This is a genomic window from Mesorhizobium sp. C416B, assembly GCF_030323165.1.
GTDB lineage: Bacteria > Pseudomonadota > Alphaproteobacteria > Rhizobiales > Rhizobiaceae > Mesorhizobium.
In genome coordinates this window covers 1-111,036 of the sequence record NZ_CP100471.1, presented here as the reverse complement: position 1 = coordinate 111,036, position 111,036 = coordinate 1, and the positions used below count along the sequence as shown (strand labels likewise).

The window sequence follows — 111,036 nt, the reverse complement described above, 5'->3', positions numbered from 1 at the left end:
CTGCACGACGATTTCGTTGCCCGCTATATCGTGCCCGACGGCGTTGTCTGCAAGCAGCCTCGCGACAGCGCCGACACTGCGGACTGAAAAGACAATCGCGGCGAAGCGAACTCTTGTCGGCGCACCGGCCGGAATGTCGAAGCGCGCGGTGAAAGCCGCAGGATCCAGAACGGTCAGACGCGCATTCGGCAGGTCGAAGACCGCGCTGCTCTGCTGCTCCGGGCCAACCACTGTCGAGATCAGGCTGATCTGCGTGGAAGGCGCGTCGCTGACCGCGACGATTTCGGCAATGCCGGTCACGCCGTTGGCATGGGCCTGCAGTGCCGTACGGTCGATTTGAGGGGCGTTGATCCGCTCGCAAGCGAACAGAAAGGCGTCCATCGTCTCGGCGCCGGCGGCGAAAGCCAGTTTGAACGAGGCCATGTCGCTCTTTCCGGCCGTGTCGGTGAAGGCGCGGGAAAAGCTCAGTACGTCTCCCGCCGACAGGCCGGCTTTGATAAAGCGCGCATGGTCCGCATCGGCATCGTCGGTGGCCAGCACCACGGCGGAAAAGCCCTCATCGCCCAGCCTGGCGCGATAGAGCCGGTCGCGCGCGACAAAGACATTGCCACCGGCAAATGCCTCGTCTGCAGCCTGTTCATTCCCGACCGCCAGCGGTTCGAGATAGGTGCCGTCGGCAAGGAAGACGCAGCAATTTTCGGTGCCGAAAGGGTGGATGCCGGTTGGTGCGACGATGAAGCCAAGCGATGTCAGCCGCGCCCGCGCCACGGCGAGGCTCGCCGTCGGCAACACAAGATGGTCAAGCGGATGGATCGTGCTGGTCATGCCGGCGCGGTGTGCATCATTCCGGAAATCGGTTCAAGGCCTCTTGCCAGCCCGATCAGGCCATCGCCACGACATCGGCCGAATAGCGCAATTCGCGCAATGGTTTGACCCGGCTGGTCGTCTCGGCATAGAGCGGGTGCGCCTTGTAGGCGGCAAGCGCGGCATCATCCTCGAACTCGGCATAGACGACCACGTCGATCGCATCCGACAGCGGATCGACCTTGGTGTTGAGCGTCACCTCGAAGAGGCTTGAATGCGGGATCTTGCCCAGCGCGAGCAAGCCCGTGCGCACGGCCTCGACATCGTCCTTGCGCCGCGCGCTGAAGAAAACGATATGCCGGATCACGCCTGCCTCCACGTTCGATTTGCGGCATGTTTTGTGTGAGCGGGACCGTCGCGTCAACCGCCACGATGTCGCGCCCGGCAATGCCGGCAGCGACTTTGCAGAGGCGCAAAAAGCTAGGCTTTGCCGGTGACGTAGCGCACGACGCGCGACATCTCCCTGACCGTCGTGTCGAGATAGCGGCCCTGATTATAGAGGCCGTCCCAGATCAGGAAAAAGGCGATGGCGACGATGACGATGACATAACGCATGGCTGAAACTAACGTATGTGGCTGTTCGTAACCATAGCGATTTCACCGAGGGCCGCGCTCTCCCGCGGATTCTGGCCTCAGGCCGGCAAGCTGGGCCAGCGCCGCGCGAAGCTTGCCTCTTGAAGTTTCGGCCAATGCCATGGAAGATTGTGGCGAAAATTCACGCAGGCAGCGGCATTCGCGCCTGGCGAATGAAAAGTGGAGGATGTGGGGGCCGGCAGATCTTGCGCCGCCCCGCGGAAGTCCAGGGGGGTGTGAGATGGCTGTCAGGGAATACAAAGGCATCGGCGACGCCATCAGGCTGGACGAACTCAATTTCGCCGAGATCGTCAAGGGCCTGCCGGCCAAGGCGCGCATGGTGCTGTCGGCGGCGATGAAATTGCCGCGCGGTTCGCTGAAGGTGAGGATGCCGGATGGCCGGGCGGTGCTTGTCGGCGGCAATGGACCCGGGCCGGATGCCGAACTGGTGTTGAAGAACTGGCGCCTGCCCGGCCGTGCCTTTTCCGGCGGCACCATCGGCGTTGCCGAATCCTACATGGACGGCGACTGGGAAAGCCCTGATGTAACCAGCTTCCTCGAATTGTTCGTTGTCAACTCGGCCGTTGGCGAACGCATTGCCGGCGGCGCCAGCTGGCTCATCAACACGGTCCAGCGCATCCGCCACTGGTTCAACGAAAACACCCGCACAGGCTCGAAGCGCAACATCTCGGCGCATTACGATCTCGGCAACGCCTTCTACAAGCAATGGCTCGATCCCAGCATGACCTATTCGTCGGCGCTCTATGCGACCGGCGCCAACGACCTGGAAAGCGCTCAGGCCGCCAAATACCGCGCGCTGGCCAAGGATACGGGTATCGGCAAGAAGGACCATGTGCTCGAGATCGGCTGCGGCTGGGGCGGTTTTGCCGAATTTGTCGCGCGCGAGATCGGCTGCCGCGTCACCGGCCTGACCATCAGCCGCGAACAGCACGATTTCGCCAAGGCGCGCATCCAGAAGGCGGGACTGTCTGACAAGGTCGACATCAAGCTGCAGGATTACCGAGACGAAACGGGCACTTACGACCGCATCGCCTCGATCGAGATGTTCGAGGCGGTCGGCGAAAAATATTGGCCGGTATTTTTCGGCAAGATGAAGGCATGCCTGAGGCCCGGCGGCACCGCCGGCCTGCAGATCATCACCATCAACGAGGCCGCTTACGACACCTATCGGGCGCGGCCGGATTTCATCCAGCGCTATGTCTTTCCAGGCGGCATGCTGCCGACGCCGTCGATCCTGAAGACGCTGGGCAGCGACCATGGCCTTGCCCATCTGCGCGAGCGCGTCTTTCCGGACGACTATGCCCGCACGCTTGCCGAATGGCGCAACCGCTTCTGGGCGTCGTGGGAAAAGATCGTCCCGCTCGGCTTCGACGACCGCTTCAAGAAGCTTTGGGAATTTTATCTCCACTATTGCGAAGCCGGCTTTAGAGCCAGCTACATCGACGTGCGCCAAGTGGTCTACAAAGCCTGATCCGAAGCGTGATTGAGCGGGCGTATGCCCGCTCGTTTTCCCTGTTAGCTGCACGTTGCCTCAAAGCAGGATGCGATACTTCGCAAACCCGGATTCGCCCTCGCCGGCCGGCTCGATCTTGAGCGATTTCACTCCCGATATGAAATCCTTCGCTTTGGGGCCGGTCTCGAACACGACGCTGGTGCCGGGCAGCGGCGTGAACGACCAATTGTCGTCGGCCGAGGGGTTGATCGTGCCTTCGCTGACGACGTAGCGCACGATCACGTCGCGGTTGGTGTCCGGCGCCTCGTAGATGATCTTCGAGGCATTGATGTCGGGGAAATTGCCGCCACCGCCGGCGCGGTAATTGTTGGTGGCGACGACGAATTTCGCTGCCGGATCAATCGGCTTGCCGTCGAAGCTGAGGCCGACGATGCGGTTCGAGCCGGCATTGGCGACGCCACCCTTGGCATCGTATTTCGGCAGCTGCGACAGGTCTATTCCGTAGCTGACGCCATCGATCACATCGAAATTGTAGGACGGGAATTCGGTGTCGATGAGCGCCTGGTCGGCCTTGCCCGGCTCGATCTTCCTGAAAATGCCGGCCGACATTTCCAGCCATTCCTTCACTTGCGCGCCGGTGATTTCGACGGCGCGCACCGTGTTCGGATAGAGATAGAGGTCGGCGACGTTCTTGATGGCGATGTCGCCCACCGGCACGTCGGTATAGTAGTCGGCGCCGTTGCGCCCGCCGGCCTTGAAGGGTGCTGCCGCCGACAGCAGCGGCACATCCTTCCACTGCGTGCTCTTCAATATGTCCATGAGGTACCAGCTCTGCGCCTGGTTGACGATCTGCACCGACGGATCGTCGGCGACCAGCGCGAAATAGGAATAGAGCGGCGCCGAGGTCTTGCCGACCGGTCGGCGGACATAGGCAAGTGTCGCCTCATGGTCCGCCTTCAGCGCATCGACGACGCGCTGGTCGTCCGCCACCGTCGGCTTGTTTGCCTTGTCGACGCGCTCGTAGATCGGCCTTGCCTCGGATGTGGCCGAGGCTACGCGCCATTTCGATCCGTCCCGTTCCAGAAGCAGATCGATCAGTCCCATATGCGAGCCCCAGAAACCGCCCATCACGGCGGGCTTGCCCTGCAGCGTGCCTTTCTCGGTGTCGACGCCTTCGAGCGCCTGAAAATCCTTCTTGCCGGGGAAGACCAGATGCTGATGGCCGGTGAACACCGCATCGATGCCTTCGACGCCGGCGACGAAGAAGGAGGCGTTCTCCATGCCGTCGCCCTGCTTGATATCGATGCCGGAATGCGAGAGCGCGATGACGATGTCGGCGCCCTCCTCCTTGATCTGCGGCACCCATGCCCTGGCCGCCTCGACGATGTCGCGCGTCCTGACATTGCCTTCCAGGTTCTTCAGGTCCCAGACCATGATCTGCGGCGGCACGAAGCCGATGATGCCGATCTTGATCGGCTGCTCGGCGCCCGACCCGTCCTTGATCTTCTTGTCGAGGATGACATAGGGCTTGAGGTAGAGCTTGTCGTCGCGCGGGTTGGCGGCAAGCTCGGTGCCGCGGATCAGATTGGCGCAGACGAACGGGAAATTGGCCCCGGCCAGCACCTTGTCGAGGAACGACAGGCCGTAATTGAACTCGTGATTGCCGAGCGTCGAGCATTCATAGCCCAGCAGGTTCATGCCCTTCATGATCGGATGCAGATCGCCTTCCTTGAGGGCCTTCTCATAGGCGATGTAATCGCCCATCGGATTGCCCTGCAAAAGATCGCCATTGTCGATCAGCATCGCATTGGTGGCTTCCTTGCGCACCGCCGCGATCAGTGAGGCCGTCCGCGACAGGCCCATCGTGTCGTTGGCTTTGTCTGCGTAGTAGTCGTAAGGCAGCACATTCACATGGATGTCGGTGGTCTCCATGATCCTCAGATGCGCTTGATTGGCCTGCGCGCGGGCGGAAAACGGATGCAGCATGATCAGCGCCCCGCTGGCGGCCGCACCGGCAAGCAAACTACGGCGGGAGACGGGGTAGTTGAGATGCGGCATTGGTTTTCCTTCCCAGCGACGTGACAAGATCCCAGCCCCGGGCGGAAGCTTCGCGCCGAAAACCGGCCATGTCCATCGGGAAGTCAGTCGATCAGCAAAAGGTGACGGCTGGATGAATATCCTTGGCCGCGGTTGAGAACCTCAGCCCTTGTTATCATCGCCCTGGGTGATCAGCCGCGCGCTGCGCTGGCCGGTGAAATAGATCCATAGCCAGCTAAGCGACACCGAGAGCCGGTTGCGAAAACCGATCAGGAAGTAGATATGCGCCACGCCCCACAGCCACCAGGCAAGCCATCCCGTGAGCTTGATCGAGCCGAAATCGATCGCGGCTGCCCACTTGCCGATCGTCGCCAGGTCGCCGGCATGTTTGTAGCGGAAAGGGCGCGGCGCGCTATCGCCGGCCAGCCGCGCCCTGATCGTCGCGGCAACATGCTTGCCCTCCTGCTTGGCGGAGGGCGCCACGCCTGGCACCGGCTTGCCGTCCAGCCGCAAGACATGCGCTGTGTCGCCGACGACGAAGATCTCCGGACTGTTCGGCACGGTCAGATCGGGCTCGACCATTACCCTGCCCGCCCGGTCCACCGGCGCGCCCAGCCACTCTCCCGCGGGCGAAGCCGCTACGCCGGCGGCCCACAGGATGGTTCGCGCCGGCAGATGCGTCTCGCCAAAGACGACGCCTTCGGCATCGAGGCGCGTGACGGCGCGGCCAAGCTCGACCGTGACGCCCCGCCGCTCCAGCGCCTTGCGCGCATAGTCGGACAGCTTTGGCGCGAAATTGGCTAGGATCCTGTCTCCGGCCTCCACCAGCACCACACGCGCCTCACGCGTGTCGATGTTGCGGAATTCGCCGCGCAGCGTTTCATGCGCGAGTTCGACAATGGTGCCGGCAAGCTCCACGCCGGTCGGGCCGCCGCCGACGATGACCAGTGTCAGCAGTGCCTGGCGCTTGGCCGGATCGGTCTCGCGCTCGGCCTGCTCGAAGGCGAGCAGGATGCGCCGGCGAATGGTGGTTGCGTCTTCAAGCGTCTTCAGCCCGGGCGCGAAAGGCTCCCATTCGTCGTGGCCGAAATAAGCATGACGCGCGCCGGTGGCGAGCACCAGCGTGTCGTAGGGAACAGAACTGCCGTCCTCAAGCAGCACGCGTTTGCCTGGACGGTCGACGCCGGTGACGTTGCCGAGCAGGGTCGTCACGTCCTCGCGCTTGCGCAGCAGATGACGGATCGGCCAGGCGACTTCCGAGGTCGCCAGCGAGGTGGTCGCCACCTGGTAGAGCAGCGGCTGGAAAAGGTGATGGTTGCGCTTGTCGATCATGGTGATGCGCACGGGTGCGCCGGCCAGCGCCCGGGTGAGTTCGAGACCGCCGAACCCTGCGCCGACGACAACGACATGATGGCTGGTTTCACTCATCGCATTCACCCCTATTTGTCTCCCTTTATCTAGTGATTTTTGTGCACCGCAACAATGTCGCGGCGAGCTAGATTGCCGCTTAAGGCTGCCCAGGACTCGTTGCCGGATGTCGCGAATGCCTATGTCGGCAAGCATGGACGGGTATAGCCTTGCAGGGCTGGAACCACGGGAGTGAAGCATGGCCAACGACGATGACAAAGATGGCAAAGGGCGGGCGCAATATTCTTCGCCGCCTTGCTTCATGCACGAACTCGATCCGGAATTTCGCGCGCCATTGACCGACTGGACCGATGTGCGCCGTTGGCGCAAGGCCGAGCGCGAGCGTCTGATCGCGGCACGGTTGGCGGTTTCCGCCGATGCGCGGGTGGCGATGTCGCGGGCTATCGCCGAAGGGCTCGACGCGGCAATCGGCGACATTGCCGGCCGCATGGTCAGCCTCTATTGGCCGTTTCGCGGCGAGCCGGACCTGCGGCCGTGGATGGCGTCGATCAACGAACGCGGCGGCCGCACGGCGCTGCCCATCGTGATCGAGAAAGGCCAGCCGCTGATCTTCCGCGCTTATGTACCCGGCGACCGGCTGGAAAAAGGCATCTGGAACATCCCGATCCCGGCCGAAGGCGAGCCGGTGCTGCCCGACATCGTCATCTCGCCGATCGTCGGCATCGACCCGCGAAACTACCGCCTGGGCTATGGCGGTGGCTTCTTCGACCGCACGCTGGCTGCCATGCCGTTCAAGCCATTAGTCATCGGCGTCGGCTACGAACTGCAGCGCATAGCCACCATCTACCCGCAGCCACACGACATCCCGATGGACCGGCTCGTCACCGAGGCCTCCGCCGTATTGCAGCGCAGTGTCACCTGACAAAAATCCGACTTGGTCGATAAATAATCTTCAAAAAGGAACACGCTGCGGAGAACCGTTTCGACAACGGATGACAAGATGATCGGACGAACCATAGCGGCTGCCCTTGCAATTGCGTTCTCCCTTTCGCCCTCGCATGCGCAACCACAGCATCGTTTGCCGAGCGGTTATAAATGGGGCCGCTGCCTGCTTGTTGTTGACGGTCAGACCCGCATATCCGGAAGATGCTCCTATCAAATCGAGACGGGCGGCGATTTTAACATCCAGGGACGCAAGCAAGTTTTTGCAGGGATCGACTATCCTGATCCGCATAGTGGCGCTGGCGAAATGTCCAAAGATTACTGGGCGGTTGTCTACAAGGACGGTGATATCTGGGCAGGCTATGCGAACTCGGACATTCCCGAAACTCACGGGGATGAACGTTGGGAAGAACTTCGCCGCGAAGGCGCGTGCTATATCGGAAAGAACATCCGTATATGCCTTTGGCGTTAAGCCAGTTCCGGCTTCATGCCCATGGCCGTGCGATCGACGATCTCGCGCAGGGCAAACGACGAATTGATCTTGGTCACGTGCGGCATCGCCGACAGCCATTCCTTGTGGATGCGCTCATAGTCGACTAGGTCCTTGGCGGCGATGCGCAGGATATAGTCATATTCGCCCGACATCAGGTGGCAGGACAGCACATTGGGGCAGCGCTTGATCGCCGCCTCGAAATCCGACAGCGTCTTTTCGAATTGTCCCGACAGCGATATGTGCACGATCGCCGTCATCTGGTGGCCGAGCGCTGCGTTCGAAAGCCGGGCGTGATAGCCGCGGATGGTGCCGGATTTCTCCAGATTGTCGAGCCGGCGCGAACAGGCCGACTGCGATAGGCCGACCCTTTCGGCGAGCGCCGCATTGGGTATGCGGCCATCCTTCTGCAGTGCCTCGAGAATGGCGATATCGATCCTGTCGAGCGGCATTTCTCGTGATTCCTGCGAAATTTCCTTGATTTCGCGCAACGATTATCGAAACGCGTGACCCCGCGCAAGCGCATTCGCAAACACCTGCGCAACGATTCGTGGTTCACTCGGGTGATACAGGGAACGAGCCCGAAGGGCCGGATCAGGAGAAGACTATGCGCGTCGGCTGCCCCAAGGAAATCAAGAACCACGAATACCGCGTCGGCTTGACGCCGGGCTCCGTCCGCGAATATGTCGCGCATGGCCATGAAGTGCTGGTCGAAAGCGGCGCCGGCGCCGGTATCGGCGCCGATGACAATGCGTATCGCGCCGCCGGCGCCACTATTGCCAAGAGCGCCGCCGACGTGTTCGCCAAGTCCGACATGATCGTCAAGGTCAAGGAGCCGCAGCCCAACGAATGGGCGCAGCTGCGCGACGGCCAGATCCTCTACACCTATCTTCACCTGGCCCCGGATCCGGAGCAGACCAAGGGCCTGCTCGCGTCCGGCGTCACCGCAATCGCCTATGAGACCGTAACCGACGACCGCGGCGGCCTGCCGCTCTTGGCGCCGATGTCGGAAGTTGCCGGCCGCCTGTCGATCCAGGCCGGCGCGACCGCGCTGCAGAAGGCCAATGGTGGCCGCGGCGTGCTGCTCGGCGGCGTGCCCGGCGTACTGCCCGGCAAGGTCACGGTGCTCGGCGGCGGCGTCGTCGGCCTGCATGCCGCCCGCATGGCGGTCGGCCTCGGCGCCGACGTCACCATCATCGACCGCTCGATCCCGCGCCTGCGCCAGCTGGACGACCTCTTTACCGGCCGCGTCCACACCCGCTACTCCACAGTCGAGGCGCTTGAGGAAGAATGCTTCTCGGCCGACATCGTCGTCGGCGCCGTGCTCATCCCGGGTGCTGCTGCACCCAAGCTGGTGACCCGCGAAATGCTGTCGGGCATGAAGAAAGGCTCGGTGCTGGTCGACGTCGCTATCGACCAGGGCGGCTGCTTCGAGACTTCGCACGCCACCACCCATGCCGAGCCGACCTATGAGGTCGACGGCGTGATCCATTACTGCGTCGCCAACATGCCGGGCGCCGTGCCGGTGACCTCGGCGCACGCGCTCAACAACGCGACGCTGCATTATGGCCTGCAGCTGGCCGACAAGGGCCTGAAGGCGCTGGTCGACGACCACCATTTGCGCAACGGCCTCAATGTCCACAGGGGCAAGATCACCAATCGCGCCGTCGCCGAAGCACTCGGCTATGAGCTGGTCGAACCGAAAGTGGTTCTGGCGGCCTGACCAGACCTGGCATTTTTGCCTCCCTCACCCGCCGGTTGTGCCGGCGGGTTTTTCTTGGCTACCAAGACCGCAAAACGCCCGCTCCAGGGCAAGGCGCAGCCCTCACGACAGCACTTTTGCCTATCGATGTGGCATTTTTGTCATTCCAATATTAGCGAGCAGCCTGTTAGAACACGGACGGGTTTGTTCTATGCTAAGGGGCTAAAATGTTCATTTCTGCTAAATCCGTTCTTCTCGGCGCCGTTTCGGCAATGGCTTTGATATCGGTAGCGCATGCCGCCGATGTTGTGCAGCCGGTGGAAGAACCTGCCGGCTTCAACTGGAGCGGCGCCTATGTCGGCATCGGCGGCGGCTTCGGCGCCACCGTGCACCGCATCAGCGTCGACCCGGTGATCGACTTCAACGGCATCGGCGGCAACGGCGTGTTTGGCGAAATCACCGCCGGCTACGACTACATGGTCTCTGAACGCTTCCTGCTCGGCGGCTTCATCGACGCCAACATCGGGAATATCGGTCCGTCGATCAGCCTTCCGGGCGCTGATATCGACCTGACGAACGCTTATGGCTTCGACGTCGGCTTGCGCGCCGGCTATCTCTTGAACCCCGATACGCTCGGCTATGTGCTCGGCGGCTACACCTGGAATCATTTCAAGCTGGAAGGGTCCGGAGGTTTGGACGGGCTTGAGTTTACCGAGGATCGTGGCGGCTATGTTCTCGGCGTCGGCATGGAAACCGTGCTGCGCGGCAACTGGACGATTAAGACCGAGTACCGCTACGCCAACTATGGCGACGACTCGGTGGCTGACCTCGGCATTATCGGCGGCCCGGGAACCTCTCTGGATGTCGAGCCGTCCAGCCACACCTTCCACATCGCGGCCAACTACCGCTTCGGCGCCCAGAATGGCGGCGGTGCCTCGTTTGCTGCCCCGACCTACAACTGGACCGGCTTCTATGTCGGCGGCGCGCTTGGTGCCGGCACCGTGGTGCATGACCTGACGCTCGCCAGCGCCCTCGAATTGGATGGCATCGGCGGCGAAGGCGTGTTCGGCGAGGCGAGCATCGGTTACGACCATGATTTCGGCGGCTGGGTCGCCGGCGTTCTGGTCGACGCCCGCTATTCCGGCATACGCTCGAAGCTGGACATTCCGGGTGGGTCGATCAAAGGCGATGCCGACTATGGCTTCGATGCCCTGGCCCGCATCGGCGCCAAGGTCAACGAATCGACGCTGGCCTATGTCCTCGGCGGTTACAGCTGGCAGCATTTCGACCTGCATGCCTCCTCGCCCGTTGGCGACATCATCGACTGGGGCTCGAGCGGCTTCTCGGTCGGCGGCGGCCTGGAAACGGCCGTTTCCAGCAACATGACGCTTGGTCTCGAATACCGCTATTCGCAGTATGAGAAAGAGGATTTCGGGTCGGGCGGCTTCCTCACCGACGAGCCTTCCTTCCAGACCGTTCGCCTCGGCGCGAAGTATAAATTCAACTAAAAAGCCGCTCCGGCAACGGTCGAAGCCCGTCGGTCAATTCCGGCGGGCTTTTTCTTTGCGCAAAATTCCTGACGTCGGAAGTGAACAGGCTGGCGGACAACAAAAAAGCGGAGCCAAAGCCCCGCTTCCTCGGTCGTCGAGATCCCCGCCGGTTCATCCGCGGTCGGCAATCCATCGACGCTGGTTTTTAGCGCGAGAATGCGACGGGAGTACGACAAGTCCCAACCGGCATCGGCGTGAGTCGCCATGCCGGCGACAATCGCGATGCTGTGTGAAGTGCTTCACATCCGCCATTCGAAAAGCATGCGCAGACAGAGCTGCCAACTTGACGGATCGAGCCGTCACACGGTTCCCAACTGCCCGCCTGACCACCGGCGGGCATCTTTTTGTCAGAAACGCTCGATGCGGCACTGATAACAATTGTTGCGCGCCGAGCGGACGTGGACATAGGCGATGTCAGCGCGCTCAAACAGCGTCTCTGCCCGCGCCGCAATGCCGCCAGCCGGAATGACGCCGCCGCTGCCATAGACGATGCGGTCATCCGCACCATAGCCGCGCACGATATAGTCGCTGCTCTCAAGCATCTCTGGAAGCGCTTCCGTCTCGGCTGCGCGTTCGCATTCCTGCGCATGCAGGAAGATCGGCCCTGTCTCGGCGTAAGGCTGCAACGCCGGAAACGGCCGGTAGGCCAGGATCAGATAGCCATCGCCTTCGGCGACGTTTCTCAGGCAATGCCGGCACGGCACGCCGTCGCCATCGGAAACCTTCCGCTCAGGCGTTTGGCCATAGGCGTCCGCCCCGCCGCGCTGCAGCGCTCTCACATCTTCAGTCGGCAAGGCTTTGAAGTGAACGGTCATGGCTGAATCTCCGGTGTCGTTGACCGGAAAATATGCCGTCACATAGCTGCTTCCCACCCGATTCCTGCCAAGGCTGCCGGCCATTTCAAGCCGGACTGCTCAGAACCCTGGCATGATCAGTGGATGAAATCGTCGAAGCGGCGCAGCGTCACCCGGCGATTGCGCCACTTCTCGTCCTGGGTCCGCACGAGCAGGAATTGCTCGCCATGAACGGTCGGTTCAGCCTTTAGTCGGAGAAAGTTACGGCCGCATGACGCTGGCCGAACGCTCGGCGAACGGCAGCGGATGCACGGTCTCCTTCTTTTGCGCCACCGGTGCAAAACCGAGCTTCTGGTAGAGCGGCAAGGCAGCCGGATGGTCGAGCGTGCAAGTCTGCACCGTTACCCGTTTCGGTCCATACGACCATGCTGCGGCGATCGCCGCACCGAGGAACCAACGGCCGATGCCTTGCCCGGTCGCATGTTCCATCATGCCGAAATAAGCGAGTTCGACTTCCTCTGGCAAATGCGGCTTGAGGTCGAAGAACCCGGCCGGCGCGCCGTCGAGATAAAGCACCCTGATGTCGCGGTCCTCGCGGTGGATGCCGGCGGCAAGCTCGTCATCGTCCAGCCTCAGCACATTAACCCAATGCCATTTGCGCCCGACCCGATCCATCAGATAACGGTAGAAATGCAGCGGAATGTCCTTGGTCCTGAGCAGCGCAATCTGCCTGTTGTAGGGCAAGGGCGGCGAATAGGCCGGCGGCACATGCATTTCCAGAAACGTGACGGTGACCTCGATGTCGTCCAGCGCGCCGTTTTCCATCGCCATCATCCCTTGCCCGTCACCACGGGCGTGTCTGCCAGCCCGCCCCATTCCGTCCATGAGCCGTCATAGAGTCGGTTGTCGGTGTGACTGAGCGTCTCCAGCGCCAGAGTGACCACAGCCGCCGTGATGCCGGAACCGCAAGAGGTGACGACCGGTTTCGACAGATCGATACCGGCATCCTCAACGGCCTTGCGCAACTGGTCCTTCGACAACAGCGCGCCATCCTGTGACAGCGCCGAATAAGGCAAATTGTGCGCGCCGGGCATGTGGCCGGAGCGAACACCCGCGCGGGGCTCTGGCTCGGCGCCGGTGAAGCGGCCCGCGCCTCGGGCGTCCGCAATCTGGCTCTCGCCAGTCTCGACGATGCGGCGCATGTCGGCAAGGCTGGCGACGCGAGCGGCATCGAAATCGGCATGAAACACATTCGGCGCGATCTTGGTCGGCTCCGCCGTCACCGGCCGGCCCGCCGCCTTCCAGCGGTCGAAGCCGCCGTCGAGCACATAGACCTGGAACACGCCCATGACGCGGAACATCCACCAGGCGCGCGGCGCCGAGAAGAAACCCGGACCGTCATAGACGACAATGGTGTCGTCGGCCGAAATTCCCATGGCGCCTACATATTGCGCGAAATGCTGTGGCGAGGGCAGCGTGTGCGGCAGCTTGGCATCAGGATCGGAGGCCGCATCATGATCGAAGAATCGCGCGCCCGGAATATGCGCAGCCTCATACTCGGCGCGCGCATCGCGCTTCTGCGCCGGCAGATACCAGGATGCATCGACGATCGTCAGGCCGGGCTCGCCAAGACGGCTCTGCAACCAGTCCGCATCGACGGTGAAAGGGCTGTCATCGGCCATTGTTCTTCTCCTGCTCCGCCTTGGCGAGGCATTGCTTCCTGTTGACCATGATCGTCCCCGAAAACCGGCTTGCACTTTTCGGGATCATGGTTCGTTCAAGCTACCGGCGGCGGTCCGAAGCGAATGCGAAAACGCCGGTTTTCGCGGCCCTTCTTCTCGATCTTGCCGATATGGATTTCACCGACTTCGCCGGTGCTTTTGACATGGGTGCCGCCGCAGGGCTGGCTGTCGATCGAAGCGTTGTCGCCGATGCAGACCAGGCGGATCTTGCCGGTGCCGGCGGGCGGCCGGACATTCTTGGATTTCACCATGCCAGGATTGGCTGCCAGTTCCTCGTCGGTGATCAGCCTGATGAAGATCGGATGATCGGCTCGCACCAGTTCCATCAGCCCGGCGGTGACGTCTTCCCTGGTGAAGCCGGCATCGGGAGCGTCGAAGTCGACGCGGCTGTCATCTTCGGAAACCGCAGCACCGGTAATCGGAAACGGACAGACGACGGTGAGCAAATGGCAAGCTGCGTGCATGCGCATCAGGAGATGCCGCCGCTCCCAGTCGATGGCGAGTTTCACCCGCTCACCGACCTCGGGTGCCGGCTGCTCCGGCGCCGGCACATGGATGATCTCGTCCTTGGTCTCGCCGGTGATGGTGGCGGCAATGGCGATGCGGCTGCCGTCGGCGCGCTCTAATGTTCCGGTATCGCCAGGCTGGCCGCCCGATGTGGCATAGAAGATGGTCCGGTCGAGAATGATGCCGCCGCGCTCGTTGATGGCGACAACAGTGGCGTCAGCCGCTCTGAGATAGGCGTCGTCGCGAAACAGCGCTTCTGTTCTGTGCGCCATCAGGCGACCTTCTCATACGGCACCGGAATTGTGCTGCGCTCATCCATCCAGCCCGGCACCGGCAGGTTCTTCTCGCGCAGGAATTCCGGGTTGAACAGCTTCGACTGGTAGCGCGTGCCATAGTCGGCAAGGATGGTCACGATGGTGTGGCCGGGGCCAAGCTCGCGCGCCAGCCGTATCGCGCCGGCAATGTTGATGCCGGTCGAACCGCCGACGCACAGGCCTTCTTCCTGGATCAGGTCGAAGACGATCGGCAGCGCTTCCTCGTCCGGCACCTGGAACGAGAAGTCCGGCGTGAACCCATCGAGATTTGCCGTGATGCGCCCTTGCCCTATCCCTTCGGTGATCGAGCTGCCGTCGGACTTCAATTCGCCACTCGTGTAGAAGGAATAGAGCGCCGCACCTAGCGGATCGGCGAGCGCGATCTTGACGTTGCTGCTCCTGGCCTTCAGCCCGAAGGCGACGCCGGCCAGCGTTCCGCCCGAACCCACCGCCGAGACGAAACCGTCGACCTTGCCGCCGGTCTGCGTCCAGATTTCTTCCGCCGTGGTGCGGATATGGCCGTCGCGATTGGCAACGTTGTCGAACTGGTTGGCCCAGATCGCGCCGTTCGGCTCCGACCTCGCCATCTGCTCGGCTAGCCGCCCCGACAGTTTCACGTAGTTGTTGGGGTTCTTGTAAGGCACCGCCGGCACTTCGATCAGCTCGGCGCCAAGCAGCTTGATCGTGTCCTTCTTTTCCTGGCTCTGGGTGTCGGGAATGACGATCACTGTGCGATAGCCCAGCGCCTTGGCAACCAGCGTCAGGCCGATGCCGGTATTGCCGGCCGTGCCTTCGACGATGACCCCGCCCGGCTTCAACAGCCCGCGCTGTTCGGCGTCGCGGATGATGAACAGGCCTGCGCGATCCTTGACCGACTGGCCGGGGTTCATGAACTCGGCCTTGCCCAGGATCTCGCAGCCGGTCTGCTCCGAGGCCTTGTTGAGGCGGATCAGGGGCGTGTTGCCGATCGCTTCGATCACAGAACGGGGCATCCGGGATTCCTTATGTAGCTGCGGCGAGACCCTAGAAACCCGAAGCGTGCGTTTCAAGGCAAGAATTCGCCTGGTCCAGTCGCATTTCGGGCACTGCAATCTCCCGCGGCCGCACAAAGCGCGATGACTATCATTTCGGCCAGTACGGAAAAGCGCTCTTTTCATTCGATTTTTTCACCGCTAGAGCACTAATGACAGATCGGCAGGGCGCAGAATGACACTTTACCGGGCCAACCCGAAGCACGGCGTCGCCTGGATAACCGGCGGCAGCAGCGGCATCGGCCGTGCGCTGGCCAAAGACCTCGCGTCAAAGGGCTTTGTCGTCGCGGTCACCGCACTCGACGGCGACCCACTCGACGCGCTCATCGTCGAGACGGCGCAGATGCCGGGACGTGTCGCCGCCTACCCTTGCGACGTCACCGATGAGCCGCGCATGGCAAGCACGGTGGCGGCGATTGAAAAGGAGCTCGGGCCGATCGTGCTCGCCGTCTTTAACGCCGGCAACTACATCGCCACGCCCGGCGAAGACCTCAGGGTCCGCGACTTTCGCCAGACCTTCGAGGTCAACTATTTCGGTATCATCAATGGCCTCGTCCCGCTCATGGAGCGCATGCGCATCCGTGCGCGCGGCCATATCGTGCTTGTCGGATCGGTTACCGCCTATTTCGGCTGGCCGACCACGGCGGCCTATGGCGGCTCGAAGGCGGCGATCAACATCCTGGCCGAGTCGCTGAAATACGATTTCGACAAGATGAATGTCCGGATCCAGGTGATGAATCCGGGCTTCATCGACACGCCGCTGACCGAAAAGAACATGCTGCCAATGCCGGGACTGATGCCGGTCAACCGCGCCTCGCGCCGCATGCTGCGCGGCATCGAGCATGGCGGCTTTGAGGTTACCTTCCCTCACCGGCTGAGCTGGGGGCTGAAGCTGCTGGCACTGCTGCCAAGGCCAGTCTGCCGGTGGTTCATCAGCACGGCGACCCGCTGGACAGGGCGGCCGCTGAATTTCGACCGCAAGCCGCCGAACGAATAGCTGTCCACAGCCCGGCTGTTGCCTGACTGCACCGGCCGCCATAGGCTTTAGAATTGTTGTGGTGTCTGAGATGGGGCGACGGATCGTGCTTGCGGTGCTGGGCGTCGTCATCATCCTTGTCCTGGCCCTCCTGCTTGGTCCGCGCGTTCCCGTCGACACAACAATCAGCTTCGACCCCAAGGTGATCGGCGACGATCCGCAAGCGTATATCGCGCGTGAAGAGGCTACCGTGCCCAACGTCCGCGACGCGCTCGAGAAAGAAATCATCTGGGCCGATCCGATGGTTCACGCCAAGACGCCATTGGCGATCGTCTATATCCATGGCTTTTCGGCATCGAAGGGCGAGGTTCGCCCGCTGGCCGACGAGGTCGCCGACCAACTCGACGCCAACCTTTTCTACACCCGCCTCACCGGTCATGGTCAGGACGGCGCTGCTATGGCGCAAGGCAGCGTCAATGCCTGGATCAACGACTATGAGGAGGCGCTCGCCATCGGCCGGGCCATCGGCGACAAGGTGATCGTCATCGGCACCTCGACCGGTGGATCGCTGGCGGCATGGGCGGCGACTGAGCCTGGCGCATCGGACGGCGTCGCTGCAATCGCATTCATCTCGCCGAATTTCGGCGTCAGGGCTGCAGGCGCCGAGCTGCTGACCATGCCCTGGGGCAGGCAGATCGCCGAGTTCGTCGGCGGCAAGGAGCGCAGCTTTCCGACCCGCAACGCGCTGCACGAGAAACTCTGGACGCACACATATCCAATGGCAGCCGTGCTACCGATGGCGGCGCTGACCAACCTTGCCTACGCAGCGCCTGTGGAGAAGGCAACCATACCGGCGCTGTTCATCTTCTCGGATTCCGACAAGGTGGTGCGCCAGGATCGCACCCGCGAAATCGCCGGCCGCTGGGGCGCACCGCATGAACTGGTGCCCGTCGACGACAATGGCGATCCCGACAACCACGTCATTGCCGGCGACGCGCTGTCGCCCTCGACCACGGCATTCCTGGCGCAGCGGATCGTCGTGTGGGTTCAGGCAATTGCCGGGCAGCCCTAAACGAAAAAGGACGGCCGAAGCATTGCCCCGGCCGTCCTCATATTCAATCGTCAGCAATCAAGCCAGGCTCGACGAGCCTGACCGGTTCGTCTGATCAGGCAGCCCGCGCCGCGGGCCGCTTGCCGCCGAAGCGGCGCTTGTTGTTGCCCTTGAAGGCCTTGGCGCCTTCCGGCTTGCGCTCGCTTGCACCCGCAAAGGCCGGCTTGTCACCAAAACGCTTCTTGGCGAAGCCGTTGTTCTGGCCACCGGGCCGCCTGCCGTCGCGACGGCCATTGCGGTCGTTGCGATCATTGGCGGGCTCGAAGCGCTCGTTCTTTTCGGCCGGATTGCGCACCGGATCCGGGCTGCCGAGATGGTCGGCAACGATCGGCAGCTTGCTGCGGATGATGCGCTCGACCTGACGCAGCTTGCTGTTTTCGGAAGGATCGCAAAGCGTGATGGCGATGCCGTCCATGCCGTTACGGCCGGTACGGCCGATGCGGTGGACATAGCTTTCGGCCTCATCCGGCAGGTCGAAATTCACCACATGGCTGATGCCGGGGACGTCGATGCCGCGCGCCGCGATATCGGTCGCCACGAGAATGCGCACCGAGCCCTCGCGGAAATCGTTGAGCGCCTTCTGGCGGGCGTTCTGCGACTTGTTGCCGTGGATGACGGCGGCCTTGAAGCCGTCGCGTTCGAGGTCCTTGGTCACCCGGTCGGCGCCATGTTTGGTGCGCGAGAAGATGATGACGGACTTCATCGCTTCGTCGGCGAGCATCGTCGACAGCACCTGGCGCTTCTGCTTGGTGCGGGCAAAGACAACGCCCTGCACGATTTCGGCAGCAGCGGTGCTCTGCGGCGCGACTTCGACGCGGATCGGGTTCTTCAACAGGCCCTTCGCCAGTTCGGCGATTTCATTGGGCATGGTGGCCGAGAACAGCACCGTCTGACGGTCGGGCGCGGTCGCCTTGGCGATCCGCTTGACGTCGTTGATGAAGCCCATGTCGAGCATGCGGTCGCCCTCGTCGAGCACCAGCCATTTGGTGTCGGAGAGGATGAGGTCGCCCTCGCGCACCAGGTCGGTCAGGCGGCCGGGCGTGGCGATCAGGATGTCGACGCCGGGCGCAACCTTCTTCACCTGGCTGAAGCGCGAGACGCCGCCAAGCACGAGAGCGGTTGAGACATGCGCGCCCTTGGCGAGGATCTTGATGGTGTCCTCGATCTGGACGGCGAGTTCGCGCGTCGGCGCCAGGATCAGCGCACGGGTGGTCTTGGCCCGGCGCTTGGTGCCGAGCGCGATGATCTTCGACAGGATCGGCAGCGCGAAGGCCGCGGTCTTGCCGGAGCCGGTCTGGGCGATGCCGAAGATATCACGGCCTTCCATCTGCGGCGGGATCGCCTGCGTCTGGATCGGCTTCGGCTCGGTGAAGCCGGCGCCATGCGTCGCCTTGAGCAGCGCGCCGGTGATCCCAAGAGCTGCGAAACCGGTAAGGTCCGCAGTGGTGCCGGTCGAGATTGCGTTACCGGCTGAGGTGTTTTCGTTGGTCAAAATAGTCTTCTTTCACGCGGTCTTGGCCGCAAACATCGATGGCGGCAGGGCGCAACCTGCCGTCGAAAAATTTGATATGAAACGACAAGGCGGGCGGACGGTAACGTCCACTCGGCTGCGCTGTCGTGCCCGCAGGCGTCATGCCACGGGGCTCTTTCGCCACTTCGTGATGTATCGGAAAGAGAGGCCGATATACCGGAAAGAGGGAAAACAGACGCAACCAGTCTCATTTGTCGAGAAGGCCGGAATCTCCGGCCCAAGCGCCTATGGGCTGCATATGGCTGAGTTCGCTCCGGAATGCAAGGGGCCACATGTTGCAGCGCAATAATCGAGGCCGAAAGCGGCGCTTGCACACGCCTGCAGGCATCATTACCACAAATGCAGCTGCCATTTCTGGAGACCGAGCGATGAAGGACGTGCTGAAGGAACTCGAGCGCCGCCGCGAGATCGCCCGCATGGGTGGCGGCCAGGCCCGCATCGACGCCCAGCACAAGAAGGGCAAGCTGACGGCGCGCGAACGTATCGAGGTCTTTCTCGACGAAGGCTCGTTCGAGGAGTTCGACATGTATGTCGAGCATCGCTCGACCGACTTCGGCATGGAGAAAACCAAGATCGCCGGCGATGGTGTCGTCACCGGCTGGGGCACCGTCAATGGCCGTCCGGTCTATCTCTTCGCCAAGGACTTTACCGTCTTCGGCGGCTCGCTGTCGGAGGCGCACGCCGAAAAGGTCATCAAGGTGCAGGAGATGGCGCTGCGTAATCGCGCGCCGATCATCGGCCTCTACGACGCCGGCGGCGCCCGCATCCAGGAAGGCGTGGCGGCGCTTGGCGGCTATGCCGAGATCTTTCAGCGCAATGTGCTGGCCTCCGGCGTCATTCCGCAGATTTCCGTGATCATGGGCCCTTGCGCCGGCGGCGACGTCTATTCGCCGGCGATGACCGACTTCATCTTCATGGTCCGCGACACCTCTTACATGTTCGTCACCGGGCCGGATGTGGTGAAGACCGTCACCAACGAGACGGTGACCGCCGAGAGCCTTGGCGGCGCGTCCGTCCACACGACGAAATCCTCGATCGCCGATGGCGCCTACGACAATGACGTCGAGGCGCTGTTGCAGATGCGCCGGCTGGTCGATCTGCTGCCGGCGTCCAACACGTCGGAGCTTCCTGAGATCGAGTGCTACCAGTCGGTCACCGACCATGATCTGTCGCTCGACCGGCTGATCCCGGACAACGCCAACAAGCCTTATGATATCAAGGAGTTGATCCTCAAAGTTGCCGACGAAGGCGACTTCTTCGAAATCCAGCAGAACTTCGCCAAGAACATCGTCACCGGTTTTGGCCGCGTCGAGGGCCGTACCGTCGGCTTCGTCGCCAACCAGCCGATGGTGCTGGCCGGCGTGCTCGATTCCGACGCAAGCCGCAAGGCGGCGCGCTTCGTGCGCTTCTGCGACTGTTTTTCCATTCCCATCGTCACCTTCGTCGACGTCCCCGGCTTCCTGCCCGGCACCGCGCAGGAATATGGCGGCCTGATCAAGCATGGCGCGAAACTCCTGTTTGCCTACGCCGAGGCGACCGTGCCGAAAATCACGGTCATCACCCGCAAAGCCTATGGCGGCGCCTATGACGTGATGGCCTCAAAACATCTGCGCGGCGATATGAACTATGCCTGGCCGACGGCGCAGATCGCGGTGATGGGGGCGAGAGGCGCGGTCGAGATCATCTACCGCAAGGATATTGGCGACGCCGAAAAGATCGCAGCTCACACAAAGGCTTACGAGGACCGTTTCCTGTCGCCCTTCGTCGCCGCCGAACGCGGCTATGTCGACGAGGTGATCATGCCGCATTCGACCCGCCGCCGCATTGCCCGGGCACTGCGCATGCTGCGCAACAAGGACATGCAGAACCCTTGGAAGAAGCACGACAACATCCCGTTGTAACATCCAATGTCGCGACTGATCATCAGCGCCGGTCGGCGGTTTGGCAGGTTCACGGTCCTGTTTTTCGTTGTTCCCGCCCTCGTCATCTTCTGCGTCTGGATGTCCCTGCTCGACAACCATCCGATCTGGTTTATCGCCAGCGGCTTTGTCGTCATGCCGATCGCCACCACGGCCTTGGCATTTCTGTTCGGCACATTGTTTGCGGGCTTCCGACGCAGCAAGATCAAAGGCGTCAGTGAAGCAGAAGCGCCCGGCCTGTGGGCGCTGTGGCGGAGCGTCGCCGGACCGCGCCGTGCTGCGCGCACGGTTGTCATACTAGAGGGCAACCTGAACGCCAGCGTGCGCGAAGAGCGCACGCTTCTCGGCCTTCTCGGCAATCGGCTGTTTCTAACCATTGGCATCCCTCTCCTCGCAGTGACCGACGAAAGAGCGCTTGCCGCGATCCTTGCCCATGAGGACGCGCATGTGCGCAACAAGGATACCAATGGCAGCCTCAATCTCGCTGAGTTCGAAAACGGTTTCGGATTTGTCTTCGAGTATGCCCCGCCCGGAACCACGATCACAGGCAGCCTGCTCCACGCCGCTATCGGCTGGCTGTCGCAATCGTTCGAGCGGGAAGAAATCCGGCTTTCGCGCGAAGCGGAGATCAAGGCAGATCGACACGCGGCATCCTCCGGCGACGCCGAGCACGCCGCACGCGCGCTGTTGCTTCTTGCCACGGCAGACGTGCATTTCGCGGAGACGGTCTATGACCCTTTGCAGCATGAATTGCGAGGTGCTTTGCGTCCGCCGCGACCGCCGCTCGAGCGCATGCTGGAAGCTGCCGGCCAGCTGCGAGAACCCATTTGCCTCAATGTTTGCGCCCGCAAGGCGTGGGCAAGCCCGGATGACGCAAAGTCCACCCATCCATCATGGGCTCAACGGCTGGCGGCGCTTGGCTACACGGAGCCGCCCGACCTGGACCCGATCGCCGTGACCGCGCTCTCGACGCTGCTGAACTCGAGCGTAGCACAGCGCCACATTTCGGAATTCGACACCAAATGGACTGCGCGGATGGAAGACTATCTCCAGCGCTGAACTGGTGGTCGCCCAACTCGCAGGCTCACTCCTCTTCCGCCGCCCCGAACCCCGCATCCCTGGGGGCGCTGGTCGCGCTCGCCCAAGGCGTTGCGTGGTTGTCGATGCGCATCTGGAAGATGAAATAGGTCGGCGAGCAGTAGCCGATGCCTTTCACCTTGGCGGCGCCCGGCGTGTCCGGCGGCAGCGACTGGCACATATAATCCTCGCGGCAGAAATGATCGGCCGAACATGCGGGACGGTTGCCGCGGTTGACCGCGCCGCCGAGGCACTGGTCGAAATTGTTGGTGGCGACGCAGGTGTCGAATTTCTTGCCGCCGACTATGCCGCAAATTTCCGATGGCATCGGCTTGCCCGTCTTGAATGCGGCGAAGCTGCGGTCCTTGTCGTCGCAGGCGCGATAAGCGATGCCTGCCGGTACGCCGATTTTCGGTGGCCGGCAGGTGTAGGCGGTCCGCGAAAAGGTCGGCGCAAAAGCAGCGAACTGGCCGGTGATCTTGTAGCGGTCGTTGAACGGCTGAGACGGGTTGCTGGCGATCGACCCGGTCAGGCAGGGATGGCCCGAAAACATCTTTGGACTGTCCGTGGGCAACAGACATTGCGCCAACGCGGTATGCACGCCTGAAGCCGTCGCGAGCGGCGTGCAGACGGTGCCGCCACCGCATTGCCAGGTCGCGCCGAAGCGTTTTGCATCATCCGGCATCAGGCACGGCATCGCGATCTCGGCCGGGGCGTAGTCGACATCGCCGGCATCGGTCCATGTCGCCGGCGGCGCGAAGGACAGCGGCCGGTAGCGGTTCGGCTCCTTGCCTTCTTCCGTCGCGCGCAGCCAGGCCTCACGTCGCGCAATCTCGGCATGGAGATGCGGCGAGATGCCGACCTCGATCCGGTTGAGAGGCGACGTCGTTTTGTCGTCGAGGCCGATGAAGTGAAAGCCGGCCGTCGAGCCTGCCTGGTGGCAGCCCTGGCAGGCGCCATTGTCCAGCCGCTCGACCAGCGCCTCCGGTGTCCGCACCAGCTTCAGCGCCGCATCGTCCAGGCCGGCGAAATCCGCTGGCTGGAACAGCGGCGTGAACGGATGGTTGGCCTGTCTCGCGCTGCCGAAGGTCGACCACGAAATGATTTTCTTCGCCAGGAATTCGTCGGGGATTTCGTAGACGCCGAGATCGACCGCCGCGACATTGGCGATGACGTAGTCGGCGAGCCTTTTCTTCAGTGCGGCATCATCCGAGAGCCGCGCAACGTCAGGCGTATTCTCCAGCGGCTTCTCGCTGATGGCAGCGCCATCGATACCGAAGATCCGCATGAGATAGGCCGCCTGCCCGCCGAATTCGGTCTCCTGTCCCGAGGGAAAGCGCACCACTTGCGCGTTGAGTTCGAGCTGTTTGAAAGTCAGTTCCTCCGGTGCCAGCGGCCCGCCGGCCAGCCAGCCGGCATCGACGTTTTCGTCGATCTGCGGTGTCCAGCGCCCGGCAACGCCGACGCAGCCGCCATCGGCATCCGGCGCCACGCTGTAGACGGCGTTGAAATTGAATGGCAGCCGCGATGCCAGAACCTTGCCGTTCTTGCGGAAACTGTAGGCCAGGCGATAGACAAAGCGCACCTCGCCACAGCTCTTGTCACCTTGCAGCGCGGTGAAGTCACGCCGGTCCAGCCGGTTGACGACGCCGACCAGGCGGAAGCGCGCGGCCTCGGTCTTCAGCCAGCGCATATCCATGACGCGGCCGACATTGCCGTCGGTCACCTCGTAGAGCGTGCGCCCGCCGGCCTTTATCTCGGCCCGCAGCGTGGCAATATCGGCCGCCACCATGTCGACAACAGCACGATAGGCCGGCGCCTCACTGTAGAGCGTCTTCAGATCGTCCGGGCCGTCGACGGCGAAAATGCGGGCGAAGCCAAAACCCTTGGCATCGAGGGCGGCGAGCACCGCCGGATCGTCGACGATGGTCACCGGCTGCTCAGCGCGCACGCCATGCGAGGCGAACAGCGCGATGATGGCTGCAATGGCGAGCGCGAAATGCTTCATCTGATCGCCACCTTCTGCCGTGCATCGACCAGTTCACGCAGCACCGGCACCAGGGCCAGCGGCAGATCCTCCGCGATCAGCCCCGGACCGAAGCGGCTGCCGGCCTCGGCATGGATCCAGACCGCTGCGCAGGCGGCCTCGAATGCCTGCATGCCCTGCGCCAGCAGCGCGGCGACAATGCCCGCCAGCACGTCGCCGGAACCGGCGGTGGCGAGCCATGGTGCACCATTGGCGTTGATCACCGCGCGGCCGTCCGGCGCCGCGATGACGGTGTCGGCGCCCTTGTAGACCATGATGGCGTTGGCTCGTTCAGCGGCTGCGCGCGCCTTGGCGAGTTTCGACTGCTTCTTGTCCTTCGCGATGTCGGGAAAAAGTCTGGCGAATTCGCCTTCATGCGGCGTCAGCACCAATACCGGCCCCAACGGGAGCAGCGCGGCGTCGAACAGGGCCTGAGGCTGATGCGCCAATGACGTGATGGCGTCAGCATCCAAGACAATGGCAGGGCGCTGAATTCCGAATGAACTCGTCGACGTGCGGTTTAGGTCAGCGACCGTCGCGATCAATTGCAACGCGAAATCCCCCACTTTGGGTTTCGGCCCGAGCCCTGGTCCGAACACAAGTACTTCGGGGTGCCTCGCCGACAAAAATTCCTGCACTTCCTCCATCGAACCGGCCTCGCGCAGCATGATCGATGTCAGATGCGCGGCGTTTACCTGCATGGCATTTTCAGGCGAGAGCACGGTCACCGCCCCTGCCCCGGCTCTGGCTGCAGCCATCGCCGACAGCCGCGCCGCACCTGTCGCGCTCGGCCCGCCGGAAAAGACGCTGACGTGGCCGCGCTTATACTTATGTGTATCGACCGCCGTTTTCGGAAAACTGTATAGCCAAAAGTCAGGCGTGTTCTCGAACGTCTTGATCTTGAGCTCATCGACGATCGCATCCGGAATGCCGATATCGGCGATGATGATCTCACCGCAGAGGCTGCGCCCCGGCATCAGCAGATGGCCGGGCTTTTTCCGCACGAACGTCACCGTCACGTCGGCCTTGAAATAAGCGTTGCTCAAGCCGGTCTCGCCCGACACACCAGAAGGCAGATCGATTGACACCACAGGCACGCGCTCCGCCGCGGCCAATCCTGAGACGGCAGAGGCATGCAGGGATATCTTCTTCGACAATCCCGCACCATAGAGCGCGTCCACGACGACTTCACCCGGTTCCGGGTAGCAGTGTCCGATGTGCTCGACCGGCAGATTGCAGGCCTCGGAAGCTCGCGCCGCATCACTCCCGGGCTTCTGCTTGCCTTCGGCCCAGAGCGCCACATTCACACCGGCCTCGGCCAGCAACCGCGCTACAACATAGCCGTCGCCGCCATTGTTGCCGGGGCCGCACAGCACGTGGACACGGCTCGCCGCGGGATAGCGCGCCAGCACGACAGCAGCGACCGCCTCGCCGGCACGCTGCATCAGGCCATAGCCGTCGAGCGGACCGGCTGCGATTGCCAGCCGGTCGGCCTCGCCCATCTCGGCCGGCGACAGGACTTCATTGCTCATGGATTGCCGATCCGCATTTCGCTCGACTTCTGTTTCGGTCGAGCATTGTCCAGTTTCGGATTCGAAGCAAACGGCCAGGCGCTGCGTTGGCATGCGGCCAATCCTTTCGCAGACTGGCGCGCCGGATCCGCGCGGGCCTGCAAAATGCGCAATCTGCCTAATTATCGTGCAGACGCCCGAAGCGGCAATGTGTAGGCTTCGGGCAGCTTTGCCGCAGCCGAAGCAGAGGATGACGCGAATGTGCATCCCGGCGCGGCGCGGCATTGGAATTGCGCGAAACCGCTTCGCGTGGGCTGAAATTGGCACAGTTCGTGCTTGATGGAGGCGCAAGCGGGGCGCACAACCCGTTTTTTTTGGCAGTGGAGGCCACTTTTTACATGAAAAAGATCGAAGCGATCATCAAGCCGTTCAAGCTAGACGAAGTGAAGGAAGCGCTTCAGGAGGCCGGTCTGCAAGGCATTACCGTCACCGAGGCCAAGGGCTTTGGCCGCCAGAAAGGCCATACCGAACTCTATCGCGGCGCCGAATATGTCGTCGACTTCCTGCCCAAGGTGAAGATCGAAGTGGTGCTGGGCGACGACGCCGTCGAAGGCGCCATCGAAGCCATCCGCAAGGCGGCGCAGACCGGCCGCATCGGCGACGGCAAGATCTTCGTCTCCAACATCGAGGAGGTCGTTCGCATCCGTACCGGCGAAACGGGGATGGACGCCGTCTGAGCTTTCTGATTTCAGATTAACGTCTCCTCGAAACGTCATCACACAGGGAAGAAACGACATGACGACAGCCAAAGACATCATGAAGCAGATCAAGGACAACGACGTGAAATTCGTCGACCTGCGCTTCACCGATCCGAAGGGCAAGCTGCAGCACGTGACGATGGATGTCATCGAGGTCGAGGAAGACATGTTCGCCGACGGCGTCATGTTCGACGGCTCCTCGATCGCCGGCTGGAAGGCGATCAACGAGTCCGACATGGTGCTGATGCCCGATGCGGACACCGTCCACATGGATCCGTTCTTCGCCCAGTCGACCATGGTCATCCTGTGCGACATTCTCGATCCGGTCTCCGGCGAATCCTACAACCGCGATCCGCGCGGCACTGCAAAGAAGGCCGAGGCCTACATGAAGGCCGAAGGCATCGGCGACACCATCTATGTCGGCCCCGAAGCCGAATTCTTCGTCTTCGACGACGTCAAGTACAAGGCCGATCCCTACAACACCGGCTTCAAGCTGGACTCGACCGAACTGCCGTCCAACGACGACACCGATTACGAGACCGGCAATCTCGGCCACCGCCCGCGCGTCAAGGGCGGCTATTTCCCTGTGCCGCCGATCGACAGCGCGCAGGACATGCGCTCCGAAATGCTGACCGTGCTCGCCGAAATGGGCGTGCGCGTCGAAAAGCACCATCACGAGGTTGCCGCTGCCCAGCACGAGCTCGGCATCAAGTTCGACACGCTGGTCCGCAACGCCGACAAGATGCTGATCTACAAATATGTCGTGCACCAGGTCGCCAACGCCTATGGCAAGACGGCCACCTTCATGCCGAAGCCGATTTTCGGCGACAACGGCTCGGGCATGCACGTCCACCAGTCGATCTGGAAGAACGGCAAGCCGACCTTCGCCGGCAATGAATATGCCGGCCTGTCGGAGTCGTGCCTGTTCTACATCGGCGGCATCATCAAGCACGCGAAGGCGATCAACGCCTTCACCAACCCGCTGACCAACTCCTACAAGCGCCTTGTGCCTGGCTATGAAGCACCGGTTCTGCTCGCCTACTCCGCGCGCAACCGTTCGGCCTCCTGCCGCATTCCGTTCGGCTCGTCGCCGAAAGCCAAGCGCGTCGAGGTCCGCTTCCCCGATCCGGGCGCGAACCCCTACCTCGCTTTCGCCGCCATGCTGATGGCCGGCCTCGACGGCATCAAGAACAAGATCCACCCGGGACAGCCGATGGACAAGGATCTTTACGATCTGCCGCCGAAGGAACTGAAGAAGATTCCGACCGTCTGCGGTTCGCTGCGCGAAGCGCTGCAAAGCTTGGACAAGGACCGCGGCTTCCTGAAAGCCGGCGGCGTCTTCGACGACGACCAGATCGACAGCTATATCGAGCTCAAGATGGCCGAAGTGATGCGCTTCGAAATGACCCCGCATCCGGTCGAATACGACATGTACTATTCGGTCTGAACGATAAGCCTCAGCGACAAGGAAAAACCCCGGCGTCAGTTCAGACGCCGGGGTTTTTGTTTGACCAATAGCAGACCGTAGATGTGGTAGCAGCAGGCTACGGCGCAGGCTTATGAAGCCTGCGCCGCTATAGATGCTCAAGCAGCAGCCGAGACCTGCGCGCTGGTCGAAACCTCCGCGATGGTCTTCAGGATCTGCGAAGCGATCTGGTAGGGGTCGCCTTGCGAGTTCGGACGGCGGTCTTCCAGGTAACCCTTGTAGTCATTGTTGACGAAGGAATGCGGCACGCGGATCGAGGCGCCTCGGTCGGCGATGCCGTAGCTGAAGCGGTTCCACGGAGCGGTCTCATGCTTGCCGGTCAGGCGCTTGTCGTTGTCCGGGCCGTAGACGGCGATGTGGTCCATCAGGTTCTTGTCGAATTGAGCCATCAGCGCTTCGAAATAGGCCTTGCCGCCGACTTCGCGCATATAGGCGGTCGAGAAGTTGGCGTGCATGCCCGAGCCGTTCCAGTCGGTGTCGCCGAGCGGCTTGCAGTGATACTCGATGTCGATCTCGTACTTTTCGGTCAGGCGCTGCAAGAGATAGCGGGCCATCCACATCTGGTCGGCGGCCTTCTTGGAGCCTTTGCCGAAAATCTGGAATTCCCACTGGCCCTTGGCCACTTCGGCGTTGATGCCTTCATGGTTGATGCCTGCTGCGAGGCAAAGGTCGAGATGCTCCTCGACGATCTGGCGCGCGATCGGGCCGACATTCGAATAGCCGACGCCGGTGTAGTACGGGCCCTGCGGCGCCGGATAGCCGCTCTCGGGGAAGCCGAGCGGACGGCCGTCCTTGTAGAAGAAATACTCCTGCTCGAAGCCGAACCAGGCGCCCTCGTCGTCGAGGATGGTGGCGCGCTTGTTGGACACATGCGGCGTCACGCCATCTGGCATCATCACTTCGCACATCACCAGCACGCCATTGCTGCGGGCCGGGTCCGGGAATACGGCGACCGGCTTCAGCACGCAGTCGGAGCTGTGGCCTTCGGCCTGCTGCGTCGAAGAACCGTCGAAGCCCCACAGCGGCAGCTGCTCGAGCGTCGGGAACTCGGCGAACTCCTTGATCTGGGTCTTGCCGCGAAGATTGGGGACCGGCGTGTAACCATCGAGCCAGATATACTCGAGCTTGTATTTCGTCATTCTAGAGCCTCTCGTTGCTTGATCACCGAACCTGGATGACGCCGGCGCGCCGAGCCATCCAGCAGCCCAGCTGCCGGTCGATAAAATGCAAATCGTGTGCCACTTCAGTTGGTCAGGGTGCGGCAAAAATGCCCTTTCATCCCGCCGGTGATGGCAAGCCGCCTAAGCAATGCGCCCGGATCAATCAAAGGCAGAATTTGCTTAAATAACAGGCAAATGCCGATCTTTCTTTAGGCATCTTGCCTAAAAGGATTGCAGGACCTACCTTGATGGAAAGATGAATCGAAGAGCCTCTCCAGAAGAAAGGAGACCGACCATGGAAATCACCTCAGCCCGTCCGTCGGCCAAAATCCTGATGTTCCCGGTGGCAGCGCGTGCGGGTGCCTCAAATTTAGGCGTAAAGGCCAAGTTTGCGGCAGAGCTTGCTTCGCTGCGCGATCACCCGCTTGCCCATGGCGGGGCCTGGTATCATGAGGCCGCCATTGCGGAGGCCGAACAGCCTCGCAAGAGCTAGGCGTCTTCCGCGCTGATAGATCGAACAGGCCCACAAATCAAAAACCCGGCGCGATCGCTCGCGCCGGGTTTTTTGTTTGATACAGAGCCGTCGGCTACTGCTTGGTATGCAGGTCGGTGCCGAGCGTATCCCTGACGAAGATCATGCCGATGATCAGCGTCACCGCCGCGATCACCACCGGATACCAAAGGCCGTAATAGATATCGCCCTTGTAGGCGCTGAACGCGAACACGATCGCGGGCAGCAGGCCGCCGAACCAGCCATTGCCGATGTGATAGGGCAGTGACATGCCGCTGTAGCGGATGCGTGTCGGGAACATCTCGACCAGGATCGCCGCGATCGGCCCGTAGACCATGGTCACGTAGAGGACCAGGATGAACAGGATGCCGATGACCTTTGCCCAGTTGACCTGTGCGGGGTCGGCAAACATCGCGAACGCGCCCGCTGCCGGAACGCTGTACACGGTCACCTCGGTGGCGCCCGCGGCCTCATCCTTGGTCAGCACCTTGTCCTTGATGGCCTGTTCGGCCGGGACCGCGGTCTTTTCGCCGGCGCGGATGGCTGCCGCATCGAGCTTCAGTTCAGGATTGGCCGCGACAAAGGCGTCGAGCTTCTGGTCGGCAACCTTGGCGGCAGCGCGCTTCAACGGGTAACCGCCACCCTGAAGCGCGAGGTTGATACCCTTCTTGAAGGCAGCGTCGCTTGCAGCCTTCTTGTCGCCCGCGGCCTTGGCATCATAAGACGCCACAGTTTCGCTGCCGATCATGACACTCGCCGGGGTCCCCGCCGCCGCGGTAGAGACGATGTCGTAAGGCACCGAGTTCTTGGCAAGGAAGTCGGTCGCGATATCGCACGAACTGACCGGTACGCGCGTGCCGGTCGGGTTGAACTGGAAGTTGCAGTCTCCCGGAGCCGCCGTCACCGTGGCGCGCGTGTTCTGCTGTGCGGTGGCGAGCGCCGGATTGGCGGCCCAGGTCAACGCCTTGAACAGCGGGAAGGTGGTGACGACTGCCAGCGCAAGGCCGGCCATGATGATCGGCTTGCGGCCGATCTTGTCGGACAGCCAGCCGAAGAAGACGAAGAAGCCCGTGCCGAGTGCCAGCGCAATGGCGATCATGATGTTGACCGACTGCGCGTCGACCTTGAGCACATTGGCCAGGAAGAACAGTGCATAGAACTGGCCATTGTACCATACCACGGCCTGACCGGCGGTGAGGCCGAACAGCGCCAGGATGGCGATCTTGGCGTTTTTCCACTGGCCGAAGGCTTCCGACAGCGGCGCCTTGGAACTCTTGCCCTCTTCCTTCATGCGCAGGAAGGTCGGCGATTCCGAAAGCGACAGCCGGATCCAGACCGAAATGCCGAGCAGGATAGCCGAGACCAGGAACGGAATGCGCCATCCCCAGGCGTTGAAGGCGTCCTTGCTTACGGAATTCTGCACCAGCAGGATGACAATCAGCGACAGGAAAAGGCCGAGCGTCGCCGTCGTCTGGATCCATGAGGTGTAGAAGCCGCGACGGTCGTCCGGCGCATGTTCCGCGACATAGGTCGCGGCGCCGCCGTACTCGCCGCCAAGCGCCAGGCCCTGCAGCATGCGCAGCGCGATCAACAGGATCGGCGCCAGAATGCCCAGTGTCTCTGAACCCGGAAGCAGGCCGACAAGGAAAGTCGACAGACCCATGATCATGATGGTGACAAGGAATGTGTATTTGCGGCCGACGAGATCGCCGATGCGGCCGAACACCAGCGCGCCGAACGGGCGCACGATGAAGCCGGCAGCGAAGACCAGCAGCGTGAAGATGTAGCGGGTGCTTTCGGGAAACGAGTTGAAGAAGGTCAAGCCGATCGCGCCGGCCAACGCTCCGTAGAGATAGAAATCATACCATTCGAAAACCGCGCCCAGCGAGGAGGCGAAGATGACCTTCTTCTCCTCTCGTGTCATGCCGCGGCTGGCTCCGCCGGCGGTCGATGCCAATGCCATTGAACTGTCCTCCCGTGAATCGTCTGCCTTCGACGCTGGGCGTCATCGTCGGCGTTCCCTCTGAACGCGACTCAAACCAGCCATCAGCGTAAAAAATGACAGAAAGCGACCGCCGGAGGCAGACAGACCTTGGGTTTATGACTTTGGTATTAGGTGCAGTGCGGCAAAAGGCCGAGGATCAGGTCTTCAGCGCATCGAGCAGGCCGACGGCCGCCATCATGTCGCGCTTGCGGGCCGAGCGGCGTGCGACAGCCTCGGCATCCTGGCCCCAATGCTCGATCTGCCAGTCCTCGTCGACATGGCCGGCGGCCCAAGCCGCGTCGCCATCGAGCGCGCCGTAATCGACCGCCAGCGCCAGCAGCGCCGACCCGGTCAGCGAAGTCATGACATGGATTGCGGCCAGCCGCAGCGGCTCGGCACGCTGGGCAAGATGGGCGCCGAGCACTGCGATGCTCTCGCGCGGCTGTTCGACATGGATAATGCCCTCGGCGAGGTTGAACCGAGCCCCTAATGTCACCCTCGCCCAGTCGATCACCGGATCCCAATGCTGGTTCTGCCGCTCGACCAGCCCCTGCGGCGCGTCGGCGCGGTAGCAGGTCAGATCGGACGAGGCAAAGCGCAAGACGTCCTCCAGCACCGCCTGCGGGTCGCTGGCGACGCCGTCGATGGCGGTGTTGACCAGACGCAACACCGGCATCGTGACCGGGTCGATGGTCTCGCCCTGTGCAGCGAACTCATTGGCGACCAGGGCGGCGGCCTTCTCGGTCGGCAGCGCCAGCAGCGCCTTGCCCGGCGTGCGCACCGGCTTGCCGTCGAGATGGACGGCAAAACCGTCTTCCACAGCTGCGACCGACACGTCCTTGTAGAAGCGCTTCGGCAGGTGCGTCTTCATCTGGATCTGCGCGCGGCGCACCGGATCCGGATCGGACAGATGCTTTCCCGCTTCGAGGTCGTTGAGGATGTCACGCATGGTCGAACTTTCTATCCAGGTACCTGCTTGCGCGCCGGCCGGTTGACGATGATCAGGCCGACTGCGATCAGCCCAAGCGCCACAAAGATCCTGGTCGTTGGCGCCTCGCCAAGAATGATAGCGCCGCAGAGGACGCCGAACACCGGCGACAGGAAGGCGAAGCTCGACAGGCCCGATGCCGGATAGCGCCTGAGCAGCCAGAACCACAGCACATAGGTGAAGGCAACTATATAGAGCGACTGGAACAGCAGCGCCAATGTCGGCAAGGCACTGACCGCGCGGATCGGCGGGCCGGCGAAAGGCAGAACCAGGACACCGACAATGGCCGCACCGGCCAGCTGATAAAGCAGCAATTTCTCGGCACTGGTCTCGACCAGTTTCGAACGCTTGATGACGATGCTGGTCGCCGCCCACAGGATGCCCGAGCCGAGGCTGAGCAGATCGCCCATCAAGGTCACGTCGGTGCCGCCGGCAATCCCGTCGGAAAACACCGCCACAAGGCCACAGAAGGCAAGCACGAGCCCGCCAAGCTTGCGCGCGTTGATACGCTCACCGAGCAGGAAATGGCCGCCGATCAGGACCCAGAACGGCATGGTGTTGACCAGCAGTGTGTTGCGGGCAACGGTCGTGTATTCCAGCCCGATATAGAGGCACAGGAACTCGACGCCGAACAGCACGCCGACGATGATGCCGGCGACAAGCGACCCGTCGGCCTTAAACAGCCTGATGCCGCGCAGCCAGCACCAGCCGAGCACACAGAGCCCGCCGATGATCGAACGTGCGATCGAGACGAAAACCGGATCGAAGCCGGCATAGGAGATCTTGGCGGCGACGTAGTTCAGCCCCCAGGAAAAGGTCAACCCGACCATGATGGAAGCAGCCGCCAGATCGACCGCATCGCGGCGATCCAATGCCGAGGCGACGGCCAATGTCAGTCCTCCGCGCTGGCGTCGTCGAAGCCGATCAGGTTCCAGCTCTGGCGCATATGCGGCGGCATCGGCGCGGTGACGTCGATGACGCCCTTGTCCGGGTGCGGAATGACGATGCGGCGCGCATGCAGATGCAGGCGGTTCTGAATGCCGCCCGGAAAGTCCCAGTTGGTGTCGGCCTCGAAATATTTGGGGTCGCCAAGGATCGGGCAGCCGATATAGGCGGCATGAACGCGCAGCTGGTGGGTGCGGCCAGTGTACGGCTCCATTTCCAGCCAGGTCATCGTCTGGGCCGCCTGCTCGATGATGCGATAGTAGGACACGGCGTGGTCGGCGCCCTTTTCGCCATGGGCTGCCACGCGCACGCGGTCGCCGTCCTCGGTCGGCTCCTTGATCAGCCAGGTCGAGATCTTGTCCTCACGCTTGGGCGGGACGCCCTTGACCAGCGCCCAATAGGTCTTCTTGGTCTCGCGCGCCCGGAATGACTCGGAAAGCTTCATCGCCGCAAGCCTGGTGCGGGCAACCACCAGCACGCCCGACGTGTCGCGGTCGAGCCGGTGCACCAGGCGCGGCTTCTCGCCCTTCTGGCTGCGCCAGGCCTCCAGCATGTCGTCGACATTGCGGGTGACGCCCGAGCCGCCTTGCACCGCCAGGCCCGCCGGCTTGTTGAAGACGAAGACTTTTGGATCTTCGTGGATCAGCATCTTGGCCAGCACATCGGCGTCGCCCTGGTTGCGGATCGAGTAACCCGTAAGCGCACTCTCGCCCTTCTTGTCGACCTCGAGCGGCGGCACACGCACCACCTGGCCGGGCTCGACACGGCTGTCGGCCTTGACCCGGCTGCCATCGACGCGGATCTGGCCCGAGCGCAGCAACTTCTGCAGATGGCCAAAGCCGAGGCCGGGGAAATGGGTCTTGAACCAGCGATCGAGCCGCATGCCCGCCTCGCCGGCCTCCACCGTGATCTGTTCTACGCCTGCCATGATTTTCGCTTTATCCGTTTCTAACGCGTGACCCCGAAAATCTACTCCGGCCTTCGGAAAGGATCATGCGCAAGATCAAAGTTTCTGCAGCGCGTCCAAAGGATGCGGCGTGCTCCAGGTCGGGGCAATAACACTATGAAACGGTTCTTGCGAGCCAAAGTCCCAGAAACAGGGCAATAATGGCGCCAACGACGCTGGCCAGCGCATATCCCAACGCCGGCAGCGTCGCTCCGCGCTCCCATAGGGTCGCGAAATCGAGCGAAAAGGCGGAGAAGGTGGTGAAGCCGCCAAGGACGCCGGTGGCGACGAACAGCCGGAGCTCATTGGAACCGCCGCGCCGCATCAGCGCGGCGACGAACAGCCCCATGGCAAAGGAGCCGACGATGTTGATCGCCATCGTCCCCCAGGGGTAGTTGGGGCCGACGAGGCGCAAGGCGCCGATGTTGGTCAGGTGGCGGATGCCGGCGCCGATGCCGCCGCCGACCACAACAAGAAGCAGATTGAACATGCCCGTTTACTGCCCGGCCAAGGCAGTGCGGTCAATCCCTTCAGGCCAACGCCTCAGGTCGTCTCGACCTTCTTTGCCTTGCTCGAGCCGATCATCTTCCAGTTCTTGTAGAACATGGAATTGATGCGCTCGACGGTTACCGAAACGATGGCCAGAAGTCCGGCGATGAAGCCGGGGAACGGCGACGGGCGGATGATGTCCATGAACACGCAGTAGCGGCGTCCGTCATACTCGTTGACCGAGCGGTGCAGCAGCGTGTCGTCGAAAATATAGAGCGGGTTGTCGTGCCAGTAATTCCTCGCGCCGTTGCATTCGACGAAAACCTCTGCCTTCACCGGCAAGAGATTGTAGAGGATGCGCAGGCTGAGCCGCAGCGGTCCGAAATGCCAGGAAGTCGATTCCTTGCCTCTGAAGACAGACACGGCAATGGTCTTGATGTATTTGAAATCCTTGTTGAATTCCGCGACATTGTCGATCCGGTGCTTGCCGTACCACTGATAGACATACATGCCGCGACGACCGGTGCCGAAATTGGCGTCGATATCGGCGATGATCTCGTCCTTGCGCGCCTTGAAGACGTCAAGAACCTCGTTGACCTCGCGCTGATAATCGGCAGGAAACTGCTCCAGCTTCCACACACCCGGGTTGCGGTAGCAAACGAGGTCCACCAGCAGATTGAAGGGCGACAGCAGCCAGGTGAAGATGCCATTGCCGAGGAAATAGCCGCGCAACAGCGACAGATCCTTGCTGGCGTTGCGCAGCACATCGATCAGGCCGCAGACGATCCAGATCGTGGTCAGGATCGGAATGAAATAGAAGCCGAGCGCGAGCAGCGGGACAGCAATCACAGCCTGGCGAAGCGTTTTGCGAAGGGATTTTGTCATTTCTGTTCGCGCGGCGCGCTGTCCCCGTTCCGAATTATCGCCCGTCCTGGCAGCCTCCCGGCCGAGTCATGCGACGTGATAGGGCTTTTTGTCATGCGGTACAATCACACTGCTGTGACTGGCGGGGACAGAATTTCAGTTCATCGCGGGCAGGCCGAGTTCGTCCCGTTTGTCCCGCGCGCCTATTTTTCCCGCTCGCTGCGCAGCTTTGCCCAATAGTCCAGCCGTTTCTTGATATCGCGCTCGAAGCCGCGTTCGGGCGGATCGTAAAAGGTCTGCCGGCCCATCTTTTCGGGGAAATAGTCCTGGCCGGAAAAGGCATCGGGCTGGTCGTGATCGTAGCGGTAGCCGGCGCCGTAATCCTCCTCTTTCATCAGCTTGGTCGGCGCGTTGAGGATGTGCTTGGGCGGCAGCAGCGAACCGAACTCCTTCGCCGCCCGCGTGGCTGCCTTGAAGGCGGTATAGACGGCGTTGGATTTGGGCGCGGTGGCGAGATAGACGGTGGCCTCGGCGAAGGCCAGTTCGCCTTCGGGCGAGCCGAGGTAGTCGTATGCGTCCTTGGCGGCGTTGGCCACGACCAGCGCCTGCGGGTCGGCGAGCCCGATATCCTCCATCGCCATGCGCACCAGCCGGCGGCCGAGATAGAGCGGATCCTCGCCGGCGTCGAACATGCGGGCGAGATAGTAGAGCGCCGCGTCGGGATCGGACCCGCGCACCGATTTGTGCAGCGCCGAGATCAGATTGTAGTGGCCGTCCTGGCCCTTGTCGTAAATCGGCGCGCGGCGCTGGACGATGCGCTGCAACCCTTCGGGATCAAAAACCTCGCCGGGTTTGGCGGCGCGCCAGACTTCCTCGGCCAGCGTCAGCGAGGCCCGGCCGTCACCATCGCTCATGCGGATGAGCATCGCCCGCGCCTCTTCGTCGAGCGGCAGCGCCCTGCCCTCTGTCTCCTCCGCGCGCGTCATCAGCTTGGCGATGCTCTCCTCGCCCAGCGAGTGAAACACCAGTACCCGCGCGCGCGACAGAAGCGCCGCGTTCAGCTCGAACGATGGATTTTCGGTCGTGGCGCCAACCAGCACGACGGTGCCGTCCTCCATGACCGGGAGAAACGAATCCTGCTGGGCGCGGTTGAAGCGATGGATCTCGTCAACGAACAGCAGCGTCTGGCGGCCATTCGTGCGGCGCAGCTTCGCTGCTTCGAACACTTTCTTCAGGTCCGCGACGCCGGAAAACACCGCCGATATCTGCTCGAACGCAAGACTGGTCTCACCGGCCAACAGCCGTGCAACGGTTGTTTTGCCGGTTCCCGGCGGTCCCCAGAAAATCATCGAGCCGAGCGAACCCGAGTTGATCAGCCGCGTCAGCGCGCCGTCCGGCCCGGTCAAATGCTCCTGGCCGACGACCTCGCCAAGGTTTTTCGGGCGCAGCCGATCGGCGAGCGGCCGAAGACCTTTGGTGGGATCCCCGGGCGGCGCTCTTTCCGGTTCATCGACGCTGAACAGATCGGCCATGCAAGTCTTTTGGTTGGACGACGTTTCCGCTCTTTCGGAGCGTGATCTTATCCGAAAACCGGTTTCCACTTTTCGGGATCATGCTCAAGATGGGAAGATCGCCTCAGTAACGCAACACCTGGCGCAGTATCTGCCCGCCGCGCTCGACGGTAAAACGCCACCAGCGTGTATCCTGCTGGGCTAGCTGCGCCAGTGTCGCCGCCGTATCGACCGTCGTGCCGTTCACCTCGCGCACGATGTCGCCCGGCTGGAAGCCGAAATCGGCGGCCGGCGAATCGCGGTTGATGTCGACCACGGTGACCCCCTTGAGGTCGGTGCGCAGGCCGAGCCGCTGGGCGAGCCTGGGCGACAGTTCCGCGACCTTGGCGCCGGAGAACGGGCTGCGGCCATGCAGGGTCACTTCCGACGCCTTGGCGCCTCCCGGCGCGCGCTCCAGTGCAATCTCCATCGTCGCCTGCTGGCCCTTGCTCAGGATGGCGAAGGTCGCCTTGGTGCCGATCGACAGGGTCGCCATGCGGTAATCCAGCGCCTCGATGCCTTCGACCGTCGTGCCATTGAGCTGCAGCACGACATCGCCGGGCTTCAGCCCTGCTTTGGCCGCCGGTCCGGCTTCCTCAACCGACGACACCAGCGCGCCGGTCGGCTTCTCCATGCCGAGCGATTCGGCGATCTGCGGTGTGACCGCTTCGAATTCGGCGCCTATATAGGGCCGCTCGAAGAAATCGAGCCCGGCCTTGGCCGCGTCGGCGAAGGCGCGCACCATGTTGGCGGGGATGGCAAAGCCGATGCCGATCGAGCCGCCGCTGCGGCTGTAGATGGCGGTGTTGATGCCGACCAGCTGGCCGCCCATGTTGATCAGCGCGCCGCCGGAATTGCCGGGATTGATGGCGGCGTCGGTCTGGATGAAGTAGCCCGAATCCGAAACGCCGATATGGCTGCGGGCAAGCGCCGACACGATGCCGCTGGTGGTGGTCTGGCCGACGCCGAACGGATTGCCGATGGCCAGCACCAGGTCGCCGACCTCGAGCGCGTCGGAATCGCCGATGGCGATCACCGGAAAGGGCTTGTCGGAGTTGATCTTGAGCACGGCGAGGTCAAGCGTCTCGTCCTTGAGCATGACCTTCGAGGTGAATTCGCGCCCGTCGGCGGTCGCGACCTTGACCTCGTCGGCATCCTTGATCACGTGGAAATTGGTGACGACGACGCCGCTTGGATCGACCAGCACGCCCGAGCCGAGCGAGGATTGCGCGCGCGGCTGCGCGCGGCCGAAGAATTCCTCGAAGAAAGGATCGCCGTCGAAGGGCGACGTGACCTTGGCCGTCTGCGAAGCATAGACATTGACCACCGCCGGCGCCGTCTGCTTGACCAGGGGCGCAAACGACAGCTGTACCTCTTCGCGGCCGAACGGCACGCGCTTGTCGGGACCGGAGGTGCCGTTCTCGCCTTCGACGCCATGCAGGAGGTCGGTCAGCACATCGGAGAGCCCCGGATCGGCTGGCTTGGCGGCGTCCTCGGCCAGAGCCTGCCTGACTGTCGGCGCGGCTGCGAACGCCATCATGGCGAAGAGCAGAACAAGAGACAGTCGGTTGGCGCGCATTCGCGAATCCTCCAAGGCAAGTTCGGGGGCATTGTCCCGACGATTGTGCAGAATGAAAGGCTAATGCACTGAAATGCGGCGATTGTCGTGCAAAAGCACTTGGCCGGCAGGCAAAAAAGCCTGGCGAAGCATGCCCTCGCGACAATACAAAAAAGGGGCCCGAAGGGCCCCTTGAAGTCATTCCTGAAAAACCGAGCCTTATGCGGCAGCGGCTTCCTCGTCGGTGCCTTCGGCCTCGATGCGGGCGCGGTCGCCGGCGCCCTTGGCGTCGGTGTCGCGGTCGACGAACTCGATGACCGCCATGGCGGCATTGTCGCCGTGGCGGAAGCCCGCCTTCATGATGCGCAGATAGCCGCCGTTGCGGTCGGCGTAGCGCGGCGCAATCGTGTCGAACAAACGCTTGACGACGCCTTCATTGCCGATCTGGGCAATGACCTGGCGGCGCGCATGCAAGTCGCCGCGCTTGCCGAGCGTCACCAGCTTCTCGACGATCGGACGCAAATCCTTCGCCTTCGGCAGGGTGGTGACGATCTGCTCATGCTCGAGCAGCGACACGGCGAGGTTGGCGAACATCGACTTGCGATGGCTAATGCTTCGGGCGAAGCGGCGGCCTTTAAAACCGTGGCGCATGGCTCTTTTCCTTCAGTTGTTCAAGAGGCCACGGCCTCTGATGGTTTTCCGCATGACCGTCGGATCGAGCGGCCCACGCCGCCGATCCTTGGACTTCATGCTCAATATTGGTCTTCGTAACGCTTGGCGAGGTCTTCGATGTTTTCCGGCGGCCAGTCCGGCACTTCCATGCCGAGGTGCAGGCCCATCGCCGCGAGCACTTCTTTGATCTCGTTCAGCGACTTGCGGCCGAAGTTCGGGGTGCGCAGCATCTCGGCTTCGGTCTTCTGGATGAGATCGCCGATGTAGACGATGTTGTCGTTCTTCAGGCAGTTGGCCGAACGCACCGAAAGCTCGAGCTCGTCCACTTTCTTGAGCAGCGCCGGGTTGAAGGCGAGCTCGGTGACGGCCTCGGTGGCGACTTCCTTCTGCGGCTCGTCGAAATTGACGAACAGGCCAAGCTGGTCCTGCAGGATGCGGGCAGCGAATGCCACCGCGTCCTCGCCCGAGATCGAACCGTCGGTCTCGATGGTCATGGTCAGCTTGTCATAGTCGAGAACCTGGCCCTCGCGGGTGTTCTCGACCTTGTAGGAGACCTTCTTGACCGGCGAATACAGGCTGTCGACCGGGATCAGGCCGATCGGCGCGTCTTCGGCGCGGTTGCGGTCTGCCGGCACGTAACCCTTGCCGGTGTCGACTGTGAATTCCATACGGATTTCAGCGCCCTCGTCCAGCGTGCAGATGACGTGGTCGGGGTTGAGGATCTCGACGTCGCCAACCGTCTGGATGTCGCCAGCCAGAACCGCACCCGGGCCCTGCTTGCGAACGACCATGCGCTTGGGACCATCGCCTTCCATGCGGATGGCGATTTCCTTGATGTTGAGGACGATGTCGGTCACGTCCTCACGCACGCCGGCAATCGACGAGAATTCATGCAGAACGCCGTCGATCTGCACGGCGGTGACAGCCGCACCGCGCAGCGAAGACAAAAGCACGCGGCGCAGCGCGTTGCCGAGCGTCAGGCCGAAGCCACGCTCGAGCGGCTCGGCGACCAGCGTGGTCAGCGTCTTCTTCTTCGACGAGAACTCGATCTTGTTCGGCTTGATCAGTTCCTGCCAATTTTTCTGGATCATGATGCTTTCCTTCCGTTGACCCGCCACCATCCAATCGTGGCGGGCGACCTGGAGTGCCGTGGAGGAGCGCCTTGAGGCGCTCACGCGGCGTTCGGTAATGTCTTAGACGCGGCGCTTCTTGCGCGGGCGGCAGCCATTGTGCGGGATCGGCGTCACATCACGGATCGAGGTGATGGTGAAGCCGGCCGCCTGCAGGGCGCGAAGCGCCGATTCACGACCGGAGCCGGGTCCGCAGACCTCGACTTCGAGCATGCGCATGCCGTGTTCCTGGGCCTTCTTGGCGACGTCTTCGGCAGCCATCTGGGCGGCGAACGGGGTCGACTTGCGCGAACCCTTGAAGCCCTGGGCACCGGCCGACGACCAGGCAATGGAATTGCCCTGCGCGTCGGTGATGGTGATCATCGTGTTGTTGAAGGTCGAATTGACGTGGGCAACGCCCGACGAGATGTTCTTGCGTTCGCGACGGCGAACACGAGCGGCTTCCTTGGCCATGATAGTCCTTTCAGTTGATCTCTACACCGCCGTAATGCCAGCGGCTCCACCTTTGAAAGCGAGTCGTGAGCAGGGACTAGCGAATAGGGGACCGCTACTCGCTAATGGCTACTCGCTATCGCTCACCTACTTCTTCTTGCCGGCGATCGACTTGGCCGGGCCCTTGCGGGTGCGTGCATTGGTGTGCGTGCGCTGACCGCGAACCGGCAGCGAACGGCGGTGACGCAGGCCGCGGTAGCAGCCGAGGTCCATGAGACGCTTGATGTTCATCGACACTTCGCGGCGCAGGTCGCCTTCGACCTGGTAGTCGCGGTCGATGGTCTCGCGGATCTGCAGCACTTCCGCGTCGGTCAGTTGGTTGACGCGGCGCTCGGCCGGGATGCCGACCTTGTCGACGATCTCCTGGGCGAACTTCTTGCCAATGCCGTGAATGTACTGAAGCGCAATGACGACGCGCTTGTTGGTCGGAATGTTGACGCCGGCTATACGAGCCATATTCTTCTCTTCTCCATGTGGGACCGGCCGGCCTTCAAAACAAGGCATGCGCGGCGCTGTTCAAATTACCCCGCGTCCGGTGGAGGCCGGCCCTTGCGGGAGTTCCCTAGTTTCAATGCGGCTGCCTTGCCCTTGCGGACAAGCAAGCCTCATGCCTGATAGGAAGACGGGCCGCCATAACCCAGCGAACCGTTCCAGTCAAGCGCAATCTTTACTTTACCGTAACGGTCTCCCGCGTCACCGCCGCGAGCAGCGCTTCAATCTCCGCCGTCACGGTGTCGACAGGAGCCATGCCGTCGACACTCCTAAGCGAGCGTTTAGCGTAATAATAGCCGATCAGCGGCGCCGTCTTCTTGTAATATTCCCGCAGGCGCTCTTCGAATACCACCGGATTGTCGTCCTTGCGCACCGGCTGTCCGGCGGCCTTGGCGTCGTCGGCGCGCTTGACGATGCGGCCGACCAACGCTTTGTCGTCGACGACGAACTCGATCACGGCATCGAGGCCAATGCCGCGCTCGGCGAGCATCGATTCAACCGCATCAGCCTGCACCAGCGTGCGCGGATATCCGTCGAGGATGAAACCGTTGGTGCAATCGGGCTGGTCGATGCGCTCGGCCACGATCGCGTTGACAATGGCGTCGGAAACCAGCTCGCCGGCATCCATCACCGCCTTGGCGCGCTTGCCGACTTCAGTGCCGGCCTGTACGGCGGCCCGCAGCATGTCGCCCGTCGACAGCTGCGGTATGCCGTATTTTTCTACCAGTCTTTGTGCTTGCGTCCCCTTGCCCGCTCCTGGCGGCCCAAGCAATATCAATCTCATCTGGCCTTCTTCCCCCCGCGCAGCTTCGACTTCTTGATCAGGCCCTCATACTGGTGCGCGATCAGGTGACCCTGGATCTGCGCCACCGTATCGAGGGTTACACTGACCACGATCAGAAGCGATGTGCCACCGAGGTAGAATGGTACGCCAGTCGCCGAAATCAGGAACTCGGGCAGCAGGCACACCAGCACCAGATAGATGGCGCCGACGACGGTGATGCGCGTCAGGACATAGTCGATGTAATCGGCAGTGCGCTCACCCGGACGGTAGCCCGGAATGAAGCCGGAATGCTTCTTGAGCTGGTCGGCGGTGTCCTTCGGATTGAACACGATGGCCGTGTAGAAGAAGGCGAAGAACACGATCATTGCCGCATAGAACAGCATGTAGAGCGGCTGGCCGTGGCCGAGCGAAGCGAGCACGGTGCTTGCCCAGGCCGGCAGGTTTGTCGTCTGCGAGAAGCCGGCGACCGTTGCCGGCAGCAAAAGCAGCGACGACGCGAAGATCGGCGGAATGACGCCCGACGTGTTGAGCTTCAGCGGCAGATGCGAGGTATCGCCCTGGAACATGCGGTTGCCGACCTGGCGCTTCGGATACTGGATCAGCAGGCGGCGCTGCGCGCGCTCGAAGAACACGATCAGCGCGATGACGATGATGGCCAGCACGATGATCGCGAGTATCAGCCCGGTCGATAGGGCGCCGGTGCGGCCGAGCTCCAGCGTGCCGGAGATGGCGCGCGGCAGGCCGGCGACGATGCCGGAAAAGATGATCAGCGAAATGCCGTTGCCGATGCCGCGGGCGGTGATCTGCTCGCCCAGCCACATCAGGAACATGGTGCCGCCAACCAGCGTGACGACGGTCGAGATGCGGAAGAACATGCCGGGATCGTTGACGATGCCGTTGCCGCCTTCCAGGCCCACTGAAATGCCGTAGGCCTGCACCAGCGCCAAGAGCACCGTGCCGTAGCGCGTGTACTGGTTGATGACCTTGCGGCCCTGCTCGCCTTCCTTTTTCAGCGCTTCCAGCGACGGAATGACCGAGGTCATCAGCTGCATGATGATGGAGGCTGAGATGTAAGGCATGATGCCGAGCGCGAAGATCGCCATGCGCTGCACGGCGCCGCCGGCGAACATATTGAACATGCCGAGCACGCCCTTGGCCTGCGAAGAGAAGGCCTGCGCGAATGCATCCGGATTGATGCCGGGCAGCGGGATATAGGTGCCGAGGCGATAGACGAGCAGCGCGCCGACGGTGAACCAGATTCGCTTCTTCAGGTCCTCCGCCTTGGCGAAAGCCGCAAAGTTCAGATTCGAGGCTAGTTGTTCAGCAGCCGAAGCCATGCCTGATTCTCCGCTAGAGCATGATGCCGAAAAGTGTGAAGCGGTTTTCGGACAACGTCATGCGCTACTTCTTTGATTTGTATGTCACGCTCGATGCCCGCAGCTCAGGCGGCGCGTGGCACCGAAGCTCACGAGATAAGCTCCGGGCTCTAAACATGCAAGCGGCCGCGTTGACGCGGCCGCCTAATTGATTGGATCAAAGCGCAATCATGAACAAAAACGGATACCGTTCCTGCCGACCGCGCTTCAAATTGCCGTTACTCCGCTGCCGCTTCCGGCAGCTTGACCGAACCGCCGGCCTTTTCGATCTTCTCGATCGCGGCCTTGGAGGCGCCGGCGACGTCGAAGGCAAGCTTTGCCTTGAGCTCGCCGTCCGAGAGGATGCGCACGCCGTCCTTGACGCGGCGGATGACGCCGGCGGCAACGAGTGCCTCGGCCGTCACGGTCGCCTTGGCGTCGAGCTTCTTGGCATCGAGCGCCGTCTGGATACGAGCCAGCGACACGACGACAAAGCTCTTGGCGAAGATGTTGTTGAAGCCACGCTTCGGCAGGCGCCGATAGAGCGGCATCTGGCCGCCCTCGAAGCCGTTGATGGCAACGCCGGAGCGCGCCTTCTGGCCCTTGACGCCGCGACCGCCGGTCTTGCCGGAGCCGGAGCCGATGCCACGGCCGAGACGCTTCTTGGAGTGCGTCGCGCCGTCCTTGTCACGCAGATCGTTGAGTTTCATCTGGGTTCTCCTGCGCTTTTGCTCAGCCCTCGTCCACGACGCGGACGAGATGCTGGACGGCAGCGATCATGCCGCGCACCGAGGGAGTGTCCTCCAGCGTGCGCTGCTTGTGCATCTTGTTGAGGCCGAGGCCGACCAGCGTTGCGCGCTGTTCCTTCGGGCGGCGGATCGGCGAACCGATCTGCTCAACGGTGATGGTCTTGGTTGCTTTCTTGGCCATGGTCAAAATCCCTGGTCAGATCGACTATTCTTCAGCCGCAACGGCGGTGCCGCGGCGGGCCTGAAGGGTCGAATACTTGATGCCGCGCGCAGCAGCCACATCCTTGGGATGCATCTGGCTCTTCAGCGCGTCGAATGTGGCCCGAACCATGTTGTAGGGGTTCGACGAACCCATCGACTTGGCGACCACGTCATGCATGCCGAGCGTCTCGAAGACAGCGCGCATCGGGCCGCCGGCGATGATGCCGGTACCCTGCTTGGCAGCGCGCAGCAGCACGCGTCCGGCGCCCCAGCGTCCTTCGACGTCGTGGTGCAGCGTGCGGCCCGAGCGCAGCGGCACGAAAATCATGTCGCGCTTGGCCGACTCGGTTGCCTTGCGGATCGCTTCCGGCACTTCGCGCGCCTTGCCGTGACCGAAGCCGACGCGGCCCTTCTGGTCGCCGACGACGACGAGTGCTGCAAAACCGAAGCGACGGCCGCCCTTGACGACCTTGGCGACGCGGTTGATGTGGACGAGCTTGTCCACCATGCCGTCATCGCGTTCTTCACGATCGCGGCCGCGGCCGCCATCCCTACGTTCCTGTGCCATATCCTGTTCCTTGTTCTTTTCCGGAAGCACGGTTGCTGATAAGATCCGGTGCGCCTCTTTGGGTCACCGGGGGCGAATTATTTTTCCTTGCATGATCTTGTCCGAAAAGTCTGCAACTTTTTGCTGCGCTGACCTTCGGTTCGGGATCAGGCAATTAGAAGCTCAGACCGCCTTCACGGGCAGCCTCGGCCAGCGCCTTGACGCGGCCGTGATAGATATAGGCGCCGCGGTCGAAGACGACTTCCTTGACGCCGGCCTTCGAAGCACGCTCGGCGATCAGCTTGCCAACAGCGGCTGCTGCCTCGGTGTCGGCGCCGGTCTTGAGCGAACCCTTGAGGTCCTTCTCGAGTGTCGACGCAGCCGCGATGGTATGGCCCTTGGCGTCGTCGATGACCTGCACGTAGATGTTCTTCGACGTGCGGTGAACCGAGAGACGCGGACGTTCGCCGGCGACCTTCTTGATCTGGCGGCGGACGCGCTGCGCGCGGCGCTGGATGGATTCCTTGGTAGCCATGATAATCTTCCTTGCCTTCAAAAAACGGGGGCCGCCATGTGCGGTAGGCGAAAGCGCCTCCCGCGACCGCTCCCCGCGGCGTTGCACTTCTTTGGCTTGGCCTTTTCCGAAAAGTCTGCAACTTTTCGGGGCCAGGCCTACTACTTCTTCTTGCCTTCCTTGCGGACGATCTTCTCGCCGGCATAGCGGACACCCTTGCCCTTGTAGGGCTCGGGACCGCGATACTCGCGGATCTCGGCTGCAACCTGGCCGACCTGCTGCTTGTCGATGCCGGTCACGGTGATTTCCGTCGGCTTTGGCACAGTGATCGTGATGCCGGCCGGCGTCTCGTAAACGACGTCGTGGCTGAAGCCAAGCGCCAGCTGCAGGTTCTTGCCCTGAAGTGCCGCGCGATAGCCGACGCCGGTGATCTCGAGCTTCTTCTCGAAACCGTCCTTGACGCCCTGCAGGATGTTGACGATCTGCGTGCGCGACATGCCCCACTTGGAGCGGGCGGTCTTGGTCTGGTCGCGCGGCTGGACAGCGATTTCGCTGCCTTCCATCTTGACCAGCACTTCGTCGTTCACCACGAACTTCAGCTCGCCCTTGGGGCCCTTCGCCGTCACGGTCTGGCCGTTGACGGTCGCGGTCACGCCCTGCGGCAGCGAAACGGGTTTCTTTCCAATACGAGACATTTGGTTGTCCTCGTCACTTCTCTTGTTTCAGGTCTGCCGAATTAGAAAATCTGGCAGAGGATTTCGCCGCCGACATTCTGTTCGCGTGCTTCGTGATCGGCCATCACGCCCTTCGGCGTCGAAAGGATGGCGATGCCGAGGCCGTTGGCGACGTGCGGGATCGACTTGGCCGAAACGTAAACGCGGCGGCCAGGCTTCGAGACGCGGGCGATTTCGCGCACGACCGGAGCACCGTCGAAATACTTCAGCTCGATTTCGATTTCGGACTTGCCGTTGTCGAAGTCGGTCTGGCTGTAGTCGCGGATATAGCCTTCAGCCTTCAGCACGTCGAGGACGCGGGTACGCAGGCGCGACGCCGGCGTCGAAACGCTCGACTTCTTACGGCCATACGCGTTGCGGATGCGGGTCAGCATATCGCCGAGAGGATCGCTCAATGACATGTTATGTCCTCCTTACCAGCTCGACTTGACCAGGCCCGGGATCTGGCCGTTATTGCCGAGATCACGAAGCGCGATGCGCGATACTTTGAGCTTGCGATAATAGGCGCGCGGACGGCCGGTAACTTCGCAGCGGTTGCGGATGCGGATCTTGGCCGAGTTGCGCGGCAGGGCAGCAAGCTTCAGCTGAGCGCGGAAACGCTCTTCCATCGGCTTGGACTGGTCCATGATGATCGCCTTGAGCGCTGCGCGCTTGGGACCGTACTGGTCGGCAAGCTTGCGGCGCCTGTTGTTCTTCTCGACTGAGCTGGTCTTTGCCATTTCAGATTTTTCCTTTTCTCGCTGCCGTTACTGGCGGAAGGGGAAGTTGAAGGCCTTGAGCAATGCCCTGGCTTCGTCGTCCGTCTTCGCAGTCGTACAAACGATGACGTCCATGCCCCAGATCTGATCAACCTTGTCGTAGTTGATCTCCGGGAACACGATGTGTTCCTTGATGCCCATGGCGTAGTTGCCACGGCCATCGAAGCTCTTCGGATTCAGTCCGCGAAAGTCGCGGACGCGCGGCAGTGCGATGTTCACGAGACGGTCGAGGAACTCGTACATGCGTTCCTTGCGCAGCGTGACCTTGGCGCCGATCGGCATCTTCTCGCGGACCTTGAAGCCGGCGATCGAATTACGGGCGCGGGTGACGACGGCCTTCTGGCCGGCGATCATCGCCAGGTCTTCGGCCGCGATCGAAGGCTTCTTCGAATCCGCGGTCGCTTCGCCGACGCCCATGTTCAGCACGATCTTGTCGATGCGCGGAACCTGCATCTCGTTCTCGTAGCCGAACTGCTCCTGCAGCGCCTTGCGGATGGTCTCGTTGTAGACCTGCTTGAGGCGCGGCGTGTTCTGGGCCTTGGACTGTTTGCTTTCAGCCTTGGGCTTCGTGGTTTGAGCCTTAGCCATTGATGACTTCTCCCGAGCGCTTGGCGACGCGCACCTTCTTGCCGTCCTTCTGGAAGATGAAGCCGACGCGGGTCGGCTTGCCATCCTTGGGGTCGGCGAGCGCGATGTTCGACAGCTGGATCGGCGCTTCCTTGGTGATGATCCCGCCCTCTTGGGACTGGGACTGCTTCTGGTGACGACGGATCATGTTGACGCCGCGCACCAGCGCGGTGTCTTCCTTCGGCTGAACCGAGAGGACTTCGCCCGAACGGCCCTTGTCCTTGCCGGCCAGCACGACGACCTTGTCGCCTTTTCTAATCTTTTGCATTGGTCCGGCTCCTTACAGCACTTCAGGCGCGAGCGAGATGATCTTCATGTGGTTCTTGGCGCGGAGTTCGCGCGGAACCGGTCCGAAGATACGCGTGCCGATCGGCTCTTTCTTGTTGTCGACGAGAACGGCCGCGTTCTTGTCGAAACGGATCACGCTGCCGTCCGGGCGGCGGATGTCCTTGGCCGTGCGAACCACGACCGCCTTCATCACATCGCCCTTCTTAACGCGGCCGCGCGGAATGGCTTCCTTGATCGACACCACGATGATGTCGCCTACGGAAGCGTATTTCCGCTTCGAGCCGCCCAGCACCTTGATGCACATGACACGACGGGCGCCTGAATTATCCGCGACGTCGAGGTTTGTTTGCATCTGAATCATGACTGGCCGCCTTCTTCTCTTCTAATGGGACGGGCTCAAAGCCCCTCCCCGGTCTGTCCAAAATTCGGTTTGTTACGCCTGGTCCGAAGACACGACGATCCAGCGCTTATCCTTGGAAATCGGCTTCGATTCCTGGATGAACACCTGATCGCCGACCTTGTGGGCGTTGTTCTCGTCGTGCGCCTTGTACTTCTTGGTCATGCGCACGGTCTTCTTCATCACGGGATGCGTGAAGCGCCGTTCGACCTTGACGACTACCGTCTTCTCGTTCTTGTCGCTGACGACAGTGCCCTGCAGAATGCGCTTTGGCATGATTTTCGTCCTTAAGCCTTCTTGGCCGCGGACTTTTCCGCAGCGATGGTCTTGATACGCGCAATGTCCTTGCGAACCTGCCGCACGCGCGCGGTCTTCTCGAGCTGGCCGGTGGCCTTCTGGAAGCGCAGGTTGAACTGCTCCTTCTTCAGGCTGGCCAGATCGTCGGTCAGCTGGTCCTGGGTCTTGGTCCGGATGTCTTCGGCTTTCATGATCAGCCCGTCCTTATTCTGCGATGCGCTGTACGAAGCGCGTCCTGACCGAGAGCTTGGCCGCGCCGAGACGCAGCGCCTCACGGGCGGTTTCTTCGTTGACGCCGTCGATCTCGAACATGATGCGGCCCGGCTTGACGCGCGCCGCCCAGTAATCGACAGCGCCCTTGCCCTTGCCCATGCGCACTTCGGTCGGCTTCGACGTCACCGGCACGTCAGGGAAAACACGGATCCACACGCGGCCGGCACGCTTCATCTCACGAGTGATCGCGCGGCGGGCCGCCTCGATCTCACGCGCGGTGACGCGGTTCGGCTCAAGCGCCTTCAGCCCGAAACCACCGAAATCCAGGTTGGTGCCGCCCTTTGCGGTACCATGGATACGGCCCTTGAACTGCTTGCGGAACTTTGTGCGCTTTGGCTGCAGCATCGTTCTAACTCCAAATTCCTAAATAATCAGGCGTTTTCGCGACGACGACCGCGTTCGCGATCACCACCACCGCCATGCGCAGCATCACCCTCGGTCGCGCGACGCTCCGAAGCCATCGGATCGTGCTCGAGGATTTCGCCCTTAAACACCCAGACCTTGACGCCGCAGATGCCGTAAGCCGTGTGCGCTTCGGCCGTGCCATAGTCGACATCGGCGCGCAGCGTATGCAGCGGCACGCGGCCCTCGCGGTACCATTCCATGCGCGCAATCTCGGCGCCGCCGAGACGGCCGGCGCAGTTGATGCGGATGCCTTCGGCGCCAAGGCGCATGGCCGACTGAACGGCGCGCTTCATGGCGCGGCGGAACGCGATACGACGCTCGAGCTGCTGGGCGATCGACTGGGCGACCAGGGTTGCGTCGATTTCCGGCTTGCGCACTTCAACGATGTTCAAGTGCGTCTCGGACTTCGTCATCTCCATCAGCTTCTTGCGAAGCTTTTCGATGTCGGCGCCCTTCTTGCCGATGATCAGGCCCGGGCGCGCCGCATGGATGGTGACACGGCACTTCTTGTGCGGGCGCTCGATCACGACCTTGGAAATCGCAGCCTGCTTGAGTTCCTTTTCAAGATATTTGCGGATCTTGATGTCCTCATGCAGCAGCTTGCCGTACTCGCCGGTGTTCGCGAACCAGCGCGAATCCCAAGTGCGGTTGATGCCGAGGCGCAGACCGATCGGATTGACTTTCTGACCCATTATGCGGCCTCCCCTTTTTCTTCGACTTCACGAACGACGATCGTGAGGTGCGAGAACGGCTTTTCTATACGGCTGGCGCGACCGCGGCCACGAGCATGGAACCGCTTCATGACGATCGACTTGCCGACATAGGCTTCCGCCACGATCAGTGCATCGACGTCGAGGTCGTGGTTGTTTTCCGCGTTGGCGATCGCCGATTCCAGCGTCTTCTTGACCGTGCCGGAAATCCGCTTGGCCGAGAATTCGAGATCGGAAAGCGCTGTCGCGACCTTCTTGCCGCGGATCAGCGCGGCAACCAGGTTCAGCTTCTGCGGGCTGATACGGATCGTGCGCAGAACGGCGCGCGCTTCGTTGTCAGCAAGCCTGCGCGGAGCTTTGGCCTTGCCCATGATTATTTCCTCTTCGCCTTCTTATCCGCGCCGTGACCGTAATAGGTCCGGGTCGGAGCGAATTCACCGAACTTGTGACCGACCATGTCCTCGTTCACCGAGACGGGAACATGCTTCTGGCCGTTGTAGACACCGAAGGTGAAGCCGACGAACTGCGGCAGGATGGTGGAGCGACGGCTCCACATCTTGATCACCTCATTGCGACCACCTTCACGAACCTTGTCCACCTTCTTGAGAAGGTAGCCGTCGATGAAGGGGCCTTTCCAAATAGAACGAGTCACTTGGCGTTACCTCTTCTTAGCTCTTGCGCTGATGGCGCGAGCGCAGGATGAACTTGTCGGTCGCCTTGTTGGACCGCGTCTTCTTGCCCTTGGTCGGCTTTCCCCACGGGCTGACCGGATGACGGCCACCGGAGGTGCGGCCTTCACCACCGCCATGCGGATGGTCGACCGGGTTCATGGTCACGCCGCGATTGTGCGGGCGCTTGCCGCGCCAGACCGTGCGGCCGGCCTTGCCGTCGTTGATGTTGCCGTGGTCGGGGTTCGACACGGCGCCGACGGTGGCCATGCAGGAGCCGTGAACGACCCGCTGCTCGCCCGAGTTGAGGCGCAGGATCGCCATGCCCTGGTCGCGACCGACCAGCTGTCCGTAGCCACCTGCCGAGCGGGCAACCTGGGCGCCCTTGCCCGGCTTCAGCTCGATGTTATGGACGATCGTGCCGACCGGCATCGAGGCCAGCGGCATCGCATTGCCTGGCTTCACGTCGACCGATTCACCGGCCACGATCTTGTCGCCGGCGGCAAGGCGCTGCGGAGCGATGATGTAGGACAGCTCGCCATCGTCATACTTGATCAGCGCGATGAAGGCGGTGCGGTTCGGATCGTATTCAATGCGCTCGACCGTGCCGACGACGTCGAACTTGCGGCGCTTGAAGTCGATGATGCGGTACGAACGCTTATGACCGCCGCCGATGAAGCGGGCCGTGATGCGGCCGTGATTGTTGCGGCCGCCCGACTTGGTCAGGCCTTCGGTCAGTCCCTTGACGGGCTTGCCCTTGTAGAGGCCCGAGCGGTCGACGATGACCAACTGGCGGGTGCTCGGCGTTACCGGGTTGAATTTTTTAAGTGCCATGTTTGTTGTCCTCGCGGCCTAGCTCAGAGACCCGTCGCGACGTCGATCGACTGGCCGTCGGCCAGTGTCACAATCGCCTTCTTGACGTCGCTCTGGCGGCCGATCGTGCCGCGGAAGCGCTTGATCTTGCCCTTGCGGACAAGCGTGTTCACGGCCGTAACCTTGACGCCAAACAGCGCTTCGACAGCGGCCTTGATTTCCGGCTTCGACGCCTTCTTGGCGACGTTGAAAACAACCTGGTTGTTCTCGGAAGCCATGGTCGACTTTTCCGTGATCGCCGGCGAGACGATCACGTCGTAATGACGGAGGTCGGTCATTTAAAGCGCTCCTCGAGAGCCTCGACGGCGGCCTTCGAAAGGACCAGCGTGCCGCGGCGCAGAATGTCGTAGACGTTGATGCCCTGGATGGGCAGCACGTCGATGTTCGGGATGTTGGTCGCCGCCAGCTTGAAGTTCTGGTCAAGCTCGGCACCGCCGATCACCAAGGCGTTGGTCAGGCCCAGTGTCGCGAAATTCGCGATCAGCGCCTTCGTCTTGGCCTCGGTCAGCTTCAGCTCGTCGATGATGATGATCGACGCGCTCTTGGCCTTGGCCGAGAGAGCATGCCGCAAGCCCAGAGCGCGCACCTTCTTCGGCAGATCGTGCTCGTGGCTGCGAACGACCGGGCCGTGGGCCTTGCCGCCGCCGCGGAACTGCGGAGCGCGTGCCGAATGGTGACGGGCGCGGCCCGTACCCTTCTGCTTGTACATCTTGGCGCCGGTGCGCGCGATTTCGGCGCGGCCCTTGGCCTTGTGCGTGCCCTGCTGCCGTTTGGCCAGCTGCCAGCGCACGACGCGCTGCAGGATGTCCTCGCGCGGATCAAGGCCGAAAATCTCCTCGGAGAGTTTCACCTTGCCGGCGTCCTTGCCGCCAAGCGTTGTGATCTTGAGATCCATTATTCTGCTCCCTCTGCGGCCGGAGCCTCGTTCTTGGCGCCACTCTCGGCGGCAACGGCGCGGATCGCGGCAGGCTTCGGCGCGTTGGCCGGCAGTGCCACCTTGGCCGCATCGCGGACCAGGATCCAGGCGCCCTTCGATCCGGGAACCGCACCGCGGATCAGGATCAGGCCGCGGTCGGCGTCGGTCGAAACGATCTCGACATTCTGTGTGGTGACGCGGGTGTCGCCCATGTGGCCAGCCATATGCTTGCCCTTGAACACTTTGCCCGGGTCCTGACGCTGGCCGGTCGAACCGTGCGTACGGTGCGAAACCGAGTTACCGTGCGTCGCGCGGCCACCACCCATGTGATGGCGCTTGATGACGCCCTGGAAACCCTTGCCGATCGTCGTGCCCGTCACATCGACCTTCTGGCCGGCGACGAAGTGCTCGACGGTGATCTCGGCGCCGACATCGATCATGTTGTCGGCGGAGACGCGGAACTCGGCGACCTTCGCCTTCGGCTCGACGGAAGCGGTCGCGAAATGGCCGCGCATCGCCTTCGACGTGTTCTTCACCTTGGCAAGGCCAACGCCGAGCTGGACGGCGGTATAGCCGTTCTTCTCCTGCGTGCGCTGAGCCACGACCTGGCAGTTCTCCATCTGGAGAACGGTGACGGGAACATGTTCCCCGGCATCATTATAGATGCGGGTCATTCCCACCTTCTTTGCAATCACACCTGAACGCATCGGTTCAATTCCTTTAGAGTTCCGGGCCAGGGGCACCGCCCTTACCGCGCTCTCATTCCCTTAGAGCTTGATCTCGACGTCGACACCGGCGGCCAGATCGAGCTTCATCAAAGCATCGACCGTCTGCGGGGTCGGATCGACGATGTCGAGCAGACGCTTGTGCGTGCGCATCTCGAACTGCTCGCGGCTCTTCTTGTCGACGTGAGGCGACCGGTTGACCGTGAACTTTTCGATCCGCGTCGGCAGCGGAATGGGGCCGCGGACGTTTGCTCCGGTGCGCTTGGCCGTCGACACGATTTCTTTCGTCGAGGCGTCAAGCACGCGGTGATCAAACGCCTTCAGGCGGATGCGGATATTCTGTCCGTTCATGCGTCACTTCCTTGTTCTGGCGCGGCGCGGGCAAATCCTGCGCCCGCGACAGATCGGTTTAAGTCCAAATTACTCTTTGATGGTGACGACGATGCCGGCACCGACGGTGCGGCCGCCTTCACGGATGGCGAAGCGCAGCTTCTCTTCCATGGCGATCGGCACGATCAGCTCGACATCGACCGTGATGTTGTCGCCGGGCATAACCATTTCCGTGCCTTCCGGCAGCGACACGATGCCGGTCACGTCGGTCGTGCGGAAGTAGAACTGCGGACGGTAGTTGGTGAAGAACGGCGTGTGACGGCCACCTTCGTCCTTGGTCAGGATGTAGGCTTCGGCCACGAACTTCTTGTGCGGCTTCACCGTACCGGGCTTGGCCAGAACCTGGCCGCGCTCGACGCCTTCACGATCAACGCCGCGCAGCAGCGCGCCGATGTTGTCGCCGGCCTGGCCCTGATCGAGCAGCTTGCGGAACATCTCGACGCCCGTGCAGGTCGTCTTGGTCGTCGGACGGATGCCGATGATTTCCAGTTCCTCGCCGACCTTGACGATGCCGCGCTCGACGCGGCCGGTCACGACCGTGCCACGGCCCGAGATCGAGAACACGTCTTCGATCGGCATCAGGAACGGCTTGTCCAGCGGACGAACCGGCGTCGGGATATAGGCATCGACCGCAGCCATCAACTCGCGGATCGCATCTTCGCCGATGGTCTTGTTGGAATCTTCCAGAGCAGCCAGCGCCGAACCCTTGACGATCGGAATGTCGTCGCCGGGGAACTCGTTCTTCGACAGAAGCTCGCGAACCTCGAGCTCGACCAGTTCGAGCAGCTCGGCGTCGTCGACCTGGTCGACCTTGTTCAGGAACACCACGATCGACGGCACGCCGACCTGACGGGCAAGCAGGATGTGCTCGCGGGTCTGCGGCATCGGGCCGTCGGCGGCCGACACGACCAGGATCGCGCCGTCCATCTGCGCGGCGCCCGTGATCATGTTCTTCACATAGTCGGCGTGGCCGGGGCAGTCGACATGGGCGTAGTGGCGCGCTGCCGTCTCGTATTCGACGTGCGCCGTCGAAATCGTGATGCCGCGGGCCTTCTCTTCGGGCGCCGCATCGATCTGGTCGTAGCGCTTGTACTCGCCAAAATACTTCGTGATCGCCGCCGTCAGCGACGTCTTGCCATGATCGACGTGGCCAATCGTGCCAATGTTCACATGAGGCTTGTTACGCTCGAATTTACCTTTTGCCATGTGATGTCTCCAATCTGCTCGCCCGTACGGGCCTTGAATTAAGTTACCGATGCAACCCGTTCAGGTTACGCGTATTTCTTCTGGACTTCCTGGGCGACCGCGGTCGGCACAGGCTCATAGTGATCGAACTGCATCGTGTAGGCCGCGCGGCCCTGGCTCATCGAGCGCAGGTTGTCGACGTACTTGAACATGTTGGCCAGCGGCACCATCGCGTTGATGACGACAGCCACGCCACGCGCTTCCTGGCCCTGGATCTGGCCGCGACGGCCGTTCAGGTCGCCGATGACGCTGCCGACATAGTCTTCCGGGGTCACGACTTCGACCTTCATGATCGGCTCGAGCAGCTGCACGCCAAGCTTGGGTGCGGCTTCACGGAAGCAGGCGCGGCCGGCGATTTCGAAGGCCAGAACGCTGGAGTCCACATCGTGGTAAGCGCCGTCGATAAGCGTCGCCTTGACGCCGATCATCGGGAAGCCCGCGAACGGACCCGACGACATGACGCTGTTGATGCCCTTTTCGACACCCGGGATGTATTCCTTGGGAACCGCACCGCCGACGATCTTGGTCTCGAACTCGAACTCCGAGCTTTCCGGGTTCGGTTCGAACACGATCTTGACGCGGGCGAACTGACCGGTACCGCCGGTCTGCTTCTTGTGGGTGTAGTCCTGCTCGTGCCTGCGGGTGATGGTCTCGCGGTAAGCCACCTGCGGCGCGCCGACATTGGCCTCGACCTTGAACTCGCGACGCATGCGGTCGACGATGATGTCGAGGTGAAGTTCGCCCATGCCCGAAATGATGGTCTGGCCGCTTTCCTCGTCCGTCTTGACACGGAAGGACGGATCCTCGGCAGCCAGGCGGTGAAGGGCGAGGCCCATCTTTTCCTGGTCGTTCTTGGTCTTCGGCTCGATGGCGATCTGGATGACCGGATCGGGGAATTCCATGCGCTCGAGGATGACCGGGTGCAGCGGATCGCTGAGCGTGTCGCCGGTGGTCGTGTCCTTGAGGCCAGCCAGAGCAACGATGTCGCCGGCAAAGGCTTCTTCGACGTCGGCGCGCGAATTCGCATGCATCTGCAGCATGCGGCCGATGCGCTCTTTCTTGCCCTTGACGGTGTTATCGACCGAGATGCCCTTGGTCAGCTTGCCCGAATAGATGCGGGCAAAGGTCAGCGAACCGACGAACGGGTCGTTCATGATCTTGAAGGCCAGCATCGACAGCGGCTCGTTGTCGTCGGCATGACGCTCGATCTCGGCGTCGGTCTTGGCGTCGACGCCCTTGATGGCGGGAACATCGGCCGGCGACGGCAGGTATTCGACGACGGCGTCGAGCAGCGGCTGCACGCCCTTGTTCTTGAAGGCCGAGCCACAGAACATCGGGTAGAACTTGACGGCGATGGTGCCCTTGCGGATCAGCGCGCGGATCTCGTCATTCGACGGCATCTTGCCTTCGAGGTAATTCTCGAGTGCCGTCTCGTCCATTTCGACAGCGGCTTCGATCATCTTCTCGCGGTATTCTTCGGCACGGGCCTGGAGATCGGTCGGGATCTCGACGACGTCCCAGGCTGCGCCCAGCGTCTCGTCGCGCCAGACCAGCGCGTTCATCTCGACGAGATCGACAACGCCCTTGAATTCAGTCTCAGCGCCGATCGGCAGCTGCATGACGACGGCATGCGCACCAAGACGCGAGCCGATCATCTCGACCGAGCGGTAGAAGTCGGCGCCGATCTTGTCCATCTTGTTGCAGAAGATCATGCGCGGAACTTTGTACTTGTCGGCCTGGCGCCAGACAGTCTCGGTCTGCGGCTCGACACCGGCATTGGCATCGAGCAGCGCAATGGCGCCGTCGAGCACGCGCAGCGAACGCTCGACTTCGATGGTGAAGTCGACGTGTCCGGGAGTGTCGATGATGTTGAAGCGGTACATCTTGCCGCTGCGACCCTTCCAGAAGGTCGTGGTGGCGGCGGACGTGATGGTGATGCCGCGCTCCTGCTCCTGCTCCATCCAATCCATGGTGGCAGCGCCGTCGTGGACTTCGCCGATCTTGTGCGACTTGCCCGTGTAATAGAGGACGCGCTCGGTGGTCGTCGTCTTGCCGGCGTCAATATGCGCCATGATACCGAAATTGCGGTAGTCTTCGATTTTGTATTCGCGGGCCATCTTGGATGCCTTCTCAGTCTCGTTCGCGCTTTACCAGCGGTAGTGTGCGAAAGCGCGGTTGGCTTCAGCCATCTTGTGGGTGTCTTCACGCTTCTTCACGGCGGTGCCGCGGTTGTTGGCTGCGTCCATCAGCTCGCCGGAGAGGCGGTCGACCATGGTGGTCTCGTTGCGGTTGCGGGCCGCGGCGATCAGCCAGCGGATCGCCAGGGCCTGGCGGCGCTCGGGGCGCACATCGACCGGAACCTGGTAGGTAGCGCCGCCGACGCGGCGCGACCGGACTTCCACATGCGGCGCGACATTGTCGAGAGCCTGATGGAAGACGGTGACCGGCTCCTGCTTGGTCTTCGACTGAACCTGGTCGAGCGCACCGTAGACGATGGTCTCGGCAACCGACTTCTTGCCGTCATACATAACGGCGTTCATGAACTTGGTGACGATCAGATCGCCGAACTTCGGGTCCGGATTGATCTCACGCTTTTCTGCACTGTGACGACGCGACATGGCTTTTGTCTCTCAATCTCGTAGCCCGACGCATTCAAGCAGCGCCAGGGCCGGAAAATCTTACTTCGGACGCCCCTTACTTCGGACGCTTGGCGCCGTACTTCGAACGGCGCTGCTTGCGGTTCTTCACGCCCTGCGTGTCGAGCACGCCGCGGATGATGTGGTAGCGCACGCCCGGAAGATCCTTGACGCGGCCGCCGCGGATCATGACCACGGAGTGTTCCTGAAGGTTGTGGCCTTCGCCGGGGATGTAGCCGATCACTTCAAAGCCGTTGGTCAGGCGGATCTTGGCCACCTTGCGCAGTGCCGAGTTCGGCTTCTTCGGCGTCGTTGTATAGACGCGCGTGCAGACGCCCCGCTTCTGCGGGTTCTGCTGCATGGCCGGGACCTTGTTGCGCTTCACCGGCGCAATGCGCGGCTTGCGGATCAGCTGGTTGACGGTAGGCATTAAACCCTCTTGTCTCTCAATTCCGTGTCTCGCCCGGTCAGGGCCGCTCAAAGCGCCAATTCCATACGCAAATTCGGGCCATAAACCGCGCCTCGCGGTCCTGCCCGAACAAAATGCAGAGGAAGCGGGAACCGCTTCATGCGCGCCGGAAATGTCTTTTCGCTCGTAAAACGAACCCTGTTTGAGGCAAACTCCAAAGCGTGTCGCTTCGGAAGGGAGAGCCTCACATCGGTTCTGACTGGGCGGCTTCTACTCGCAAGACCGTGAACCGTCAACCCCGGCACGCCAAATATTGCGCGCTGACGACGGCTTGGCAGCCATGTGAAAGACGCATGTAATTTTCTTTCTTCATTTTGCAAGGCAGAGGAAGAAAGTGACCCGCGCTGACCGGCTTTGGCTGTCATGCGCGGGTTCTTCATGGCAAAAGGCGCCATGGACAGCGCAAATCCCCTCGCCCGCACCCGTCTCAAAAGGAATCAGCCCGTGAACGACAATGAGGAGCGCCCGGTCACCATCATCACCGGCCGCGTCTGGAAAAAGAAGGGCGGCAAGCCGGAAGGCGTGCATGTGATGCTGGTCGCGCCCGACGACGATTCGGCCGTGCGCCGGGCGCTCGAATCGCTCGCCGCCGAAGGCTATGCCGAAGCTGAGCTCGACCAGATCGGCGATATGGAGGGCGTACCCGACGAGGAGCCGCATCTGTCGGCCTTCCAGGGCGCGCTCGAAGGCGAAGTGTCGATCGTTACGTTCGAGGTTCCGCTCTGAGCGTCGCCGGCTGCTTGCGCCTGTCACCGCGCCGGCTTGCCCGGCACCGGTTCTCTGCTAAGAACCGGGCGACTTAACCAGCCAAATTCGAATCCGCGGAGTTCCCATGCCCTCGAACAATGGTCCCATCAAGCTCGGCATCGTCGGCGTCGGCAAGATCGTGCGCGACCAGCATCTGCCGGCAGTGGCGAAGGATGCGGACTACCGCCTCATCGCCGCCGCCAGCCGGCACGGCAAGGTGGACGGCATCCCGAATTTTCCGACCATTGAGGCGATGCTCGACGCGGTGCCGGAACTCGAGGCCGTGTCGCTGTGCATGCCGCCGCAGTTCCGCTACGACGCGGCACGCACGGCGCTGATTGCGAAGAAGCATGTTTTCCTGGAGAAGCCGCCGGGCGCCACTGTCAGTGAGGTCGAGGACCTGAAGCGGCTGGCGGCAGCCAATGGCGTTTCACTGTTCGCCAGCTGGCATTCGCGCTACGCGCCGGCAGTGGAGGCCGCGCGCGCCTTCCTGGCGTCCGCCAAGGTCAACTCGGCCGCCATCGTCTGGAAGGAAGATGTCCGCCGCTGGCACCCGAACCAGGATTGGATCTGGGCGCCGGGAGGTTTCGGCGTCTTCGATCCCGGCATCAACGCACTGTCGATCGCAACCCACATCCTGCCGGCGATGTTCATCACCTCGGCCGTCCTCGACTTTCCGGAAAACCGCGCCTCGCCTGTGGCGGCCCACGTGACCTTCCGCACCTCGGATGGGTTGCCGGTGACCATGGAGCTCGACTGGCTGCAGACGGGACCACAGAGCTGGGACATCCGGGCGGACACCGACAAGGGCAAGATGGTGCTGTCCGGCGGCGGCACCAAGCTCGCCATCGACGGCAAGTTGGTTCACGACGAGCCGGAGGCCGAATATCCCCAGCTTTACCGGCGCTTCGCCGAAGTCGTACGCGACGGCGTCTCCGATGTCGATTTGGCACCCCTGCAGCACGTGGCCGACGCCTTCATGCTCGGCAAGCGCAATGTGGTGGAAGCGTTCTTCGATTGAGCGATGAGTTCTGCCGGACCGCAGTCCGGACACTCACCATGCAGCCTTACTCGACGATCGCAATCGCAAAGCCGTCATAGCCTTTGGCGCCGACGGTCTGGATGGCGGTGCCGTCCAGGCGCTTGTCGCCGCCGATGAAGGAAAACGCACCGCGTGCGCCTTCGACATACGCGTCACGGCCATCGTCGTTGAGCACGGTGCCGTCGCGGATGACGTTATCGCAGATGATGACCGTCCCCGGCCGCGACAGGCGCATGGCCCATGACAGATAATTCGGGTTGTTCGGCTTGTCGGCGTCGATGAAGATCAGATCGAACGGACCGGCATTTTCGGCAGCCAGCGTCTCAAGCGACTGAAGCGCGGGGCCGATCCTGAGCTCGACCTTGTCCGACACCCCTGCCCGCTCGAGATTCGAGTGCGCGACTTTTGCATGATGCGGCTCGAGTTCGAGCGTCACGATCTTGCCGCCGACGGGCAATCCCCTTGCCATCCAGATGGTCGAGTAGCCGCCGAGCGTGCCGATCTCCAGCACCTTCCTGGCGCCGCTGATGCGGACCAGCAGCGACAGCAGCTTGCCCTGCGCCGGCGATACGTCGATGGCCGGCAGGCCCTGGTCGCGGTTGGCCGCAAGCACCGCTTCGAGGATGGGATCCGCCTCGAAGAGAGAGGAAACGATGTAGTCGTCGACGTCAGTCCATACCTTCTTGCTCATGTTTTCCTCGATCCGATTAGGGTCAAAACGCGGAAAGGGGCCACTTGGGCCCCTTTCCTTCTTCTCGTCCTGCCGCGCTTACTGCGCGGCGTTGACCATGTCGGTCAGCATCGGCTCGGCGACCTCGACACCGGAGGCCTTGCGGCGCTCGTCGATGATCAGTTCGTCGCGCGAGGTGGCGATGCGCCGGATCTGGCTCATCGTGCCGCCGGTACCGGCCGGGATCAGCCGGCCGACGATGACGTTTTCCTTCAGGCCCTGCAGCATGTCGGTCTTGCCGGCAACCGCAGCTTCGGTCAGCACCCTGGTCGTCTCCTGGAAGGAGGCGGCCGAGATGAAGGACGGCGTCTGCAGCGAGGCCTTGGTTATGCCCAGCAGCACCGGCTGGCCTTCGGCCGGCTTCTTGCCGTCCTCGACCAGGCGCTCGTTGACCTCTTCCAGTTCGATCACGTCGACGTGGTCGCCCGGAATGTAGGTCGAGTCGCCCTGCACCGTGATCTCGACCTTCTGCAGCATCTGGCGAACGATCACCTCGATGTGCTTGTCGTTGATCGACACGCCCTGCAGACGGTAGACTTCCTGGATTTCGTTCACGAGGTAGGAAGCAAGTGCTTCCACGCCCTTGATCGCCAGGATGTCGTGCGGCGCCGGATTGCCGTCGAGGATGTAGTCGCCCTTCTCGATGACGTCGCCGTCCTGGAGATGGAACGGCTTGCCCTTCGGGATCAGGTATTCGACCGGCTCAAGCGTCGAGTCATGCGGCTCGATGATGATGCGGCGCTTGTTCTTGTAGTCGCGGCCGAAGCGGATCGTGCCATCGATCTCGGCGATGATGGCGTGATCCTTCGGACGACGTGCCTCGAACAGTTCGGCAACACGCGGCAGACCGCCGGTGATGTCCTTGGTCTTGGCGCTTTCCATTGGGATACGCGCCAAAACGTCGCCGGGACGAACCTGCGAACCCGGCTCGACCGAAAGAATGGCCTCTACCGAGAGCAGGAAGCGGGCGTCGCCGCCCTTCGACAGCTTGCCGACCTTGCCCTTGGGGTCAAGGATGGCGATCGCCGGCTTGAGGTCGTTGCCGCGTGGCGTCGAGCGCCAGTCGATGACCTCGCGCTTGGTGATGCCGGTCGATTCGTCGGCCGTTTCCTGAACGGAAATGCCGTCGACCAGATCCTCGTACGACACCTTGCCCTCGATTTCGGTGAGGACGGGGCGGGTATAGGGATCCCATTCGGCGATACGCTGGCCGCGCTTCACCTTGTCGCCATCGTCCACGAAGATGCGCGAACCATAGGTAAGGCGATGCGAGGCACGCTCCTTGCCGGCTTCGTCGAGGATCAGCACCGCCATGTTGCGGCCCATGACCATCTGCTGGCCGTCCGAGTTGCGCACCACGTTGCGGTTGCGGATCTCGACCTTGCCCTCATACGAGGCTTCAAGGAACGAGCTGTCCACCACCTGCGCCGTACCGCCCATGTGGAAGGTACGCATGGTGAGCTGGGTCCCCGGCTCGCCGATCGACTGCGCCGCGATAACGCCGACGGCTTCGCCCTGGTTGACCGGGGTGCCGCGGGCAAGATCGCGTCCGTAGCAGACCGCACAGACGCCGATCCTGACCTCGCAGGTCAGTGCCGAGCGAATGCGGACCGACTGCACGCCGGCCTTTTCGATCTTTTCCACGTCACGTTCGTCCATCAGCGTTCCGGCCTTGACCAGAACCTCACCCGAAACCGGATGCGTGATGTCGTCGAGCGAGGTGCGGCCCAGCACGCGCTGGCCGACCGAAGCGACGACCTGACCGGCATCGACGATCGGCTGCATGGTGAGGCCCTTGTCGGTGCCGCAATCCACGGAGTTGACGATGCAGTCCTGCGCCACGTCGACCAGACGACGGGTGAGGTAGCCCGAGTTCGCCGTCTTCAAGGCGGTGTCGGCCAGACCCTTGCGGGCGCCGTGGGTCGAGTTGAAGTACTCGAGCACGGTCAGGCCTTCCTTGAAGTTCGAGATGATCGGCGTCTCGATGATTTCACCCGAGGGCTTTGCCATCAGGCCGCGCATGCCGGCGAGCTGACGCATCTGGGTGGGCGAACCACGCGCACCCGAATGCGACATCATGTAGATCGAGTTCATCGGCTTTTGACGGCCACTGTCCTCGAACTCGACGGCCTTGATGCGGGCCATCATCTCGTCGGCGACCTTTTCCGAGCACTTGGCCCAGGCGTCGACGACCTTGTTGTACTTCTCGCCCTGCGTGATCAGGCCGTCATTGTACTGCTGCTCGTATTCCTTGGCCAAAGCTTCGGTGTCGGAAACCAGCTTGATCTTGGCGTCCGGGATCAGCATGTCGTCCTTGCCGAACGAAATGCCGGCGCGGCAGGCGTGGCTGAAGCCGAGGGCCATGATGCGGTCGCAGAAGATGACCGTCTCCTTCTGACCGCAGTGGCGGTAGACGGTGTCGATCATCTTGGAGATGTTCTTCTTGGTCATCTCCTGGTTGGCGGTCTCGTAAGGCACGTTGACGTTCTTCGGCAGCAGTTCGCCGATGATCATGCGGCCAGGCGTGGTGTCGTAGATTTTCGACACGACCTTGCCTTCGGCGTCGACCGTGCGGAAACGACCCTTGATCTTGGAGTGCAGCGTCACCGCCTTGGTCTCGAGCGCGTGCTGGAGTTCGCCCATGTCGGCAAACACCATGCCTTCGCCCGGCTCGTTCTGATTGACGATCGAGAGATAGTAGAGACCCAGGACCATGTCCTGCGAAGGCACGATGATCGGCGCGCCGGAAGCCGGGTGCAGGATGTTGTTGGTCGACATCATCAGCACGCGGGCTTCAAGCTGCGCTTCCAACGAGAGCGGCACGTGAACGGCCATCTGGTCGCCGTCGAAGTCGGCGTTGAAGGCCGTGCAGACCAGCGGATGCAGCTGGATCGCCTTGCCTTCGATCAGGATCGGCTCGAACGCCTGGATGCCGAGGCGGTGCAGCGTCGGTGCACGGTTCAAGAGCACCGGATGCTCGCGGATGACCTCGTCGAGGATATCCCAGACTTCCGGACGCTCCTTCTCGACCAGCTTCTTGGCCTGCTTGACGGTCGAGGAGAACCCCTTGGCGTCGAGGCGGGCGTAGATGAACGGCTTGAACAGTTCGAGCGCCATCTTCTTCGGCAGGCCGCACTGGTGCAGCTTGAGCTCCGGACCGGTGACGATGACCGAACGGCCCGAATAGTCGACGCGCTTGCCGAGCAGGTTCTGGCGGAACCGGCCCTGCTTGCCCTTCAACATGTCGGACAGCGACTTCAGCGGACGCTTGTTGGCGCCGGTGATGACGCGGCCGCGACGGCCGTTGTCGAACAGCGCATCGACGGCTTCCTGCAGCATGCGCTTTTCATTGCGCACAATGATGCCGGGCGCGCGCAGCTCGATCAGCCGCTTCAGGCGGTTGTTGCGGTTGATGACGCGGCGATAGAGATCGTTCAGGTCGGACGTCGCGAAACGTCCACCATCCAGAGGAACCAGCGGGCGCAGGTCCGGCGGGATCACCGGAACCACCTTCATGATCATCCATTCCGGACGGTTGCCGGACTCCATGAAGTTCTCGACGACCTTGAGTCGCTTCAGATACTTCTTCTGCTTCAGCTCGGACGTGGTCGAAGCCAGTTCCGAACGCAGGTCGCCGGCGATCTTCTCCAGGTCCATGCCGGCCAGAAGGTCATGAATGGCCTCGGCACCGATCATGGCGGTGAACGAATCCTCGCCATATTCGTCGACGGCGATCATGTACTCTTCCTCGCTGAGCAGCTGGTGCTCCTTCAGCGCGGTTAGGCCAGGCTCGGTGACGATGTAGTTCTCGAAGTAGAGGACGCGCTCGATGTCCTTCAGCGTCATGTCGAGCAGCGTGCCGATGCGCGACGGCAGCGACTTCAGGAACCAGATGTGAGCGACAGGTGCCGCCAGCTCGATGTGGCCCATGCGCTCGCGGCGAACGCGCGACAGCGTGACTTCGACGCCGCACTTTTCGCAGATGACGCCCTTGTACTTCATGCGCTTGTACTTGCCGCACAGGCATTCATAGTCCTTGATCGGGCCAAAAATGCGCGCGCAGAACAGACCGTCACGCTCCGGCTTGAAGGTGCGGTAGTTGATGGTCTCCGGCTTCTTGATCTCGCCGAACGACCAGGACAGAATCTTCTCAGGGCTGGCGAGCGATATCCGGATGGAATCGAACACCTGCGCCGGCGCCTGCGGATTGAAGAGATTCATGACCTCTTGGTTCATGCCGTTCTCCTTTTCGGGGTCCTCGAAAACCCCTTGCATCTAACGCGGGCCAAATGCCCGCTGAGTGGTCGGCCCACTGGCCGTAGAATTTGTTGCATCCGGTCGCGGCGTTCCGCGACCGGATGTCTTGCTTACTCGGCCGCGCCCCTATTCGGCAGCATCTGGCAGCCGGACAGGGTTGTCGTCGAGCTTGGTATTCTCCAGCTCGACATTGAGGCCGAGAGACCGCATTTCCTTGACGAGCACGTTGAAGCTCTCGGGAATGCCGGCCTCGAACGTGTCGTCGCCGCGCACGATCGCCTCGTAGACCTTGGTGCGGCCGGCGACATCGTCCGACTTCACCGTCAGCATTTCCTGCAGCGTGTAGGCGGCGCCATAGGCTTCCAGCGCCCAGACCTCCATTTCGCCGAAGCGCTGGCCACCGAACTGCGCCTTGCCGCCCAGCGGCTGCTGGGTAACGAGCGAGTACGGACCGATCGAACGCGCGTGGATCTTGTCGTCCACCAGGTGGTGAAGCTTGAGCATATAGATATAGCCCATCGTCACCTTGCGATCGAACGGCTCGCCGGTGCGTCCGTCATAGAGCTGCGACTGACCGCTGGTGTGCAGGCCCGCCTGCTCCAGCATGATGTTGATGTCGACTTCATGCGCGCCGTCGAACACCGGTGTCGCGATAGAGACGCCGCGGCGCATCTGCTCGCTGAGGCGAACGATGCTCTCGTCGTCATATTCGCGGACCGGCTCGTTGCGGTCGTTGGCTGGGATGAAGCTCTCAAGCGTCTTGCGCAACGGCTTGATGTCTCCAGCCGTCTTGTACGCGTCGATCAGCTCGCCGATCTTCTTGCCCATGCCCGCGCATGCCCAGCCCAGATGCGTTTCCAGGATCTGGCCGACATTCATGCGGCTCGGCACACCCAGCGGGTTGAGCACGATATCGGCATGCGTGCCGTCCTCGAGGAAAGGCATGTCCTCGACCGGAACGATGCGCGACACGACACCCTTGTTGCCGTGACGTCCGGCCATCTTGTCGCCCGGCTGCATCTTGCGCTTCACGGCCACGAAGACCTTGACCATCTTCATGACGCCAGGAGGCATTTCGTCGCCGCGCTGGACCTTCTCGACCTTGTCCATGAAGCGCTGCTCGAGCGCCTTCTTGGAATCGTCGTACTGGCCACGCAGGGCTTCCAGTTCGCTCTGGAGCTTTTCGTTCTCCACCGCAAACTGCCACCACTGCGAACGCGGATACTCGTCCAGCGTGTCCTTCGACAGCTTCGAGCCCTTCTTGAAGCCCTTCGGCCCGGCAATCGCTTCCTTGCCGACGAGAACGTCGGAAAGGCGCGAATAGACGTTGCGGTCGAGGATCGCCTGCTCGTCGTCGCGGTCCTTGGCGAGGCGTTCGATCTCCTCGCGTTCGATCGCCATGGCGCGCTCGTCCTTCTCGACGCCGTGGCGGTTGAAGACGCGCACTTCGACGACGGTGCCGAAGGTGCCCGGAGGCATGCGCATCGAGGTGTCGCGAACGTCGGACGCCTTTTCACCGAAGATGGCGCGCAGGAGCTTTTCTTCCGGCGTCATCGGGCTTTCGCCCTTCGGCGTGATCTTGCCGACCAGGATGTCGCCCGGCTGCACTTCCGCGCCGATATAGACGATGCCGGCTTCGTCGAGGTTCTTCAGCGCTTCTTCCGAAACGTTCGGAATGTCGCGTGTGATTTCCTCCGGTCCAAGCTTGGTGTCGCGGGCCATGACCTCGAATTCCTCGATGTGGATCGAGGTGAAGACGTCGTCGGCCACGATGCGCTCGGAGAGCAGGATCGAGTCCTCGTAGTTGTAGCCGTTCCACGGCATGAACGCGACCAGCACGTTGCGGCCGAGCGCCAGATCGCCGAGCTCGGTCGACGGACCGTCGGCGATGATGTCGCCCTTGTTGACGCGGTCGCCCATGCGCACCAGCGGACGCTGGTTGATGCAGGTGTTCTGGTTCGAACGCTGGAACTTCATCAGCCGGTAGATGTCGACGCCCGACTTGCCGGGATCGAGATCTTCCGTGGCGCGGATGACGATACGCGTCGCGTCCACCTGGTCGACGATGCCGCCGCGGCGGGCGCCGATGGCGGCGCCCGAGTCACGGGCAACGATCGGCTCCATGCCGGTGCCTACGAACGGCGCTTCGGCGCGCACCAGCGGCACGGCCTGACGCTGCATGTTGGAGCCCATCAGCGCGCGGTTGGCGTCGTCGTTCTCGAGGAACGGGATCAGCGCCGCGGCCACGGACACCATCTGCTTGGGCGACACGTCCATCAGATCGACGTTTTCGCGCGGCGCCATCATCACTTCGCCGGCGCTGCGGCAAATGACGAATTCGTCGACGAAACCACCATTCTTGTCGAGCTCGGCATTGGCCTGCGCGACGTGGTGCTTGGACTCTTCCATAGCGGAGAGATAGACGACCTCATTGGTCAGCTTGCCGTTGACGATCTTGCGGTACGGGCTTTCGATGAAGCCGTACTTGTTGACGCGCGCGAAGGTCGCCAGCGAGTTGATCAGACCGATGTTCGGGCCTTCCGGCGTCTCGATCGGGCAGATGCGGCCGTAATGCGTCGGGTGCACGTCGCGCACTTCGAAGCCGGCGCGCTCGCGGGTCAGACCGCCCGGGCCAAGTGCCGACAGGCGGCGCTTGTGGGTGATCTCCGACAGCGGGTTGGTCTGATCCATGAACTGCGACAGCTGCGAGGAACCGAAGAACTCGCGCACGGCGGCAGCCGCCGGCTTGGCGTTGATCAGGTCCTGCGGCATCACCGTATCGATCTCGATCGAGGACATACGTTCCTTGATCGCGCGCTCCATGCGCAGCAGGCCGACGCGGTATTGGTTCTCCATCAGCTCGCCGACAGAACGCACGCGGCGGTTGCCGAGATTGTCGATGTCGTCGATCTCGCCCTTGCCGTCGCGCAGCTCGACCAGCGTCTTGACCACGGCCAGGATGTCGTCCTTGCGCAGCACACGCACGGTATCCTCAGCCTTGAGCTCGAGGCGCATGTTCATCTTGACGCGGCCGACGGCCGACAGGTCGTAGCGCTCCGAGTCGAAGAACAGCGAGTTGAACATGGCTTCGGCGGTTTCAAGCGTCGGCGGCTCGCCCGGGCGCATGACACGGTAGATGTCGAACAGTGCGTCCTGGCGGCTCTCGTTCTTGTCGACGTTGAGCGTATTGCGGATGTAGGCGCCGACATTGACGTGGTCGATGTCGAGAACCTTGATCTCGCTTTCGCCCGTGCCGAGCAGCACCTTCAGCGTCTTTTCGTCGATCTCGTCGCCGGCTTCGAGGAAAATCTCGCCGGTGCCGTAGTTGACGATGTCCTCGGCCAGGTAGTTGCCGAGCAGATCCTCGTCGGTCGCCTTGATCGCCTTCAGACCCTTTTCGCCAAGCGCCCTTGCCTGGCGGGCGGTGATCTTCTTGCCGGCCTCGACGACAACTTCGCCGGTGTCGGCATCGACGAGGTCGCCAACGGCCTTCAGGCCGCGGAAACGCTCGACGTTGAACGGGATGCGCCAGTGGTCGCCGGCGCGCTTGTAGGTGATCTTGTTGTAGAAGGTCGACAGGATTTCTTCGCCGTCCATGCCGAGCGCCATCAAGAGCGACGTCACCGGAATCTTGCGGCGGCGGTCGATACGGGCGTGCACGACGTCCTTGGAATCGAACTCGATGTCGAGCCACGAACCGCGATAGGGAATGACGCGCGCCGCAAACAAAAGCTTGCCCGAGGAGTGCGACTTGCCCTTGTCATGGTCGAAGAAGACGCCCGGCGAACGGTGCATCTGCGAGACGATGACGCGCTCCGTGCCATTGACGATGAAGGTGCCGTTGAGCGTCATGAGCGGCATGTCGCCCATATAGACGTCCTGCTCCTTGATGTCCTTGATCGACTTTGCGCCGGTATCCTCGTCGATATCGAACACGATGAGGCGCAGCGTCACCTTGAGTGGCGCGGCATAGGTCAGGTCGCGCTGACGGCATTCGTCAACGTCGAATTTCGGTCCTTCGAACTCGTACTTCACGAACTCCAGCATCGAGGAGCCGGAGAAATCGGAGATCGGGAAAACCGACTTGAAAACGGCCTGCAGTCCCTCGTCCGGACGCCCACCCTTGGGCTCCGCCACCATTAGGAACTGGTCATAGGATGCTTTTTGAACCTCGATCAAGTTCGGCATCTCCGCAACTTCCGGAATCTTTCCGAAGAACTTGCGTACGCGTCTGCGGCCATTGAAAGTCTGGGTCTGGGCCATCGTCGCTCCTTAGCTATAAACTCGGGGCGAGCCTCGCCGCGGCTCACCTTGCATGCGCGGCCACCTCGGCGGCGGCCCCTGATCTGTTTCCCGCCGCCTGGCGGCAACGGCTAAAACGGGAGAAAACCCGTTTCCTGAAGGCCGGTTTCGGCCCTCAGGAAAGAGGTTCTCGTACATCTCGCGCTACGCATCCTCCCCTCTGATGAAGGGAGTGGCGGACGGCGCGAGGCCGCCCGCCGCTTTTACGCTTACTTCAGGTCGACTTTGGCGCCGGCTGCTTCCAGCTGGGCCTTGAACTTCTCAGCGTCAGCCTTGGAAACGGCTTCCTTGACCGGCTTCGGAGCTGCTTCGACCAGATCCTTGGCTTCCTTGAGGCCCAGGCCGGTGATGGCGCGGACTTCCTTGATGACGTTGATCTTCTGAGCGCCTGCCTCGGTGAGGACGACGTCGAATTCCGTCTTTTCCTCAGCCGGAGCAGCAGCAGCGGCAGCGCCGCCGGCAGCGGCAACCGCCACCGGAGCAGCAGCCGAAACGCCCCACTTTTCTTCCAGAAGCTTCGACAGCTCGGCCGCCTCGAGGACGGTCAGCTTCGAAAGGTCGTCTACGATCTTTGCCAGATCAGCCATTGTTGTATTCCTTCATCAGGTTCGAACGTGTGTTTGTGATAGCGAGGAACGGCCTCATGCCGCCTCGTCCTTCCGGGCGTAAGCGCCGATGACGCGCGCGACCGAAGCCGCTGGCGCATTGACGATCTGGGCGATCCGGGTTGCCGGCGTGGCGATCATGCCAACCAGCCTGGCGCGCAGCTCATCGAGCGACGGAAGTGTGGCGAGTGCCTTCACACCGTCGGCGTTGAGCGAGGTGGTGCCCATTGCGCCGCCGAGAATGACCAACTTGTCATTTCCCTTGGCGAAATCGGACGCGACCTTCGGCGCCGCAATCGGATCCTCCGAATAAGCGATCAGCGTCTGTCCCTTGAACAGGTCGATGATCGATGCGGAGTCCGTGCCCTGAAGAGCGATTTTGGCGAGACGGTTCTTCGCGACTTTGACGGTGCCACCGGCAGCGCGCATTTTCGACCGAAGGTCGTTCATTTGCGCGACGGTGATACCGGCGTAGTGGGCCACGACGACTGAACCAGCGCCTGCAAAAGCACCATTCAGGCCCGTGACGAGTTCGCGTTTTTCCGCTCTGTCCACTGCCTATCTCCAGTTGACCCCTGGCCCCGCTAGTGGGACAGGCGTCGGGTTGCCTTTTTGCCGGCCGGGCCATCCATTACAGATCTCCCGAACGACGCTCGAGGATCCTGCCCCCTTTCGCCACATCGACGGCAAGCCGGAGATGCGCAGACAAAAGGCAAACACGGTTCGAACCTTTCATTGGAGCTTGTCGCTCCGTTGTCCGGTTTTCACCCGTCTCATGCAGGCCCAATTCAATTAAGGCTTCTGGGCCGCCTGCAATCTCGGACAGGATGTCCGGAAGCCTCTCGACTTCCGGTACCGGGCCGCCGACAAGTCGGAGGCCCGGAATTCACTTGCGGATCAGCGCCTTGGCAGCCGATCCAGATGTTCGTATCAAGACGCTGCGAGCGTCGAGACGTCGAGCTTGAGGCCCGGGCCCATCGTCGAGGTGACCGACACCTTCTTGACGTAGTTGCCCTTGGCGCCAGCCGGCTTTGCCTTGGTCACGGCATCGGCGAAGGCGCGGACGTTTTCTTCCAGCGCCTTGACGTCGAACGAGACCTTGCCGACGCCGGCATGAACGATGCCGGCCTTCTCGACGCGGAACTCGACAGCGCCGCCCTTCGATGCCTTGACGGCGGCGGCGACGTCGGTGGTGACGGTGCCGACCTTCGGGTTCGGCATCATGCCGCGCGGGCCGAGCACCTTGCCCAGACGGCCGACCAGCGGCATCATGTCCGGCGTGGCGATGCAGCGATCGAAGTCGATCGTGCCCTTCTGGACGATGTCGACCAGATCCTCGGCACCGACGATGTCGGCGCCGGCGGCGCGAGCCTCATCGGCCTTGCCGCCACGTGCGAACACGGCGACGCGGACAGAGCGGCCGGTGCCGTTCGGCAGGTTGACCACGCCGCGGACCATCTGGTCGGCATGGCGCGGGTCGACGCCGAGGTTCATCGCAACTTCGATGGTCTCGTCGAACTTCACCGTCGAACGGTCCTTGAGCAGCTTCAGCGCCTCACCAAGGGCATAGGCCTTGTTGGGGTCGATGCCGTCGCGGGACTTCGATACACGCTTTGCAATCTTTGCCATGATCTCAGCCCACCACTTCCAGACCCATCGAGCGGGCGGAGCCCTCGACCATGCGCATGGCCGCCTCGACGTCGTTTGCGTTCAGATCCTTCATCTTCTGTTCGGCAATGGCGCGCACCTTGTCGCGACCGATCGTGCCGGCCTTGATCTTGCCCGGCTCTTTCGAACCCGAAGTCAAGTTCGCCGCCTTTTTCAGGAAGTAGCTCACCGGCGGCGTCTTCATGACGAAGGTGAAGGACTTGTCCTGGTAATAGGTGATGACGACCGGGATCGGCGATCCCTTTTCCATTTCCTGGGTCTGCGCGTTGAACGCCTTGCAGAATTCCATGATGTTGATGCCGCGCTGACCAAGTGCCGGGCCGATCGGCGGAGACGGCGTAGCCGATCCCGCTTTGACCTGGAGCTTGAGCTGGCCTGCAATTTTCTTAGCCATCTCTTTCCTGCCTTTATCTCATGCCGGCCCCAGTATCGGGAACACCGGCGGTTGCAGTCTGGTGGTGCGGTCCGCGCGGCCGGCTAAAGCCGCATTCGCCTCCCACCCGTTCATGGCCGCGCGCTTTCCGCGCCGCCTCCCCTTGCCGGCGAACCGGCGCAGGGTTTTCGGATCAGCCCTTTTCGACCTGTCCGAATTCCAGATCGACCGGCACGGCGCGCCCGAAGATCGAAACTTCCACCTTGAGCCGCGCCCGCTCCTCGTCCACTTCCTGGACGAAACCGTTGAACGAGGCGAACGGACCATCCGAAACGCGGATCGCCTCGCCGATCTCGAAAGTGACCGAGGGCTTCGGCCGCTCGACGCCTTCCTGAACCTGGTTCAGGATGCGCTGCGCCTCGGCTTCGGTGATCGGCACCGGCTTGGAGTCACCGAGGAAGCCGGTGACCTTCGGCGTGTTCTTGACCAGCGAGAACACCGCATCGGTCAGATTGGCCTTGAGCAGCACATAGCCCGGAAAGAACTTGCGCTCGGCATCGACCTTGCGGCCGCGGCGGATTTCGACGACCTTCTCGGTCGGCACCACGATCTGCTCGATATCGGCGGACAGGCCCTTCTGCTTGGCCTTGTTCTCAATGTCCTCGGCGACCTTCTTTTCGAAGTTCGAATAGGCGTGGACGATGTACCAGCGCGCGGTCATTTCAAGACTTCTCCGTAATCGCCGGACTTAATGGCCGAGGCTCAGTAACCGCTCGATCGCGTAGCCCATGGCCACGTCGGCGGTGAAGAAAAAGATCATCGCGATGACCGCGAATACGAGCACCATCACCGTCGAGATCATCGTCTCCCGGCGCGACGGCCAAGTCACCTTGGCGGTCTCCGCGCGGACCTGCTGGAGAAAGACGAAAGGATTTGTGGTTTTCGAAGCCATATGCCGCTCTGTCTTCAAGACCCGTTGGCCGGGTCTCCTGGATGATCCCGCTGGCCGGGACGTGCCGCCTGGGTTCAAGTCGGCGCCGAATCAGCGCCATTTCGCCCATGCAAATCGGACGCGTAAAGCCGGCTTCCCAGCTCCACGCGTCGCGTGTCTGTTGTGTCTACATAAAACCGATTCTTGATCCACGCAAGTGGCAAGTGTCCGCTTTATGACCAAACGCCGCCTCGGAACCATCCAGTCGTCCCGTCCCGGCTATCGGGGCCTTATGCCTCAGTTCGCCCAATATGGCAAGCCACCTGCCGTTTTTCAATGCCGGACCCCATTCCGGAGGATGCATCCGGAAGATCAGGCACGTGATTACAAGTTCGAGGAAATGGCGTTGAGGTCGAACCTGCGACCTGCTGTTTTGGAAACCAAATGAAGCGCACGCAAGATTGGAATCCAGCTGCCCATGCCGAGGCAGCTGGATCAACCCAAGGTTAGCTCAGGCGCAGGCGAGTTCGACCCCGGCCACTGCGCCGATTCCGCGTGGTGGGCGTGGGCGCGGCGCGATCACTGCCGGGCACGGGGGCGGGTCGTCGTCATCGTCGGGGCCGAAAGAACGGCCACTATGCCGCCAAGCTTTGAGAACGCTGCGGCGCGAGGAGGGTCGCCAAGGCAGCACCCGGCCTGAAGTCTCTTTCCCCAGCGTGGGTTTCTCATCCAGAGCCTTCAACGCCCTCAGAATCTGGTCGACAGGGATTACCGTGCCGTTGTCCAGGCGGCGCAAGGCAGGCTGGTTTTCCACCGCGCAGGCATCGGACGCCCACGAGGAAAGCAGTGCCCGCTTTTCTCCACGACTGAGGCGTGGATGGTTGATGACGTTGTCTGGATTGTCGAGCAGGCACAAAGAAGTTTCAATTTTGCCCGAGCGTGCCGCAGAAAGTGTCGGTGTCTCGTAGAAGTTGTCCATCTCCATTCTCCGCAATCTGGGCCTCCCGGCCGAAGCCGGGAGGCGGACCGCAGGGATAACTGAATCGGTACGATTAGGCCGCTTTGCGGGTGCGTTCCGTATCCTGGGCGATCTGCTTGCCGCCCACCTGAGCGTCGCCGGCCCCGATGCTGATGCGGCGCGGCTTCAGCTCTTCGGGAATCTCACGGACGATGTCGATGGTCAGGAGACCCTTCTCAAGGTTTGCTGCCTTGATCTTCATGTGGTCGGCAAGCTTGAACGTCTGCCTGAAACTGCGGTAGGCGATGCCCTAGTGCAGCAGCTGGCGTCCGCTCTGGTCATCAACCTTCTGGCCTACCACGACCAGTTCGGGTCCATGCTGGGTCAGCTCAACCTCATCCTGGCTGAAGCCTGCGATGGCCATCGAGATACGGTAATCGTTCTCGTCGACCTTCTCGATGTTATAGGGCGGCCAGTCCGGACGCGTGCCGCTGTCGAGCATGTCAAAAAGCCGGTCGAAACCGACGGTGGTCCGATAGAGAGTATCAAAGGTTCTCATAGCCACATCCTCCTTGAAGCAACATGGGTACAAGGGCGCCGCCCAGCAGCGCCGCCTTTTGCCAAGCCAATCGGCCTCGGCGGGAAACGAATTAGGAAGGGCCGAAAACGGGTTCAAGAGCCCTGTTCAGAAAATTTCAGAAGCCAGGCCAGCATCCCGCTTCCAATAATTCGCAGCCGCTGAAAAGCGGCCGGCGGCAGCAAAATAGGCCTATTCTGAATTGTGAACGCAAATGGCAATTGGCTCGCCAATGGCAGTTGAATCAAGGAAATCGGTTCGTGGAAATACGTCGACTTCGGCATTGCGCATCAGCGCTCTCGCTCTGCGCATGCCTTCGGAACGTCCCTCGTCGAGTACGCGGCTTCAGCCCAACCAAACGAGGAGCCAAAACAAGGCGTTTCTAAAATGCCGGATTCCAACGAGGAAAATGGCACGGGCAGCAGGGCTCGAACCTACGACCTGCGGTTTTGGAGACCGCCGCTCTACCAACTGAGCTATGCCCGTACGCGCGTTTCAGCGCAGGCGCTTCCTAAAAGCTTCCGGGCGCGCTGTAAAGAGTTGTCTGACGCGCTTTCAGATCCTTTGCCGGAAATCCGGATAGGTGATGACCAGCCCGTCCCTGCCGATCTCGATTTTTCGCCTGCCTGAAGCCGCATGCCGGCGCTCAGCCCCCGGCCGGAGGCTTGTACGGTCCGCCCGGCACACCCCAGCCCCAGGCCGGCATCGGTTCCGTCTGCGGGTCGCAGGTCTCGCCGAGGGTGGAGTTCATCTTGGCCAGCCGCGATCCCCACTCGACATAGCCGATGAAGGCGGAGCGGAATTCGGGATCGTCCGGCAGCCCGACCGCGTCGGCTGCATCGGCAAGCAGGCTGATCCAGCGGCGGCGCTGTTCCTCCGTCAAATGCTTGCCGAGATGATGCATGACCATCTCGCGGTGACCGCCAAATTTCTCGCTGTAGGTCTTCGGCCCGCCAAAAACCTCGCCGATAAAGGCCGCGACATGCGCGGGATGATCCGGCGACATGTGTTTGAACACCGGGCCGACCACCGGGTCGCGGGACACCTTGTCGTAAAAGGTTTCCGTCAGCCGATTGAGGGCTTCGATGCCGCCGGCCCATTCGTAGAGTGTCGGGATATCCTGGCTCATTCTCGATCCTCCCCCGGGCGACGCCTGCCACGACGATAGCGGAGAAATCGGGCATGGCTCAACCTGCCTCGATGGCCAGTTTCTGCGATGCCTACAGTTTGGCGGGCGACTCGGCCTTGGCTGTCGGCGGAAGCAAACAGTTGTCGGGCTTGGGTGAGGTTTTGCAAATAGCGGGGCCAGTTAGCGCCTCCACCGACTCCGGCCCGGTTGTCAGCCCGACTTTGAGCATCATGTCGGGCTCGAGCTGACGCTCGACCGAGCCTATCGCGGCGAACAGAGCTGGGTCCATCTCCATCTCCTCCAGGTAGGCTTTAACCAACTGCGTCTGTCCCCTCGAGGACATGCTGAGCCTCGCCTTGGGATCGACCAGCCTTTTGGCGCCGGCGGCAAGCATGAGCGCGCAGGCCGAATCGCACTCCACTCCAAAATCGCTAATCAGCCCGACATAGGCACCGTTATCGGCCAAGCAGCCTGCCTCGGGCGGGTCGCAGCCGACGATAGTGGTGCGAGCGACGGCGACGTCGAGCTTCCGTTCATGGATAAGCCTTCCCGCGGCCAGAGCGCTGAACAGGCTGCCCCCCTGTGAGCTGATCACCACCGGCAGCCGCCGGTTGCCAAGGGTGTCGAGCAACTGGCGCAACTTTTGCGGGGTCTGAGGCGTCATCGCGCCTTCCGCCGAGATCCATTCCGGGCAATCGGGATTGCAGAGCGAGTCTCTGCCGCGAACGACAACGAAGCGCATATCTGGCGTCGAATTCCCTGGCGCTGCCTGCAACGGCTTGGGAGCTGGAGCCTTGGCCGCCTGAGAAAGTGGGGGGCCGGTCTTTGCCTTGATCGCAGCCACCACGGCCGGCTTGGCAACAACCGTTTGCACGCCGGCTGGCTTGTTTGCCGGTATCTCCCGGCAATTCGGAGCCGGCGGGTCGAACATGCACAGACTTGCTCTGGTAAACAGCTCAAGAGTGTCCGTGCTGGTCGCCAGTTTCATCGTCAGCATATCGTGGAGGCTGATCTGCCTGATGTCGCTCGCCGGCGTCGCCTTCATCAAGTCCAGCACGCCCTGCCCGATACCCATCTCTCGGAGATAGGCCGAGATCTTTCTCGCGTACCCTTTACTCATCTCATAGGTCTTGTAGCTTTCACCCGGAGTGACGGTTTGCGTGGTGACCCGATATTTTTTTCCCCGTTTGACGCGATAGGTGGTCCGGTAGTGCGTGGTGGAGGGGAACCAGGTGGTCGTGATCTGGTGAACACCCAGATAGTTCCAGCCGCCGGCCACGCGGCGGACGCCACCGGCAAACATCAGCGGACAGGCGGAGTTGCAGCTGGCGCCATCAGACGCCCGGCCGAGATAGGCGGAACCTTTGCCGTAACTAAAACCACAACCATCCGTCCCGGGCCAACAGTCGGAAAACTCGGTCTTGCCTACGGCGATATCGAGCTTGTTCTTGCGGATTATCCGGCCAAGTTCGAGCGCTGCATTGACGTTGCCGCCAAAGGAATTGACGACAATCGGCAGTTTGCGGCTGCCGAGCTTCTTCAAGGTCCGCTTGAGCAGGGCTGGCGTGCCGGCTGCGATGTCGCCTTCGGCGGAGATCCATTCCGGACAATTGGGCTCGCAGCCCGGTGCGCTGCTGCGCGTGACGACAAACTGCATCTCCGAGCGATCGTCGGTCCATATCGTCGGATCGGTCGGATAGAGCACTCCCTGCAGAGGGAGCAATGTCTGCCATGTCCCGGGGGCGGCATCCTCGGCCTTCGCGGCGAAGGCAGCCATCGCCATCGCGGCCACCGTCGCCAGCCGAACCAGCCCGCGCCGCCACCTTGCAGCATTGTCTGAACGGTGTCCCCAAACCACGCCCGGCAAACCCCTCAATGCAATCCATAATAGTTGCGGCGACGGTGCTTGCAATAGCTTTGACCAACCGTGCAATACTTGTGCCGCGCAACGCCGGAAACAAAAAGGCAGCCCCAAAGACCGCCCTCTGCTGGTCGATCCGGCTGACACCGGCTCGACTATTTCTCGATGGTGATGACGACGCCGGCACGACGGTGCGGCCGCCTTGACGGAAGGCGAAGCAAGGCTTCTCTTCCATGACGATAGGCGCGATCAGCCATTGGACGACGGCACCACGCGGCAATTCTCAGGTTTCGGCGCCGACTTGCAGATGCTGGAACCCGTCAGCGCATCCACCGACTGGCGCCCGGTCGTCAGGCCAACCTTCAGCATCATGTCGGGTTCGAGCTGGCGCTCGACCGAACTGCCCTGGAGCGCCCTGAACAAAGCGGGGCTGATCGCCATCTCGTCGAGGTAGGACTTGACCGCCTGCTTCTGCCCCATCAGATAGAGGCTGAGCCGCGCCTGGGTACCGACAAGCCGCCTGGCGCCACCGGCCAGCATGAGCGCGCAGGCCGAATCGCAGTCGCCGTCGCCATCGACGCTCAGCCCGGCATAGGCGCCTTCCCTGGCCAGGCAATTCCACTCTGCCGGGTCGCAGCCGACGAAATCGGTGCGGGCAACGGCAACGTCGAGCTTCTTTTCATGGATGATCCGGCCCGCCGCCAGGGCGCCGGAGAGGTCGCCGCCTCGCGAGCTGATCACCACCGGCAACCGCCGGTTGCCAAGCGTGGCGAGCAATTGGCTGAGTTTCTGCGGCGTCTGGGGCGTAATCGCGCCTTGCGCTGCAATCCATTCCGGGCAGTCGGGATTGCAGAGCGGGTTGCTGCCGCGAACCACGACAAAGCGCATGCCGTCATCGTGCGGCGCGCTCTCCGGCTTCACCGGCAGCGGCGCAGCCTTTGCCACGTCCGGCAGGCCGCCGGCTGGCTTGTTCGCCGGTATTTCCCGGCAATTCGGAGCCGGAAGGTCCAGCCTGCACAGGCTTGCGCTGGTCAGCAGATCTGCAGCGTCTTCGCTGGTGACCAGCTTCATTGTCAGCATGTCGCTGAGGTCGATGTGCTGGATGTCGCTGGCCGGCGTGCTCTTCATCGTCTCGATGATGCTGAGGTCGACACCCATCTCCTTGAAATAGGCGGACAGCTTGCGCTCCACCCCCTTGCTCATCTCGTAGGTCTTGTAGCTGCCGGTGTTCTTGCGGCTGACGACCTTCTTGCTGATGACCCGCTTCTTGCCTTTCACGATCCGGTAGCGGACCTGATTGCACGTTCATCTGCACGATCGTGGTGGTGATCTGGTGGACGCCGAGATAGGCCAGCGGCCCGACCAGGCGCCTGGTGCCGCCGGCCAGCATCATTGGACAAGCGGATGCGCAATAGCTGCCGAGCACATAGGGGCTGCCGATATAGTGCGCGCCTCTGGCGTCGTTCTCCTTGCAGTTTTTCACCCCTGGCTCGCAGGCGACGAACCAGGTCCTTCCGACCGCGATGTCGAGCTTGTTCTTGCGTATCATCCGGCCCATGGCGATGGCCGCATCGACATCGCCGCCGGGAGAGTTGATGACGATCGGCAATTTGCGGCCGCCGAGCGTTTTCAGGGCAGCCTTGAGCAGCGCCGGCGACTTGGCCGATATCGCACCCTCGGCCGATATCCATTCCGGACAGCTCGGCTCACAGCCCGCCGCGTCGCTGCGCACGACGACGAACCGCATCGGCGGATCCGGATCCGGCTCTGAATTTTTTGTCTCGGCCGCCAAGGCGGCAGTGCCCATGGCAAGCATCGACACCAGGCAGATCAGCCCCAGTGCCCACCATGACCGACTATGCAAACGGTGCTGTGGAACCATCCGACCAAGCCCTCAATGCAATCTATACTGTAGAGGCTCACAGACTTGCAACAGAGATTGGGACCCCAAAACAGGCACATCTGGCCAACGAAAAAGGGCGGCCCGAGGGCCGCCCCTATCCGTTTCGATCCGGCGATGCCGGGCTCGATTACTCTTTGATGGTGACGACGATGCCGGCACCGACGGTGCGGCCGCCTTCACGGATGGCGAAGCGCAGCTTCTCTTCCATGGCGATCGGCACGATCAGCTCGACATCGACCGTGATGTTGTCGCCGGGCATAACCATTTCCGTGCCTTCCGGCAGCGACACGATGCCGGTCACGTCGGTCGTGCGGAAGTAGAACTGCGGACGGTAGTTGGTGAAGAACGGCGTGTGACGGCCACCTTCGTCCTTGGTCAGGATGTAGGCTTCGGCCACGAACTTCTTGTGCGGCTTCACCGTACCGGGCTTGGCCAGAACCTGGCCGCGCTCGACGCCTTCACGATCAACGCCGCGCAGCAGCGCGCCGATGTTGTCGCCGGCCTGGCCCTGATCGAGCAGCTTGCGGAACATCTCGACGCCCGTGCAGGTCGTCTTGGTCGTCGGACGGATGCCGATGATTTCCAGTTCCTCGCCGACCTTGACGATGCCGCGCTCGACGCGGCCGGTCACGACCGTGCCACGGCCCGAGATCGAGAACACGTCTTCGATCGGCATCAGGAACGGCTTGTCCAGCGGACGAACCGGCGTCGGGATATAGGCATCGACCGCAGCCATCAACTCGCGGATCGCATCTTCGCCGATGGTCTTGTTGGAATCTTCCAGAGCAGCCAGCGCCGAACCCTTGACGATCGGAATGTCGTCGCCGGGGAACTCGTTCTTCGACAGAAGCTCGCGAACCTCGAGCTCGACCAGTTCGAGCAGCTCGGCGTCGTCGACCTGGTCGACCTTGTTCAGGAACACCACGATCGACGGCACGCCGACCTGACGGGCAAGCAGGATGTGCTCGCGGGTCTGCGGCATCGGGCCGTCGGCGGCCGACACCACCAGGATCGCGCCGTCCATCTGCGCAGCACCCGTGATCATGTTCTTCACATAGTCGGCGTGGCCGGGGCAGTCGACATGGGCGTAGTGGCGCGCTGCCGTCTCGTATTCGACGTGCGCCGTCGAAATCGTGATGCCGCGGGCCTTCTCTTCGGGCGCCGCATCGATCTGGTCGTAGCGCTTGTATTCGCCAAAATACTTCGTGATCGCCGCCGTCAGCGACGTCTTGCCATGATCGACGTGGCCAATCGTGCCAATGTTCACATGAGGCTTGTTACGCTCGAATTTACCTTTTGCCATAGTCTCTTTCCTTGGACGGCCTTGACCTTCAGTTCAGTCGAATGCGGGGCGATTAGCGACTACGGCCGAAAAACACAAGTGCCTTGTGGCCGGGTGCGCTGTCCACTCGGTGCGAACCGATGATCCGATTGCGGGGATGTGGCACTGATATAGGAACGCGCGAACGGAAATGAAATGGGGGCTGCGGGCTCCAGCACCTGTTTGCTATTCCCGCTCATGTCCTGTCCCGCCCATGTCCTGGCCTTTGCCTGCCGGATGTGCAGCCGGCGCCTGGCCCATTGCCGCTGCGGCGGCGGTCTGATTTGGTTGCCCCATGCAATTCATACCGACCTCCATACGCGGCCCGCTGTTCATGATCGTTTCGACGGGGTCGTACCTCGTCAACGACACGATGATGAAGCTCGCCACAGCGGGATTGCCGTCCTATGAAGTGCTGTTCCTGCGCGGGGTCGCGGCCACGCTATGGGGCATGCCGCTGCTGTTCCTGCTGGGCTATGGCAGGCAGATCCCATTGATCTTCGACAAACGCGTGCTGCGCCGCAACCTGCTCGAGCTGGCGGCCATCCTTTGCTACGTCGTGGCGCTGGCCAACATGCAGATCGCCGATTCGACCGCGCTCGGGCAGATCACCCCGCTTTTGATGCTGGTCGGCTCCTCCATCCTGTTCGGCGAACGGATCGGCGGCGTGCGCATGGCGCTGATCGGGCTCGGCTTCATCGGTGCGCTTATGGTGGCCCAGCCGACCATGCAGGGCATCTCGGTCTATGCGTTGCTGGCGATCGGCAACGCGGCATTGGCGGCGGCGCGCGATCTTGCCGGCAGGCGGGTCGCGGCCGAGGTGCCGGGCATGATCGTCGCCATTTCCGCCGTCGTGGTGGTGCTGATCGGCGCGGGCGCCGCGCATCTCGTTTCCGAGCGCTGGGTGATGCCGGAAGCCCGGCACCTGCTGCTCATGGCCGGCGCCGGATTCTTCCTGATCTTCGGCCATTTCTTCATCTTCATGGCCTATCGCGTCGGTCCGACCGGCGTGGTGGCGCCGTTCTACTACTGCTTTACCGTCTGGGCGGTCATCTCAGGCGTGCTGGTATTCGGGCAGTTCCCGAATGCCCTGGCGGTCTGCGGCATCCTGCTGGTGGTCGCGAGCGGGCTGACCATCGTCTCGCTTGATGAACGCAAACGCAGGCTGACCGTCGTCGCCTGACCTTCAAGTCAACGCGTCGAAGCAGGTTTGGCCGTCCTGCGGTCAGCCAGTCGGCAGACTGGCGCCTAAAGCGTTCGCTTGCCGGAGAACTGGTGATAGGCCCACAGCACGACCACCGCGCCGATGACGGCGACGATCAGGCTCCAGATGTTGAGGCCGGTCACGCCCGTGGCGCCAAAGGCGCTGAAGATCAGCCCGCCGACGATGGCGCCGACAATGCCGAGCACGATATCCATGATCAGGCCCTGGCCGGTCTTATTGACGATCTTGCTGCCGATAAAGCCGGCGATGACGCCGAGGATAATCCAGCTGATAATGCCCATTTTTCCTCTCCATTCCCCCGCCGGCCGATCATGGTCACATGATTGTCAAAAGCTCAAGCCAACTTGAATTTCCGCCCGCATGCTCCATTGTAGCCGGCGGGACGGGCTTGGCCGTTATGGAGGATTGACCTATGGGACTTTTTGACAACGCCGTACCCGGCGGCAACATCACCAAACCGCTGATGATCGCGCTCGGCGCGCTGCTGGTGGGAAAGATGCTGAGCGGCAGAAGCGCCGAACAGACGAGTGCCGAAGAGACGGGCGAGCCCGCCCAGCCTCAAACGCCAGCCCCCACCGGAACCACGGCCTCAGGCGATGGCGGCCTGCTTGGCGGACTGGGCGGACTGCTCGACAAGCTCAAGACTGCCGGCCAAGGCAATGTCGCTGACTCCTGGGTCGGCACCGGACAGAACCAGCCGATCAACGCCAATGATCTCGGCAAGGCGATCGGCCCGCAGGTCATTCGAGAGATCGCGCAAAGGACCGGACTGGACGAGCAGGAGTTGCTCAAGCAATTGTCCACAGCCCTGCCCGGCATTGTCGACAGACTGACGCCGAACGGACAGGTGCCGCAGCAACACCAGGTCGCGTCCGCTTTCAACAGCTAGACTTCTGCGCCTGCATCACGCGCAAACACGCCCGGCACCGCCTTGCGGCTGTCGGGCGTTGCTCCGACCAGCGCGGCGAACCGCCTGGCAGTCGACGCATCGACCGGCGTGTAGACGGAAACCGAGAAATCACTGTCGCGGCCGCCCGGCTGCAGCGTGGCGAAATCGAACGACATCGCGCCGGCGACAGGGTGCCGGATGGATTTCCGCCAGATCGGTGGCTCGGCGATGTCGCGGCTGTTCCAGCACGCGACGAACGCTTCGCTTGCCGCTTCCAGTGACGAAAGCAGCGCGGCCAGCACCGGATCGCGAGGCATGGCGACTGTGGCAAGCCGGAACTGCGCGACCGCCGAGCGCGAAACCTCCGGCCAGTCGACAAAGCGCTGCCGCCATTCCAGGTCGAGAAACAGCCGGGCGAGCAGGCTGCCGGACCACTCATCATCCGTCTCGAAATCCCCGAGCAGCACCGCCGCCGGGTGGTTCCAGGCGACGACCTGCCAGTAGCGGTTGACGACATATGCCGGGTGCGGCGCCAGCCCGTCGAGCAGGCTTAGCAGCGGCGCGCTGGGCAGGCCTTGCTCGCCGAGCCGGTTTCGCCAATCGAGATCGGGCCGCGCCAATTGGAAGAGATAGGCCTGCTCCGACCGGCTCAGTCTCAGCACCCGCGCCAGCGAGCGAAGCACCTGCGGCGACGCGTTCACCTCCCGTCCCTGCTCGAGCCAGGTGTACCAGGTGGTGCTGATCCCCGCCTCGGCGGCGACCTCTTCGCGCCTGAGGCCCGGCGCCCGGCGGCGGCCATTGGCGCCATCGATCCGCGGCAAGCGGCCCCGCCGCTCGCGCAGGAAGCGGGCAAGCTCATCGCGCCGTGGGCCGTCGTATGGCATGCAGTCACCTCCGATACCAGTATAAGCTATAGTCTTGTACTACTTTAAAGGAAAGCTAGGTTGCGGGCGACCGAACATCAGCCCACGGGACTTCGACAATGAACGCGCTCAATGAAATCCGTCAGATCGACTACACCGTCATCTTCGCCCGCGACATGGCCGCCATGCGGCACTTCTACGGGGATGTGATGGAATTTGATCTGCAGCGCGAACTCGGCGACAGGTGGATCGAATATCGGGTCGGCCCGAACACGCTGGCCTTGACCAGCCTCGGCATGATGTTCAACGACACGCCGCAGCAGCGGGATGCGCTGTCGCTGCAGCTGGCATTCCGGGTGGCGCCGGAGATGGTCGCTGCCTGCGCCGAGGCGCTTCAGGCCAAGGGCGTGCAGCCGGTCCTGCCGCTCACCGACCAGGAATGGGGCCACAGAACAGTGTTCTTCCGCGATCCGGACGGCAACGTTGTCGAGATATTCGCTGAGATCTGATGCGGAGTGGGGAGTTTGGAGCGGGTAGCGGGAATCGAACCCGCATATTCAGCTTGGAAGGCTGCTGCTCTACCACTGAGCTATACCCGCATCGTCCTCAAGGTTCGCGGGCTGGCAGTGGTGGAGAGGGTTGGATTCGAACCAACGTAAGCTAAGCTAACGGATTTACAGTCCGTCCCCTTTAACCACTCGGGCACCTCTCCAGCCTGCCGTCGAAGCCTTGCAACGAGGCATTCTCGCCGATCAGGTCGAAACCAGGGTTTTGTCCGAAATCAGCGAAGCGCCTTATGGCGGCAAGGCCAGTGGGTGTCAACCGCACCCCAAGGCAAAATGCGCTGAATTTGACAGCCTGCCCGGCAAGCTGGGTTTCTGCCTGTATCCACAGCCCGGCGACGCGGCTATAGAAGCCGGCCATGAGCAATGACAACACGCCCAAGACCGCCAAAGACACCCATTACGCCAAGCTGCGCCGCGCCCATCGCGACGAGAAGGCCGGCGGCGCGCCCGCCTTCCGGCCGCGCCAGCCGGTGCCGCCGGGCGAAAACGCCGCCGACGGGCTGGTCAGGCTCTATGGCCTGCATACGGTGCGCGCGGCGCTCGACAATCCGCGGCGGAAGATCCGTAAAATGCTGGTGACGCGCAATGCCGCCGAGCGGCTGGCGATCGCCGACCTCGCCGCTTTGCCGTTCAAGGCCGAACTCGTCGAGCCCAAGGAGATCGACAAGATCACCGGTTCGGATGCCGTGCATCAGGGCGTGCTGATCGAAGCCGAACCGTTGAAGCCGAAACGCCTCGACACGCTCGGCGACACGAAACTGGTGCTGGTGCTCGACCAGGTCACCGACCCGCACAATGTCGGCGCCATATTGCGCTCGGCGGTCGCCTTCGGCGCCGGCGCACTGATCACCACGGCCCGCCACAGCCCGCAGGAATCCGGCGTGCTGGCCAAATCCGCCTCCGGCGCACTGGAGCATATCGACCAGATCGAGGTGAAGAACCTGGCCGACGCGCTGGGACAGCTGCACGATGCCGGCTTCCAGACCATCGGCCTCGATTCGGACGGGCCGGCCGAACTCGAAACGAGTTTTTCAGGCGAAAAGATAGCCCTGGTGCTCGGCGCCGAAGGCAAGGGCCTGCGCCAGAAGACGCGCGAGACGGTGACGACACTCGCCCGCCTCGACATGCCCGGCGCCATCCGCTCGCTCAACGTGTCGAACGCCGCGGCGGTGAGCCTTTATGCGGCACGGAAGTTCCTTGGAGGGTGAATGGTGAAATAGTGAATGGGAAAGCGTTCTTACCGTCACCAATCACCATTCACTATTCACCATTCACTATTCACCCACTTCATGCCCCGCCATCCGCTCCAGCGCCCGCACCAGCGCCGAATGATCCTCTTTCGCCCCGCCATTCGCCGCGCACGAGTTGAACAGCTGCTGCGTGGTCGAAGTATTCGGTAGCGAAACTCCGAGCGCCTTGGCGCCTTCCAGCGCCAGGCTGAGATCCTTCTGGTGCAGTTCGATGCGGAAGCCCGGCGCGAAGGTGCGCTTTATCATGCGCTCGCCATGCACCTCGAGGATGCGCGATGCCGCCAGCCCGCCCATCAGCGCCTGCCGGACCTTGGCGGGGTCGGCGCCGGCTTTTGCGGCAAAGACCAGCGCCTCGGCGACCGCCTCGATGGTCAGGGCTACGACGATCTGGTTGGCAACCTTGGTGGTCTGGCCGACGCCGTTCGGGCCGACAAGCGTGACGTTCTTGCCCATCTTTTCGAACACGGGCTTGGCGCGCTCGAACGCCTTGTCCTCGCCGCCGACCATGATGGTCAGCGACGCCGCCTTTGCGCCGACCTCGCCGCCCGACACCGGCGCGTCAAGATAGTCGCAGCCGAGATCGTTGATTTCCTTGGCGAAAACCTTGGTCTCGATCGGCGAGATCGAGCTCATGTCGATGACCAGCTTGCCCTTGCTCAGGCCGGAAGCGACACCGTTCTCGCCGAACAGCACCTCGGCTACCTGCGGGGTGTCGGGAACCATGGTGATGATGATATCCGCGGCCTTCGCCACTGCCGCGTGGCCGGTGATGCTTCTCAAGCCCTTGGCGACGAGATCGGCCGGCGGCTTCGAGCGGTGGTCGCTGGCAATGACGGCGTAGCCGGCATCCAGGAGATGCCCCGCCATCGGCGCGCCCATGATGCCAAGGCCGATGAAGCCGATGGTTTCCATTGTTGTCTCCTTTGTTGAGGCTGAGTTCCTTCGCGCCCCCCTCTGGCCTGCCGGCCATCTCCCCCACTTGTGGGGGCAGTTTCGGCGCCTCGCTCACCCTGCAATGTTGGGGAGCGAAAGCCGGGATGACGTCCGATCTCCCACCTGTGGGGGAGATGGCCGGCAGGCCAGAGGGGGGCGCGAAGGAACGCGAGTTCGACTGCGCCTAAGCCGCGGCACTCCCCTGCCCGTTAAGCTCCCGAAACCACCCCAGCCCAGCCTCCGTCCCCGCCTTCGGTTTGTATTCCGCTCCGACCCAGCCGGAATAGCCGGTCCTGTCGATATGCTCGTAGAGGAAGGGATAATTGATCTCGCCCGTCCCCGGCTCGTGACGGCCGGGATTGTCCGCAAGCTGGATATGCGCGATGCGGCCGAGGTTGGCCTCGATGGTACGGGCGAGATCCCCCTCCATGATCTGCATGTGATAGATGTCGTATTGCAGGAACAGGTTCTTCGAACCGACGCGCTCGATCAGCGCCAGCGCCTGCTCCGAATAGTTCAGGAAAAAACCCGGTATGTCGCGCGTGTTGATCGGCTCGATCAAAAGCCGGATGCCGGCCTGCTCCAGTTTCTCGGCTGCAAACGCGAGGTTCTCGGCTAAAGTATTTTCCAGCACCGAACGATCCACGCCCTGCGGCGCGATGCCGGCGAGGCAATTGACCTGCTCGCAGCCGAGCGCATGGGCATAGCTGATCGCCTTGGCGATGCCTTGCCGGAATTCCGGCGCGCGGTCGGGCAAAACCGCGATGCCGCGCTCGCCCTTGCCCCAGTCGCCGGCCGGGAGGTTGAACAGCACCTGTGTCAGGCCGTTCTTCTTCAGCCGGGCCGCGACCACGTCAGGCGTATGATCATAGGGGCCGATATATTCGACGCCCTTGAAGCCGGCGCGGGCTGCGGCATCGAAGCGATCGAGGAACTCATGCTCGCCAAAGAGCATCGACAGATTGGCTGAAAAACGCGGCACTCTTTTTCTCCTTCTTCTGCTTGGCCCTAGGCGTGTTGAGATTCAGGTCGGGCAGAGTCGAAAACGGTGACTTTCGAGAACCGGAGCGGAACGTACTTTCTGTACGTGAGCACCGGAAGCGCAGGAAGGCGCCGTTTGCAGGCCTGTCTCACCTGAATATCGGCGCGCCTAATCGAGCAACACAATCGCCGTCGGCGCATCCTCATGGCTTTCGGCAAGGTCCTCGAATTCGGTGATCTTGTCGATTTCCGTGCCCATGGAAATGTTGGTGACGCGCTCGAGGATGAATTCGAGCACCACCGGCACCTGGTATTCCTTCATCAGCCGCTGCGCTTCCTTGAACGCGCCGGCGAACTCTTCCGGTTTGCGCACCCGGACCGCCTTGCAGCCCATCGCTTCTGCGACCGCGACATGGTCGACGCCGTAGCCGGCCTCCGGATCGTTGTCGCGGTTGACGTTCTCGAAGGCCAGGCTCACCTCGAAATCCATCGCAAAACCGCGCTGCGCCTGGCGGATCAGGCCGAGATAGGCATTGTTCACGACGACATGGATATACGGCAGTTTGTGCTGTGCGCCGGCCGCCAGTTCCTCGATCATGAACTGGAAGTCGTAGTCGCCCGACAGCGCCACGATGGTGCGATCCGGATCGGCGGCGCGCACGCCAAGCGCTGCCGGCAGCGTCCAGCCGAGCGGGCCGGCCTGGCCGCAATTGATCCAGTTGCGCGGCTTGTAGACATGCAGGAACTGCGCCCCGGCGATCTGCGAGAGGCCGATCGTGGTGACGTAGGTGGTGTCACGGCCGAACGCCTTGTTCATCTCCTCATAGACGCGCTGCGGCTTCAGCGGCACCTGCTCGAAATGCGTCTTGCGCTTCATCGTCTTCTTGCGGGTCTGGCATTCCTTCGCCCAGCCCGACCAGTCGCGCAGCTTTCCTGCCGTCTTCCATTCGGTGGCGACGTCGAGCAGCATCTTCAGTGCCGCACCGGCGTCCGAGACGACGCCGAGATCCGGCGCGAACACCCGGCCGATCTGGGTCGGTTCGATGTCGACATGGATGAATTTCTTGCCCTTGGTGTAGACATCGACCGAACCGGTGTGGCGGTTGGCCCAGCGATTGCCGATGCCAAAGACGAAATCGGCTTCCAACATGGTCGCATTGCCGTAGCGATGCGAGGTCTGCAGCCCGCACATGCCGGCCATCAGCCGGTGGTCGTCGGGGATCGCGCCCCAGCCCATTAGCGTCGGGATGACCGGCACGCCCGTTATCTCGGCGAATTCGATCAACAGATCCGACGCATCGGCGTTGATGATGCCGCCGCCGGCGACGATCAGCGGCTTTTCCGCGGCATTGAGCATCGCCAAGGCCTTTTCGGCCTGGGCGCGCGACATTGCCGGCTTGAACGGGACCAGCGGTTCATAGGCATCGATATCGAATTCGATCTCGGCCAATTGCACGTCGACCGGCAGGTCGATGAGCACCGGGCCCGGTCGCGACGAGCGCATCAGGTGAAATGCCTTCTGCAGCGCCATCGGCACGAGATAGGGCTCCATGACCGTGACCGCCCATTTGGCGACGGGTGCGGCTATGGCGGCGATATCGACCGCCTGGAAATCCTCCTTGTTGAGCCGTGCCCGCGGCGCCTGACCAGTGATGCACAGGATCGGGATGGAGTCCGCCGCCGCCGAATAGAGCCCGGTGACCATGTCGGTGCCGGCCGGGCCCGACGTGCCGATGCACAGCCCGATATTGCCTGATTTAGCTCTCGTGTAGCCCTCGGCCATATGCGAGGCCGCCTCGACATGGCGCGCCAGGATGTGGCGGATCGAGCCCCTCGCCTTCAGCGCCGAATAGAACGGATTGATCGCCGCGCCCGGCACGCCGAAGCCGCAGGAAATGCCTTCCTTTTCGAGAACGAGAACCGCTGCATCGACAGCGCGCATCCTGGCCATGTCCAGCCTCCTCAAGATTGTTGGTTGGTTGACAATGCCAGTGTCGTTTTCATTTTTCAATTTTTTCAGAATAATTTTTCATTTCGAGAAAACCCCTTCTATACACTGATTCCAATGGCTTTTTCGTTTTCCATGAATCCGGCCATCAAAATTGATGAAAAAGTTTTTCATTGCGATTTCGGCGAAACCGGCGACAATGCCGCCATGGAAACCAGCGAAAAACGCCAGCGCGGCCGGCCGCGCGCTTTCAACGGTCCGTCCGAGGCCGGTTCTGTACAGTCGCTCGACCGGGCCTTGCGCATCTTGGCCATCGTCGCCGAAGGCAGTGGCCTGTCGCTGAGCGAGATTTCGGCGCGTAGCGAGCTCGCGGCGTCCACCGCCTACCGCATGCTGACGACGCTGCAGAACCACGGCATGGTCGAGTTCGATACATCGGACCAGCTGTGGTCGATCGGCGTCGAGACCTACCGCATGGGTGCCGCCTTCCTGCGCCGCCGCAAGCTTGTCGACCGGGCCCGCGTGGTCATGCAGGAATTGATGGAGAAGACCGGTGAAACCGCCAATCTCGGCGTCGCCGAGGACGATTGCGTCGTTTTCGTCAGCCAGGTCGAGACCCATCAGGCGATCCGCGCCTTCTTCCGCCCGGGCACGCGCAGCTCTTTCCATGCCTCGGGCATCGGCAAGGCGGTGCTGGCGCAGCTCGAGCCGGAACGCGTCGCCGCCATCCTGCGCAAGTCGGGCCTGCAGCGCTTCACCGACAAGACGCTGTCCGACATTTCGGCGCTGGCCCATGACCTGGCTGTCATCAAGCACCGTGGCTGGTCGGTCGACGACGAGGAGCGGCATCCCGGCATGCGCTGCGTGGCCGCCGCCATTTTCAACGAGTTCGGCGAGCCGATCGGCGGTGTCTCGGTCTCCGGACCGACGGTGCGGGTGACGATGGAGCGGCTGGACGAGATCGGGCCGCTGGTGCGCGACGCCGCCGCTGAGGTGACGAGGATGATCGGCGGGTTCCGATTATAATGCGGAGAACGCTTCAGCTTTTGCTCGCCGCTTCACTGTGCGGATGCGTGGCGACGGCGCCCGAACCCGCCCCTGTCTCCCAGCAAGTCAGCGAGATTCCGATCTCGCTCGCTTTGGAGGAGACAATCACGATCGGCATTCGCCAGCATTTGCAGGATCCTGTATCCGCCAAATTCGGGACGATGCGCGCCGGCGAGCGGACGCTCAACGGCCGCCGGGAAATCGTGGTCTGCGGCCATGTCGCCGCGAAGTCATCGTCCGGTGGTCATACAACAGACCAACCGTTCGCCGCCAAGATCTATCCGGATGAAGGAAGCAGCTTCGAACTCATCGCCATGGGCGATCAATCGCTGAATGCGAGCGGTGGTGTTGTCGGCACCTGCCATGCAGCCGGATTACCGATCTCCAAACCGTAGCTGACACTGCCACGCGCTCAAATGTAGGAAAGAGGGGCTGCGTACAGCCCCTCCTTCTTGTGGGGAGCCTCCTCTTAGAGGCGGCAATAGTGGCGGTAGCCGTCATAGCCGACATAGGTGTCGGAGTACGGATCGTAGCTGGCGTAGCGATTGGCGCAGCGGCGGACGTGCCAGGAACCACCCTCGTCGTCGACATAGACGGTGCGGGGCTGCTGGTTGAGCAGGCTGCCGAGCACGAAGCCGCCGACGCCGGCGGCGATGCCGATGCCGATTTCGCGGTTGTGGTGATGGCTGTGGGCGGCCGAGGGCTGGACGGTGCCGACCAGCGAGGTGGCGGCGACGGTGCTGGCGATGAGGGCAGAAGCGATTTTGCGCGTGAACATGACGATCTCCTTGTTTCGTTGCGAGAGGCGATCCATCCGCCTCTTGATCATCTGTCGTTTCGGCGCGGAAAAAGGTTCGAAAGAATTTGGGATTTTCTTGAAGGCCGGAAATCAGCCGATGGAAACCAAGATCTGATCGATCGAGCGCTCAACGCAAAAAAGGGCGGCCGAAGCCGCCCTTCCGCGAGGCAGGTCGTCTCGCTCAAAGGAAGATGATCACCTTGCCGTGGTGATGATGATGCTTGTGGTGATGGTGCTTGTGTTGATGGTTCCACCACCACCAAGGCTTGTCGTGGTGCTTGTGATGATGGTGGTGGCTGTGAGCGGAGGACGACTGCACGGTGCCGGCGAGCGCGCCGGTGGCGACGAGAATGGCGACGAGGCCTGACGTAAGAGTGCGCTTCAACATGATGATCTCCCTGGTCGAGGCGACCATTCGCCTCTGGAGATCAGTCGTCGCGGTGCGGCGAAAGGTTCGAAGGTTTCAGCGAGTAGCGAGTAGCGAGTAGCGAAATGGCTTTCGGGAGTTAAGACTTCCCTATTCGCTACTCCCTATTCGCTATTCGCTCCCGTCACCCCATGCCCGTAACGTGCCGCAGCCAGAAGGCCAGCACGATGAAGCCGATGATGGTGGCGACGCCGGTCCAGTCGATCTTGGCGCTCTTCACATCCTTGATGAGCTTCACCACGAGAAACCAGGCGATGACGACAAGCGGCAGGATGATGACAAGTCTGATCATGCGACACCCCGTTCGATGCGTTTGCACCTGAGAGATATGTAGGGATCGCATTGGCGGTTTTCAGCATGGCGGCCCGCCCACCTCGGCGGGGTCCATTAGCGATCGAAAACGGAGTTTTGTCTTTACTGGCGCACGAAATATGCTAACCGGAGCGCCGTGCCCTTGTAGCTCAGCTGGTAGAGCAGCGGTTTTGTAAACCGAAGGTCGGCGGTTCGATTCCGTCCGGGGGCACCACCCTTCACTCTTCGAGCTTCGGGTGGCAGGCCACTCGAAGCTCGTTAGACGAAGGAGGACTGCCGACGGTTCTATTCTGCGGAGCTGGCAGCACGACATCAGGCCAACTCGCAGCCGTCGGACCTTCTAGGAAAATGTGGCAGCCTGTATGGCTGCCGTATCGCCGAACGTGTTCCTCACCCTAACCGACCTGTAGACGTAGGCGGCCCAGATCCCTGTGACTATGAAGGATGCCAAAGGTGTAACCAGAGCTCCTCCGGCAAGCAAACGGTTTACCGGGACACCAAGCACAGTCGATATCCAAACTGTGTCCAGTACGAACAAGAGAGGGATCGCGAACCACAGACATATGAACAGCTGCGGAAAGCGGTGGCTTCGCCGCAGCATCGAAACAAGCACGACCAGCTGAAGCACCAGAAATGCCAGATTGAGGGCTGCCTCGCCATAGATGGCCAAGGCCCCGTTGGGCACTGTAACAAGCTGTTGGTAGGTTTTGACCAGACTGGCCATATCGACAAGTGTGCGCAACGGCGAAAGGGACAGGCTGATCGCCAGCAGGATCAGCCAGCCGCCGAACCCCACGAGGTCATCTGGGCTCTGTGAGGATTTGCGCGACGACCGGACGGCGAAGAAAACCGGCACGCCAATCAGCAACAGAAGTATCGCCCAATGCCACATTTACCCACCCTCGAATGCATCCCTGGGTTGTTTAGCTCGCACCTCTGGATTGTGCAAGCGTTTTTACAGAGATCAAGGCATCGTAGAGATTTTCGGGTTTAGGTTTGCAGAGGACGCTTTCGTCGCTCGCAATGGCCGCATCTCACCCCAAGTCAAAATGCCGCGGAAAGGCCTGGTGCAGCAGGAGCAGCATGGTCTTGCGCAGCACGTCGGTGTCGCGGCTGGACGGGTTGAGATGGTCCCAATACCAGGCGCCATGCACCAGATAGTTCAGGCTCTCCGACAGCGTGTCTATGTCGACGCCGGTGTAACCGCCGCTGCGTGAAATCTCGATCAGCAGCTCGCGCGCTTCGGCCGTGTAGGCGAGATCGCTCGGCAGGCCGATTTCATTGTAGATCTGCATGCTCTTGCGGTCGCTGGAAAACACGACGAAGACCGAGACCCATTTCGGATGCTGCCGGGCAAAGCGCTGCGCGCAATCGACCGCGCCCAACACCCGCTCCACCGGCGACAGGCCGGGCGCCCGCACCAGCGTCAGCCACAGCGCGTCATATTGGTCGCTGAGATATTGCAGGACGGCCCGGAACAGGTTCTCCTTGCTGCGAAAATGAAAGACCACCAGTGCGTTGGACGAGCCGACATGCTCGGCAATGCGCTGCATGGTGACGCTGGCCAGCCCCTCCTCCGCGATGAGCTCGATGGTGGCGTCGATGATGCGCTGGACGCTCGCTTCGCCGCGCTCGCGCCGGCGGTCCTTGGGCGCGGCGTCGTTCGCCGCACCCTTGGCCGCCTTGCTTTTTCCCGCATCCGGAGTGGCTATGCGTTGCGCCATTGTCGTCAGGCCTTTCCCCGGCGGCCGAAACATCCCGCCGCTGCCTTGGCATGCCGGCGCCCTGCGGACTCACAGCGCCGGGCGTGTCCCGGCATTCGTGTACCACTGACCACGAGCCGTCTCATAGGCCATACCCGCCCGGAACACGTCAGCGTCGCTATAGGTGCGGCCGACAATCTGGATGCCTGTCGGCACGCCGTTGGCGGCGCGGCCCGACGGGATCGACAGAACCGGGCAGCGGCTCAGCATGTTGAACGGCGTCGTCATCACCCAGCCCAGCGACGGGTTCACCTCTCGTCCATTGATCTCGACCTTGCCTTTGGTCTGATCGAATTCCGCCGGCACTGCGGGAAGCGCATTGGTCGGGCAGATCAGCACGTCGTATTTTTCCAGCAAAGGCCCCAGCGTCAGGTACATCCTGGCCGCCACATCGAGCGTCGCGACAAAATCCGTCGCCTTCGACTTCTGCCCGTCCTGCGCGAACTGCCTGGCATAGCTGGTCATGTCCTTGCCGTTCTTGGCGAGCAGCGGCGACAGCGAGGCGCCGAAGAGATGTTCGAGATAGGCCATGCCGGCCTTGAGCACCTCGTCGCCCCAGCCGAGGTCCACCTCCTCGACGGTGGCGCCGAGCGAGCGGAACACATCGCAGGCAGCGAGCGTGTTCTTGCGCACGTCCGCATCCACCTCGAAGGACCCGAGATCCATGGAGAATGCGATCTTCCAACCCTTGATCGGCTTGTAGTCGAGCGGCAGGCGCAGTTTCGGGCGCAGCGTGGCGATGTCGAGCGGGCTCGGCCCGGCCATGACGTTCTGCAGCAGGATCGCATCCCCGACGTTTCGGGCCAAGGGCCCGGTGTGGCAGAAAAAATCGAGATTGAACGGCGGCTCATCGGGATTGCGGCCGTAAGGCGGCTTGAAGCCGACCAGGCCGCAGGCCGAGGCAGGGATGCGGATTGAGCCCGCTATGTCCGAGCCGGTTGCGATCGACGACGTGCCGGAGGCCAGCGTTGCCGCCGAACCGCCCGACGAACCGCCCGGCGTGAAATCCGGGTTCCAGGGGTTGCGCGTGACGCCCCAGCGCTTCGACCAGGTATAACCGGCGCAGCTGAATTCGGGCGTCGCGGTGCGGGCGTGGACGATGCCGCCGGCCTTCATGACACGCTCGTTCATGGTCGAGGTATGGCCGCCAATGGCGTCCCCGGACAGCAGCGAGCCATGCGAGGTCGGCTTGCCCTTGATGTAGCTCTCATCCTTGATGCCGATCGGCAGGCCCTCGAGCGCGCCGGTCCTGGCGCCTCTGGCGTATTTCGCCTCGGCTTTTCTGGCGAGATCCATCGCCTCGTCGAAATGCGTGAAGGTGAGGCAGTTGATCGTCGCCTTGGTTGCCTCGGCGCGGCGGATGGTGGCCTGCATCAGTTCCAGAGGCGACAGTTTCTTCGCCTTGAACAGCCGCAACGCCTCGCTGGCCGGCATGTAGCAAAGGTCGAGATCGGACATAAAAAATCTCCCGCGGCGGCTTTACGGCATCTGGCATTGGGGATGGCCGAGCCGCGATGCGCGGCCCGATGTTGGTCAGCTTCGGCCGGCGGCGCTGCTATTTCTGCAGATCGGTCCAGATCCTGGTGTAGAGCGCCTGGACGTCGGCGGGACAGGCCGACATGAATTGGCCCTTGTCGGCAAATTCGGCCGGAACATCCACTTCGGGCGCGCCCTTCATATCGGCCGGCAGGAAGGGCTCGGAGCCCTTGATGCCATTGGCGTAGTGCGCGAAGGCCGAGATCATCGCTGCATTCCTGGGGTCCATGATGAAATTCTGGAAGAGCTTGGCGTTCTCGACGTTCTTGGCATCCTTGAGCACCGCGACATTGTCCATCCAGATTGGAAAGCCCTCCTTGGGATAGCCGTAGACGATCTTGTCGTTCTCCAGCCGCTCGCGCAGCGATATGCCGTTCCAGTTGACGCCGGCGGCAATGTCGCCCCTGCCGAGACCGTCGACGGCCGCATAGTCGAGCGACAGCCATTTCGCTTTCGCCTCGATGAGCTTGTCATGCACCTTTTTCAAAAGCACCTTGTCGTCGGTGCAGTACTTACCGCCCTCATAGGCAATGGCGAGGAACATGATGTCTCCCATTTCGGGCACGACATTGATCTTGCCCACGAGTTCCGGCGGCGGATCGAGGAAAATCGCCGAGGTGTTCGGATCGCCCGCATAGACCGATTTGTTGACCGAGATGCCGGTCGTGCCCCATTGCCACGGCACCGAATATTTGCGGCCGGGGTCGAACGGCACGTCGACCCATCTCGGATCGACGTTTCTAAAGTTCTCCATCGTGTTGGGATCGGTTTCCAAGAGCAGGCCTTCGCTGATCCAGATCGGCATCACGCTGGCCGATGGAACGACGATGTCATAGCCGGAAGCGCCCTGGCGGACCTTGGCCAGAGCCGTATCGTTGGAGTCGTAGTCGGTGACGGTAACCTTGACCTTGTAGGTTTCCTCGAACTTCTTGATCAGGTCCGGGCTGGTGTAGTTGCCCCAATTGTAGATTTGGAGTTCGCCCTCGGCGCGGGCAATGCCGGTCATCGCCAGCAGCGACAGGCCGAGCGCCGTGGCGGTCGATTTCAACTGCATGCTTGTGTCTCCCATTGTTGGGACCGGCGGGATTGCGCCTCGAGTCCCTAAGTTCCCTTCGTCCTGGTGATCATTCACCGGCGAATGCCGGCTGACCAACTCGGTATCTCGGGCAACGGTATTAATTACTAAACATACAGTCAATATCTTTTAGCGACACAACTGCATCATCGGCACCGGCAGTGCGCCGGCGAAGCCGACATGATATGGTCAAGGTTGGGCCATTGATGAATTGGGGCAAGCCGTGGCGTGAGCGCCGCAGCCTGCAGGGCTTGGATCACGGTCATGCGCCTTTTTCTGGCGGTCGTGCTGCTGATGACCATGGCGCTCTTCTCCGCTGCGCGCGGCGAAGAGCGGATAGCGCTGGTTGTCGCCAATCCGGCCTCTGAGGGCTCACCGGCAATCGCCAACGCCGACCTCAGTGCCGAACTCGTTGCAGCGACACTACGATCGCTTGGCTTCACCGTCCGGCAGGTGTCGGATGGCGACCGCGCCGATGTCGCGCGCGCCATGCATGATTTCGCCCAATCCCTGGCCAAACCGGACTCCGTCGGCATCTTCTACTATGTCGGCCACACCGCGCAGGCCAACGGCAGGAACTATTTACTGACGCGCGGCACCCGGATCGATTCAAAGGAAACGGTCGACCAGACGGCATTGCCCCTCGATCTGTTCATGCAGGCGCTCGAGGCAACCCCGACATTGAAGGTGGTTCTGCTCGACAATCCCGGCGATGGCCACAACCCTACTTCCGGCGTGATGCAGGGTCTGGCGGCGGTCGATCCCCTCACCCACGCCATCGTCGCTCTGTCGGCCAAACCCGGAACCGTTGCACTGGGCGAAGCCCGCCCCGTCACCGTATTTGCCGATGCGCTCACCGCTGCGCTGGTCAAGCGCGGCGCGGACATAGCCATCATCCTCGCCTCGGTCAGGCAAACCACTATCGACAAAACGTCAGGCGCCCAGTGGCCATGGATGGCATATGGCCGCTCGGCAGACGCTGCCTTTGTGCTGACGCCGGACCAGGTGGCCGGCGCGGCACCGGCGCTGCCGCTTGTGCCGGAACCGGCACCGCCGGCGATGGCGAGCGGCGGCTACATCTCCGGGAGTGGCGGTTGGGAGCCTGATGGCAGCGACTACGCCGATGGCAGCGGTCAGGAGCCCTACCCCATGGACGTTGCACCGGGCTCCGGCAGTCCCGATGCCGCGATGGGCGACAGCGCCAAGGAGGCGGCGCTCTACGAGGAATACAAACGCCAGGAACAGCAGCGCCAATTGCAGGAAGAGCAGGCTCGGCAACGATACGAAGAGGAAAAGCAACGTCTTGAAGACGCAGCTGTGGCCGCTGCCCAGAACAATCTCGGCGGGACCTATCCGCAGGATGGCGGAGCCACCGGCGCCGAACCGCCCCCCGATAAGGCAGGGATCCCCCCTGAGGACGGCATGACATCGGCCCCGCCACCCGCGACCGGCGCCGAAAGTCCGCCGGAGGCGCAGGCGCCACCGAAACCAGCGCCGCCGCCCATCGACCAGGCGCAAAGCCCTCCTTCCGGCGGCGCCCTTCCACAACCCGAGACGGGCGCTGTCGAGGTGGTGCGCCATCCAACCATCGATGCGCCGGATGAGATTGTCGCCGGCGAGACGGTGACCGTTTCGATCGCCCTTACCGAAGAGCAATTCACGCCCGAAGTGAAGGTGAAGGCAGCGCCGGGCTCGTCGGTGACGGAAGATGGCGCCCTGGCCATGGCGATGCCGGCGGGAACCGAGCAATGGCCGATCGATATCGATCTGTTCGCCTCCGGCTTCGATCTCGCTGACGGCGGCAAATGGAGCCGACGGACGACGCTCTACCGCCAGGGCGACAGCGACTTCGTCCGCTTCGACGTCAAGGCGCGGCCGATCGCCAAGGACAGCAAGCCGGCCCAGTTCATCGCGCGCATCTACAGCGCCGGGAGGTTCCTGGGATCGGCATCGCGGTCGGTTATCATTCGCCGCACCGCGCCTGTCGAGGCAGCCGCTCTGAGCGCCACAGCCGAACGCTCCGCAGCACCTGCCATGCTGATGCTGGCCGCAGCGGCGCCGCAGCCGGCGGTAACTGGCAATGTGACGCTCGGCGGCGCAGCCGGCGATGACGTCCCCGATCTCGACGTGACCATCCTCTATGACGATCCGAGCGGGCTGGGTTCGGGGCAGATCATCATCCATTCGCCGCATCTGGCCGGTCCGGTGACCGATACGTTCTCGACGCCACCTGAGATGGCGGCATGGCTGGACTCCGAATACCGCCGCCTGCTGCAGCTCGGATTGAGCCTGCGCGGCGCCGTTTCGCTGCAGCAGCCTGCCGCAAGCAGCGATACGGGGGCGCAAAAGCGCTTTGTCACGCTCGCCGCCGAAGGTTTTGGCGATGCGCTCTACCGCGACTATGTGCCGAAACCGTTCAAGGACGTGTTCTGGTCGCTGCGCGGCAAAGGCGAACTCCATTCGATCCAGATCACCTCGAACAGCCCGACGCTGCCCTGGGAATTGATCCGCCCGCGCAGCGCCGACGGCGCCGTCGCCGACGGTTTTCTCGGCATGGGCTACCGGCTGGCGCGCTGGGCTCCGCGCAGCAGTGCCTCACAGGTCGACAACCCGCTCGACCGCATGACCTTCACCGGCGTCGCGGCCGTCGCGCCCTCCTATCTCGACAAGCGCTCGCTGCGCTTTCAGCAGGACGAGATCGCGGCGCTGAGCAAGCTTTACGGCTACCGCCGCTTCGATGGCGATTTCACCTCTTTCGAGAAACTGGTCGGTGAAGTCTCGACCGGTTTCATTCATTTCTCCGGTCATGGCGAGGTCAACCAGCCGAGCAGTGGCCGGCCGGTCTTTGCCATCGATCTCGTCGACCAGTCGCTCGACCCCGATACATGGGCCGCGCTGGTCGCGGCCGCGCATGGCAAGGGCAATCCGTTCTACTTTTTCAACGCCTGCGACACCGGCCGTTCGCAGATGCTCGGCGGTTTCGTGCAGGGCTGGGGTCCGGCGGTGCTGGCGGGCGGCGCTTCCGGCTTCATCGGCGGCATGTGGCCACTGACCGACCGCGCGGCAGCGGCCTTCTCGACCGATTTCTATGGCGGCATCAGCACGCGGATCAAGGACGGGCCGGTCTATCTGGCCGAGATCCTGCAGGATGTCCGCAGAGAATTCTACCGGACCGGCGATCCGACCTATCTCGCCTACACATTCTACGGCAACGCCAATCTGAGGATTGTCGGGCAGTAGGCGACGGATCGTCGTTGGCGGATTGGCTTCGCCTACAATGCGTTTTGCGGGCATGGCACGCCGGCGCCGCCGCAGCGTGAGGCCATCGGCCTGGAGCTCATGTCTTCGGACTGCCGCACAAGCTCCGCAAAGAGAAGGGCGAAACTTCCCATCACAAGGAAGACGATAATCAGGCGTGTCACCGGCAATAGACAGGTCTCGACTGGCTAGCCCCCCAGCCACCCATCCTCTGTCGGCTAACATGATCGATCAGGCTTTACGAGTGCTTAAGCTCGCACTTAACCATCACATTCGCCGTTCCGGCGACATGAAGCGCGAGCCGCCGATTTCGTTTCGCCGCGGCCGCAACTGGCCCGGACGATGCCTCCCTTTGCAGATGCGCTTGCCCATGCTACCCCACGCAACCGCCGCCGACCGCCATCGGCCGACCGCCATCGGAATGTCATGAGCAAAGCCAATCTCGCCTTCGTCTCCTCCGACACTGCCGATGCCAAGGCGGCGATGGAGAGCCTGTCGGCCCGCTATGGCCAGGCATCCTTCGACGACGCCCAGGTGGTGGTGGCACTGGGTGGCGACGGCTTCCTGCTGCAGACCTTGCGCGACACGATGAGCACGGGAAAGAAGGTCTACGGCATGAACCGTGGCACCATCGGCTTCCTGATGAACGAGTACCGCGTCGGGGGCCTCACCGAGCGCATCGCGGCCGCCGTCGCCGAAACGATCCGCCCGCTGGAAATGCTGGCGTTGACGCATGAGGGCGAGACGGTTTCGGCACTCGCCATCAACGAGGTGGCGCTGTGGCGTCAGTCCTACCAGACGGCAAAGATCCGCATCACCGTCGACGAGCAGGTCCGCATCGAGGAACTGAACTGCGACGGCGTGATGATCGCGACGCCGGCCGGCTCCACCGCGTACAATCTTTCGGCGCACGGGCCGATCCTGCCGCTGGATGCGCCGTTGCTCGCGCTGACCCCGGTCAGCCCGTTCCGGCCGCGCCGTTGGCGGGGTGCCTTGTTGTCAAACAAGGCGACCGTACGCTTCGATATTCTGGAGTCGGAAAAGCGCCCGGTGAACACCGCCGCCGACCACACCGAGGTCAAGGCGGTGGCTTCCGTAACGGTCCGCGAATCGCCGACTGCGACGGCAACGCTGCTGTTTGATCCCAACCATTCGTGGAACGAACGCATTCTCGCCGAGCAGTTCCGCTATTGAGCCGGCGCAAAGAGTGACTACCTAATTAAGCATCGCGATTAAGCTTACGTTTTCACAATCGTGCCAATCCCGCCCGTTTCTGTTGACAAATCGCGGGCTTGCGCCTAATCGCAATACCAATCTTGCAGGCACGCTGTGCTTGCCGCGACGGATGCCGTTGCGCTTCCCCGAACCAGCCAAAGACAGCAACTCTTGTCCTCAGACACCACGACCGCTCTAGAAGCGTTGACCTTTTCAGACCTCGGCCTGTCGCCCAAGGTCCTTTCCGCAGTCACCGATGCGGGCTACACCGTGCCGACGCCGATCCAGGCTGGCGCCATCCCGCATGCCTTGCTCGGCAAGGATATTCTGGGCATAGCACAGACCGGCACCGGCAAGACGGCTTCCTTCGTGCTGCCGATGCTGACCCGCCTCGAAAAAGGCAGGGCCCGTGCCCGCATGCCGCGCACGCTGATCCTCGAGCCGACGCGCGAGCTCGCCGCGCAGGTCGAAGAGAATTTCATCAGATACGGCAAGAACCACAAGCTCAACATCGCGCTGCTGATCGGCGGCGTCTCCTTCGACGAGCAGGACAAGAAGCTGGAGCGCGGCGCCGACGTGCTGATCGCCACGCCCGGCCGTCTGCTCGATCACCGCGAGCGCGGCAAGCTGTTGCTCAACGGCGTCGAGATCCTCGTCATCGACGAGGCCGACCGCATGCTGGACATGGGCTTCATCCCCGACATCGAGCGCATCTGCGAGATGATCCCGTTCACCAGGCAGACGCTGTTCTTCTCAGCGACCATGCCGCCGGAGATCACCAAGCTCACCGAGAAGTTCCTGCATGCGCCGGTGCGCGTCGAGGTTTCCAAGGCGGCATCCGCTGCCACCAACATCATCCAGCGCCTGGTCAAGTCCGGCTCCAAGCCGTGGGACAAGCGCGAGACGCTTCGCAATCTGATAAAGGCCGAAGACGCCGAGCTGAAGAACGCTATCATTTTCTGCAACCGCAAGGTCGAGGTCGCGGAGCTGTTCCGCTCGCTGCTGAAGTATGATTTCGACGCCGGCGCCCTGCATGGCGACATGGACCAGCGCGCCCGCATGCAGATGCTGGCCAATTTCCGCGATGGCAAATTGCGCTATCTCGTGGCGTCCGACGTCGCCGCGCGCGGCCTCGACATTCCCGACGTCAGCCACGTCTTCAACTACGACGTGCCGATCCACGCCGAAGACTATGTCCACCGCATCGGCCGCACCGGCCGCGCCGGACGCTCGGGCAAATCCTTCACCATCGCCACCAAGTCCGACACCAAATACATCGACGCCATCGAGCGGCTGATCGGCAACAAGATCGAGTGGCATGACGGCGACCTGTCGACCGTGGTCGCCAGCGAAGGCGGCGAGGACGAAGCGCCCCGCCGTGGCCGTGGCGCTCCGCGCCGCGCCGGCCGCAAGGACGAGGACCGCAAGGCCCATGATCGCAAGGAGGGTGGCGAGCGCAAGCCGCGCGAACGCCATGCCAAGCGCAGCGACGACGCGCCAGCGGCAGATGCCGCGCGCGAGGAACAGCCGGTGGTAGCCGAGGCCGCGGTCGCCGACATCGGCGAACGGCATCAGCGCAAGGAAGCGATCCGCTCCGAAAACAGCGACCGCAAGGTCTCCGATCGCAACAACGAGAACCGCGCCCCGGAACGCGGCGACACAAGGCCGCAGCGCGCCAGCAACAGCCGCCCTGCCCGCGGCAACAACCGCGGTGAAGACAATGACGGCACCGTCGGCTTCGGCGACGACATGCCGGCCTTCATGAAGATCGTCGCCAAGGTCTGATTCCATGAGCCGCGGCGTCCCGAGGACGCGCGGCTTTCCTGGACGCGATTGGGATGCGAGATCTGGAGCCCGCTCAGGATCAATCAGCGCCATGCGCGGTAATCGCAAGACAGGCTCGATCTGCCCGATCTCTTCCGGCCTGGAGCGCTTCAAATACCCGTCGATGCTACAGGCTTTTGAGTTCCAGGCGGGATGCCAATAAATCCAGAAATGCCCGAACCTTGGCCGAAGATGACCGGCCTTCCTGCCACAAGGCATGGATCGGCACCGGTGCCGGCTCGAATTCCGTCAAAACCAGTTCGACGAGACCGTCGTCGACCAAATGTCTTATCTGCCACAGAGGCGAGAAGCCCAAACCCAGTCCGTGGATTGCGGCGGCATAGACCGAGGTCATCAGATTGGAGCGAAAAGCGCCTGCGACCTTCACGGTCCGGGGTTTCCCGTCGATCTGAAACGTCCATTCACCTGGACGCTCGTTAGCGGTTCTGATGATGCAACTGTGCTCACTCAGCTGGAAGGGATGGGCCGGCCGGTCGCACCGCGCGAAATAGGAAGGCGCGCCGAACACAACGCGCCGCAACGCTCCCAGGCGTTTGGCTTTCAAGTTGGAATCCGGCAAATCGCCGATGCGTATTGCCAGGTCGAGACCTTCGGCGCCAAGATCGGCAAATCCATCGGAAAGTTGAAGATCGACCTCGACCCGGGGAAATGTCCGCATGTATTCCGCGATGACAGGCATCAGGACGTTCGGGCCAAACAGAACCGGCGCCCCGATGCGCAGGACGCCTGCCGGCTCCGATCGTTGATTGATCGCCTGAAGTCTTGCGTCGTTTATTTCGTCGACCGCGGGTTTGATCCGGTTGAAAAAGGCTGCTCCGACTTCACTTGGTGTCGAGCGACGCGTTGTCCTGTGGATCAGCTCGACGCCGACTGATTGCTCCAGTGCCGCCAGGGACCGGCTGACCGACTGCAGCGAGCGGTTCAGCCGATGTGCGGCAGTCGTCAGACTTCCATGCTCGACGATCGCGATGAAAGCCTCGAAATCGTCCATTCGGCTCATGCATTCTCCCGACATTCGACATAATATATCGCAAAAACGGGTAATTGTAACGACAATTGCGACGTCGTACCTCTCTGCAAGTTGTCCGCGAGGACAGGCTTGATGGAAGGAAATCGTCATGCAAGTAGCCAATCCAACTGTTCTGGTTGTTGGTGCCACAGGCCGAGTTGCGGGACTTGTCGTGCCTGAACTTGTCCGCCGCAATGCCAATGTTCGAGCGCTCGTTCGCGACCCTGCGAATGCCGAAAAGGCCCGGAAGGTGGGGGCATCCGAGGTTGCGACAGGAGATTTGCGAAATCGTCAGAGCCTCGAAAGGGCGGTCGCGGGCGTCGACGGCGTCTTTCACATTGGGCCGGCTTTTGCTCCCGATGAAGCAGCCATGGGCGTTGCCATGGTTGAGGCCGCCACGCGAGCAGGAGTTCGAAAGTTCGTCTTCTCGTCGGTGATCCAGCCTACCAATACGCGACTGAAGAACCATGCCAGCAAGGTGCCTGTCGAGGCTGCTCTCTACTCGACGACGATGGAATATACGATTCTGCACCCTGCCAATTTCATGCAGAACCTCGCAGCGGCCTGGCCGTCCGTCGTTGAACATGGTGTTTTCTCGGAACCGTTTCCAAAGACGGCGAAGCTGGCCCGCGTCGACTACCGCGATGTCGCTGAGGTGGCGGCGATCGCCCTAACCGAAGCGCGATTGTCCTACGCGACCCTCGATCTGTGCGCTGACGGCATGCACAGCCGGGAAGACATCGTTGCGATGATGAGTGAGGAACTTGGCAGACCCATCTCTTCTGGTGAGCCGACATTTGGCGAGTGGGCGGCCGAGGCACGCCTTCCCTACAATGACCGCCAAATGCAGGTGCTGGCCAAAATATACGCCCACTATGCCCACTATGGCCTTGGCGGAAACAGTCTGACATTGCGCGCCGCCCTGGGCCGCGAACCGCGTTCGTTGCGCGGCTTTATTCGAAACCTTGCCCAGCAAATGGCGCAGGCCGCCTGACTGCGCCCAGCCGCGCATACTTCCACTTTTCGAGAAGGAGATAGGTGATGCGACCGTCATCCCACAAGGTTTTGAAATCGAGGAAGCTACCGGCCTCCTACAATGCGCTGGTAATGCCATTCGTACTTTCCATCCTGATGTCGTGCATTGTTTCCGCGGTAGCGACGCTGATCAATGCGGGCTGGACAACCGGTTTCGTGGCGACCTGGCCGTATGCATGGGGAGCATCATGGCTAGTGGGCTTTCCAAGTCTGCTGCTGGTCTTGCCGATCGTGCGCCGTATCGTTGCGGCAATTGTCGATCAGCCGACCTCGTAGGCCTTGATTACGGAGTCCGACATGCCAAACAAGAACGGCCCTTGCGGGCCGCTTTTACCTTCGACTGACGGCTCGCAGCGCCATTGTCGACTTCCGCGACCAGATACCTGTCTTCATGCGGGCAGCCTTCATGCGCGCCGGCCTCATGCCGATCGTCGTCCGAGCCTGATCCCGAGCGCTCTCAAATGCAGCCGGCCAGCTTGCACTCTTGGCACGCTCCTATCCTGGCCCGTCCGTCACATCGGGCCGGGCATCATCTTGGTCGGTTTTCCAGCATCGGAAACTCTGCCTTGCTGCATTTCACGTTCGGGTTGGTCGGACTGAACATGCCGTTCGGATTGTCTCTGAACAGCCAGGCATGAAGGTCGTAGTGGACGAACTCCCTCGGAATGAGCGGATAGTGCCCTTCCATCGGTCCCATGAAGGTCTGGCCAAATAGTTTTGGAGGTTCCTTGGTGTCTGGCGTCAGGGGCATCAGCCATTCCACGCCAACCAATTTCAAGCCTTTCTTGGTCGGCTCGTAGATCAGCACATTGGGGCGCATCGGATCGAGTTTCTGACCGACACTCGGGACGTTGACGAAATGGATGCCCATAGCGCCCTTCGGATAGTCCATTGCGCCCTCGATCCTGTCCCCGCTGTAATAGACACACCCGACAGTCGACAGATAAAGGTCGCGGACGGCGACCGTGTAGTCCTCATATTTGGCGAGCGATTTCTTCAAAGCTTCGATGTCGGCTTTGTTGGCGTCCTCGGCTCGAGCCGTGGCGGCTGCGCACCAAGCTGAGGCCAGACCTGTCAAAATGAGGACGCCGCAGCGCCCAAGACGAGCTGTTCTTGTCATGCATTCCTCCCAGATTTCCCTTATCTGGCCGTGCAGGACCGGGGCCGACTAAGTGACTGCGCGGCCGTTTGTATCGCCCCATCCCCTCTGGAACCGCGCCAATGCTAATCCCTTCCAAGGTCTCCGGAAAGGGATTATTAGAAATCTCTAATGCATTAGACCTTTTGGCGGACCACAGGAGCCCAAAAAGAAAGCGGCCCCTTGCGGGGGCGCCTTCGCATTTCGATGCCGAACAATTCAGGTCAGCGGCGAAAGCTGGATCTCGACGCGCCGGTTCTGCGCACGGCCGGCCGCCGTTCCATTGGACGCGATCGGACGGGTCTTGCCGAATCCGGTGACGGCGAAGCGGCGCGAATCGACACCTTGGCCTGAGAGATAGTTGGCGACCGCCAATGCGCGGCGCTGCGACAGATCGAAATTGTGTTCGTCGCCACCGGTCGAATCGGTATGGCCGAACACGTCGACCGTGGTCTGCTTGAACTTCTTCAGCACCAGCGCAACCGAGTTCAGCACCTGGTAGAAGCCGGGCTTCACCGCATCCTGGTCGACGTTGAAAGTAATGTCGGACGGCATGTTGAGGATGATCTGGTCGCCGGTGCGGGTGACGCTGACGCCGGTGCCTTCGAGTTGGCGGCGCAGTTCAGCCTCGTTCTGGTCCATGGTCGCGCCGATGGCGCCGCCGGCCAGCGCGCCGATACCGGCGCCGATCAGCGCGTTGCGGCGGTCATTGCCGCCGGCAAGCAGGCCGAGGCCCGCACCCGCCAGGGCGCCAAGGCCGGCGCCGGCTGCGGTGTTCGAAACCTTCTGCTCGCCGGTGTACGGATCGGTCGTGGTGCAGGCACTCACCAGCACAGCCGTCGCAACGGCGACGAGCACAGTCTTTTTCATAGAATCGTCCCTCTCCAAAGCGCGGCCTTTGCGGCTCGCGCATATAAGCCCTTCTCGGGTCTTGTAACATGAAATGCGGCGAAAAACCGAGCGGCGAAAGCGGCTTTTCCCGCTCGCGCCACTCTTCCGCTTCGGTGGCTGGTGCTGGCCTACCAGAGGTTCTTGCCGTCAATGACGACCACCTCGACCTTATCGAGGTCGAAATCGTCGAACAGCCGCGAATTGACTGATATCTTGGGATTGTCGAAGTCCGGTTTGCCGGTCGACCAGTCCGGCGTTTCGGTGAAGGTGCCGCAGCCGCAAATGGCGCAAACCCGTGTTTGACGGTCTTCGATCCCCATTGATAGAAGGAAACGTTTTCCGGCGAGCTGGTGAGCTTGAATTGCGACGGAACGTAGTAAGCCCACAGCGAACCGCGCTTGGAGCAGAACGAGCAGGTGCATTGTGTTACCGTCTCGGGCGCCTGCGAAACCTCGAACGTCGTCGCCTTGCAATGACAGCTGGCCTTGATGGTCATGAAAAGCTTTCCTCTCCGTTGCCGCCACCCATGCGGCAAGGCACCATAAAGGAAGGCTCCTGACAACTGTCTGTCAGCAGGCGCCGGTCGATCGAGCCGAGCGGCGATCTGGCCGAAGCGGACCCGTCGTCACCTCCCAATCGTCGTCACCTGCCGATATAGGCGGCCAGTTCGTCCGGCGTCCCGTTTGGGAAAGCCTGTTTCAGAAAATCCAGGAACGCCGACACGCGCGCGCTGAGCAGCCGCCGCGACGGGTAGAGCGTCCATAGAGAGATCTCCGGGCCGTCGATATCCCCCAATTCACCAGTGTGCCGTCAGCCAGGTCGTGGGCCACCAACGAAATGGGAAGCCGTCCTGCGCCGATGCCGGCTCGCACCGCATCCCGGACCATGATGAGCGTCGACAAGGCGAGGACCGGCTCGATTCTAAGTGTTGCCCGGCCACCTGGTGTCTTCACCTGCCATGTTTGCCGCTCGCCCGTCCCGCGCGCAACGCCAGGAGCGGCGAGCCCGTCGGCCGGGCGAGGAGGTCCGGGCTCGCGACGACGACCAGGCGGTCGTGGAGAAACGCCCGTCCGACCAGGCTTTCATCGGGATCCGGATTGACCCGGATTACCAGATCGTAGCCTTCCTCGATCATGTCGACATGCCGGTCTTCGGTGGTCACTTCAAGCCTCACTCAGGATACCTCAGGGCAAATCCCGCAGCGATCCTCCCATGCAGTCTGCGAAAAATGCAAAGGCGCGCTGATCCGCAATCTGCCCTTGGGTCTCTGACCGCCAAGGCAATCGCCGATGCCGTCTCGTCCAGCTCGGCAAGCAACGCCCCCGTCCGCTCGAGAGCGCCCGTCCTTCTTCGGTCAGCTTCAGGTTACGCGCACCCCGTTCGAACAGACGCAGATCGAGACTGCTTTCCAATTCGCCAACGCGCCGGGACAATGTTGCTTTGGGCCGGCCGGTGGACCTTGCCGCTTTGCCGAAGCCGCCATGGCGAGCCCGAGGTTAAAATCGGCAAGGGCTAAAAGATCCATGACTGTCCCACCAGTGAGACGACGTGTCTAAAATTGCCGTCTACTGGGCTCTTTGTGAGCCACACATATTGGGGCTGTCAAGCAACCCAACAGGAGAATTCCATGACCATTCTCGTTACCGGCGCCACCGGCAATATCGGCCGCCAAGTCGTCGAACAGTCGCCAAGCACGGCGCCGGTGTGCGTGCTCTCGTGCCGATCCGTCGGAAAGCCAGTTTTCCGGCAGGCGTATCCGTCGCGCAAGGCGACTTTCTCCGATGTCGAATTCGCTGCGCAAAGCCATGTCTGGCGTTTCCACGCTGTTTCTCTTGAACGCCGTGGTGCCGGACGAATTCACCAGGCTTTGATCGCCTTGAACGTCGCCCGATCGGCCGGCATCGAGCGGATCGTCTATCTCTCGGTGATCCACGCTGACGTCATGTGAACGTGCCCGCATTTCGCGGGCAAGTTCGGCGTCGAGCGAATGATCGAACACATGGACTTCAAAGCTACGATCTTGCGCCCGGCCTACTTCATCCAGAACGATCTGACGTCGAAGACGTCATCACCGGCTACGGCACCTACCCAATGCCGATCGGCCCCAAGGGTCTCGCCATGATCGACGCCCGCGATATCGCCGAGATCGCCGCCCTTGAGCTGCTGCGTCGCGACAGTCAAGGAGCCGCTTGCGTTCGAGAGGATCAACCTCGTCGGTCCGCAGACACTGACCGGGACGGACATTGCCGCAATCTGGTCAGACGTACTCGCCCGCCCGATCAGCTACAGCGGCGACAATACGGAGGGTTTTGAGCAAAATCTCAAGCAGTTCCTGCCCGCCTGGATGGCCTACGACATGCGCCTGATGGGCGAGCGTTTCTTCACCGACGGGATGCTGCCCGAGGCCGGCGACGTCGAGCGCCTGACGGCACTTCTGGGTCGCCCACTGCGCCCGTATCGCGACTTCGCCTCGGCACTCGCTGCTTCCGTCTGACGCAAGCGCCTTCAGCCACCAAGGCCGGCCTTCCGATGAGAACTGCCAACAGAACTCAGTAGGAACGCGGTGGCACGAACAGGCAGATCGTCTTGCCTGCGTCGAGGCCGGCCTGATGCGCGCACCAGTGGAAATCGCCGTCGGGTGAGTCCTTGACCCGCTTGTCGCTCATCGGAACGACCTCCCCCGTTCCGGCGATGACATAGCCCTCCGGCTTTTCCAGCACCTCGCCGGTATGGGTGGTGCGGCAGTCGTAGTTTGCGCAGCAGGCGAAGGGATAACTCCAGCCTTGCGGCTTCGCCGCCGTAGGCTTGGCGTCATGGGCGAAGGCGGGTGCGGTCAGCACCGCCGCAAGCATCGCGATTGCAAAGATCGGGGTCACGAACAAGGAAAACAGGAGTCGGCAGCCGGTTGAACGGCTCTGGCCGATCGGAGAGTGGCAGCAGACATGGAAGCGTTCCTTTCAAACGAGCATCAAGCGTTTCGCTTGCCCGTTCCCGGAACGTGTCTTCCCAGTGGCCGGATCGTCAGGTCGCAGATATGCCGCGTCCGGCCATAAATGCTTTTCTCTTCCAGCCCTCGGATGCTGGCTGATTCCTAGGCCGGCGCAAGAAGTTGCTGCGCGAGGCCGCACATCTACGCCGCTATCTGCAACCGCTGACGAGATCCAAGGCCAGGCTCAACTCCCGGCAGACGGGCAACGAAACAACGGGATTGGCCGTATGTGGTTCCAGCCTATGCGTCGCCTGGACCGGCGATCACATGCCCTTCATATTGCGGCAAGTCGTCGGCGATGGTGAACCATGGCGCCTTGGAGCCGACGAAGATGTGCGCGGTCGGCCGGATCGTCGGATCGTCGACCAGCGTGCCCATGGCGACATGGACATAGGCGCCGTCGCGGACCAGCGAATACAGCAACGAGCCGCAGCGGCTGCAATGCGCATCGTGGCCGCTGTCATCGCCGAAATGGATGAGCCCGTGATGCCCTTCGGCAAGGGCAAGTTTCTCGCGCTCGATGCCGGCGAAGGCTTGAAGGCGGAACCTGTGGTGCGCCGGCAGTTCGAACAATGGCAGATCGCGGCATAGACGAACTCGTCCGCCACTTCATACTGAACCGTGCCGCAAAAGCATTTGCCGGTGAGCCTGCGACTCATGGTTCCTCCTTCGCTCCCCGCCAAGGGATGTTCTTATTCAAGTCAGCCGACTCGAAAGTGGCGGAAGCGCAGGTATCATCCATTCGCAGGCCGGCCTCAGCTGAATATGAACATATCCTAGTCGAGGTCGGCCACGGCTTCACCGGCACCACCCTCGATGCGCTGCGACAACGAGGCTTCCATGAAGTCGTCGAGGTCGCCGTCGAGCACGCTCGAGGGGCTGGTGCTCTCGACGCCGGTGCGCAGGTCCTTCACCAACTGGTAGGGCTGCAGCACATAGGAACGAATCTGGTGACCCCAGCCGATGTCGCTCTTCGACGCTTCTGTGGCATTGGCCACCGCTTCGCGCTTCTTCAGCTCTTCCTCGTAAAGGCGCGAGCGCAGCATTTCCCAGGCCTTCGCCTTGTTCTTGTGCTGCGAGCGTTCGGCCTGGCAGGCAACCGCGATGCCGGTGGCGATATGGGTGATGCGAACCGCCGAGTCCGTGGTGTTGACGTGCTGGCCGCCCGAACCGGATGAGCGGTAGGTGTCGATGCGTACATCCGATTCCGAGACGTCGATCTCGATCCTGTCATCGACGACCGGGTAGACCCAGACGCTGGAGAAGGACGTGTGGCGGCGCGCATTGCTGTCATAGGGTGAAATGCGGACCAGGCGATGAACGCCCGACTCGGTCTTCAGCCAGCCATAGGCATTGTGGCCCTTGATCAGGAGCGTGGCGGACTTGATGCCGGCCTCTTCGCCGTCATGGACTTCCAGCACTTCGACCTTGAAACGGCGACGCTCGGCCCAGCGCGTGTACATGCGCAGAAGCATCGAGGCCCAGTCCTGGCTCTCGGTGCCGCCGGCGCCGG

The 111,036-nt window shown here is 62.2% G+C and carries 111 protein-coding genes, 4 tRNA genes and 7 pseudogenes (1 of these 122 only partly in view); 28 read left to right on the top strand and 94 right to left on the bottom strand.

Annotation, left to right across the window (positions count from 1 at the left end; all coding sequences use genetic code 11):
• The 3 genes from NLY43_RS00605 to NLY43_RS00595 form a co-directional block, all read right to left on the bottom strand.
• Positions 1–825 carry the 5' portion of a VOC family protein gene (locus NLY43_RS00605; protein WP_023710538.1) on the bottom strand. The gene continues 48 nt to the left of window position 1, outside the view, so 825 of the gene's 873 nt are visible here — the first part of the coding sequence; it begins with the start codon at positions 823–825; its stop codon lies off the left edge, out of view.
• 55 nt (positions 826–880) lie between these two features.
• On the bottom strand, positions 881–1,171 hold the full coding sequence (locus NLY43_RS00600) for a Dabb family protein (protein WP_023682566.1): 291 nt from the start codon (positions 1,169–1,171) through the stop codon (positions 881–883).
• A gap of 113 nt (positions 1,172–1,284) precedes the next feature.
• On the bottom strand, positions 1,285–1,419 hold the full coding sequence (locus NLY43_RS00595) for a hypothetical protein (protein WP_023688440.1): 135 nt from the start codon (positions 1,417–1,419) through the stop codon (positions 1,285–1,287).
• 259 nt (positions 1,420–1,678) lie between these two features.
• Between NLY43_RS00595 and NLY43_RS00590 the strand changes: the two genes are divergently transcribed.
• Positions 1,679–2,929 carry an SAM-dependent methyltransferase gene (locus NLY43_RS00590; RefSeq protein ID WP_023710540.1) on the top strand — a complete coding sequence of 417 codons (1,251 nt, stop codon included), beginning with the start codon at positions 1,679–1,681 and terminating at the stop codon, positions 2,927–2,929.
• Positions 2,930–2,989: 60 nt separating this feature from the next.
• Here the strand turns inward: NLY43_RS00590 and NLY43_RS00585 are convergent, their stop codons facing one another.
• Both NLY43_RS00585 and NLY43_RS00580 read right to left on the bottom strand, forming a co-directional pair.
• Complete coding sequence (locus tag NLY43_RS00585) at positions 2,990–4,969, bottom strand: bifunctional 2',3'-cyclic-nucleotide 2'-phosphodiesterase/3'-nucleotidase (RefSeq protein WP_023710541.1); 1,980 nt, start codon at positions 4,967–4,969, stop codon at positions 2,990–2,992.
• Between the two features lie 141 nt (positions 4,970–5,110).
• Positions 5,111–6,376, bottom strand: a complete 1,266-nt coding sequence (locus tag NLY43_RS00580; protein WP_023710542.1) for an NAD(P)/FAD-dependent oxidoreductase — start codon at positions 6,374–6,376, stop codon at positions 5,111–5,113.
• A 178-nt stretch (positions 6,377–6,554) separates the two neighbouring features.
• Here NLY43_RS00580 and NLY43_RS00575 point away from each other — a divergent pair, with 178 nt between their 5' ends.
• Entirely contained in the window at positions 6,555–7,238 is a 684-nt protein-coding gene (locus tag NLY43_RS00575) for a 5-formyltetrahydrofolate cyclo-ligase (protein WP_023710543.1), read from the top strand.
• 78 nt (positions 7,239–7,316) lie between these two features.
• The gene (locus tag NLY43_RS00570) at positions 7,317–7,730 is read left to right on the top strand and encodes a hypothetical protein (protein ID WP_031202102.1); all 414 of its coding nucleotides are present in this window, start codon (positions 7,317–7,319) and stop codon (positions 7,728–7,730) included.
• Here NLY43_RS00570 and NLY43_RS00565 read toward each other — a convergent pair.
• Complete coding sequence (locus NLY43_RS00565) at positions 7,727–8,200, bottom strand: Lrp/AsnC family transcriptional regulator (protein ID WP_023668897.1); 474 nt, start codon at positions 8,198–8,200, stop codon at positions 7,727–7,729. The genes NLY43_RS00570 and NLY43_RS00565 overlap by 4 nt on opposite strands.
• A 155-nt stretch (positions 8,201–8,355) precedes the next feature.
• Here NLY43_RS00565 and ald point away from each other — a divergent pair, with 155 nt between their 5' ends.
• Entirely contained in the window at positions 8,356–9,471 is a 1,116-nt protein-coding gene (gene ald, locus NLY43_RS00560) for an alanine dehydrogenase (RefSeq protein ID WP_023713244.1), read from the top strand.
• 206 nt (positions 9,472–9,677) lie between these two features.
• A complete protein-coding gene (locus tag NLY43_RS00555) occupies positions 9,678–10,958 on the top strand; it encodes an outer membrane protein (RefSeq protein ID WP_031215728.1) in 1,281 nt (426 codons plus the stop codon).
• Between the two features lie 389 nt (positions 10,959–11,347).
• Here NLY43_RS00555 and NLY43_RS00550 read toward each other — a convergent pair whose 3' ends face one another.
• The 6 genes and pseudogenes from NLY43_RS00550 to NLY43_RS00525 all read right to left on the bottom strand — a co-directional run bounded on the left by NLY43_RS00550 (position 11,348) and on the right by NLY43_RS00525 (position 15,349).
• Entirely contained in the window at positions 11,348–11,815 is a 468-nt protein-coding gene (locus NLY43_RS00550) for a DUF1203 domain-containing protein (protein ID WP_023710545.1), read from the bottom strand.
• Positions 11,816–11,931: 116 nt separating this feature from the next.
• A pseudogene (locus tag NLY43_RS00545) lies at positions 11,932–12,021 on the bottom strand (OmpA family protein); the annotation flags it as partial.
• A 34-nt stretch (positions 12,022–12,055) separates the two neighbouring features.
• The gene (locus tag NLY43_RS00540; RefSeq protein WP_023688432.1) at positions 12,056–12,619 is read right to left on the bottom strand and encodes a GNAT family N-acetyltransferase; all 564 of its coding nucleotides are present in this window, start codon (positions 12,617–12,619) and stop codon (positions 12,056–12,058) included.
• Positions 12,620–12,624: 5 nt separating this feature from the next.
• On the bottom strand, positions 12,625–13,476 hold the full coding sequence (sseA, locus tag NLY43_RS00535) for a 3-mercaptopyruvate sulfurtransferase (RefSeq protein ID WP_023710546.1): 852 nt from the start codon (positions 13,474–13,476) through the stop codon (positions 12,625–12,627).
• 95 nt (positions 13,477–13,571) lie between these two features.
• Positions 13,572–14,315 (bottom strand): alanyl-tRNA editing protein, encoded by a 744-nt coding sequence (locus NLY43_RS00530; RefSeq protein ID WP_023710547.1) that lies wholly within the window; start codon positions 14,313–14,315, stop codon positions 13,572–13,574.
• Positions 14,315–15,349 (bottom strand): cysteine synthase A, encoded by a 1,035-nt coding sequence (locus NLY43_RS00525; protein WP_023672785.1) that lies wholly within the window; start codon positions 15,347–15,349, stop codon positions 14,315–14,317. The genes NLY43_RS00530 and NLY43_RS00525 overlap by 1 nt, the downstream gene beginning before the upstream one ends.
• 214 nt (positions 15,350–15,563) lie before the next feature.
• Between NLY43_RS00525 and NLY43_RS00520 the strand changes: the two genes are divergently transcribed.
• Together NLY43_RS00520 and NLY43_RS00515 are read left to right on the top strand one after the other, a co-directional pair.
• A complete protein-coding gene (locus NLY43_RS00520) occupies positions 15,564–16,385 on the top strand; it encodes an SDR family oxidoreductase (RefSeq protein WP_023710548.1) in 822 nt (273 codons plus the stop codon).
• 70 nt (positions 16,386–16,455) lie between these two features.
• Entirely contained in the window at positions 16,456–17,436 is a 981-nt protein-coding gene (locus tag NLY43_RS00515) for an alpha/beta hydrolase (RefSeq protein ID WP_023713249.1), read from the top strand.
• A gap of 94 nt (positions 17,437–17,530) precedes the next feature.
• Here the strand turns inward: NLY43_RS00515 and NLY43_RS00510 are convergent, their stop codons facing one another.
• The gene (locus tag NLY43_RS00510) at positions 17,531–18,967 is read right to left on the bottom strand and encodes a DEAD/DEAH box helicase (RefSeq protein WP_023672782.1); all 1,437 of its coding nucleotides are present in this window, start codon (positions 18,965–18,967) and stop codon (positions 17,531–17,533) included.
• A 407-nt stretch (positions 18,968–19,374) separates the two neighbouring features.
• On the opposite strand from NLY43_RS00510, the gene NLY43_RS00505 reads away from it, so the two are divergent.
• Both NLY43_RS00505 and NLY43_RS00500 read left to right on the top strand, forming a co-directional pair.
• Complete coding sequence (locus NLY43_RS00505; protein WP_013531455.1) at positions 19,375–20,907, top strand: acyl-CoA carboxylase subunit beta; 1,533 nt, start codon at positions 19,375–19,377, stop codon at positions 20,905–20,907.
• A gap of 153 nt (positions 20,908–21,060) precedes the next feature.
• On the top strand, positions 21,061–21,984 hold the full coding sequence (locus tag NLY43_RS00500) for a M48 family metallopeptidase (protein ID WP_198025444.1): 924 nt from the start codon (positions 21,061–21,063) through the stop codon (positions 21,982–21,984).
• 25 nt (positions 21,985–22,009) lie between these two features.
• Here the strand turns inward: NLY43_RS00500 and NLY43_RS00495 are convergent, their stop codons facing one another.
• Together NLY43_RS00495 and NLY43_RS00490 are read right to left on the bottom strand one after the other, a co-directional pair.
• On the bottom strand, positions 22,010–24,010 hold the full coding sequence (locus NLY43_RS00495) for a hypothetical protein (protein WP_023710551.1): 2,001 nt from the start codon (positions 24,008–24,010) through the stop codon (positions 22,010–22,012).
• Entirely contained in the window at positions 24,007–25,560 is a 1,554-nt protein-coding gene (locus NLY43_RS00490; RefSeq protein WP_023710552.1) for a bifunctional ADP-dependent NAD(P)H-hydrate dehydratase/NAD(P)H-hydrate epimerase, read from the bottom strand. Before NLY43_RS00490 ends, NLY43_RS00495 begins: the two co-directional genes overlap by 4 nt.
• A 377-nt stretch (positions 25,561–25,937) precedes the next feature.
• Between NLY43_RS00490 and NLY43_RS00485 the strand changes: the two genes are divergently transcribed.
• Both NLY43_RS00485 and glnA read left to right on the top strand, forming a co-directional pair.
• The gene (locus tag NLY43_RS00485) at positions 25,938–26,276 is read left to right on the top strand and encodes a P-II family nitrogen regulator (protein WP_006205430.1); all 339 of its coding nucleotides are present in this window, start codon (positions 25,938–25,940) and stop codon (positions 26,274–26,276) included.
• A gap of 58 nt (positions 26,277–26,334) precedes the next feature.
• Positions 26,335–27,744 carry a type I glutamate--ammonia ligase gene (gene glnA / locus NLY43_RS00480; RefSeq protein WP_023672775.1) on the top strand — a complete coding sequence of 470 codons (1,410 nt, stop codon included), beginning with the start codon at positions 26,335–26,337 and terminating at the stop codon, positions 27,742–27,744.
• A gap of 137 nt (positions 27,745–27,881) precedes the next feature.
• Here glnA and NLY43_RS00475 read toward each other — a convergent pair whose 3' ends face one another.
• Entirely contained in the window at positions 27,882–28,922 is a 1,041-nt protein-coding gene (locus NLY43_RS00475) for a glutamine synthetase beta-grasp domain-containing protein (protein ID WP_023691256.1), read from the bottom strand.
• Between the two features lie 316 nt (positions 28,923–29,238).
• Here NLY43_RS00475 and NLY43_RS00470 point away from each other — a divergent pair, with 316 nt between their 5' ends.
• Entirely contained in the window at positions 29,239–29,436 is a 198-nt protein-coding gene (locus NLY43_RS00470; RefSeq protein WP_023706518.1) for a DUF2735 domain-containing protein, read from the top strand.
• A 94-nt stretch (positions 29,437–29,530) separates the two neighbouring features.
• Here NLY43_RS00470 and NLY43_RS00465 read toward each other — a convergent pair whose 3' ends face one another.
• The 39 genes from NLY43_RS00465 to rpsL form a co-directional block, all read right to left on the bottom strand.
• Positions 29,531–31,417, bottom strand: a complete 1,887-nt coding sequence (locus NLY43_RS00465) for an MFS transporter (protein ID WP_023710553.1) — start codon at positions 31,415–31,417, stop codon at positions 29,531–29,533.
• 178 nt (positions 31,418–31,595) lie between these two features.
• On the bottom strand, positions 31,596–32,387 hold the full coding sequence (locus tag NLY43_RS00460) for an ATP12 family chaperone protein (protein ID WP_023691254.1): 792 nt from the start codon (positions 32,385–32,387) through the stop codon (positions 31,596–31,598).
• A gap of 11 nt (positions 32,388–32,398) precedes the next feature.
• On the bottom strand, positions 32,399–33,256 hold the full coding sequence (locus NLY43_RS00455) for a DMT family transporter (RefSeq protein ID WP_081727411.1): 858 nt from the start codon (positions 33,254–33,256) through the stop codon (positions 32,399–32,401).
• Between the two features lie 62 nt (positions 33,257–33,318).
• Positions 33,319–34,299, bottom strand: a complete 981-nt coding sequence (locus tag NLY43_RS00450) for an RluA family pseudouridine synthase (protein ID WP_023691252.1) — start codon at positions 34,297–34,299, stop codon at positions 33,319–33,321.
• Between the two features lie 133 nt (positions 34,300–34,432).
• Complete coding sequence (gene crcB, locus NLY43_RS00445; protein WP_023698806.1) at positions 34,433–34,807, bottom strand: fluoride efflux transporter CrcB; 375 nt, start codon at positions 34,805–34,807, stop codon at positions 34,433–34,435.
• A 53-nt stretch (positions 34,808–34,860) separates the two neighbouring features.
• Positions 34,861–35,691, bottom strand: a complete 831-nt coding sequence (locus NLY43_RS00440; protein ID WP_023682594.1) for an aspartyl/asparaginyl beta-hydroxylase domain-containing protein — start codon at positions 35,689–35,691, stop codon at positions 34,861–34,863.
• Positions 35,692–35,873: 182 nt separating this feature from the next.
• The gene (locus NLY43_RS00435; RefSeq protein WP_023710554.1) at positions 35,874–37,202 is read right to left on the bottom strand and encodes a replication-associated recombination protein A; all 1,329 of its coding nucleotides are present in this window, start codon (positions 37,200–37,202) and stop codon (positions 35,874–35,876) included.
• Positions 37,203–37,305: 103 nt separating this feature from the next.
• Positions 37,306–38,799: a DegQ family serine endoprotease gene (locus tag NLY43_RS00430; protein ID WP_023710555.1), complete on the bottom strand. Its 1,494-nt coding sequence runs from the start codon at positions 38,797–38,799 to the stop codon at positions 37,306–37,308.
• Positions 38,800–38,997: 198 nt separating this feature from the next.
• The gene (gene rplQ / locus NLY43_RS00425; RefSeq protein ID WP_023710556.1) at positions 38,998–39,429 is read right to left on the bottom strand and encodes a 50S ribosomal protein L17; all 432 of its coding nucleotides are present in this window, start codon (positions 39,427–39,429) and stop codon (positions 38,998–39,000) included.
• A gap of 101 nt (positions 39,430–39,530) precedes the next feature.
• Positions 39,531–40,541, bottom strand: coding sequence for a DNA-directed RNA polymerase subunit alpha (locus NLY43_RS00420; protein WP_023682599.1), 1,011 nt, complete (start codon positions 40,539–40,541; stop codon positions 39,531–39,533).
• A gap of 102 nt (positions 40,542–40,643) precedes the next feature.
• A complete protein-coding gene (rpsK, locus tag NLY43_RS00415; RefSeq protein ID WP_006205444.1) occupies positions 40,644–41,033 on the bottom strand; it encodes a 30S ribosomal protein S11 in 390 nt (129 codons plus the stop codon).
• A gap of 126 nt (positions 41,034–41,159) precedes the next feature.
• Positions 41,160–41,528: a 30S ribosomal protein S13 gene (gene rpsM / locus NLY43_RS00410; protein ID WP_006205445.1), complete on the bottom strand. Its 369-nt coding sequence runs from the start codon at positions 41,526–41,528 to the stop codon at positions 41,160–41,162.
• Between the two features lie 211 nt (positions 41,529–41,739).
• Positions 41,740–42,348, bottom strand: a complete 609-nt coding sequence (locus NLY43_RS00405; RefSeq protein WP_023701778.1) for an adenylate kinase — start codon at positions 42,346–42,348, stop codon at positions 41,740–41,742.
• Positions 42,345–43,685: a preprotein translocase subunit SecY gene (gene secY / locus NLY43_RS00400; protein ID WP_023672761.1), complete on the bottom strand. Its 1,341-nt coding sequence runs from the start codon at positions 43,683–43,685 to the stop codon at positions 42,345–42,347. Before secY ends, NLY43_RS00405 begins: the two co-directional genes overlap by 4 nt.
• Before the next feature lie 257 nt (positions 43,686–43,942).
• The gene (gene rplO, locus NLY43_RS00395) at positions 43,943–44,413 is read right to left on the bottom strand and encodes a 50S ribosomal protein L15 (RefSeq protein ID WP_023672760.1); all 471 of its coding nucleotides are present in this window, start codon (positions 44,411–44,413) and stop codon (positions 43,943–43,945) included.
• A 22-nt stretch (positions 44,414–44,435) separates the two neighbouring features.
• The gene (gene rpmD, locus NLY43_RS00390; protein ID WP_006205449.1) at positions 44,436–44,633 is read right to left on the bottom strand and encodes a 50S ribosomal protein L30; all 198 of its coding nucleotides are present in this window, start codon (positions 44,631–44,633) and stop codon (positions 44,436–44,438) included.
• A gap of 24 nt (positions 44,634–44,657) precedes the next feature.
• Positions 44,658–45,221: a 30S ribosomal protein S5 gene (rpsE, locus tag NLY43_RS00385; protein ID WP_006333394.1), complete on the bottom strand. Its 564-nt coding sequence runs from the start codon at positions 45,219–45,221 to the stop codon at positions 44,658–44,660.
• 154 nt (positions 45,222–45,375) lie between these two features.
• Positions 45,376–45,735 (bottom strand): 50S ribosomal protein L18, encoded by a 360-nt coding sequence (rplR, locus tag NLY43_RS00380; protein WP_023682602.1) that lies wholly within the window; start codon positions 45,733–45,735, stop codon positions 45,376–45,378.
• A 140-nt stretch (positions 45,736–45,875) separates the two neighbouring features.
• Positions 45,876–46,409: a 50S ribosomal protein L6 gene (gene rplF / locus NLY43_RS00375; protein ID WP_023682603.1), complete on the bottom strand. Its 534-nt coding sequence runs from the start codon at positions 46,407–46,409 to the stop codon at positions 45,876–45,878.
• 41 nt (positions 46,410–46,450) lie between these two features.
• Positions 46,451–46,849, bottom strand: a complete 399-nt coding sequence (rpsH, locus tag NLY43_RS00370; RefSeq protein ID WP_006205453.1) for a 30S ribosomal protein S8 — start codon at positions 46,847–46,849, stop codon at positions 46,451–46,453.
• Positions 46,850–46,861: 12 nt separating this feature from the next.
• Entirely contained in the window at positions 46,862–47,167 is a 306-nt protein-coding gene (rpsN, locus tag NLY43_RS00365) for a 30S ribosomal protein S14 (RefSeq protein WP_010909282.1), read from the bottom strand.
• Positions 47,168–47,194: 27 nt separating this feature from the next.
• Entirely contained in the window at positions 47,195–47,794 is a 600-nt protein-coding gene (gene rplE / locus NLY43_RS00360) for a 50S ribosomal protein L5 (protein ID WP_023672755.1), read from the bottom strand.
• On the bottom strand, positions 47,787–48,101 hold the full coding sequence (rplX, locus tag NLY43_RS00355) for a 50S ribosomal protein L24 (RefSeq protein ID WP_013531428.1): 315 nt from the start codon (positions 48,099–48,101) through the stop codon (positions 47,787–47,789). Before rplX ends, rplE begins: the two co-directional genes overlap by 8 nt.
• A 12-nt stretch (positions 48,102–48,113) precedes the next feature.
• Complete coding sequence (gene rplN, locus NLY43_RS00350) at positions 48,114–48,482, bottom strand: 50S ribosomal protein L14 (RefSeq protein WP_006205457.1); 369 nt, start codon at positions 48,480–48,482, stop codon at positions 48,114–48,116.
• A gap of 72 nt (positions 48,483–48,554) precedes the next feature.
• A complete protein-coding gene (gene rpsQ, locus NLY43_RS00345; RefSeq protein ID WP_010909280.1) occupies positions 48,555–48,794 on the bottom strand; it encodes a 30S ribosomal protein S17 in 240 nt (79 codons plus the stop codon).
• Positions 48,795–48,805: 11 nt separating this feature from the next.
• The gene (gene rpmC / locus NLY43_RS00340) at positions 48,806–49,006 is read right to left on the bottom strand and encodes a 50S ribosomal protein L29 (protein ID WP_006205459.1); all 201 of its coding nucleotides are present in this window, start codon (positions 49,004–49,006) and stop codon (positions 48,806–48,808) included.
• A gap of 13 nt (positions 49,007–49,019) precedes the next feature.
• Entirely contained in the window at positions 49,020–49,433 is a 414-nt protein-coding gene (rplP, locus tag NLY43_RS00335; RefSeq protein ID WP_023710557.1) for a 50S ribosomal protein L16, read from the bottom strand.
• A gap of 26 nt (positions 49,434–49,459) precedes the next feature.
• Positions 49,460–50,185 (bottom strand): 30S ribosomal protein S3, encoded by a 726-nt coding sequence (rpsC, locus tag NLY43_RS00330; RefSeq protein WP_023672753.1) that lies wholly within the window; start codon positions 50,183–50,185, stop codon positions 49,460–49,462.
• Positions 50,185–50,574, bottom strand: a complete 390-nt coding sequence (gene rplV / locus NLY43_RS00325) for a 50S ribosomal protein L22 (RefSeq protein WP_006205462.1) — start codon at positions 50,572–50,574, stop codon at positions 50,185–50,187. The genes rpsC and rplV overlap by 1 nt, the downstream gene beginning before the upstream one ends.
• Before the next feature lie 2 nt (positions 50,575–50,576).
• Positions 50,577–50,855, bottom strand: coding sequence for a 30S ribosomal protein S19 (gene rpsS, locus NLY43_RS00320; RefSeq protein ID WP_006205463.1), 279 nt, complete (start codon positions 50,853–50,855; stop codon positions 50,577–50,579).
• 16 nt (positions 50,856–50,871) lie between these two features.
• Positions 50,872–51,705 (bottom strand): 50S ribosomal protein L2, encoded by an 834-nt coding sequence (gene rplB, locus NLY43_RS00315; RefSeq protein WP_023706515.1) that lies wholly within the window; start codon positions 51,703–51,705, stop codon positions 50,872–50,874.
• A gap of 23 nt (positions 51,706–51,728) precedes the next feature.
• Positions 51,729–52,022: a 50S ribosomal protein L23 gene (locus NLY43_RS00310; protein ID WP_023672751.1), complete on the bottom strand. Its 294-nt coding sequence runs from the start codon at positions 52,020–52,022 to the stop codon at positions 51,729–51,731.
• A complete protein-coding gene (gene rplD / locus NLY43_RS00305) occupies positions 52,019–52,639 on the bottom strand; it encodes a 50S ribosomal protein L4 (protein WP_023672750.1) in 621 nt (206 codons plus the stop codon). Before rplD ends, NLY43_RS00310 begins: the two co-directional genes overlap by 4 nt.
• Entirely contained in the window at positions 52,639–53,367 is a 729-nt protein-coding gene (rplC, locus tag NLY43_RS00300) for a 50S ribosomal protein L3 (RefSeq protein WP_023682606.1), read from the bottom strand. The genes rplD and rplC overlap by 1 nt, the downstream gene beginning before the upstream one ends.
• Before the next feature lie 60 nt (positions 53,368–53,427).
• The gene (rpsJ, locus tag NLY43_RS00295) at positions 53,428–53,736 is read right to left on the bottom strand and encodes a 30S ribosomal protein S10 (RefSeq protein WP_010909272.1); all 309 of its coding nucleotides are present in this window, start codon (positions 53,734–53,736) and stop codon (positions 53,428–53,430) included.
• A 69-nt stretch (positions 53,737–53,805) separates the two neighbouring features.
• Positions 53,806–54,981, bottom strand: a complete 1,176-nt coding sequence (gene tuf, locus NLY43_RS00290) for an elongation factor Tu (protein ID WP_023723394.1) — start codon at positions 54,979–54,981, stop codon at positions 53,806–53,808.
• A 65-nt stretch (positions 54,982–55,046) separates the two neighbouring features.
• Positions 55,047–57,137: an elongation factor G gene (gene fusA, locus NLY43_RS00285; RefSeq protein ID WP_023707177.1), complete on the bottom strand. Its 2,091-nt coding sequence runs from the start codon at positions 57,135–57,137 to the stop codon at positions 55,047–55,049.
• Between the two features lie 30 nt (positions 57,138–57,167).
• Positions 57,168–57,638 (bottom strand): 30S ribosomal protein S7, encoded by a 471-nt coding sequence (gene rpsG / locus NLY43_RS00280; RefSeq protein ID WP_008875664.1) that lies wholly within the window; start codon positions 57,636–57,638, stop codon positions 57,168–57,170.
• A 76-nt stretch (positions 57,639–57,714) separates the two neighbouring features.
• The gene (gene rpsL / locus NLY43_RS00275; RefSeq protein ID WP_006333356.1) at positions 57,715–58,086 is read right to left on the bottom strand and encodes a 30S ribosomal protein S12; all 372 of its coding nucleotides are present in this window, start codon (positions 58,084–58,086) and stop codon (positions 57,715–57,717) included.
• A gap of 483 nt (positions 58,087–58,569) precedes the next feature.
• Between rpsL and NLY43_RS00270 the strand changes: the two genes are divergently transcribed.
• Positions 58,570–58,851: a transcriptional regulator gene (locus tag NLY43_RS00270; RefSeq protein WP_023713029.1), complete on the top strand. Its 282-nt coding sequence runs from the start codon at positions 58,570–58,572 to the stop codon at positions 58,849–58,851.
• A 106-nt stretch (positions 58,852–58,957) separates the two neighbouring features.
• Positions 58,958–59,893: a Gfo/Idh/MocA family protein gene (locus tag NLY43_RS00265; protein ID WP_023713030.1), complete on the top strand. Its 936-nt coding sequence runs from the start codon at positions 58,958–58,960 to the stop codon at positions 59,891–59,893.
• Between the two features lie 46 nt (positions 59,894–59,939).
• Here NLY43_RS00265 and NLY43_RS00260 read toward each other — a convergent pair whose 3' ends face one another.
• From NLY43_RS00260 to NLY43_RS32435, 15 genes and pseudogenes are all read right to left on the bottom strand, one after another.
• Positions 59,940–60,605 (bottom strand): O-methyltransferase, encoded by a 666-nt coding sequence (locus NLY43_RS00260; protein WP_023713031.1) that lies wholly within the window; start codon positions 60,603–60,605, stop codon positions 59,940–59,942.
• 78 nt (positions 60,606–60,683) lie between these two features.
• On the bottom strand, positions 60,684–64,880 hold the full coding sequence (gene rpoC, locus NLY43_RS00255; RefSeq protein WP_023667434.1) for a DNA-directed RNA polymerase subunit beta': 4,197 nt from the start codon (positions 64,878–64,880) through the stop codon (positions 60,684–60,686).
• A gap of 147 nt (positions 64,881–65,027) precedes the next feature.
• On the bottom strand, positions 65,028–69,164 hold the full coding sequence (gene rpoB / locus NLY43_RS00250; RefSeq protein ID WP_023686024.1) for a DNA-directed RNA polymerase subunit beta: 4,137 nt from the start codon (positions 69,162–69,164) through the stop codon (positions 65,028–65,030).
• A 248-nt stretch (positions 69,165–69,412) separates the two neighbouring features.
• The gene (gene rplL, locus NLY43_RS00245) at positions 69,413–69,790 is read right to left on the bottom strand and encodes a 50S ribosomal protein L7/L12 (protein ID WP_023667436.1); all 378 of its coding nucleotides are present in this window, start codon (positions 69,788–69,790) and stop codon (positions 69,413–69,415) included.
• Positions 69,791–69,844: 54 nt separating this feature from the next.
• On the bottom strand, positions 69,845–70,363 hold the full coding sequence (gene rplJ / locus NLY43_RS00240) for a 50S ribosomal protein L10 (protein ID WP_023667437.1): 519 nt from the start codon (positions 70,361–70,363) through the stop codon (positions 69,845–69,847).
• A gap of 375 nt (positions 70,364–70,738) precedes the next feature.
• The gene (gene rplA / locus NLY43_RS00235) at positions 70,739–71,437 is read right to left on the bottom strand and encodes a 50S ribosomal protein L1 (RefSeq protein WP_023667438.1); all 699 of its coding nucleotides are present in this window, start codon (positions 71,435–71,437) and stop codon (positions 70,739–70,741) included.
• Positions 71,438–71,441: 4 nt separating this feature from the next.
• Complete coding sequence (rplK, locus tag NLY43_RS00230; RefSeq protein WP_006333334.1) at positions 71,442–71,870, bottom strand: 50S ribosomal protein L11; 429 nt, start codon at positions 71,868–71,870, stop codon at positions 71,442–71,444.
• 172 nt (positions 71,871–72,042) lie between these two features.
• The gene (nusG, locus tag NLY43_RS00225; RefSeq protein WP_006333333.1) at positions 72,043–72,570 is read right to left on the bottom strand and encodes a transcription termination/antitermination protein NusG; all 528 of its coding nucleotides are present in this window, start codon (positions 72,568–72,570) and stop codon (positions 72,043–72,045) included.
• A 27-nt stretch (positions 72,571–72,597) separates the two neighbouring features.
• Positions 72,598–72,801 (bottom strand): preprotein translocase subunit SecE, encoded by a 204-nt coding sequence (gene secE / locus NLY43_RS00220; protein WP_023667439.1) that lies wholly within the window; start codon positions 72,799–72,801, stop codon positions 72,598–72,600.
• Between the two features lie 490 nt (positions 72,802–73,291).
• The gene (locus NLY43_RS00215) at positions 73,292–73,759 is read right to left on the bottom strand and encodes a hypothetical protein (RefSeq protein WP_023725782.1); all 468 of its coding nucleotides are present in this window, start codon (positions 73,757–73,759) and stop codon (positions 73,292–73,294) included.
• Positions 73,760–73,832: 73 nt separating this feature from the next.
• Positions 73,833–74,297 (bottom strand): annotated as a pseudogene (locus NLY43_RS00210) (Hsp20 family protein).
• A 428-nt stretch (positions 74,298–74,725) separates the two neighbouring features.
• Positions 74,726–74,801 (bottom strand) — tRNA-Trp (locus NLY43_RS00205).
• A 160-nt stretch (positions 74,802–74,961) separates the two neighbouring features.
• A complete protein-coding gene (locus NLY43_RS00200; protein WP_023713032.1) occupies positions 74,962–75,444 on the bottom strand; it encodes a group II truncated hemoglobin in 483 nt (160 codons plus the stop codon).
• Positions 75,445–75,535: 91 nt separating this feature from the next.
• Complete coding sequence (locus NLY43_RS00195) at positions 75,536–77,227, bottom strand: COG3904 family protein (protein WP_348529129.1); 1,692 nt, start codon at positions 77,225–77,227, stop codon at positions 75,536–75,538.
• 327 nt (positions 77,228–77,554) lie between these two features.
• Complete coding sequence (locus NLY43_RS32435; RefSeq protein WP_348529130.1) at positions 77,555–78,583, bottom strand: hypothetical protein; 1,029 nt, start codon at positions 78,581–78,583, stop codon at positions 77,555–77,557.
• Between the two features lie 19 nt (positions 78,584–78,602).
• Between NLY43_RS32435 and NLY43_RS32430 the strand changes: the two genes are divergently transcribed.
• Positions 78,603–79,076, top strand: a complete 474-nt coding sequence (locus NLY43_RS32430; protein ID WP_348529131.1) for a hypothetical protein — start codon at positions 78,603–78,605, stop codon at positions 79,074–79,076.
• A gap of 259 nt (positions 79,077–79,335) precedes the next feature.
• On the opposite strand, the gene tuf (NLY43_RS00185) is transcribed toward NLY43_RS32430, so the two are convergent.
• Positions 79,336–80,511, bottom strand: a complete 1,176-nt coding sequence (tuf, locus tag NLY43_RS00185; protein WP_023723394.1) for an elongation factor Tu — start codon at positions 80,509–80,511, stop codon at positions 79,336–79,338.
• A gap of 313 nt (positions 80,512–80,824) precedes the next feature.
• On the opposite strand from tuf (NLY43_RS00185), the gene NLY43_RS00180 reads away from it, so the two are divergent.
• Positions 80,825–81,712, top strand: coding sequence for a DMT family transporter (locus NLY43_RS00180; RefSeq protein ID WP_023713250.1), 888 nt, complete (start codon positions 80,825–80,827; stop codon positions 81,710–81,712).
• Between the two features lie 65 nt (positions 81,713–81,777).
• On the opposite strand, the gene NLY43_RS00175 is transcribed toward NLY43_RS00180, so the two are convergent.
• Positions 81,778–82,035, bottom strand: a complete 258-nt coding sequence (locus NLY43_RS00175; protein WP_023667446.1) for a GlsB/YeaQ/YmgE family stress response membrane protein — start codon at positions 82,033–82,035, stop codon at positions 81,778–81,780.
• A 131-nt stretch (positions 82,036–82,166) separates the two neighbouring features.
• Here NLY43_RS00175 and NLY43_RS00170 point away from each other — a divergent pair, with 131 nt between their 5' ends.
• A complete protein-coding gene (locus NLY43_RS00170; RefSeq protein ID WP_023681465.1) occupies positions 82,167–82,643 on the top strand; it encodes a YidB family protein in 477 nt (158 codons plus the stop codon).
• Here NLY43_RS00170 and NLY43_RS00165 read toward each other — a convergent pair.
• Positions 82,640–83,527, bottom strand: coding sequence for a helix-turn-helix transcriptional regulator (locus tag NLY43_RS00165; RefSeq protein WP_023710559.1), 888 nt, complete (start codon positions 83,525–83,527; stop codon positions 82,640–82,642). The genes NLY43_RS00170 and NLY43_RS00165 overlap by 4 nt on opposite strands.
• A 98-nt stretch (positions 83,528–83,625) precedes the next feature.
• Here NLY43_RS00165 and NLY43_RS00160 point away from each other — a divergent pair, with 98 nt between their 5' ends.
• Positions 83,626–84,015 carry a VOC family protein gene (locus tag NLY43_RS00160; protein ID WP_023688409.1) on the top strand — a complete coding sequence of 130 codons (390 nt, stop codon included), beginning with the start codon at positions 83,626–83,628 and terminating at the stop codon, positions 84,013–84,015.
• A gap of 16 nt (positions 84,016–84,031) precedes the next feature.
• On the opposite strand, the gene NLY43_RS00155 is transcribed toward NLY43_RS00160, so the two are convergent.
• From NLY43_RS00155 to NLY43_RS00145, 3 genes are all read right to left on the bottom strand, one after another.
• A tRNA-Gly gene (locus tag NLY43_RS00155) sits at positions 84,032–84,105 on the bottom strand.
• A 28-nt stretch (positions 84,106–84,133) separates the two neighbouring features.
• Positions 84,134–84,218: transfer RNA gene (locus NLY43_RS00150), tRNA-Tyr, on the bottom strand.
• Positions 84,197–84,430, bottom strand: a complete 234-nt coding sequence (locus NLY43_RS00145; protein WP_023710560.1) for a hypothetical protein — start codon at positions 84,428–84,430, stop codon at positions 84,197–84,199. Before NLY43_RS00145 ends, NLY43_RS00150 begins: the two co-directional genes overlap by 22 nt.
• On the opposite strand from NLY43_RS00145, the gene NLY43_RS00140 reads away from it, so the two are divergent.
• Entirely contained in the window at positions 84,429–85,280 is an 852-nt protein-coding gene (locus NLY43_RS00140; RefSeq protein WP_023710561.1) for a TrmH family RNA methyltransferase, read from the top strand. The two genes, NLY43_RS00145 and NLY43_RS00140, sit on opposite strands and share 2 nt — an antisense overlap.
• A 66-nt stretch (positions 85,281–85,346) precedes the next feature.
• On the opposite strand, the gene NLY43_RS00135 is transcribed toward NLY43_RS00140, so the two are convergent.
• From NLY43_RS00135 to gcl, 3 genes are all read right to left on the bottom strand, one after another.
• On the bottom strand, positions 85,347–86,234 hold the full coding sequence (locus NLY43_RS00135; RefSeq protein WP_023710562.1) for a 2-hydroxy-3-oxopropionate reductase: 888 nt from the start codon (positions 86,232–86,234) through the stop codon (positions 85,347–85,349).
• Positions 86,235–86,439: 205 nt separating this feature from the next.
• Positions 86,440–87,237: a hydroxypyruvate isomerase gene (gene hyi / locus NLY43_RS00130; RefSeq protein WP_023702459.1), complete on the bottom strand. Its 798-nt coding sequence runs from the start codon at positions 87,235–87,237 to the stop codon at positions 86,440–86,442.
• Positions 87,238–87,405: 168 nt separating this feature from the next.
• Positions 87,406–89,187 carry a glyoxylate carboligase gene (gene gcl, locus NLY43_RS00125; protein ID WP_286459409.1) on the bottom strand — a complete coding sequence of 594 codons (1,782 nt, stop codon included), beginning with the start codon at positions 89,185–89,187 and terminating at the stop codon, positions 87,406–87,408.
• A gap of 204 nt (positions 89,188–89,391) precedes the next feature.
• Between gcl and bhcR the strand changes: the two genes are divergently transcribed.
• The gene (gene bhcR, locus NLY43_RS00120; protein WP_023681470.1) at positions 89,392–90,210 is read left to right on the top strand and encodes an HTH-type transcriptional regulator BhcR; all 819 of its coding nucleotides are present in this window, start codon (positions 89,392–89,394) and stop codon (positions 90,208–90,210) included.
• Between the two features lie 47 nt (positions 90,211–90,257).
• A complete protein-coding gene (locus tag NLY43_RS00115) occupies positions 90,258–90,626 on the top strand; it encodes a hypothetical protein (RefSeq protein WP_245261846.1) in 369 nt (122 codons plus the stop codon).
• 74 nt (positions 90,627–90,700) lie between these two features.
• Here the strand turns inward: NLY43_RS00115 and NLY43_RS00110 are convergent, their stop codons facing one another.
• From NLY43_RS00110 to NLY43_RS00100, 3 genes are all read right to left on the bottom strand, one after another.
• Positions 90,701–91,009: a BA14K family protein gene (locus NLY43_RS00110; RefSeq protein ID WP_023667455.1), complete on the bottom strand. Its 309-nt coding sequence runs from the start codon at positions 91,007–91,009 to the stop codon at positions 90,701–90,703.
• Positions 91,010–91,211: 202 nt separating this feature from the next.
• Positions 91,212–91,418 (bottom strand): hypothetical protein, encoded by a 207-nt coding sequence (locus NLY43_RS00105; protein WP_023710563.1) that lies wholly within the window; start codon positions 91,416–91,418, stop codon positions 91,212–91,214.
• 163 nt (positions 91,419–91,581) lie between these two features.
• The gene (locus NLY43_RS00100; protein ID WP_023710564.1) at positions 91,582–91,749 is read right to left on the bottom strand and encodes a hypothetical protein; all 168 of its coding nucleotides are present in this window, start codon (positions 91,747–91,749) and stop codon (positions 91,582–91,584) included.
• A 158-nt stretch (positions 91,750–91,907) separates the two neighbouring features.
• On the opposite strand from NLY43_RS00100, the gene NLY43_RS00095 reads away from it, so the two are divergent.
• A tRNA-Thr gene (locus tag NLY43_RS00095) sits at positions 91,908–91,983 on the top strand.
• A 126-nt stretch (positions 91,984–92,109) separates the two neighbouring features.
• On the opposite strand, the gene NLY43_RS00090 is transcribed toward NLY43_RS00095, so the two are convergent.
• The 4 genes from NLY43_RS00090 to NLY43_RS00075 form a co-directional block, all read right to left on the bottom strand.
• Positions 92,110–92,661 carry a DUF2569 family protein gene (locus NLY43_RS00090; RefSeq protein ID WP_023688401.1) on the bottom strand — a complete coding sequence of 184 codons (552 nt, stop codon included), beginning with the start codon at positions 92,659–92,661 and terminating at the stop codon, positions 92,110–92,112.
• 142 nt (positions 92,662–92,803) lie between these two features.
• Positions 92,804–93,493: a TetR/AcrR family transcriptional regulator gene (locus tag NLY43_RS00085; protein WP_023688400.1), complete on the bottom strand. Its 690-nt coding sequence runs from the start codon at positions 93,491–93,493 to the stop codon at positions 92,804–92,806.
• Between the two features lie 69 nt (positions 93,494–93,562).
• Complete coding sequence (locus tag NLY43_RS00080; protein WP_023688399.1) at positions 93,563–94,990, bottom strand: amidase; 1,428 nt, start codon at positions 94,988–94,990, stop codon at positions 93,563–93,565.
• A 97-nt stretch (positions 94,991–95,087) separates the two neighbouring features.
• Positions 95,088–96,122, bottom strand: coding sequence for an extracellular solute-binding protein (locus NLY43_RS00075; protein ID WP_023688398.1), 1,035 nt, complete (start codon positions 96,120–96,122; stop codon positions 95,088–95,090).
• Positions 96,123–96,407: 285 nt separating this feature from the next.
• Here NLY43_RS00075 and NLY43_RS00070 point away from each other — a divergent pair, with 285 nt between their 5' ends.
• The 3 genes from NLY43_RS00070 (at position 96,408) to NLY43_RS00060 (ending at position 102,401) form a co-directional block, all read left to right on the top strand.
• Positions 96,408–99,383, top strand: a complete 2,976-nt coding sequence (locus tag NLY43_RS00070) for a caspase family protein (RefSeq protein ID WP_023807391.1) — start codon at positions 96,408–96,410, stop codon at positions 99,381–99,383.
• Positions 99,384–99,827: 444 nt separating this feature from the next.
• Positions 99,828–100,595, top strand: a complete 768-nt coding sequence (locus NLY43_RS00065) for an NAD kinase (RefSeq protein WP_023681482.1) — start codon at positions 99,828–99,830, stop codon at positions 100,593–100,595.
• A gap of 192 nt (positions 100,596–100,787) precedes the next feature.
• On the top strand, positions 100,788–102,401 hold the full coding sequence (locus tag NLY43_RS00060) for a DEAD/DEAH box helicase (protein ID WP_031196539.1): 1,614 nt from the start codon (positions 100,788–100,790) through the stop codon (positions 102,399–102,401).
• Between the two features lie 166 nt (positions 102,402–102,567).
• Here NLY43_RS00060 and NLY43_RS00055 read toward each other — a convergent pair whose 3' ends face one another.
• Positions 102,568–103,461, bottom strand: coding sequence for a LysR family transcriptional regulator (locus NLY43_RS00055; protein WP_023691233.1), 894 nt, complete (start codon positions 103,459–103,461; stop codon positions 102,568–102,570).
• 118 nt (positions 103,462–103,579) lie between these two features.
• On the opposite strand from NLY43_RS00055, the gene NLY43_RS00050 reads away from it, so the two are divergent.
• Together NLY43_RS00050 and NLY43_RS00045 are read left to right on the top strand one after the other, a co-directional pair.
• Positions 103,580–104,464 (top strand): NmrA/HSCARG family protein, encoded by an 885-nt coding sequence (locus NLY43_RS00050; protein ID WP_023691232.1) that lies wholly within the window; start codon positions 103,580–103,582, stop codon positions 104,462–104,464.
• Between the two features lie 47 nt (positions 104,465–104,511).
• Positions 104,512–104,781 carry a DUF2798 domain-containing protein gene (locus NLY43_RS00045; RefSeq protein ID WP_023667468.1) on the top strand — a complete coding sequence of 90 codons (270 nt, stop codon included), beginning with the start codon at positions 104,512–104,514 and terminating at the stop codon, positions 104,779–104,781.
• Between the two features lie 253 nt (positions 104,782–105,034).
• On the opposite strand, the gene NLY43_RS00040 is transcribed toward NLY43_RS00045, so the two are convergent.
• From NLY43_RS00040 to NLY43_RS00025, 4 genes and pseudogenes are all read right to left on the bottom strand, one after another.
• Complete coding sequence (locus NLY43_RS00040; protein ID WP_286459397.1) at positions 105,035–105,625, bottom strand: hypothetical protein; 591 nt, start codon at positions 105,623–105,625, stop codon at positions 105,035–105,037.
• A gap of 237 nt (positions 105,626–105,862) precedes the next feature.
• Positions 105,863–106,513, bottom strand: a complete 651-nt coding sequence (locus NLY43_RS00035; protein WP_023667470.1) for a YiaD family glycine zipper/OmpA-like lipoprotein — start codon at positions 106,511–106,513, stop codon at positions 105,863–105,865.
• Between the two features lie 149 nt (positions 106,514–106,662).
• A pseudogene (locus tag NLY43_RS00030) lies at positions 106,663–107,030 on the bottom strand (GFA family protein).
• 146 nt (positions 107,031–107,176) lie between these two features.
• Positions 107,177–108,059 (bottom strand): annotated as a pseudogene (locus NLY43_RS00025) (LysR family transcriptional regulator).
• A gap of 102 nt (positions 108,060–108,161) precedes the next feature.
• On the opposite strand from NLY43_RS00025, the pseudogene NLY43_RS00020 reads away from it, so the two are divergent.
• Positions 108,162–109,028: pseudogene (locus NLY43_RS00020) on the top strand (NmrA family NAD(P)-binding protein).
• Positions 109,029–109,083: 55 nt separating this feature from the next.
• Here NLY43_RS00020 and NLY43_RS00015 read toward each other — a convergent pair.
• The 3 genes and pseudogenes from NLY43_RS00015 to prfB all read right to left on the bottom strand — a co-directional run.
• Positions 109,084–109,478, bottom strand: a pseudogene (locus tag NLY43_RS00015) (hypothetical protein).
• 285 nt (positions 109,479–109,763) lie between these two features.
• Positions 109,764–110,182, bottom strand: a pseudogene (locus NLY43_RS00010) (GFA family protein).
• 117 nt (positions 110,183–110,299) lie between these two features.
• Positions 110,300–111,036, bottom strand: a 737-nt coding sequence (prfB, locus tag NLY43_RS00005; RefSeq protein WP_286459392.1) for a peptide chain release factor 2, incomplete at its 5' end; no start/stop codon positions are given.

What these genes read in the sequence shown, in the direction of transcription:
- secE (WP_023667439.1), bottom strand. Translation starts at nt 72,801, where the DNA reads ATGGCTTCGAAAACCACAAATCCTTTCGTCTTTCTCCAGCAGGTCCGC.
- NLY43_RS00140 (WP_023710561.1), top strand. Translation starts at nt 84,429, where the DNA reads ATGAGCAATGACAACACGCCCAAGACCGCCAAAGACACCCATTACGCC.
- NLY43_RS00440 (WP_023682594.1), bottom strand. Translation starts at nt 35,691, where the DNA reads ATGACAAAATCCCTTCGCAAAACGCTTCGCCAGGCTGTGATTGCTGTC.
- NLY43_RS00110 (WP_023667455.1), bottom strand. Translation starts at nt 91,009, where the DNA reads ATGTTCACGCGCAAAATCGCTTCTGCCCTCATCGCCAGCACCGTCGCC.
- NLY43_RS00215 (WP_023725782.1), bottom strand. Translation starts at nt 73,759, where the DNA reads ATGGACAACTTCTACGAGACACCGACACTTTCTGCGGCACGCTCGGGC.
- rpoC (WP_023667434.1), bottom strand. Translation starts at nt 64,880, where the DNA reads ATGAACCAAGAGGTCATGAATCTCTTCAATCCGCAGGCGCCGGCGCAG.
- NLY43_RS00460 (WP_023691254.1), bottom strand. Translation starts at nt 32,387, where the DNA reads ATGCGTGACATCCTCAACGACCTCGAAGCGGGAAAGCATCTGTCCGAT.
- NLY43_RS00105 (WP_023710563.1), bottom strand. Translation starts at nt 91,418, where the DNA reads ATGTTGAAGCGCACTCTTACGTCAGGCCTCGTCGCCATTCTCGTCGCC.
- rplV (WP_006205462.1), bottom strand. Translation starts at nt 50,574, where the DNA reads ATGGGCAAGGCCAAAGCTCCGCGCAGGCTTGCTGACAACGAAGCGCGC.
- NLY43_RS00490 (WP_023710552.1), bottom strand. Translation starts at nt 25,560, where the DNA reads ATGAGCAATGAAGTCCTGTCGCCGGCCGAGATGGGCGAGGCCGACCGG.
- NLY43_RS00555 (WP_031215728.1), top strand. Translation starts at nt 9,678, where the DNA reads ATGTTCATTTCTGCTAAATCCGTTCTTCTCGGCGCCGTTTCGGCAATG.
- NLY43_RS00175 (WP_023667446.1), bottom strand. Translation starts at nt 82,035, where the DNA reads ATGGGCATTATCAGCTGGATTATCCTCGGCGTCATCGCCGGCTTTATC.
- rpsJ (WP_010909272.1), bottom strand. Translation starts at nt 53,736, where the DNA reads ATGAACGGACAGAATATCCGCATCCGCCTGAAGGCGTTTGATCACCGC.
- crcB (WP_023698806.1), bottom strand. Translation starts at nt 34,807, where the DNA reads ATGTTCAATCTGCTTCTTGTTGTGGTCGGCGGCGGCATCGGCGCCGGC.
- NLY43_RS00595 (WP_023688440.1), bottom strand. Translation starts at nt 1,419, where the DNA reads ATGCGTTATGTCATCGTCATCGTCGCCATCGCCTTTTTCCTGATCTGG.
- NLY43_RS00035 (WP_023667470.1), bottom strand. Translation starts at nt 106,513, where the DNA reads ATGAAAAAGACTGTGCTCGTCGCCGTTGCGACGGCTGTGCTGGTGAGT.
- rpsE (WP_006333394.1), bottom strand. Translation starts at nt 45,221, where the DNA reads ATGGCACAGGAACGTAGGGATGGCGGCCGCGGCCGCGATCGTGAAGAA.
- glnA (WP_023672775.1), top strand. Translation starts at nt 26,335, where the DNA reads ATGACGACAGCCAAAGACATCATGAAGCAGATCAAGGACAACGACGTG.
- rplN (WP_006205457.1), bottom strand. Translation starts at nt 48,482, where the DNA reads ATGATTCAGATGCAAACAAACCTCGACGTCGCGGATAATTCAGGCGCC.
- NLY43_RS00485 (WP_006205430.1), top strand. Translation starts at nt 25,938, where the DNA reads ATGAAAAAGATCGAAGCGATCATCAAGCCGTTCAAGCTAGACGAAGTG.
- rpmC (WP_006205459.1), bottom strand. Translation starts at nt 49,006, where the DNA reads ATGAAAGCCGAAGACATCCGGACCAAGACCCAGGACCAGCTGACCGAC.
- NLY43_RS00550 (WP_023710545.1), bottom strand. Translation starts at nt 11,815, where the DNA reads ATGACCGTTCACTTCAAAGCCTTGCCGACTGAAGATGTGAGAGCGCTG.
- NLY43_RS00265 (WP_023713030.1), top strand. Translation starts at nt 58,958, where the DNA reads ATGCCCTCGAACAATGGTCCCATCAAGCTCGGCATCGTCGGCGTCGGC.
- NLY43_RS00170 (WP_023681465.1), top strand. Translation starts at nt 82,167, where the DNA reads ATGGGACTTTTTGACAACGCCGTACCCGGCGGCAACATCACCAAACCG.
- rplK (WP_006333334.1), bottom strand. Translation starts at nt 71,870, where the DNA reads ATGGCTAAGAAAATTGCAGGCCAGCTCAAGCTCCAGGTCAAAGCGGGA.
- rpsC (WP_023672753.1), bottom strand. Translation starts at nt 50,185, where the DNA reads ATGGGTCAGAAAGTCAATCCGATCGGTCTGCGCCTCGGCATCAACCGC.
- tuf (WP_023723394.1), bottom strand. Translation starts at nt 80,511, where the DNA reads ATGGCAAAAGGTAAATTCGAGCGTAACAAGCCTCATGTGAACATTGGC.
- NLY43_RS00065 (WP_023681482.1), top strand. Translation starts at nt 99,828, where the DNA reads ATGAGCAAAGCCAATCTCGCCTTCGTCTCCTCCGACACTGCCGATGCC.
- rplR (WP_023682602.1), bottom strand. Translation starts at nt 45,735, where the DNA reads ATGGCTACCAAGGAATCCATCCAGCGCCGCGCGCAGCGCGTCCGCCGC.
- nusG (WP_006333333.1), bottom strand. Translation starts at nt 72,570, where the DNA reads ATGACCGCGCGCTGGTACATCGTCCACGCCTATTCGAACTTCGAAAAG.
- NLY43_RS00590 (WP_023710540.1), top strand. Translation starts at nt 1,679, where the DNA reads ATGGCTGTCAGGGAATACAAAGGCATCGGCGACGCCATCAGGCTGGAC.
- rpsK (WP_006205444.1), bottom strand. Translation starts at nt 41,033, where the DNA reads ATGGCCAAGGAAGCCGCTCGTGTTCGCCGTCGCGAACGCAAGAACATC.
- NLY43_RS00405 (WP_023701778.1), bottom strand. Translation starts at nt 42,348, where the DNA reads ATGAGATTGATATTGCTTGGGCCGCCAGGAGCGGGCAAGGGGACGCAA.
- NLY43_RS00475 (WP_023691256.1), bottom strand. Translation starts at nt 28,922, where the DNA reads ATGACGAAATACAAGCTCGAGTATATCTGGCTCGATGGTTACACGCCG.
- NLY43_RS00450 (WP_023691252.1), bottom strand. Translation starts at nt 34,299, where the DNA reads ATGGCAGGCGTAGAACAGATCACGGTGGAGGCCGGCGAGGCGGGCATG.
- rplO (WP_023672760.1), bottom strand. Translation starts at nt 44,413, where the DNA reads ATGAAACTCAACGATCTGCGTGACAAGGACGGCGCGACGCACTCCAAG.
- rplQ (WP_023710556.1), bottom strand. Translation starts at nt 39,429, where the DNA reads ATGCGCCACGGTTTTAAAGGCCGCCGCTTCGCCCGAAGCATTAGCCAT.
- NLY43_RS00470 (WP_023706518.1), top strand. Translation starts at nt 29,239, where the DNA reads ATGGAAATCACCTCAGCCCGTCCGTCGGCCAAAATCCTGATGTTCCCG.
- NLY43_RS00070 (WP_023807391.1), top strand. Translation starts at nt 96,408, where the DNA reads ATGCGCCTTTTTCTGGCGGTCGTGCTGCTGATGACCATGGCGCTCTTC.
- NLY43_RS00585 (WP_023710541.1), bottom strand. Translation starts at nt 4,969, where the DNA reads ATGCCGCATCTCAACTACCCCGTCTCCCGCCGTAGTTTGCTTGCCGGT.
- NLY43_RS00200 (WP_023713032.1), bottom strand. Translation starts at nt 75,444, where the DNA reads ATGAGCCAGGATATCCCGACACTCTACGAATGGGCCGGCGGCATCGAA.
- sseA (WP_023710546.1), bottom strand. Translation starts at nt 13,476, where the DNA reads ATGGCCGATGACAGCCCTTTCACCGTCGATGCGGACTGGTTGCAGAGC.
- rplB (WP_023706515.1), bottom strand. Translation starts at nt 51,705, where the DNA reads ATGGCACTTAAAAAATTCAACCCGGTAACGCCGAGCACCCGCCAGTTG.
- NLY43_RS00455 (WP_081727411.1), bottom strand. Translation starts at nt 33,256, where the DNA reads ATGGTCGGGTTGACCTTTTCCTGGGGGCTGAACTACGTCGCCGCCAAG.
- NLY43_RS00100 (WP_023710564.1), bottom strand. Translation starts at nt 91,749, where the DNA reads ATGATCAGACTTGTCATCATCCTGCCGCTTGTCGTCATCGCCTGGTTT.
- NLY43_RS00430 (WP_023710555.1), bottom strand. Translation starts at nt 38,799, where the DNA reads ATGCGCGCCAACCGACTGTCTCTTGTTCTGCTCTTCGCCATGATGGCG.
- NLY43_RS00540 (WP_023688432.1), bottom strand. Translation starts at nt 12,619, where the DNA reads ATGGAAAACGGCGCGCTGGACGACATCGAGGTCACCGTCACGTTTCTG.
- NLY43_RS00045 (WP_023667468.1), top strand. Translation starts at nt 104,512, where the DNA reads ATGCGACCGTCATCCCACAAGGTTTTGAAATCGAGGAAGCTACCGGCC.
- NLY43_RS00420 (WP_023682599.1), bottom strand. Translation starts at nt 40,541, where the DNA reads ATGATCCAGAAAAATTGGCAGGAACTGATCAAGCCGAACAAGATCGAG.
- rplL (WP_023667436.1), bottom strand. Translation starts at nt 69,790, where the DNA reads ATGGCTGATCTGGCAAAGATCGTAGACGACCTTTCGAAGCTGACCGTC.
- NLY43_RS00160 (WP_023688409.1), top strand. Translation starts at nt 83,626, where the DNA reads ATGAACGCGCTCAATGAAATCCGTCAGATCGACTACACCGTCATCTTC.
- NLY43_RS00575 (WP_023710543.1), top strand. Translation starts at nt 6,555, where the DNA reads ATGGCCAACGACGATGACAAAGATGGCAAAGGGCGGGCGCAATATTCT.
- NLY43_RS00515 (WP_023713249.1), top strand. Translation starts at nt 16,456, where the DNA reads ATGGGGCGACGGATCGTGCTTGCGGTGCTGGGCGTCGTCATCATCCTT.
- NLY43_RS00040 (WP_286459397.1), bottom strand. Translation starts at nt 105,625, where the DNA reads ATGACAAGAACAGCTCGTCTTGGGCGCTGCGGCGTCCTCATTTTGACA.
- NLY43_RS00505 (WP_013531455.1), top strand. Translation starts at nt 19,375, where the DNA reads ATGAAGGACGTGCTGAAGGAACTCGAGCGCCGCCGCGAGATCGCCCGC.
- NLY43_RS00500 (WP_198025444.1), top strand. Translation starts at nt 21,061, where the DNA reads ATGCCGATCGCCACCACGGCCTTGGCATTTCTGTTCGGCACATTGTTT.
- rpoB (WP_023686024.1), bottom strand. Translation starts at nt 69,164, where the DNA reads ATGGCCCAGACCCAGACTTTCAATGGCCGCAGACGCGTACGCAAGTTC.
- bhcR (WP_023681470.1), top strand. Translation starts at nt 89,392, where the DNA reads ATGGAAACCAGCGAAAAACGCCAGCGCGGCCGGCCGCGCGCTTTCAAC.
- NLY43_RS00435 (WP_023710554.1), bottom strand. Translation starts at nt 37,202, where the DNA reads ATGGCCGATCTGTTCAGCGTCGATGAACCGGAAAGAGCGCCGCCCGGG.
- rplD (WP_023672750.1), bottom strand. Translation starts at nt 52,639, where the DNA reads ATGGATCTCAAGATCACAACGCTTGGCGGCAAGGACGCCGGCAAGGTG.
- NLY43_RS00525 (WP_023672785.1), bottom strand. Translation starts at nt 15,349, where the DNA reads ATGCCCCGTTCTGTGATCGAAGCGATCGGCAACACGCCCCTGATCCGC.
- NLY43_RS00055 (WP_023691233.1), bottom strand. Translation starts at nt 103,461, where the DNA reads ATGAGCCGAATGGACGATTTCGAGGCTTTCATCGCGATCGTCGAGCAT.
- NLY43_RS00310 (WP_023672751.1), bottom strand. Translation starts at nt 52,022, where the DNA reads ATGACCGACCTCCGTCATTACGACGTGATCGTCTCGCCGGCGATCACG.
- NLY43_RS00180 (WP_023713250.1), top strand. Translation starts at nt 80,825, where the DNA reads ATGCAATTCATACCGACCTCCATACGCGGCCCGCTGTTCATGATCGTT.
- rplC (WP_023682606.1), bottom strand. Translation starts at nt 53,367, where the DNA reads ATGCGTTCAGGTGTGATTGCAAAGAAGGTGGGAATGACCCGCATCTAT.
- NLY43_RS00195 (WP_348529129.1), bottom strand. Translation starts at nt 77,227, where the DNA reads ATGGCGATGGCTGCCTTCGCCGCGAAGGCCGAGGATGCCGCCCCCGGG.
- NLY43_RS00565 (WP_023668897.1), bottom strand. Translation starts at nt 8,200, where the DNA reads ATGCCGCTCGACAGGATCGATATCGCCATTCTCGAGGCACTGCAGAAG.
- NLY43_RS00520 (WP_023710548.1), top strand. Translation starts at nt 15,564, where the DNA reads ATGACACTTTACCGGGCCAACCCGAAGCACGGCGTCGCCTGGATAACC.
- rplF (WP_023682603.1), bottom strand. Translation starts at nt 46,409, where the DNA reads ATGTCTCGTATTGGAAAGAAACCCGTTTCGCTGCCGCAGGGCGTGACC.
- NLY43_RS00085 (WP_023688400.1), bottom strand. Translation starts at nt 93,493, where the DNA reads ATGGCGCAACGCATAGCCACTCCGGATGCGGGAAAAAGCAAGGCGGCC.
- rplA (WP_023667438.1), bottom strand. Translation starts at nt 71,437, where the DNA reads ATGGCAAAGATTGCAAAGCGTGTATCGAAGTCCCGCGACGGCATCGAC.
- rplP (WP_023710557.1), bottom strand. Translation starts at nt 49,433, where the DNA reads ATGCTGCAGCCAAAGCGCACAAAGTTCCGCAAGCAGTTCAAGGGCCGT.
- tuf (WP_023723394.1), bottom strand. Translation starts at nt 54,981, where the DNA reads ATGGCAAAAGGTAAATTCGAGCGTAACAAGCCTCATGTGAACATTGGC.
- NLY43_RS00530 (WP_023710547.1), bottom strand. Translation starts at nt 14,315, where the DNA reads ATGGCGCACAGAACAGAAGCGCTGTTTCGCGACGACGCCTATCTCAGA.
- rplE (WP_023672755.1), bottom strand. Translation starts at nt 47,794, where the DNA reads ATGGCTAAGGCTCAAACCACGAAGCCCAAGGCTGAAAGCAAACAGTCC.
- NLY43_RS00165 (WP_023710559.1), bottom strand. Translation starts at nt 83,527, where the DNA reads ATGCCATACGACGGCCCACGGCGCGATGAGCTTGCCCGCTTCCTGCGC.
- NLY43_RS00260 (WP_023713031.1), bottom strand. Translation starts at nt 60,605, where the DNA reads ATGAGCAAGAAGGTATGGACTGACGTCGACGACTACATCGTTTCCTCT.
- ald (WP_023713244.1), top strand. Translation starts at nt 8,356, where the DNA reads ATGCGCGTCGGCTGCCCCAAGGAAATCAAGAACCACGAATACCGCGTC.
- NLY43_RS00465 (WP_023710553.1), bottom strand. Translation starts at nt 31,417, where the DNA reads ATGGCATTGGCATCGACCGCCGGCGGAGCCAGCCGCGGCATGACACGA.
- NLY43_RS00050 (WP_023691232.1), top strand. Translation starts at nt 103,580, where the DNA reads ATGCAAGTAGCCAATCCAACTGTTCTGGTTGTTGGTGCCACAGGCCGA.
- rpsG (WP_008875664.1), bottom strand. Translation starts at nt 57,638, where the DNA reads ATGTCGCGTCGTCACAGTGCAGAAAAGCGTGAGATCAATCCGGACCCG.
- secY (WP_023672761.1), bottom strand. Translation starts at nt 43,685, where the DNA reads ATGGCTTCGGCTGCTGAACAACTAGCCTCGAATCTGAACTTTGCGGCT.
- gcl (WP_286459409.1), bottom strand. Translation starts at nt 89,187, where the DNA reads ATGGCCAGGATGCGCGCTGTCGATGCAGCGGTTCTCGTTCTCGAAAAG.
- NLY43_RS00080 (WP_023688399.1), bottom strand. Translation starts at nt 94,990, where the DNA reads ATGTCCGATCTCGACCTTTGCTACATGCCGGCCAGCGAGGCGTTGCGG.
- NLY43_RS00570 (WP_031202102.1), top strand. Translation starts at nt 7,317, where the DNA reads ATGATCGGACGAACCATAGCGGCTGCCCTTGCAATTGCGTTCTCCCTT.
- rpmD (WP_006205449.1), bottom strand. Translation starts at nt 44,633, where the DNA reads ATGGCCAAGAAAGCAACCAAGACCATCACCGTTGAGCAGATCGGTTCG.
- NLY43_RS00495 (WP_023710551.1), bottom strand. Translation starts at nt 24,010, where the DNA reads ATGAAGCATTTCGCGCTCGCCATTGCAGCCATCATCGCGCTGTTCGCC.
- NLY43_RS00135 (WP_023710562.1), bottom strand. Translation starts at nt 86,234, where the DNA reads ATGGAAACCATCGGCTTCATCGGCCTTGGCATCATGGGCGCGCCGATG.
- NLY43_RS00075 (WP_023688398.1), bottom strand. Translation starts at nt 96,122, where the DNA reads ATGCAGTTGAAATCGACCGCCACGGCGCTCGGCCTGTCGCTGCTGGCG.
- NLY43_RS00145 (WP_023710560.1), bottom strand. Translation starts at nt 84,430, where the DNA reads ATGGCCGGCTTCTATAGCCGCGTCGCCGGGCTGTGGATACAGGCAGAA.
- rpsL (WP_006333356.1), bottom strand. Translation starts at nt 58,086, where the DNA reads ATGCCTACCGTCAACCAGCTGATCCGCAAGCCGCGCATTGCGCCGGTG.
- rpsN (WP_010909282.1), bottom strand. Translation starts at nt 47,167, where the DNA reads ATGGCAAAGACCAGCTCAGTCGAGAAGAACAACAGGCGCCGCAAGCTT.
- rpsQ (WP_010909280.1), bottom strand. Translation starts at nt 48,794, where the DNA reads ATGCCAAAGCGCATTCTGCAGGGCACTGTCGTCAGCGACAAGAACGAG.
- rpsM (WP_006205445.1), bottom strand. Translation starts at nt 41,528, where the DNA reads ATGGCTCGTATAGCCGGCGTCAACATTCCGACCAACAAGCGCGTCGTC.
- rpsH (WP_006205453.1), bottom strand. Translation starts at nt 46,849, where the DNA reads ATGTCATTGAGCGATCCTCTCGGCGATATGCTGACCCGCATCCGCAAC.
- NLY43_RS00580 (WP_023710542.1), bottom strand. Translation starts at nt 6,376, where the DNA reads ATGAGTGAAACCAGCCATCATGTCGTTGTCGTCGGCGCAGGGTTCGGC.
- fusA (WP_023707177.1), bottom strand. Translation starts at nt 57,137, where the DNA reads ATGGCCCGCGAATACAAAATCGAAGACTACCGCAATTTCGGTATCATG.
- NLY43_RS00090 (WP_023688401.1), bottom strand. Translation starts at nt 92,661, where the DNA reads ATGTGGCATTGGGCGATACTTCTGTTGCTGATTGGCGTGCCGGTTTTC.
- rplX (WP_013531428.1), bottom strand. Translation starts at nt 48,101, where the DNA reads ATGCAAAAGATTAGAAAAGGCGACAAGGTCGTCGTGCTGGCCGGCAAG.